General features: G+C 67.7%; 107 protein-coding genes and 3 tRNA genes (1 of these 110 cut by a window edge). 63 read left to right on the forward strand and 47 right to left on the reverse strand.

All coding sequences use genetic code 11. From position 1 onward, the window contains the following. From ACFYPC_RS19975 to ACFYPC_RS19985, 3 genes are all read right to left on the reverse strand, one after another. A protein-coding gene (locus ACFYPC_RS19975) for an IclR family transcriptional regulator (protein WP_388677737.1) crosses the window boundary here: on the reverse strand, positions 1–629 show its 5' portion. It extends 172 nt beyond the left edge of the window; only the first 629 of its 801 coding nucleotides appear in the window; it begins with the start codon at positions 627–629; its stop codon lies beyond the left edge, outside the window. Between the two features lie 502 nt (positions 630–1131). Then, complete coding sequence (locus ACFYPC_RS19980; RefSeq protein WP_365440758.1) at positions 1132–1344, reverse strand: DUF5326 family protein; 213 nt, start codon at positions 1342–1344, stop codon at positions 1132–1134. A 173-nt stretch (positions 1345–1517) separates the two neighbouring features. After that, positions 1518–1835, reverse strand: a complete 318-nt coding sequence (locus ACFYPC_RS19985; RefSeq protein WP_388677740.1) for a cupin domain-containing protein — start codon at positions 1833–1835, stop codon at positions 1518–1520. Positions 1836–1916: 81 nt separating this feature from the next. Here ACFYPC_RS19985 and ACFYPC_RS19990 point away from each other — a divergent pair, with 81 nt between their 5' ends. From ACFYPC_RS19990 to ACFYPC_RS20010, 5 genes are all read left to right on the forward strand, one after another. Further along, the gene (locus ACFYPC_RS19990; RefSeq protein WP_388677743.1) at positions 1917–2297 is read left to right on the forward strand and encodes a phage holin family protein; all 381 of its coding nucleotides are present in this window, start codon (positions 1917–1919) and stop codon (positions 2295–2297) included. 9 nt (positions 2298–2306) lie between these two features. Next, complete coding sequence (locus ACFYPC_RS19995) at positions 2307–2798, forward strand: low molecular weight protein-tyrosine-phosphatase (protein ID WP_388677746.1); 492 nt, start codon at positions 2307–2309, stop codon at positions 2796–2798. Continuing rightward, entirely contained in the window at positions 2795–3940 is a 1146-nt protein-coding gene (locus ACFYPC_RS20000; protein ID WP_388677749.1) for a cystathionine gamma-lyase, read from the forward strand. The genes ACFYPC_RS19995 and ACFYPC_RS20000 overlap by 4 nt, the downstream gene beginning before the upstream one ends. Before the next feature lie 289 nt (positions 3941–4229). Continuing rightward, entirely contained in the window at positions 4230–5135 is a 906-nt protein-coding gene (locus tag ACFYPC_RS20005) for a LysR family transcriptional regulator (protein ID WP_388677752.1), read from the forward strand. 117 nt (positions 5136–5252) lie between these two features. Next, a complete protein-coding gene (locus ACFYPC_RS20010) occupies positions 5253–5735 on the forward strand; it encodes an NUDIX domain-containing protein (protein ID WP_385730622.1) in 483 nt (160 codons plus the stop codon). Between the two features lie 50 nt (positions 5736–5785). Here the strand turns inward: ACFYPC_RS20010 and ACFYPC_RS20015 are convergent, their stop codons facing one another. Continuing rightward, positions 5786–7471: a globin domain-containing protein gene (locus ACFYPC_RS20015; protein ID WP_388677755.1), complete on the reverse strand. Its 1686-nt coding sequence runs from the start codon at positions 7469–7471 to the stop codon at positions 5786–5788. A gap of 812 nt (positions 7472–8283) precedes the next feature. Here ACFYPC_RS20015 and ACFYPC_RS20020 point away from each other — a divergent pair. Beyond that, complete coding sequence (locus tag ACFYPC_RS20020) at positions 8284–9150, forward strand: GNAT family N-acetyltransferase (RefSeq protein ID WP_388677757.1); 867 nt, start codon at positions 8284–8286, stop codon at positions 9148–9150. Between the two features lie 83 nt (positions 9151–9233). On the opposite strand, the gene ACFYPC_RS20025 is transcribed toward ACFYPC_RS20020, so the two are convergent. Both ACFYPC_RS20025 and ACFYPC_RS20030 read right to left on the reverse strand, forming a co-directional pair. Continuing rightward, positions 9234–9656 carry a heme-binding protein gene (locus ACFYPC_RS20025; RefSeq protein ID WP_388677760.1) on the reverse strand — a complete coding sequence of 141 codons (423 nt, stop codon included), beginning with the start codon at positions 9654–9656 and terminating at the stop codon, positions 9234–9236. Positions 9657–9753: 97 nt separating this feature from the next. After that, positions 9754–10962 carry an MFS transporter gene (locus ACFYPC_RS20030; protein ID WP_388677763.1) on the reverse strand — a complete coding sequence of 403 codons (1209 nt, stop codon included), beginning with the start codon at positions 10960–10962 and terminating at the stop codon, positions 9754–9756. 141 nt (positions 10963–11103) lie between these two features. On the opposite strand from ACFYPC_RS20030, the gene ACFYPC_RS20035 reads away from it, so the two are divergent. Together ACFYPC_RS20035 and ACFYPC_RS20040 are read left to right on the forward strand one after the other, a co-directional pair. Then, positions 11104–11562 carry a MarR family winged helix-turn-helix transcriptional regulator gene (locus tag ACFYPC_RS20035; protein WP_388677766.1) on the forward strand — a complete coding sequence of 153 codons (459 nt, stop codon included), beginning with the start codon at positions 11104–11106 and terminating at the stop codon, positions 11560–11562. 41 nt (positions 11563–11603) lie between these two features. Continuing rightward, complete coding sequence (locus tag ACFYPC_RS20040) at positions 11604–12056, forward strand: GNAT family N-acetyltransferase (RefSeq protein ID WP_388677768.1); 453 nt, start codon at positions 11604–11606, stop codon at positions 12054–12056. A gap of 68 nt (positions 12057–12124) precedes the next feature. Here ACFYPC_RS20040 and ACFYPC_RS20045 read toward each other — a convergent pair whose 3' ends face one another. Next, positions 12125–13510 carry a serine hydrolase domain-containing protein gene (locus ACFYPC_RS20045; protein WP_388677770.1) on the reverse strand — a complete coding sequence of 462 codons (1386 nt, stop codon included), beginning with the start codon at positions 13508–13510 and terminating at the stop codon, positions 12125–12127. A gap of 308 nt (positions 13511–13818) precedes the next feature. Here ACFYPC_RS20045 and ACFYPC_RS20050 point away from each other — a divergent pair, with 308 nt between their 5' ends. Beyond that, complete coding sequence (locus tag ACFYPC_RS20050) at positions 13819–14385, forward strand: dihydrofolate reductase family protein (RefSeq protein WP_388677771.1); 567 nt, start codon at positions 13819–13821, stop codon at positions 14383–14385. Between the two features lie 105 nt (positions 14386–14490). On the opposite strand, the gene dnaB is transcribed toward ACFYPC_RS20050, so the two are convergent. Continuing rightward, positions 14491–15966: a replicative DNA helicase gene (gene dnaB, locus ACFYPC_RS20055; RefSeq protein ID WP_365440785.1), complete on the reverse strand. Its 1476-nt coding sequence runs from the start codon at positions 15964–15966 to the stop codon at positions 14491–14493. A 450-nt stretch (positions 15967–16416) separates the two neighbouring features. On the opposite strand from dnaB, the gene ACFYPC_RS20060 reads away from it, so the two are divergent. After that, positions 16417–17763 (forward strand): MATE family efflux transporter, encoded by a 1347-nt coding sequence (locus ACFYPC_RS20060; RefSeq protein ID WP_388677774.1) that lies wholly within the window; start codon positions 16417–16419, stop codon positions 17761–17763. Between the two features lie 144 nt (positions 17764–17907). Here ACFYPC_RS20060 and rplI read toward each other — a convergent pair whose 3' ends face one another. From rplI to rpsF, 4 genes are all read right to left on the reverse strand, one after another. Further along, positions 17908–18354 (reverse strand): 50S ribosomal protein L9, encoded by a 447-nt coding sequence (gene rplI, locus ACFYPC_RS20065; protein WP_266458477.1) that lies wholly within the window; start codon positions 18352–18354, stop codon positions 17908–17910. 18 nt (positions 18355–18372) lie between these two features. Beyond that, positions 18373–18609 (reverse strand): 30S ribosomal protein S18, encoded by a 237-nt coding sequence (gene rpsR / locus ACFYPC_RS20070; RefSeq protein ID WP_003949403.1) that lies wholly within the window; start codon positions 18607–18609, stop codon positions 18373–18375. A gap of 46 nt (positions 18610–18655) precedes the next feature. Continuing rightward, positions 18656–19264 (reverse strand): single-stranded DNA-binding protein, encoded by a 609-nt coding sequence (locus ACFYPC_RS20075; RefSeq protein WP_388677777.1) that lies wholly within the window; start codon positions 19262–19264, stop codon positions 18656–18658. Positions 19265–19342: 78 nt separating this feature from the next. Next, positions 19343–19633: a 30S ribosomal protein S6 gene (gene rpsF, locus ACFYPC_RS20080; protein WP_388677780.1), complete on the reverse strand. Its 291-nt coding sequence runs from the start codon at positions 19631–19633 to the stop codon at positions 19343–19345. A 287-nt stretch (positions 19634–19920) separates the two neighbouring features. Between rpsF and ACFYPC_RS20085 the strand changes: the two genes are divergently transcribed. From ACFYPC_RS20085 to ACFYPC_RS20095, 3 genes are all read left to right on the forward strand, one after another. Further along, a complete protein-coding gene (locus ACFYPC_RS20085; RefSeq protein WP_388677782.1) occupies positions 19921–20235 on the forward strand; it encodes a hypothetical protein in 315 nt (104 codons plus the stop codon). A 167-nt stretch (positions 20236–20402) separates the two neighbouring features. Beyond that, positions 20403–21524: a peptidoglycan bridge formation glycyltransferase FemX gene (gene femX / locus ACFYPC_RS20090; protein WP_385730600.1), complete on the forward strand. Its 1122-nt coding sequence runs from the start codon at positions 20403–20405 to the stop codon at positions 21522–21524. Positions 21525–21652: 128 nt separating this feature from the next. Next, positions 21653–22684, forward strand: coding sequence for an alanine racemase (locus ACFYPC_RS20095; RefSeq protein ID WP_388677786.1), 1032 nt, complete (start codon positions 21653–21655; stop codon positions 22682–22684). A gap of 90 nt (positions 22685–22774) precedes the next feature. On the opposite strand, the gene ACFYPC_RS20100 is transcribed toward ACFYPC_RS20095, so the two are convergent. The 3 genes from ACFYPC_RS20100 to ACFYPC_RS20110 form a co-directional block, all read right to left on the reverse strand. After that, positions 22775–24280 carry a glycosyltransferase family 87 protein gene (locus ACFYPC_RS20100; protein WP_388677788.1) on the reverse strand — a complete coding sequence of 502 codons (1506 nt, stop codon included), beginning with the start codon at positions 24278–24280 and terminating at the stop codon, positions 22775–22777. Between the two features lie 102 nt (positions 24281–24382). Then, on the reverse strand, positions 24383–25801 hold the full coding sequence (ltrA, locus tag ACFYPC_RS20105) for a group II intron reverse transcriptase/maturase (protein WP_388677791.1): 1419 nt from the start codon (positions 25799–25801) through the stop codon (positions 24383–24385). Between the two features lie 513 nt (positions 25802–26314). Then, positions 26315–29011 carry a transglycosylase domain-containing protein gene (locus ACFYPC_RS20110; protein WP_388677793.1) on the reverse strand — a complete coding sequence of 899 codons (2697 nt, stop codon included), beginning with the start codon at positions 29009–29011 and terminating at the stop codon, positions 26315–26317. 376 nt (positions 29012–29387) lie between these two features. Between ACFYPC_RS20110 and ACFYPC_RS20115 the strand changes: the two genes are divergently transcribed. The 3 genes from ACFYPC_RS20115 to ACFYPC_RS20125 all read left to right on the forward strand — a co-directional run bounded on the left by ACFYPC_RS20115 (position 29388) and on the right by ACFYPC_RS20125 (position 32580). Next, positions 29388–30071: a PadR family transcriptional regulator gene (locus ACFYPC_RS20115; protein WP_388677796.1), complete on the forward strand. Its 684-nt coding sequence runs from the start codon at positions 29388–29390 to the stop codon at positions 30069–30071. Positions 30072–30114: 43 nt separating this feature from the next. After that, positions 30115–31197 carry an inositol-3-phosphate synthase gene (locus tag ACFYPC_RS20120; RefSeq protein ID WP_388677799.1) on the forward strand — a complete coding sequence of 361 codons (1083 nt, stop codon included), beginning with the start codon at positions 30115–30117 and terminating at the stop codon, positions 31195–31197. Between the two features lie 99 nt (positions 31198–31296). After that, on the forward strand, positions 31297–32580 hold the full coding sequence (locus ACFYPC_RS20125; RefSeq protein WP_388677801.1) for an MFS transporter: 1284 nt from the start codon (positions 31297–31299) through the stop codon (positions 32578–32580). 84 nt (positions 32581–32664) lie between these two features. Here ACFYPC_RS20125 and ACFYPC_RS20130 read toward each other — a convergent pair whose 3' ends face one another. After that, on the reverse strand, positions 32665–34131 hold the full coding sequence (locus ACFYPC_RS20130; protein ID WP_388677804.1) for a CCA tRNA nucleotidyltransferase: 1467 nt from the start codon (positions 34129–34131) through the stop codon (positions 32665–32667). Between the two features lie 221 nt (positions 34132–34352). Between ACFYPC_RS20130 and ACFYPC_RS20135 the strand changes: the two genes are divergently transcribed. The 7 genes from ACFYPC_RS20135 (at position 34353) to trxA (ending at position 44112) form a co-directional block, all read left to right on the forward strand. Continuing rightward, complete coding sequence (locus ACFYPC_RS20135; protein WP_388677806.1) at positions 34353–36764, forward strand: DUF6049 family protein; 2412 nt, start codon at positions 34353–34355, stop codon at positions 36762–36764. A 46-nt stretch (positions 36765–36810) separates the two neighbouring features. Continuing rightward, entirely contained in the window at positions 36811–39075 is a 2265-nt protein-coding gene (murJ, locus tag ACFYPC_RS20140) for a murein biosynthesis integral membrane protein MurJ (protein ID WP_388677809.1), read from the forward strand. Between the two features lie 115 nt (positions 39076–39190). After that, complete coding sequence (locus ACFYPC_RS20145; protein WP_388677812.1) at positions 39191–40906, forward strand: serine/threonine protein kinase; 1716 nt, start codon at positions 39191–39193, stop codon at positions 40904–40906. A gap of 29 nt (positions 40907–40935) precedes the next feature. After that, a complete protein-coding gene (gene sigM, locus ACFYPC_RS20150) occupies positions 40936–41652 on the forward strand; it encodes an RNA polymerase sigma factor SigM (protein ID WP_388677815.1) in 717 nt (238 codons plus the stop codon). After that, entirely contained in the window at positions 41649–42587 is a 939-nt protein-coding gene (locus tag ACFYPC_RS20155) for a hypothetical protein (RefSeq protein WP_388677818.1), read from the forward strand. Before sigM ends, ACFYPC_RS20155 begins: the two co-directional genes overlap by 4 nt. Positions 42588–42771: 184 nt before the next feature. Then, on the forward strand, positions 42772–43737 hold the full coding sequence (gene trxB, locus ACFYPC_RS20160; RefSeq protein ID WP_388677821.1) for a thioredoxin-disulfide reductase: 966 nt from the start codon (positions 42772–42774) through the stop codon (positions 43735–43737). A gap of 42 nt (positions 43738–43779) precedes the next feature. Further along, positions 43780–44112: a thioredoxin gene (gene trxA / locus ACFYPC_RS20165; RefSeq protein WP_266829638.1), complete on the forward strand. Its 333-nt coding sequence runs from the start codon at positions 43780–43782 to the stop codon at positions 44110–44112. 120 nt (positions 44113–44232) lie between these two features. On the opposite strand, the gene ACFYPC_RS20170 is transcribed toward trxA, so the two are convergent. The 9 genes from ACFYPC_RS20170 to rpmH form a co-directional block, all read right to left on the reverse strand. After that, on the reverse strand, positions 44233–44850 hold the full coding sequence (locus tag ACFYPC_RS20170; protein ID WP_388677825.1) for a GNAT family N-acetyltransferase: 618 nt from the start codon (positions 44848–44850) through the stop codon (positions 44233–44235). Positions 44851–45177: 327 nt separating this feature from the next. Continuing rightward, positions 45178–46272 (reverse strand): ParB/RepB/Spo0J family partition protein, encoded by a 1095-nt coding sequence (locus ACFYPC_RS20175; protein ID WP_388677828.1) that lies wholly within the window; start codon positions 46270–46272, stop codon positions 45178–45180. Further along, positions 46269–47342, reverse strand: a complete 1074-nt coding sequence (locus ACFYPC_RS20180; RefSeq protein WP_385731073.1) for a ParA family protein — start codon at positions 47340–47342, stop codon at positions 46269–46271. Before ACFYPC_RS20180 ends, ACFYPC_RS20175 begins: the two co-directional genes overlap by 4 nt. Before the next feature lie 341 nt (positions 47343–47683). After that, the gene (gene rsmG / locus ACFYPC_RS20185) at positions 47684–48400 is read right to left on the reverse strand and encodes a 16S rRNA (guanine(527)-N(7))-methyltransferase RsmG (RefSeq protein ID WP_388677831.1); all 717 of its coding nucleotides are present in this window, start codon (positions 48398–48400) and stop codon (positions 47684–47686) included. A gap of 177 nt (positions 48401–48577) precedes the next feature. Further along, entirely contained in the window at positions 48578–49087 is a 510-nt protein-coding gene (locus ACFYPC_RS20190; protein ID WP_384391072.1) for a protein jag, read from the reverse strand. A gap of 15 nt (positions 49088–49102) precedes the next feature. Continuing rightward, positions 49103–50386 (reverse strand): membrane protein insertase YidC, encoded by a 1284-nt coding sequence (yidC, locus tag ACFYPC_RS20195; protein ID WP_388677834.1) that lies wholly within the window; start codon positions 50384–50386, stop codon positions 49103–49105. A gap of 3 nt (positions 50387–50389) precedes the next feature. Then, positions 50390–50755 carry a membrane protein insertion efficiency factor YidD gene (gene yidD, locus ACFYPC_RS20200; RefSeq protein WP_388677837.1) on the reverse strand — a complete coding sequence of 122 codons (366 nt, stop codon included), beginning with the start codon at positions 50753–50755 and terminating at the stop codon, positions 50390–50392. Next, on the reverse strand, positions 50752–51123 hold the full coding sequence (rnpA, locus tag ACFYPC_RS20205; RefSeq protein WP_388677840.1) for a ribonuclease P protein component: 372 nt from the start codon (positions 51121–51123) through the stop codon (positions 50752–50754). Before rnpA ends, yidD begins: the two co-directional genes overlap by 4 nt. A gap of 21 nt (positions 51124–51144) precedes the next feature. Further along, positions 51145–51282 carry a 50S ribosomal protein L34 gene (gene rpmH, locus ACFYPC_RS20210; RefSeq protein ID WP_003967884.1) on the reverse strand — a complete coding sequence of 46 codons (138 nt, stop codon included), beginning with the start codon at positions 51280–51282 and terminating at the stop codon, positions 51145–51147. 420 nt (positions 51283–51702) lie between these two features. On the opposite strand from rpmH, the gene dnaA reads away from it, so the two are divergent. From dnaA to ACFYPC_RS20270, 12 genes are all read left to right on the forward strand, one after another. Continuing rightward, entirely contained in the window at positions 51703–53694 is a 1992-nt protein-coding gene (gene dnaA / locus ACFYPC_RS20215) for a chromosomal replication initiator protein DnaA (RefSeq protein WP_388677842.1), read from the forward strand. A 1057-nt stretch (positions 53695–54751) separates the two neighbouring features. After that, complete coding sequence (gene dnaN / locus ACFYPC_RS20220; RefSeq protein WP_363107060.1) at positions 54752–55882, forward strand: DNA polymerase III subunit beta; 1131 nt, start codon at positions 54752–54754, stop codon at positions 55880–55882. 183 nt (positions 55883–56065) lie between these two features. Continuing rightward, positions 56066–56941, forward strand: coding sequence for a phosphogluconate dehydrogenase (NAD(+)-dependent, decarboxylating) (gnd, locus tag ACFYPC_RS20225; protein WP_388677845.1), 876 nt, complete (start codon positions 56066–56068; stop codon positions 56939–56941). A 63-nt stretch (positions 56942–57004) separates the two neighbouring features. After that, positions 57005–58129 (forward strand): DNA replication/repair protein RecF, encoded by a 1125-nt coding sequence (gene recF / locus ACFYPC_RS20230; protein ID WP_388677847.1) that lies wholly within the window; start codon positions 57005–57007, stop codon positions 58127–58129. Further along, the gene (locus ACFYPC_RS20235) at positions 58126–58677 is read left to right on the forward strand and encodes a DUF721 domain-containing protein (RefSeq protein WP_388677850.1); all 552 of its coding nucleotides are present in this window, start codon (positions 58126–58128) and stop codon (positions 58675–58677) included. The genes recF and ACFYPC_RS20235 overlap by 4 nt, the downstream gene beginning before the upstream one ends. Before the next feature lie 330 nt (positions 58678–59007). Beyond that, on the forward strand, positions 59008–61092 hold the full coding sequence (gene gyrB, locus ACFYPC_RS20240) for a DNA topoisomerase (ATP-hydrolyzing) subunit B (RefSeq protein WP_388677853.1): 2085 nt from the start codon (positions 59008–59010) through the stop codon (positions 61090–61092). Between the two features lie 42 nt (positions 61093–61134). Beyond that, complete coding sequence (gene gyrA, locus ACFYPC_RS20245) at positions 61135–63726, forward strand: DNA gyrase subunit A (RefSeq protein WP_388677856.1); 2592 nt, start codon at positions 61135–61137, stop codon at positions 63724–63726. An 18-nt stretch (positions 63727–63744) separates the two neighbouring features. Next, entirely contained in the window at positions 63745–64506 is a 762-nt protein-coding gene (locus ACFYPC_RS20250; RefSeq protein WP_388677859.1) for a DUF3566 domain-containing protein, read from the forward strand. Between the two features lie 111 nt (positions 64507–64617). Continuing rightward, positions 64618–64691 (forward strand) — tRNA-Ile (locus tag ACFYPC_RS20255). Between the two features lie 889 nt (positions 64692–65580). Next, on the forward strand, positions 65581–65934 hold the full coding sequence (locus ACFYPC_RS20260) for a DUF1330 domain-containing protein (protein WP_388677862.1): 354 nt from the start codon (positions 65581–65583) through the stop codon (positions 65932–65934). Between the two features lie 603 nt (positions 65935–66537). Then, complete coding sequence (locus ACFYPC_RS20265) at positions 66538–66972, forward strand: helix-turn-helix domain-containing protein (protein WP_388677864.1); 435 nt, start codon at positions 66538–66540, stop codon at positions 66970–66972. 33 nt (positions 66973–67005) lie between these two features. Next, a complete protein-coding gene (locus ACFYPC_RS20270) occupies positions 67006–67179 on the forward strand; it encodes a hypothetical protein (RefSeq protein ID WP_388677867.1) in 174 nt (57 codons plus the stop codon). A 22-nt stretch (positions 67180–67201) separates the two neighbouring features. Here ACFYPC_RS20270 and ACFYPC_RS20275 read toward each other — a convergent pair whose 3' ends face one another. Then, on the reverse strand, positions 67202–67555 hold the full coding sequence (locus tag ACFYPC_RS20275) for a DUF6344 domain-containing protein (RefSeq protein WP_388677869.1): 354 nt from the start codon (positions 67553–67555) through the stop codon (positions 67202–67204). A gap of 353 nt (positions 67556–67908) precedes the next feature. Between ACFYPC_RS20275 and ACFYPC_RS20280 the strand changes: the two genes are divergently transcribed. Together ACFYPC_RS20280 and ACFYPC_RS20285 are read left to right on the forward strand one after the other, a co-directional pair. Next, on the forward strand, positions 67909–68037 hold the full coding sequence (locus tag ACFYPC_RS20280; protein WP_003999697.1) for a DLW-39 family protein: 129 nt from the start codon (positions 67909–67911) through the stop codon (positions 68035–68037). A gap of 455 nt (positions 68038–68492) precedes the next feature. Then, positions 68493–69929 carry a hypothetical protein gene (locus tag ACFYPC_RS20285; protein ID WP_388677871.1) on the forward strand — a complete coding sequence of 479 codons (1437 nt, stop codon included), beginning with the start codon at positions 68493–68495 and terminating at the stop codon, positions 69927–69929. Positions 69930–69994: 65 nt separating this feature from the next. On the opposite strand, the gene ACFYPC_RS20290 is transcribed toward ACFYPC_RS20285, so the two are convergent. Beyond that, entirely contained in the window at positions 69995–71812 is a 1818-nt protein-coding gene (locus tag ACFYPC_RS20290) for a protein kinase (RefSeq protein WP_388677873.1), read from the reverse strand. 204 nt (positions 71813–72016) lie between these two features. Continuing rightward, positions 72017–72565 carry a helix-turn-helix domain-containing protein gene (locus tag ACFYPC_RS20295; protein ID WP_388677876.1) on the reverse strand — a complete coding sequence of 183 codons (549 nt, stop codon included), beginning with the start codon at positions 72563–72565 and terminating at the stop codon, positions 72017–72019. Between the two features lie 182 nt (positions 72566–72747). On the opposite strand from ACFYPC_RS20295, the gene ACFYPC_RS20300 reads away from it, so the two are divergent. Continuing rightward, a tRNA-Ala gene (locus tag ACFYPC_RS20300) sits at positions 72748–72820 on the forward strand. 76 nt (positions 72821–72896) lie between these two features. Here ACFYPC_RS20300 and ACFYPC_RS20305 read toward each other — a convergent pair. Then, positions 72897–74117, reverse strand: a complete 1221-nt coding sequence (locus ACFYPC_RS20305; protein WP_388677878.1) for a tyrosine-type recombinase/integrase — start codon at positions 74115–74117, stop codon at positions 72897–72899. After that, complete coding sequence (locus ACFYPC_RS20310) at positions 74110–74583, reverse strand: helix-turn-helix domain-containing protein (RefSeq protein WP_388677881.1); 474 nt, start codon at positions 74581–74583, stop codon at positions 74110–74112. Before ACFYPC_RS20310 ends, ACFYPC_RS20305 begins: the two co-directional genes overlap by 8 nt. A gap of 111 nt (positions 74584–74694) precedes the next feature. Here ACFYPC_RS20310 and ACFYPC_RS20315 point away from each other — a divergent pair, with 111 nt between their 5' ends. The 5 genes from ACFYPC_RS20315 (at position 74695) to ACFYPC_RS20335 (ending at position 78637) form a co-directional block, all read left to right on the forward strand. Continuing rightward, complete coding sequence (locus tag ACFYPC_RS20315; RefSeq protein WP_388677883.1) at positions 74695–74901, forward strand: helix-turn-helix transcriptional regulator; 207 nt, start codon at positions 74695–74697, stop codon at positions 74899–74901. An 86-nt stretch (positions 74902–74987) separates the two neighbouring features. Further along, positions 74988–75344, forward strand: coding sequence for a hypothetical protein (locus ACFYPC_RS20320; protein WP_388677886.1), 357 nt, complete (start codon positions 74988–74990; stop codon positions 75342–75344). Then, the gene (locus ACFYPC_RS20325; protein WP_388677888.1) at positions 75341–76660 is read left to right on the forward strand and encodes an AAA family ATPase; all 1320 of its coding nucleotides are present in this window, start codon (positions 75341–75343) and stop codon (positions 76658–76660) included. The genes ACFYPC_RS20320 and ACFYPC_RS20325 overlap by 4 nt, the downstream gene beginning before the upstream one ends. 110 nt (positions 76661–76770) lie before the next feature. After that, the gene (locus tag ACFYPC_RS20330; RefSeq protein WP_388677890.1) at positions 76771–76998 is read left to right on the forward strand and encodes a hypothetical protein; all 228 of its coding nucleotides are present in this window, start codon (positions 76771–76773) and stop codon (positions 76996–76998) included. A 217-nt stretch (positions 76999–77215) separates the two neighbouring features. After that, positions 77216–78637 carry a hypothetical protein gene (locus ACFYPC_RS20335; protein WP_388677893.1) on the forward strand — a complete coding sequence of 474 codons (1422 nt, stop codon included), beginning with the start codon at positions 77216–77218 and terminating at the stop codon, positions 78635–78637. 314 nt (positions 78638–78951) lie between these two features. On the opposite strand, the gene ACFYPC_RS20340 is transcribed toward ACFYPC_RS20335, so the two are convergent. Then, positions 78952–79185 carry a GntR family transcriptional regulator gene (locus ACFYPC_RS20340; protein ID WP_388677896.1) on the reverse strand — a complete coding sequence of 78 codons (234 nt, stop codon included), beginning with the start codon at positions 79183–79185 and terminating at the stop codon, positions 78952–78954. A gap of 159 nt (positions 79186–79344) precedes the next feature. Here ACFYPC_RS20340 and ACFYPC_RS20345 point away from each other — a divergent pair, with 159 nt between their 5' ends. After that, on the forward strand, positions 79345–79545 hold the full coding sequence (locus tag ACFYPC_RS20345; RefSeq protein WP_388677898.1) for a hypothetical protein: 201 nt from the start codon (positions 79345–79347) through the stop codon (positions 79543–79545). Next, a complete protein-coding gene (locus ACFYPC_RS20350) occupies positions 79542–79751 on the forward strand; it encodes a hypothetical protein (RefSeq protein WP_388677900.1) in 210 nt (69 codons plus the stop codon). Before ACFYPC_RS20345 ends, ACFYPC_RS20350 begins: the two co-directional genes overlap by 4 nt. Before the next feature lie 64 nt (positions 79752–79815). Here the strand turns inward: ACFYPC_RS20350 and ACFYPC_RS20355 are convergent, their stop codons facing one another. The 3 genes from ACFYPC_RS20355 to ACFYPC_RS20365 form a co-directional block, all read right to left on the reverse strand. Continuing rightward, complete coding sequence (locus ACFYPC_RS20355; RefSeq protein WP_388677903.1) at positions 79816–80475, reverse strand: HNH endonuclease; 660 nt, start codon at positions 80473–80475, stop codon at positions 79816–79818. Further along, the gene (locus tag ACFYPC_RS20360) at positions 80472–81407 is read right to left on the reverse strand and encodes a DUF6907 domain-containing protein (protein WP_388677906.1); all 936 of its coding nucleotides are present in this window, start codon (positions 81405–81407) and stop codon (positions 80472–80474) included. The genes ACFYPC_RS20355 and ACFYPC_RS20360 overlap by 4 nt, the downstream gene beginning before the upstream one ends. A 640-nt stretch (positions 81408–82047) precedes the next feature. Then, the gene (locus ACFYPC_RS20365) at positions 82048–82749 is read right to left on the reverse strand and encodes a DUF5324 family protein (protein ID WP_388677908.1); all 702 of its coding nucleotides are present in this window, start codon (positions 82747–82749) and stop codon (positions 82048–82050) included. Between the two features lie 391 nt (positions 82750–83140). Here ACFYPC_RS20365 and ACFYPC_RS20370 point away from each other — a divergent pair, with 391 nt between their 5' ends. Then, the gene (locus ACFYPC_RS20370) at positions 83141–83674 is read left to right on the forward strand and encodes a peptidylprolyl isomerase (protein WP_388677910.1); all 534 of its coding nucleotides are present in this window, start codon (positions 83141–83143) and stop codon (positions 83672–83674) included. 219 nt (positions 83675–83893) lie between these two features. Further along, positions 83894–84808, forward strand: coding sequence for a rhomboid family intramembrane serine protease (locus ACFYPC_RS20375; RefSeq protein ID WP_388677913.1), 915 nt, complete (start codon positions 83894–83896; stop codon positions 84806–84808). Positions 84809–85066: 258 nt separating this feature from the next. Here ACFYPC_RS20375 and crgA read toward each other — a convergent pair whose 3' ends face one another. Further along, on the reverse strand, positions 85067–85321 hold the full coding sequence (gene crgA, locus ACFYPC_RS20380; RefSeq protein WP_365445402.1) for a cell division protein CrgA: 255 nt from the start codon (positions 85319–85321) through the stop codon (positions 85067–85069). Positions 85322–85463: 142 nt separating this feature from the next. On the opposite strand from crgA, the gene ACFYPC_RS20385 reads away from it, so the two are divergent. The 6 genes from ACFYPC_RS20385 to ACFYPC_RS20410 all read left to right on the forward strand — a co-directional run bounded on the left by ACFYPC_RS20385 (position 85464) and on the right by ACFYPC_RS20410 (position 90374). After that, a complete protein-coding gene (locus ACFYPC_RS20385) occupies positions 85464–86243 on the forward strand; it encodes a DUF881 domain-containing protein (RefSeq protein WP_388677917.1) in 780 nt (259 codons plus the stop codon). 91 nt (positions 86244–86334) lie between these two features. Next, the gene (locus tag ACFYPC_RS20390; RefSeq protein WP_388678099.1) at positions 86335–87078 is read left to right on the forward strand and encodes a class E sortase; all 744 of its coding nucleotides are present in this window, start codon (positions 86335–86337) and stop codon (positions 87076–87078) included. Between the two features lie 4 nt (positions 87079–87082). Further along, positions 87083–87271, forward strand: coding sequence for a hypothetical protein (locus tag ACFYPC_RS20395; RefSeq protein WP_385731123.1), 189 nt, complete (start codon positions 87083–87085; stop codon positions 87269–87271). Then, positions 87268–87906 (forward strand): aminodeoxychorismate/anthranilate synthase component II, encoded by a 639-nt coding sequence (locus ACFYPC_RS20400; RefSeq protein ID WP_388677919.1) that lies wholly within the window; start codon positions 87268–87270, stop codon positions 87904–87906. Before ACFYPC_RS20395 ends, ACFYPC_RS20400 begins: the two co-directional genes overlap by 4 nt. A 437-nt stretch (positions 87907–88343) precedes the next feature. After that, positions 88344–89531, forward strand: a complete 1188-nt coding sequence (locus ACFYPC_RS20405) for a class E sortase (protein WP_388678102.1) — start codon at positions 88344–88346, stop codon at positions 89529–89531. Positions 89532–89627: 96 nt separating this feature from the next. Further along, entirely contained in the window at positions 89628–90374 is a 747-nt protein-coding gene (locus tag ACFYPC_RS20410) for a class E sortase (RefSeq protein WP_388677922.1), read from the forward strand. A 115-nt stretch (positions 90375–90489) separates the two neighbouring features. On the opposite strand, the gene ACFYPC_RS20415 is transcribed toward ACFYPC_RS20410, so the two are convergent. From ACFYPC_RS20415 to ACFYPC_RS20450, 8 genes are all read right to left on the reverse strand, one after another. Continuing rightward, a complete protein-coding gene (locus ACFYPC_RS20415) occupies positions 90490–91539 on the reverse strand; it encodes a restriction endonuclease (RefSeq protein ID WP_388677923.1) in 1050 nt (349 codons plus the stop codon). Between the two features lie 249 nt (positions 91540–91788). Further along, complete coding sequence (gene pknB / locus ACFYPC_RS20420; protein ID WP_388677926.1) at positions 91789–93771, reverse strand: Stk1 family PASTA domain-containing Ser/Thr kinase; 1983 nt, start codon at positions 93769–93771, stop codon at positions 91789–91791. Positions 93772–93941: 170 nt separating this feature from the next. Then, positions 93942–95432 carry a peptidoglycan D,D-transpeptidase FtsI family protein gene (locus tag ACFYPC_RS20425; RefSeq protein WP_388677929.1) on the reverse strand — a complete coding sequence of 497 codons (1491 nt, stop codon included), beginning with the start codon at positions 95430–95432 and terminating at the stop codon, positions 93942–93944. Beyond that, a complete protein-coding gene (locus tag ACFYPC_RS20430) occupies positions 95429–96877 on the reverse strand; it encodes an FtsW/RodA/SpoVE family cell cycle protein (RefSeq protein ID WP_388677932.1) in 1449 nt (482 codons plus the stop codon). The genes ACFYPC_RS20425 and ACFYPC_RS20430 overlap by 4 nt, the downstream gene beginning before the upstream one ends. Positions 96878–96903: 26 nt before the next feature. After that, positions 96904–98460: a Stp1/IreP family PP2C-type Ser/Thr phosphatase gene (locus tag ACFYPC_RS20435; protein ID WP_388678104.1), complete on the reverse strand. Its 1557-nt coding sequence runs from the start codon at positions 98458–98460 to the stop codon at positions 96904–96906. 98 nt (positions 98461–98558) lie between these two features. Next, positions 98559–99077 carry an FHA domain-containing protein gene (locus ACFYPC_RS20440; protein ID WP_384377286.1) on the reverse strand — a complete coding sequence of 173 codons (519 nt, stop codon included), beginning with the start codon at positions 99075–99077 and terminating at the stop codon, positions 98559–98561. Positions 99078–99087: 10 nt separating this feature from the next. Further along, positions 99088–99939, reverse strand: coding sequence for an FhaA domain-containing protein (locus tag ACFYPC_RS20445; protein WP_388677936.1), 852 nt, complete (start codon positions 99937–99939; stop codon positions 99088–99090). Further along, positions 99927–100076: a hypothetical protein gene (locus tag ACFYPC_RS20450; RefSeq protein ID WP_388677939.1), complete on the reverse strand. Its 150-nt coding sequence runs from the start codon at positions 100074–100076 to the stop codon at positions 99927–99929. Before ACFYPC_RS20450 ends, ACFYPC_RS20445 begins: the two co-directional genes overlap by 13 nt. A gap of 459 nt (positions 100077–100535) precedes the next feature. Between ACFYPC_RS20450 and ACFYPC_RS20455 the strand changes: the two genes are divergently transcribed. Further along, positions 100536–100621, forward strand: a tRNA-Leu gene (locus ACFYPC_RS20455). A gap of 327 nt (positions 100622–100948) precedes the next feature. Here the strand turns inward: ACFYPC_RS20455 and ACFYPC_RS20460 are convergent. After that, on the reverse strand, positions 100949–101602 hold the full coding sequence (locus tag ACFYPC_RS20460) for an FMN-dependent NADH-azoreductase (RefSeq protein WP_388677942.1): 654 nt from the start codon (positions 101600–101602) through the stop codon (positions 100949–100951). 178 nt (positions 101603–101780) lie between these two features. Between ACFYPC_RS20460 and ACFYPC_RS20465 the strand changes: the two genes are divergently transcribed. The 4 genes from ACFYPC_RS20465 to ACFYPC_RS20480 all read left to right on the forward strand — a co-directional run bounded on the left by ACFYPC_RS20465 (position 101781) and on the right by ACFYPC_RS20480 (position 105656). Further along, a complete protein-coding gene (locus ACFYPC_RS20465; protein ID WP_388677945.1) occupies positions 101781–102143 on the forward strand; it encodes a winged helix-turn-helix transcriptional regulator in 363 nt (120 codons plus the stop codon). Positions 102144–102345: 202 nt separating this feature from the next. Next, positions 102346–103839, forward strand: coding sequence for a DUF2252 domain-containing protein (locus ACFYPC_RS20470; RefSeq protein ID WP_388677948.1), 1494 nt, complete (start codon positions 102346–102348; stop codon positions 103837–103839). A gap of 468 nt (positions 103840–104307) precedes the next feature. After that, positions 104308–105228, forward strand: coding sequence for a hypothetical protein (locus tag ACFYPC_RS20475; protein ID WP_388678107.1), 921 nt, complete (start codon positions 104308–104310; stop codon positions 105226–105228). Between the two features lie 98 nt (positions 105229–105326). Further along, positions 105327–105656 (forward strand): rhodanese-like domain-containing protein, encoded by a 330-nt coding sequence (locus ACFYPC_RS20480; protein ID WP_388678110.1) that lies wholly within the window; start codon positions 105327–105329, stop codon positions 105654–105656. Positions 105657–105715: 59 nt separating this feature from the next. Here the strand turns inward: ACFYPC_RS20480 and ACFYPC_RS20485 are convergent, their stop codons facing one another. Continuing rightward, positions 105716–106849, reverse strand: coding sequence for an acyl-CoA dehydrogenase family protein (locus tag ACFYPC_RS20485; protein ID WP_388677950.1), 1134 nt, complete (start codon positions 106847–106849; stop codon positions 105716–105718). Positions 106850–107873: 1024 nt separating this feature from the next. On the opposite strand from ACFYPC_RS20485, the gene ACFYPC_RS20490 reads away from it, so the two are divergent. Genes ACFYPC_RS20490 through ACFYPC_RS20500 form a run of 3 tightly spaced genes read left to right on the forward strand, consistent with a single transcriptional unit; the run spans position 107874 to position 110736 of the window. Continuing rightward, positions 107874–108692 (forward strand): DUF5819 family protein, encoded by an 819-nt coding sequence (locus ACFYPC_RS20490; RefSeq protein WP_388677953.1) that lies wholly within the window; start codon positions 107874–107876, stop codon positions 108690–108692. After that, complete coding sequence (locus tag ACFYPC_RS20495; RefSeq protein WP_388677956.1) at positions 108689–109915, forward strand: HTTM domain-containing protein; 1227 nt, start codon at positions 108689–108691, stop codon at positions 109913–109915. The genes ACFYPC_RS20490 and ACFYPC_RS20495 overlap by 4 nt, the downstream gene beginning before the upstream one ends. Next, positions 109912–110736, forward strand: a complete 825-nt coding sequence (locus tag ACFYPC_RS20500) for a TrmH family RNA methyltransferase (RefSeq protein WP_388677959.1) — start codon at positions 109912–109914, stop codon at positions 110734–110736. Before ACFYPC_RS20495 ends, ACFYPC_RS20500 begins: the two co-directional genes overlap by 4 nt. A 75-nt stretch (positions 110737–110811) precedes the next feature. Here ACFYPC_RS20500 and paaN read toward each other — a convergent pair whose 3' ends face one another. Further along, positions 110812–112518, reverse strand: a complete 1707-nt coding sequence (paaN, locus tag ACFYPC_RS20505) for a phenylacetic acid degradation protein PaaN (protein ID WP_388677962.1) — start codon at positions 112516–112518, stop codon at positions 110812–110814. 203 nt (positions 112519–112721) lie between these two features. Between paaN and ACFYPC_RS20510 the strand changes: the two genes are divergently transcribed. Then, entirely contained in the window at positions 112722–114236 is a 1515-nt protein-coding gene (locus tag ACFYPC_RS20510) for a 3-hydroxyacyl-CoA dehydrogenase (RefSeq protein WP_388677965.1), read from the forward strand. After that, complete coding sequence (locus ACFYPC_RS20515) at positions 114233–114823, forward strand: TetR/AcrR family transcriptional regulator (RefSeq protein WP_388677967.1); 591 nt, start codon at positions 114233–114235, stop codon at positions 114821–114823. The genes ACFYPC_RS20510 and ACFYPC_RS20515 overlap by 4 nt, the downstream gene beginning before the upstream one ends. Before the next feature lie 19 nt (positions 114824–114842). Here the strand turns inward: ACFYPC_RS20515 and ACFYPC_RS20520 are convergent, their stop codons facing one another. Beyond that, positions 114843–115343, reverse strand: a complete 501-nt coding sequence (locus ACFYPC_RS20520) for an Lrp/AsnC family transcriptional regulator (protein WP_388677970.1) — start codon at positions 115341–115343, stop codon at positions 114843–114845.

Raw genomic sequence — 115343 nt, forward strand, 5'->3', positions numbered from 1 at the left:
TACTCCTGTCGTTCGATCACGGTCTCCATCCGCCCGATGCGTTCCAGGCGCCGCAGCATGCTGTCACTGTCGCGCACCGTGTACGGAGTGATCGACTGCACCGGGTAGCGGTCAAGGTGATCCCTGCGGGCCTTCTCGTCCAGCTGCGACAGCAGACACTGACCGACCGCGTGGGCGTGCCCCGTCTCCCGGAAGTCGGCCCACTCCTCGACCGCGGGATTGCCCGAGGTGTCGGCGATGGACAGAACCTCGATCTCACCGTCGCGGTACGTCGCGTAGTACACGGGTGCGCCGATCGAATCGCGCCAGTGCGCGAGCACGTCGCTCATCGTGCTGCGACGTTTCTGCTGGGCTCCGCTGCTGCTCAACCGCTCGGCAGCTTCACCTAGGAAGAACAGCCCCTTCTCGCGGCGCAGATAGCCCTCGTGGGCCAGAGTGCGCAGCAGGTGGTACGCCGTCGGCAGCGCGAGCCCTGCCTCCCGGGCGAGCTGTTTGGCGGGGGCTCCGTGCTCGCGCGCGGCAACGGCCTCCAGAAGGCGCATCGCCCGCTGTACGGAGCCGATGAGCGTCGTGGGGGGCGGCTCCAGCGACGCGGCCTCGGCCGGGGGCGTGCGAGTCCCGACGAGCAAGGCGTGCGCGGCCCCGGGCGCCGTGCGCCTGCCGGCGGGCTGAGTGCCTGTCTCCGCGTGTGACGTCCGACCGCCCGTCTCCGCGTGTGACGTCCGACCGTCCGTGTCGGCGGTCGACGTTCCCACGACGTGCGCGTCTGCGGGCGAGGTCTTCGCTCGCGTCTCTCCGGGCGACGTGCGTGGCTGGGTCGGCGGGAGACGTGACCCCGCCGACGCTCCGGACCGCTGGACGGGTGGCGCGTGTGAGGTTGCGGGTGCGGTGTCAGCCGTGGCCAAGGGGCACTCCCTGAGCGCGAGGGGAACCGCCCGTGCGGGGGGACACGGGAGGGAGGTGTGCGCTGCTCGCGCAGGGTCGGGCCCGCGTCGAGCTTCCGGACTTTAACCGCCCGTCACCGCTTGCAGGCCGCCCCACCGGGAAACTTCCCCCGGCCGAGGGAACCTCGGCTTCCCTTTACCGACCACCCGTTACCGATCACTCACCCGCGCCCGCCTCCCCGTCACCTCACCAGTCGCCGCGCGACGACGAACTCGTCGTGAACTTCCGCACGACGTAGATCAGTCCGCCGACCAGGGCAACGAAGATCAGTGCCTTGAAGAGCAGGCCGATGACGAACCCGACGACGGTCGCTATCAGGCCGCCGAACACCACGAGGGCGATGACCGGCACCGCGACCCACTTCACCCACCACGGCATACCGTTGAAGATCTCTCGCATCGCCCTTGTCCTTGCCTCTGTCCGCCCGTGGCCCCAAGTCCGGGGCACTGATTCCGGGTTCTTAGATGTCTCGCATGTCTTGCATTCGATGCTAGACATGCGAGGGGCCGGACGGCGGCCTCGCACCCCTTGTTCCCCCCTGACCGTTCCCCTAGGGAACCCCGAGACGGCGGTCAGCTCTCGGGCGGAGAGAACACCACCAGAACCCGTAGATCCTCGGTGATGTGATGGAACTTGTGGGCGACCCCCGCGGGTACGTAGACGACGCTGCCCCGAGCCACCTGCGTGGTCTCCAGCCCCACCGTGATCGAGGCACGCCCGCTCACGATGAAATACACCTCGTCCTGCTGGTGCGGCCGCTGCGGGTCCTGGTCCCCCGCGTCGAGTGCGTACAGACCGGCCGACATGTTCCGCTCTCGCAGAAACTGCAGATAGGCACCGTCGTTGGCGGCGCGTTCCGCCTCCAGTTCATCCAGCCGGAATGCCTTCATCGCCCTCGTCCGCTCTCGTACGCGGTCTGCTCTGTCCACAGCCGCGCTCGCCAGTCGATCTCTTCTGCCACGATCAGACACATGAAGAATTTCGTAGTCAAGACGATCGCCAACGCGGCGGCCCTGGCCGTCGCCGTCTGGGTGCTGGACAAGATCACCCTGACCGGTGACAGCACCGGCAAGAAGATCGGCACGCTCCTGCTCGTTGCACTGGTTTTCGGCCTGGTGAACTTCCTGGTCAAGCCGGTCGTGAAGGTACTGACCTTCCCGCTCTTCATCCTCACGCTCGGCTTGATCACGCTGGTGGTCAACGCCCTGATGCTGCTGCTCACCTCATGGCTGTCCGACAAGCTGGACCTGAGTTTCCATGTCGAGGGCTTCTGGACCGCCGTCCTGGGCGGCCTGATCATCTCGGTTGTGTCCTGGGCACTCAACGTCGTCCTGCCCGACGGCAAGGACTGAGTACGTCCGATGAGCTTTTCCGTCTGTTTCGTCTGTACCGGCAACATCTGCCGCTCCCCGATGGCCGAGGCCGTCTTCCGCGCCCGTATGGAAGAGGCCGGGCTCGACGGCCTGGTGAAGGTCGACAGCGCGGGCACGGGCGGTTGGCACGAGGGCGACGGCGCCGACCCTCGCACCGTCGCCGTTCTGGAGGCGCACGGCTACGGGAGCGACCACGCGGCCCGGCAGTTCCGGGTCTCGTGGTTCGCCCGCCTCGACCTCGTCATCGCCCTCGACTCCGGCCACCTCAGGGCGCTGCGCCGCCTCGCACCCACACCTCAGGACGCGGAGAAGGTCCGGCTGTTGCGTTCGTACGACCCCGCCGCGGGCGCCGATCTCGACGTCCCCGATCCGTATTACGGACATATAGAGGGCTTCGAGGAATGCCTTGAGATGGTGGAGGCGGCGAGCCACGGACTGCTCGCCGCTGTGCAGGAGCAAGTGGAGGGACGAGCGGCATGACCGCAGGGGATTTCGTCAAGGGAAGCGGTGACGGCACCCGCGCGGTGCGAGCCGGACTGCCCGAACCCGTCAAGTACGAGCCGACGCTCCCGGGCCCGGTCTTCGCCGCGCACTTCCACCTGCCGGGGGAGCCCACCGGCCCGTACACCTACGGCCGTGACGAGAACCCGACCTGGACGCTCCTGGAGCGCGCCATCGGCGAGCTGGAGGCTCCGGGCCAGGACGACACCGAGACGCTCGCCTTCCCCTCCGGCATGGCTGCCATCTCGGCCGTGCTCTTCTCCCAGCTGCGGGCCGGCGACATCGTGGTCCTGCCGGACGACGGCTACCAGGTGCTGCCACTGGTGCGCGACCAGCTGACCGCGTTCGGCATAGAGGTACGCACGGCTCCGACCGGCGGTGACGCCCAGCTCGACGTGCTCGACGGCGCGAAGCTGCTGTGGATCGAGACCCCGTCGAACCCGGGGCTCGACGTATGCGACATACGGCGGCTCGTCGAGGCGGCACACGCGCAGGGCACCCTCGTCGCCGTCGACAACACGCTGGCGACCCCGCTGGGGCAGCGCCCGCTGGAACTCGGCGCCGACTTCTCCGTGGCCAGCGGCACCAAGATGCTCACCGGGCACGGCGACATCCTCCTGGGATACGTCACCGGACGCGACGCCACCCTGATGGCTCCTGTACGGCGCTGGCGGAAGGTCGTCGGCGCGATCCTCGGGCCGATGGAGGCATGGCTGGCACACCGCTCGCTAGCCACACTCCACCTGCGTGCCGACCGGCAGACGGCCAACGCCTTGACGATCGCCGAGGCACTGCGGAATCGGCCCGAGGTGACCGGACTGCGCTATCCGGGGCTGCCGGACGACCCCTCGTACAAGATCGCCTCGCAGCAGATGCGTCGGTTCGGCTGCGTGGTGGCTTTCACTCTGCCCACACGTGCGCGTGCCGACCGTTTTCTCGACGCCCTACGGCTGGTGGACGACGCGACCAGCTTCGGCGGGGTGCGGTCCACGGCCGAGCGGCGCGGGCGGTGGGGCGGGGACGCAGTAGCCGAGGGCTTTATCCGCTTCTCCGCCGGCGCGGAGGATCCGGAGGACTTGGTGGCGGACGTTGTGCGAGCTCTGGACGAATCCGGGGACTGAGTCCGCACCGATCTCCGTCTTCGCCGATCCGAGGATCCAGCTTTTCCCGAGCGACCGGTGAGCGGGCGGCCACGCCCGTCCGAGCTGCGGGCTTTGCTGTCCCGCTACGTACGACGGACGGTCCGAGCCTCCCCCCTCGTGGCTCGGACCGTCCCGGTTCCACGCGCGAAGAACCGCGCGCACAAGGCTAGTTGACTCTGTGTCAGTGTCCAATCACAGTAGCGACAGCAACCTATCGACTTATTTATAGTTGGGGCTCGGCCGGGAGTGGTGGGAGGAGAGGGACACCGTGGATCTGGCGCTGCTGCGCACGTTTGTGACCGTCCACCGTGCCGGCTCCTTCACCCGAGCCGCCGCACTGCTCGGCCTCTCGCAGCCTGCCGTCACCTCACAGATCCGCGCGCTGGAGCGCCAACTGGGGAGGCCCCTCTTCCTGCGTCAGGCCCGCGGGGTGACCCCCACGACCATCGGCGACGAGCTCGCCCACAAGGCCGCACCGCATCTCGACGCCCTGGTGGAGATCGCCGAGACCGGGCTTGAAGAGGACTCCTCCCTACGCACCCTGCACCTCGCCGGGCCCCCGGAGTTCACCGCCGAACGGGCGCTGCCCGCACTGACGGAGCTGACGGGCGACAACGGCCAAGGTTTCGCCCTGCGCGCTTCCTTCGGGAACGCCGAGGAGGTGCTGGACGGGCTGGCTGCCGGGCATCATGATCTGGCCATCACCACAGCCCAGCCGCGCGGCTCATTGCTCACCGCAACTCCACTCTGCGACGAGGAGCACGTCCTGGTCGCCGGCCCGCGCTGGGCCGCCCGCATCGGTCCCGGCAAGCTGCGCCGCAAGGGCGCCCGCGAGCTGGAGAAGTTCCCCGTTGTCGAGGTGCACGAGTCCCTACCGCTCGTCGCCCGCTACTGGGCCTCGGTCTTCGACTGCCGCCCGGTGGCCTCCGGCACCGTCGTCGTGCCCGATCTCCGCGGGGTGCTCGCCTGTGCCGCCACGGGCGCTGGGCTCGCCGTGCTGCCCCGGTATCTGTGCGCCGCCGCCCTGGAACGCGGCGAGGTCGTGGCGCTCCTCGATCCGGCGGTGCCGCCGCTGCGTACGTATTTTCTAGTGGTCCGCACCGGCACTCTCGCCATGCCTCACATCGCACGGGCACACGAGTGGCTGCTGCGTGCCGCGGCCGACTGGTCGTGAAGTTCCCTCCTCGAATCCCTCGCCGCGGCCTCCTTCCCTGCCCTGGCGAGCCGCCTCCTGAACGTTCTGGCAGCTTCGCAATGTTTCACGTGGAACCAACCGGGCCACATTCCTCCCATGACCGTCCGACCCGTGGTCAAGCGCACCGCCCGCGCCATCCTGCTGGATGGCGACGACCTGATTCTCATCAAGCGCACCAAGCCCGGCGTCGATCCCTACTGGCTCACACCGGGTGGCGGGGTCGAACCGGAGGACGCGACTGTCGTCGACGCGCTCCACCGTGAAGTTCACGAGGAACTCGGCGCCAAGGTCGTCGATGTGGTGCCCTGCTTCGTCGACACCGTCGAGCACATCGGCGACGACGGCGGCGCGACCGGCGTGAAGGTGCAGCACTTCTTCGTCTGTCGTCTGGAGTCCATGGATCCGGCGCTGCGGCACGGCCCCGAGATGGATGAGCCGTGCGGCGAGTACGAGACCGTGCGGGTACCGTTCACCCGGGTCGGTATCGCCTCCGTCCATCTCGTCCCGCTGTCCCTGCGGCACTACCTCGACGGGAACATCGAGGGCGTACGGGCTATGCACGCGCCCGATCTGGGCTGATGCTCCGCCGGCCCACTGCATGCCGGCCTTCTGCGGATGCGAGCCCGAGGTCAGTCCCCGGTGGCGACGAGTTCCTCCACCGCGTCGTGGCGTATCCGGTCCGGCGGCATGCCGATGTCCCTGAGTGCGTCCACCCCACTGCGGATCATCCCGGGCGGACCCGAGAGGTAGGCGTCGTACTCGTCCCACGGCCCGTACTCGCGTATGACATCGGGAAGTTGGAGATGGGCCTGACGGTCGACCACGGGTCGCACCTCGAGCCACGGGTGGCTCTGCTGGAGCCGCAGCATCGTGTCGATGTCGTACAGATCGTGATCGGTACGGGCGCCGTAGAAGACCTCCACCGGGCGCCGCTCCCCGTGTTTGGCGACATCCTCGACCAGCGCCTTTATGGGCGCTATGCCGGTGCCACCGCCCAGGCAGAGCAGTCCGCTGTCGGTGGTGTGGTCGACGGTCATCGAGCCGGCCGGCGGGCCGAGTCGGATGGTGTCGCCGGGCCGGGCGCGGTGCACCAACGCGTTGGACACCCAACCGGCCGGAATGGCCTTGACATGGAACGAAAGCAGCCCGTCCGAGCGGGGCGCCGAGGCGAACGAGTAATGGCGCCAGATCCGCGGCCACCACGGCGTCTCCAGGCTCGTGTACTGCCCGGCGAGGAAGGGGTACGGCTGGTCCGGGCGGACCGTGACGACCGCGATGTCCGGGGTCCTGAGGTCGTGCGAGACCACTTCTGCGTACCACCAGGCAGGGGCTCGCAGTTCGTCCCGGGCCGCAGCGTCGATCATGACCTGGGAGATCGTCGTGTACGTGCGGACCCAGGCCGCCTCGGTCTCGGGGTCCCAGACCGCCGACGCGAACCGGCTGAGCGATCCGATCAGACACTCCCCGACGGCCGGGTAGTGCTCGGGCCTCGTGCCGTATTTACGGTGTCCACGGCCGAGGTTTTGCAGGTAGGCGACGAGGACCTCGGTGTTGTCTATGTGCTCGGCCGCGGTGAGCAGCGCCTTGAGCAGCCGGTCCCGCTGGGTGTCCATCGCGGCGGGGAACAACGACCGCAGTTCCGGGTGACGTACGAAGAGCAGCGCGTAGAAGTAGGAGGTGACCTTGTCGGCGATGGGGCCGACCTCGGCCATGGTCCGACGGACCAGTACGGCGTCCGGGGACGGCTCAGGAGTGGAGACGGAACTCTGGGCGGGCACGTGCGGCTCCGGCGCGTGAGCGGACGGCTCCGGGACAGGTTGGGAGCGCGGAGCGCCTTGGCTGGGCTGCGGAGAGCTTGCTTCGGGGCGCGGAGAGCCGTAGCCGGACTGCGGAGAGGCTTCGTCGGCCTGATCAGAGCCGGGTTCGGACTCCGCAGGGTCGTACTCGGGCCCCGCGGCGTCTGCCTGCGGTCGTACGACTTCAGGAGGGGTTCCCTGCTCGCGACGGGCCGCCGCTGGGGCAGGGGCGGCCTGGGGGTGCCGGGTGTGAGCGGTCTCGGAGTGGTCGACGGTCCGTATTCGCTCCTGCGCGGGTGAGCCCTCGCCGGACCGGGGTGCGCGTCCCGCATGACCCGTGTCCCGCGGACTCTCGGCCGGCCGGCCCACCGGCCGCAACGCCGCCAGCCGGCTCCCCTCCGGCTCCTGCTCTCCACCTGCGGACGACGGTGCGGGATTCTTGCGCGGTGTGAACCAGCCACCCCCGCTGTTGCCGCCGGTACTGCCGTTGTCGGCCGACGTGGTGGTCGGAGCGTCCATGGGTGTGCCTCGCCTCGAACATCTTTCGGTCGGTCTACGCACCTCCGCGGTCGGAAGGTGCCTGCTTTCCCCCGCAGACGGCTTGCTTTCGTTCCCGGTTCAGTCCCCGTCGGTCAATGCGGCCACATTGAACCCGGATTACCGCTCCGTACGGACAAGTAAGGAGAGAATGTGACATTGACCGCAGTAATCGCAGCATCCCATCCCGAGCCAACGCCTGGCTCCATAACGGAAAATGCGGGTCTTCGATCTCTCCATCCGGTTAGGCTGCATTGGCTTGCGTTCGTGCCTCCACGCGACCTGCGTACATCACGGCGGACGCGAACCGGAGTCGACCATACCGGCAGCCTCCTCAGGCACAAGTCCCGCCGCCCTTGAACACGGGCAGGCGGACGCGGGGTGCCCATCACTTCAATTGCTGGGCTCGACGGGTCAATTCATGGACGCCCCACAGGTACAGACCTAGATGGAGCCTGGGTGACTAGGCCCGTCAGATCGCGATCGGCATTGAGCGCTACTGATACCGGTGCGCCGCCGAACAGCCCGGCACTAAGTCATCGGACGCCACGCACTCGACCCGGTTCACCTCGAATTCTTCACAGAGCCGCTTCGCGATCCCCACTTTGGCTGCAGTGCCGAGAATCTCTGCCGGATCAATTGGTTCGACCGAGAGCACGGCAGGGAAGCGCGAGTTGTTTCACGTGAAACATCTGTCCACGAGCTGTGTGGTGGCGGATAGCCTGGCCAAAAGCGTGTACGTATACCCGCAAACAAGTGGACGTCGCGGGTGTGGGTCGGACAGCCTGACCTGCGTGCTCACACCTTCCCTCGCCGCTCTGCCCATTCGTCGCCTGACGCTTCGCGATCTCACCGCCTGCGCCGACTTGTCCGAGGATCGGGGCTGGCCTCGCGAGGAACACAAGTGGGGCCTCCTCCTCGCCGCCGGGACGGGATACGGCATCGACGCGCCCGACGGTGGGCTCCTCACAGCCTGTGTCATCACTGACTACGGACCACGCGAGCACCCTGATCTGAGCGCAATCGGCATGGTGCTCGTCGCCGAGCGGCACGCCCGCCAGGGAGTTGGCCGACGCCTGATGCGACATGTCGTCGAGGAGATGGGCGCCACCCCGCTGACGCTCCACGCCACACCGTACGGCCGTCCCCTCTACGAGGAGATGGGCTTCAAGGTCGCCGGCCGGGCCGAGATGGTCTGCGGCCACTTCACCACCGACGGGACGCGTCCCAAGGTCCCCACCCGCCCGGCCACGGCCGGCGACCTCACCAAGATCCTCCGACTCGACGAGGAGATCTTCGGCTGCGACCGTACTCATGTGATCACGCGGCTGCCCGCTTTCTCCGACCAACTTCGCGTCGCCGAGGAGCACGGCCGGATCACCGGCTACGCGGCCGCCTGGCCCAACATCGACAATCACGTGGTGGGTCCACTGATCGCCCGCGACACAGAGACGGCGAAGGCACTCATCGCATCTCTGGCCGACCACATCGACGGCCCGCTCCGCACCGACATCGACGTACGACACGAAGAGCTGCTTTCCTGGGTAAAGGAGCACGGCCTCGTGTCCACCAGCTTCAACGCGGTGATGACGTACGGGATCTCGGAGCTACCTGGGGACTGGACACGACGTTTCGCTCCCCTCACGGTGGCGGCCGGCTAGAACACGGCGGTGGCCCGGTAGCCGACAGCAAGGAAGCGCCGATCCCAGGCTTGGGAGACCGGCGCGTCCGTGCTGGATCGATGTCAGGCGAGTGCCTCTACGGCGGCTACGGCGAAGCCGTGGTCCTGATCCGGTGCACCGCCGCCCACGCCGATCGCGCCGATCAGGCGTCCGTCACGGCGGACCGGCACGCCGCCCGCGAGGAACAAAAGCGGACGGTCGAGCGCGGTGGGCAGGGTATGGAAGAGGCCGCCGGGCTGAACCGCCTCGACGAGGTCCGCGGTGGCGGAGTCCAACTGGAGTGACGTGTAGGCCTTGCGGGTGCTGGTCTCGCCGGAGATCAGCACGGCTTGGTCATCGCGACGGAAGGCCAGCAGGTGACCGCCCGCGTCGAGGACAGTGACGCTGACCCGAACTCTGGAGACTTCGGCGGCACGGCGTGCCGCGGTGACCAGAACCTCGGCGTCCTCAGTGGTCAGCGGGGCAACGGCGGTGGTGGTGCTCACGAGGGGTTTCTCCTTGTAGGTGGTAGGAAGCCGCAGAAGGTGGTGCGAGTCGAGAGGGTGCGGGGACGGCCCTGGCCGGCACCGCGCCCGACTCCGGTCAGTGGTGCACGGCGGTCCGCTGTTCGGAGAGCGCGCCACCGGCGACGACAGCACTGCGGGCGACAGCTCGCCGCTCCAGGGCGGACGACAGAACGGCAAGGACGAGAGCGCCCGCGGCGAGGATGGCGCCGACCCAGTTGGGGGCGGTGTAGCCCATACCCGCAGCGATGACGAGGCCGCCCAGCCAGGCCGACAGGGCGTTGCCGAGGTTGAAGGCTCCGATGTTGACAGCGGATGCCAAGGTGGGAGCGCCATGCGCCTGGTCGAGGACGCGCTTCTGCAGCGGCGGCACGGTGGCGAACCCGAGGGCGCCGATCAGCGCAATCGTGACAGCCGCGAGGATTTTGTTGTGCGCGGTGACCGTGAACAGGGCGAGCACAGTGGCGAGGCCGCCCAAGGACACGTACAGCATCGGCATCAGCGCACGGTCGGCGAACTTGCCACCTATCAGGTTCCCGCCGACCATGCCGAGGCCGAAGAGGACCAGTAGCCAGGTGACGGATCCGTCTGCGAAGCCTGTGACGTGCGTCATCATCGGCGCGATGTAGGTGATGGCTGCAAAGACGCCGCCGAACCCGAGCACGGTCATCGCCATGGCGAGGAGAACCTGGACGTTCTTGAAGGCGGCAAGCTCGTGACGGAGATGCACACCTTCAGGCTTCGGAAGCTCGGGGACCAGCTTGGTTATGCCCAGCAGCCCGATCACGCCAAGCGCGGCGACGCCCGCGAAGGTGACACGCCAGCCGGCGGACTGCCCGATCAGTGTGCCCAGCGGGACGCCGACCACATTGGCGACGGTCAGACCGCTGAACATCATGGCGATCGCACCGGCCTTCTTCTCCGGAGCGACCAGTTCGGCGGCGACCACTGAACCGATACCGAAGAAGGCACCGTGGGCGAGGGAGGCGACCACGCGGCCCGCCAGCATCAGCCCGAAAGCCGGGGCGACGGCGGAGAGCAGGTTGCCGAGCACGAACAGGCCCATCAACAACATCAGCATCCGCTTGCGGGAGACCTTCGTGCCGAGCGCGGTCATGATCGGGGCGCCGATCACCACACCGAGCGCGTAGCCGGACACCAGCAGTCCGGCGGTGGGGATGGAGACACCGAAGTCACCGGCGACCTCGGGAAGCACACCCATGATCACGAATTCGGTGGTTCCGATTCCGAAGGCCCCGATCGCGAGGGCCAGAAGCGCGAGAGGCATGGTGGGGTACACCTTCCCAGACGATTGCAGGAGCGCTTTGCATGCGTTCACAATAGTTGCATACGCGGGATACATGCAAGCGCAGGCTATTGCGATCCTGCTCTATCCTGAATCCAGTCGCTCCGGGACGGAGAAAACGCCATGACAGCCACGGACCCCGCACTCACCGCCCTTTCACAGGGCTGGTGCGCTCTCTCCCTGCTCCACGGGAGGATCGAGGCCAACATCGAGCGTGCCCTCCAGGCCAAGCACGGCCTGAGTGTGCGTGAGTACTCCCTGCTAGACGTGCTCAGCCGCCAGCACGACGGCGACGGGGGTCATCTTCAGATGAAGCAGGTGGCGGACGCGGTCGTCCTCAGTCAGAGCGCCACCACCCGGCTCGTCAGCCGGCTCGAGGACCGCGGACTGCTCTCGCGCTACCTGTGCCCGACCGACCGCCGCGGCATCTACACGAACGTCAGCGAAGCCGGCCTCACGCTCCTCGAAGAGGCACGGCCCACCAATGACGCCGCCCTGCGCGAGGCGCTGGACGAGGCAGCCCGAAACCCGGAACTGGCCCCACTGGTCAGGGTCGTGGAATCGGCGCAGGCACTCGTTTAGGTAATACGCAGGGGTTGAGCCCAATCTCGTAAGGTGCGGCCATGGGAGACCTTGAGATACGTGCCGCCGTTCCGGACGATGTGCCCGCCATCGTTGCGATGCTCACGGACGACCCGCTGGGCGCCCAGCGGGAATCGCCCGAGGACCTCACTCCTTACCTGGCCGCCCTGCAACGCCTCAGCGGCGATGCGAACCAGCACCTCGTGGTCGCCGTGCGCGAGGGCCACGTCGTCGGCACCCTCCAGCTCACGGTGATTCCCGGACTGTCTCGTAAGGGAGCGACCCGCTCGATCATCGAAGGCGTACGTGTCCACGCAGACGAGCGCGGTAGCGGCCTCGGCACCCGGTTCATCGAGTGGGCGATCGAGGAATCCCGGCGCCAGGGCTGCCAGTTGGTCCAGCTGACCTCCGATGTCGCCCGTACCGACGCTCACCGGTTCTACGAGCGGCTCGGTTTCACGGCCTCCCACGTGGGCTTCAAACTGCAGCTCTGAGGCGCAACCGCGCATACGGCGGGAGGCGGCTGTTTCACGTGAAACAGCCGCCTACCGCCGCGCAGCGCCTACCGGACCCCTCGCCAGCCCTCGGGGTCCACCCCACCCGGCACAGGAGCTTTCTCGTCGTACGGCTGACGCGTGAAGGTGAAGGACCCGAGGTCCAGGTGGCTCACGGACCCGTCAGGGCGCCGCAGGGCCCGCAGACGCTCTCCGGCGTAGTAGCCGTCGAGTCCCGTCCAGGTACCGTCACCGTTCGCCCGGAAGCGCGCGCCTCGCCCCGTGCCGGACAACGGCTCCAGCGAAACACCGCCGTCTGCCACCAGCCGCAGCCCGAAGGCGTATGTCCCCCAGTACCACTGTCCTGCCAACTCCAGGACTGCTTCGTCCACTTCGAGTAGCGGACGCCAGGGGGCAGGGATCCGTGGCTCCGCCTCCGCCACGATCCGGACAAGATCTGCGGCGACGGTCAGCGCGGGCAGTCCCGAGGTGCAGTTGGACAGCACAACGGCCGCCAGGTCGTCCTCCACACTCACCATCAGGCCGGCGAGGAAGCCCGGGAGGGACCCGGAGTGGCCGACGAGGGTCCGGCCGTCACGGTGCACGATCTGCACGCCCAGGCCGTAAGCGGAACCCGCGGCCAGATCCGTCGTCTCGGGCGGCGCGGCGGGCGTCCGCATCTCGCGCACGGATTCGGCGCTCAGTACCCGGTCGTCTCCCTGAGCAAGGAAAACCGCAAAGCGCGCCAAGTCCCCGGTGGTGGACCAGAGTTGTCCGGCCGGCGCCATACGCCCGAGGTCTTCGACCGGTTCCGGCATCATCACGTCCGCCCAGGGGTGGACGGCCCACCCGCCCGCGTGCGGTGCCTGCGGCTGTCCGCTGGTACGGCGCAGTCCCAGTGGTTCGAGCACCTCGCGCTGCAGCGCCTCTTCCCATGAGACGCCCCGCAGCTCCTCGACCAACGCTCCCAGCAGCGTGTACCCGGGGTTCGAATAGTGGTGTCGACGCCCGACCGGATGCCGGAAAGGCTGCTCGCCCAGCACATCGGCCAGCTCGGGCCGAAGCGAGCCGGGCGTGCGCTCCCACCAGGGACTGGGTGACTCGGCAGCCAACCCTGCCGTGTGCGCGAGCAGTTCGGCGATGGTGACCTCCCCCGCGCCGGTACCTGGCAGATGCTTCTCCAGGGGGTCTCCGAGGTCCAGCACCCCCTCGTCACGCAGCCTCAGCACCAGTACAGCGGTGAAGGTCTTGGTGATGGAGCCGATCCGGTACTGCACGTTCTCGTCCGGTCCGTGCCCGTCCACCGAGGTGCGCGCGCCGGTCCAGACCGCCTCCCTGCCCCTGACCACCGAAGCGACCAGTGACGGAGTTCGCCCCTCGGCCTGAGCGACGGCGATACGGTGCAACAGAGCCCGGCGCGTGGTGGGAAGCAGTTCTTCCTGAGGTGTCGTCATGCCGCCAGTTCATCTGCCCCGGCACCGCACGTCGAGCGCATTTCTCCGACGCACTGAGACCCAGCGAGGCGCCAGAGCCGCGTCCGGCCAGTCCTACCAGGTGTGTGGCAATTCCTCGCGAGGGCGAGAGCGAGGGCGAGAGCGAGAGCGAGGGCGAGAGCGAGATCAGGCGGCTTGCCCGAGTCGGCCGAGTACTCCACGGCGAGCCCCGGGCACGAGGACACCGGCGAGCCAAGATCGAGCACCGATGAGTTTCCCGCGCCACGCTGGTCTATACGCCGGACACACACCGGACGGAAGGCTGCGCCATGCGGAAACTGATCTACGGCATGAACCTGACCCTGGACGGCTACATCGCCGCGGCCGGCGACGACATCGGCTGGGGCGGACCGCCGAGCGACGAGTTGTTCCAGTGGTGGCTCGAGCACGAGCAGGCGAGTCGCCTGTCGCTGTATGGGCGCAAGCTGTGGGAGACGATGAGTTCCTACTGGCCAACCGGCGACCAGCAGCCGGGCGCCACCCCGGCGGAGATCGAGTTCGCGCGGAACTGGCGGGAAACTCCGAAGGTGGTGTTCTCTTCGACGATCGAGAAGGTCGACTGGAACGCCCGCCTGGTCACCGGTGACGCGATCGCCGAGATCACCCGGCTCAAGGCCGAGGACGGTGGCCCAATGACCATCGGCGGCGCAACGCTCGCCGGGGCTGCCATGCGCGCCGGGCTGATCGACGAGTACGCGATCGCCGCCCATCCGGTCCTGGTGGGCAACGGCACGCCGTTCTTCACCGCGCTGGACAGCTGGGTGAACCTGAACCTGGTGGAGATGCGGACGCTTCCCGGCGGCGTGGTCCTGACCAGGTACGAGACGAGGCGCTGAGCAGCAGCACCCACGCGCAGTCTCACGGTGATGTCGTATACGACATCGATACGACACGGCCCGTGAAATTACGACATAGGCCACGAGGCCCTACAAGGTCTCGGATCAGGTCTGCGCCATGTCCACGAAGCGCGAGTAGTGGCCCTGGAAGGCCACCGTGATCGTGGCCGTCGGACCATTACGGTGCTTGCCCACGATGATGTCCGCCTCGCCCGCGCGCGGTGACTCTTTCTCGTAGGCGTCCTCGCGGTGCAGCAGGATCACCATGTCCGCGTCCTGTTCGATCGATCCGGACTCACGGAGGTCGGAGACCATGGGCTTCTTGTCCGTGCGCTGCTCGGGACCACGGTTGAGCTGGGACAGCGCGATCACCGGCAGCTCCAACTCCTTTGCCAGCAGCTTCAGGTTTCGCGACATGTCGGATACCTCCTGCTGTCGGCTCTCGGATCTCTTGCCGCCCGACTGCATCAGCTGCAGATAGTCGATGACCACGAGCTTCAGGTCGGCACGCTGCTTGAGGCGGCGGCACTTGGCGCGGATCTCCATCATCGACAGGTTCGGGGAGTCGTCGATATAGAGCGGGGCGGCGGAGACATCGGGCATCCGGCGCGCGAGCCGTGTCCAGTCCTCGTCGGTCATCGTGCCGGATCTCATGTGGTGCAGTGCCACGCGGGCCTCCGCCGACAGCAGACGCATCGCGATCTCGTTGCGGCCCATTTCGAGCGAGAAGATCACGCTGGGCATGTTGTGCTTGATCGAGCAGGTTCGCGCGAAGTCCAGGGCCAGCGTCGACTTACCCATGGCGGGACGGGCGGCGATGATGATCATCTGACCCGGGTGCAGACCGTTGGTGAGCGAGTCGAGGTCGGTGAAGCCGGTCGGCACACCGGTCATCTCCCCCGACCGGGATCCGATCGCCTCGATCTCGTCGAGGGCCCCCTCCATGATGTCGCCGAGCGGCAGATAATCCTCGGTGGTGCGCTGCTCGGTGACCGCGTAGATCTCGGCCTGCGCGCTGTTGACGATCTCATCGACATCGCCGTCGGCCGCGTACCCCATCTGCGTGATACGGGTCCCCGCCTCGACAAGGCGGCGCAGGACCGCGCGCTCGTGCACGATCTCCGCGTAGTACTCGGCGTTCGCTGCCGTCGGGACCGTCTGCACCAGTGTGTGCAGATACGGCGGGCCGCCGACCTTGGTGATCTCACCCCGCTTGGTGAGCTCGGCCGCGACCGTGATGGGGTCGGCGGGCTCGCCCTTCGCATACAGGTCCAGGATCGCCTGAAAGATCGTTTCGTGCGCCGGGCGGTAGAAGTCGTGGCCCTTGAGAACCTCCACGACATCTGCGATGGCATCCTTCGAGAGAAGCATGCCGCCGAGAACCGACTGCTCGGCATCCAGGTCCTGCGGTGGAACACGCTCGAAGGCTGAACCTCCTCCTTCCCAGGAGCCGGTGTCCCGGTCGCGGTCGTGCTGCTCGTCGCGGCTCCGGCCGCCATCCTGGCGCCGGCGGGAGGATGGCAGACGATCACTGGGACCGCTGTCGGCCCAGGGGTCGTCCAAGGGCTCGGAAATACTCACCGAGCCACCTCCTCCCGTCCGCGGAGCGGACCTAGCCGTGCCTCTTATTTCTACGGCACGGCACTGACAACTAAGAGGCCCAACTCCGGTTCTGTCGCGTCCTTTTTGCGAGGTTTTCGAGGACGGCGGAGAGAGTGGGCGCCGCACCACGTTAGGCCCGCGGGCACCGTCAGCCAATCTGGTTATCCACAGGCCATGTGGATGACGGCCCGGATGCTGTGGAGAACCCCATGAAACCTGTGCACGACCCGGTGGACAGGCCTGTGAACAAGCACTCAACATCTCCAAGGAACCCGTCCTGACCTGCCCTTTTCCCGTCCACCGGCTGTGCAGAAGAAAAACTTTCCCGGTCGGATCAAGATCGTTGCAAACGGCGTACGACAGCATGTCTAGCCGGACGACAGGTAATGGTCTTTATGGGCTTGCATCTATTACCTGTGGAAGATTAGATTGGCACTCATGAGACAGGCTCCAGCGGCGCCCAAGGCCTTGCGCCGTCGCCACGACCGAGAGATCGCCGCGCTGGCACTTCCCGCCTTCGGCGCACTCGTCGCCGAGCCGCTCTTCCTCATGGCCGACACAGCGATCGTCGGCCACCTCGGCACCGCGCAATTGGCCGGCCTCGGCATTGCCTCCGCCCTCCTCATGACGGCTGTCGGTGTCTTCGTCTTCCTCGCTTATGCCACCACGGCCGCCGTCGCCCGCCGCGTCGGCGCGGGAGATCTGCGCGGTGCGATCCGCCAGGGCATGGACGGAATCTGGCTCGCCATGCTGATCGGCGCAGCCGTCATAGCCGTCGCCCTGCCCACGGCACCAGCCGTGATGGAACTCTTCGGCGCCTCGGACACGGCCGCCCCGTATGCCGTCACCTATCTGCGTATCTCGGCACTCGGTATCCCGGCCATGCTCGTCGTGCTAGCGGCCACCGGCGTCCTACGCGGACTGCAGGACACCAAAACCCCGCTGTACGTCGCCATCGCCGGCTTCATCGCCAATGCCGCCCTCAACGTCGGCCTCGTCTACGGTGCCGGTCTCGGCATCGCAGGTTCCGCCTGGGGCACCGTTATGGCCCAGTGCGGCATGGCCGGGGTCTATCTGCACGTCGTCATCCGCGGTGCCCGGAAGCACGGCGCCTCATTGCGACCGGATGGAGCTGGCATACGGGCCTGCGCCCAGGCCGGTGCGCCCCTGCTGGTTCGCACGCTGTCGCTACGAGCGATCCTTGTCATCGCCACGGCGGTCGCCGCACGTCTCGGCGACGCCGACATGGCGGCGCACCAGATCATCCTGTCACTGTGGAACCTGCTCGTCTTCGCACTCGACGCGATCGCCATCGCCGGGCAGGCCATCATCGGACGCTACCTCGGCGCGGGCGACGTCCAGGGCGCCCGGGAGGCCTGCCGACGCATGGTCCAGTGGGGAATCGCCACAGGAGTTGTGCTCGGCTTGCTGGTCGTCGCCGCTCGCCCCCTCTTCCTCCCTCTGTTCTCCAGCGACTCGGTCGTCCAGAATGCCGCGTTGCCCGCCCTACTATTGGTCGCCGTGTCGCAGCCAATCAGCGGGATTGTCTTCGTCCTGGACGGAGTCCTGATGGGTGCGGGGGACGGGCCGTATCTTGCCTGGGCGATGCTGCTCACCCTGCTGATCTTCGCTCCTGCAGCACTGCTCGTACCGGCACTCGGTGGCGGTCTCACCGCACTGTGGGGAGCGATGACGCTGATGATGACAGTCCGGATGATCACCCTGTGGCTGCGTTCCCGCTCGGGACGTTGGATCGTCACGGGCGCGACGCGCTGAGCGTTTCACGTGAAACGTCCGCTCTGTTTCACGTGAAACAAAGAAGAGCCGCGCCTTCGTGAAACCCAGTCGAACCGGCGAAGCATGACGAAGGGCCGCACCCAATCGGGTACGGCCCTTCTTCGGCTATGCCGAGCGCAGCGGTCAGGCCGCGACAACCTCGATGTTGACCTTGGCGGCAACCTCGGGGTGCAGACGCACGGACGTCGCGTGGGCGCCCAGGGTCTTGATAGGCGCGCCCAGCTCGATGCGGCGCTTGTCGACCTCGGGGCCACCGGAAGCCTTGATCGCCGAGGCGATGTCGGCCGGGGTGACGGAACCGAAGAGACGGCCGGCGTCGCCGGAGCGAACGGCCAGACGGACCTTCACGCCTTCGAGACGGGCCTTGATCTCATTGGCCTGCTCGATGGTCGCGATCTCGTGGATCTTGCGAGCACGACGAATCTGCTCGACGTCCTTCTCGCCACCCTTGGTCCAACGGATCGCGAAGTTCCGCGGGATCAGGTAGTTGCGAGCGTAACCGTCCTTGACGTCGACGACGTCGCCCGCGGCACCGAGGCCGGAGACCTCGTGGGTGAGGATGATCTTCATTTGTCAGTCACCCTTCCCTTATCGCGCGGTGGAGGTGTAGGGCAGCAGCGCCATCTCACGGCTGTTCTTGACAGCCGTGGCGACGTCACGCTGGTGCTGCGTGCAGTTGCCGGTCACGCGGCGGGCACGGATCTTGCCGCGGTCGGAAATGAACTTCCGCAGCATGTTCGTGTCCTTGTAGTCCACGTACGTGACCTTGTCCTTGCAGAAAGCGCAGACCTTCTTCTTAGGCTTGCGCACAGGCGGCTTCGCCATGGTGTTTCTCCTGTGTGATCAAGAAGTTGGGTACGAGCCCCGCCCCTTAGAAGGGGGGCTCGTCCGAGTAGCCGCCGCCAGAGCCGCCGGAGCCGCTCGATGCGCCGGGGCTTCCGCCCCAGCCACCGCCACCGCCGCCCTGGTTGCCACCGGCGGGAGCGCCGGTCGCCCAGGGGTCGTCTGCGGGGGCGCCGCCGCCCTGCTGACCGCCGCCGGAGCCTCCGCCCCAGCCACCGCCCTGCTGGCTGCCGCCGCCACCGCCGCCGCTGTATCCGCCCTGGCCGCCTCGGCCTGTGGTCTTGGTGACCTTGGCCGTGGCGCTCTTCAGGCTGGCGCCGACTTCCTCGACGTCCAGTTCGTAGACCGTGCGCTTGACGCCCTCACGGTCCTCGTAGGACCGCTGCTTCAGCCGGCCCTGCACAATGACGCGCATGCCTCGCTGGAGCGATTCGGCGACGTTCTCCGCCGCCTGACGCCAGACCGAGCAGGTCAGGAACAGGCTTTCGCCGTCCTTCCACTCATTGGTCTGACGGTCAAAGGTGCGGGGGGTGGACGCGACACGGAACTTCGCGACCGCCGCACCGGAAGGGGTGAAGCGCAGCTCGGGGTCGTCGACAAGATTGCCGACGACCGTGATGACGGTCTCGCCTGCCATGGGGGAACCTCTCGGCGGGTTTGCTGCTGGCTGCCTGGTGCTGCTACTCGATGCCCGAGATCAGCTGAGCTGGAGAGCTCAGTGGGTCTCGGGACGGAGGACCTTGGTCCGGAGGACCGACTCGTTCAGGTTCATCTGTCGGTCGAGCTCCTTGACGACCGCAGGCTCGGCCTGCAGGTCGATGACCGAGTAGATGCCCTCGGGCTTCTTCTTGATCTCGTAGGACAGACGACGACGGCCCCAGGTGTCGACCTTTTCGACCTTCCCGTTGCCCTCGCGGACGACGGAGAGGAAGTTCTCGAGCAGCGGAGAAACAGCGCGCTCTTCAAGATCGGGGTCGAGGATGACCATCACTTCGTAGTGACGCATGTGGAACCCACCTCCTTTGGACTCAGCGGCCACGGTCGTTCCGTGGCAGGAGGGTTGTGATGCGTACGCAACGGTATCGGCCGCCACTGACAATCGGGCTCCCCGAGCGGCGAACCGAACGGCGTTCCCTGTCGTGACCTGGCCTTGGCCTGGGCAGACACCGGTGCAGAGGGTACAGAGTACCTGCACATCGGCTTCCGGTTGAAATCCGACTGGGTTGAGCGTCAATCTGTACACATCGGGTGTGTATGGCGCTACGATGCGCCGCCTTCCGCAGGAGGTGCCTTATGGCACAGACATTGCGACCCCATACCGTCGGCTCCCTTCTGGCCACCGACCACAAGCCCCACCCGCTCCAGGACACGCTGGTCGGGCTGACCCTGGTGCTCGGCTTGACGGCCTTCGTCACGGCGCAGTTCCACAGTCTTCATCTGCTCAGTTCGTGGACAGGGCTGGTGGGCATCCTGACCGGGGCCGGCGGACAGTTCATCTCGGAGACGACACGGGAACGCTTCGGGCTGATCGTGGGTCTCGGTGCCGCGGGCGTCGGTTTCTTCCTGGGTATGGCACACGGCGGCCTGTTCGGCGGCGTCATCGGCTGACGGCCCGCCAGAAGGCCGAACAACACCTCAGGACGTCCTTGCTGCGTATCGGCCGGGGCGAAGGTTCCATACGGCCAGACGGGGCCCTCGCGGGGCGCAGTAGGCTTCGCCGCGAGAGCCGGAGCCCCTGTACCCATGGGGACACACCAGCCCGAGGAGCGCCCCGAATGAGCCTGACCCTGAGGACCATCAGCCGTGAGCAGCATCTGGCATACATCCAGAGTCTGCCCGCGGCCAGCCACATGCAGGTCCCGGCCTGGGCAGACGTCAAGGCGGAGTGGCGCTCCGAGAACCTCGGGTGGTTCGACGACAAGACCGGCGAGATCGTCGGGGCGGGGCTCGTGCTGTACCGCCAGCTGCCCAAGATCAAGCGCTATCTCGCCTACCTGCCCGAGGGTCCCGTCATCAATTGGTTCGCCCCGAACCTCGATGACTGGCTGCAGCCGATGCTCGCGCATCTCAAGCAGCAGGGCGCCTTCTCCGTGAAGATGGGCCCGCCGGTGATCATCCGGCGTTGGGAGGCCACTTCCATCAAGGGCGGCATCCAGAACCCGGACGTGAAGCGGCTGCGTGACATCGAGGCGGACTTCATCGAACCTCGCGCCTTCGAGGTCGCCGACAAACTGCGCCGCATGGGCTGGCAGCAGGGCGAGGACGGCGGCGCCGGCTTTGGCGACGTACAGCCGCGGTACGTCTTCCAGGTGCCGCTCGCCAACCGCTCCCTGGAAGAGGTCCACAAGAACTTCAACCAGCTGTGGCGCCGCAACATCAAGAAGGCCGAGAAGGCGGGCGTCGAGGTCGTCCAGGGCGGCTACCAGGACCTGGAGGAGTGGCAGCGGCTGTACGAAATCACCGCGATCCGCGACCACTTCCGGCCCCGCCCGTTGTCGTACTTCCAGCGCATGTGGACGGCCCTCAACACCGAGGACCCCAACCGCATGCGGCTCTACTTCGCCCAGCACGACGGCGTGAACCTGTCCGCGGCGACGATGCTGGTCGTCGGCGGACACGTCTGGTACTCGTACGGCGCCTCGGACAACATCGGGCGGGAGGTCCGGCCCTCGAACGCGATGCAGTGGCGCATGCTGCGCGACTCGTACGCGCTCGGGGCGACCGTCTACGACCTGCGCGGTATCTCCGACTCGCTGGACGAGACCGACCACCTCTTCGGCCTGATCCAGTTCAAGGTGGGCACTGGCGGTGAGGCCGCGGAGTATCTCGGCGAGTGGGACTTCCCGCTCAACAAGCTGCTCCACAAGGCGCTCGACATCTACATGTCTCGCCGCTGACCCGACCCCATCCGCGCGCCACGCCCTTGACCCCGACCGGTATTGCTGCGTCGGTCCGGCAAATCCGCCACACCTTCCGTTCATACCTCTGATACACCGCAGCCACGAGAAAGGTTCCGGGACCGGCCATGGCGCTCACGCTCTACGTCGACACCGCGCGCTGGCGGGCACACCACAAGCAGGTGTCCGAGCAGTTCCCGGGGCTCGTCCCCGTCTGTAAGGGCAACGGGTACGGCTTCGGCCACGAGCGCCTCGCTGATGAGGCCACCCGCCTGGGATCGGACGTCCTCGCCGTCGGCACCACGTACGAAGCCGCCCGGATCAAGGACTGGTTCGGCGGTGACCTGCTGGTTCTGACGCCTTTCAGGCGGGGCGAGGAGCCGGTTCCGCTGCCCGACCGTGTGATCCGCTCCGTGTCGTCCATCGACGGCGTGTACGGCCTTGTGGGCGCCCGCGTGGTCATCGAGGTGATGTCCTCGATGAAGCGCCACGGAGTGAGCGAGCAGGATCTGCCGCATCTGCACTCCGCCATAGAGAATGTCCGGCTGGAGGGCTTCGCCATCCATCTGCCGCTGGACCGCACCGACGGCTCGGACGCCGTCGAGGAGGTCATCGGCTGGATGGACCGCCTACGTGCTGCCCGTCTGCCGCTGCACACGATGTTCGTCAGCCACCTCAAGGCCGAGGAACTCTACCGTCTCCAGCAGCAGTTCCCGCAGACCCGCTTCCGCGCCCGCATCGGTACGCGGCTGTGGCTGGGGGACCATGAGGCGACCGAGTACCGCGGGGCCGTCCTGGACGTCACACGCGTCTCCAAGGGCGACCGGTTCGGCTACCGCCAGCAGAAGGCCGCCTCCGACGGATGGCTGGTGGTCGTCGCGGGCGGTACGTCGCACGGTGTGGGTCTGGAGGCCCCGAAGGCACTGCACGGCGTCATGCCGCGCGCCAAGGGCGTCGCCCGCGCCGGCCTCGCGACGGTCAACCGGAACCTTTCCCCGTTCGTCTGGGCGGGCAAGCAGCGCTGGTTCGCGGAGCCCCCGCACATGCAGGTCTCCATCCTCTTCGTGCCCTCCGACGCCACCGAACCGAAGGTCGGCGACGAACTCGTGGCCCATCTGCGGCACACCACCACCCAGTTCGACCGCGTCGTCGAACACTGACCCTCGGCAGACGACACGCTCAACGGACGTGAAAGGCCGTACACGAACACCGTGTACGGCCTTTCACATGGCTTCCTTCCCCCTGTTCGCTCAGGGCGAACGGTTCCCGACAGTCTCGCTCCCGCTGCCCCAGTCCACCTGCGGCCCGTCGAAGTGCGCGGCGTGGCGTGGCGGATGGGCGGCGGCCCCGAGCACGAAAACGTCCTGCGCACCGTCCAGCACCCCGCCCGACGGATCGTCGTCACCGGCGCGGCGCACCGTGTCCCGCTCGGGAAGGAAGATGTCGCGCACAACCACCGCACACAGGTACAGCGTCCCCAACAGGTGGACGGCAATGGCGACTTGATATCCCTCGGTCGGCAGACCCTTGTGAGCGTCGCCGCTGGTCGTGTAGGCGAGATACATCCAGATACCCAGGAAGTACGCGACCTCGCACGCCTGCCAGATCAGGAAGTCCCGCCAGCGCGGCCGGGCCAGCGCGGCGAGGGGGACCAGCCACAGCACGTACTGGGGCGAGTAGACCTTGTTGGTGAGGATGAAGGCCGCGACGATCAGGAAGGCGAGCTGAGCGAAGCGGGGGCGGCGTGGGGCGGTGAGGGTGATCGCGGCCAGGCCAAGGCAGACGAGCAGCATCATGATCAGCGCCCAGGTGTTCGCTGAGTCGGCGGTGATCGTGATCTTCAGCCAGTTCGAGAGGAACAGGAAGATCGAACCGAAGTCGACTCCCCGCTCCTGACTGAAGCTGTAGAACTTCGACCACCCCTCCGGCGCGAGGTACATCACCGGAAGGTTCACGACGAGCCAGGCTCCGACCGCGCCCAGCAGCGCGCTCCCGAACTCACGCCACTTTCCTGCTCGCCAGCACAGCAGGAAAAGCGGCCCGAGTACCAGGAACGGGTAGAACTTGGCGGCCGTGGCGAGCCCGATGAGCACACCGAACGCCAGCACACGGCCTCGGGACCACATGAGCATCGCAGCGGCCAGAAGGGCCACTGCGAGGAGATCCCAGTTGATGGTGGCCGTCAGCGCGAAAGCGGGCGCGAGAGCGACCAGGAGGCCGTCCCAGGGCCTGCGACGGTGGGTGCGTGCGGTGCATACGGCAATGACGGCCGCGCACACCATCAGCATCCCGGCGTTGACCATCCAGTAGATCTGCTCCTGGTCCTGGATGCTTCCGCTGCCCGGAGTGAGCCAGGACGCGACCTCCATGAACACGCCGGTCAACACCGGGTACTCGAGGTACTCCATGTCGCCGGGGAGCTTGTCGAAGTACGGCACAAGACCGTCGGCGAAGCCACGACCCTGGTAGAGGTGCGGGATGTCCGAATAACACGCGTGCGTGTACTGGGAGCTGGCCCCGAAGAACCAGGCGCCGTCGTAGCACGGCAGCTTCTGCACCATGCCAAGGGCGAATACGCCGATCGCGATGAGTGCGACAACCCTCACGGGAGTCCACCAGGACGTCCCGAGCAGGGCCCGTCGCCCGATGGGGCCGCCGATCAGCTCACTGCCGGTCGCGGCCACCTCGTCTTCCTTGGTCGGCCGTACCAGCTCTGGCTCGCGCACGCTCGGTCGCGTCGTCTCTGCACTGGGCATGGCGCACATCCTGCCGTACGCACCTGGGTAATCGAGTAGGAGGGCCGGGTCGCCCGGCCCTCCTCTCACACCACCGGACATGCGGGCCACGCATCCGGCGGTTCATCCAGCTGATCTCAACCGTTGCCAGGTCGGCTTGAGCGTGCGCAGGCCAAAGTCGTCCCAGTGGGTGTTGGGCAGTGCCTGGTTGAGGACGGCAGAACCCGCGATCCGCCAGTAGCCCTTGCTGGTGCCGCCCCACTCGCGGGACAGCCGCTCGTTGATCCCGAGCTTGCGCAGCATGTGCTGACGGGTCCTCGGCCTCTTCCATTCCTTCCACCGGATCTGCCGCATCCTGCGGTGCAGCCACTTGTCCAGCTCGCGGAACAGGTGTGAACCGTCCGCGAGCCGAAAGTAACCCATCCAGCCGGTGATGAAGCGGTTGATCTTCACGATCCGCTCGGGCATCGCGATGCTCCACCGGCGGGACGTCAGTTCCTTCAGCCGCTCCTTCAGGCGCTTGACCGCCTTCGGATCGACCCGGACACCGACCTTCCCGCCTCGGGCGAAGTAGAAGCCGAACCCCAGCAGCACCGCTTCGCGGGCGTGGGCGACCTTCGACTTGTCCCGGTTGACCTTCAGTTTCAGCCGCTGCTCGACCACAGCCGTGACCGAGTCGAGCACCCTGTGGGCGGCCCGCTTGCTTCGCACGAAGACGCGAACATCGTCGGCGTAACGCACGAACCGGTGACCACGCCTGAACAGTTCCCGGTCCAGGTCGTCGAGCATGATGTTCGACAAGACCGGCGACAGCGGGGACCCCTGCGGGGTCCCCTCTTCGCTCGGCATCTTGATGCCGTCCACCATGATCCCGGCTTCCAGGTACCTGCGGATCAGTTTCAGAACCCTGCGGTCAGTGACTTTCCGCGCGACCCGCGCCATCAGGACGTCATGCTGGACCCGGTCGAAGAACCGGTCCAGGTCAAGGTCCACGACCCACCGGTTGCCGTCCTCGACGGCCCGCCGCGCGACCCGGACCGCCTGGTGGGCGGACCGGCCGGGACGGAACCCGAAGGACGACCCCGAAAACTGCGGGTCGAAGATGGGCACAAGTACTTGCGCGATGGCCTGCTGGATCAGGCGGTCCAGCACCCGTGGCACCCCCAGCATCCGCTCGCCGCCACCAGGCTTCGGGATGATCACCTGACGGACCGGCGACGGCCGGTAGATGCCCGCATCGAGTTCGGCCCTCACCTCGGGCCAGTGCACCGCGATCCACGGCCGAAGCTCGACCGTGGTCATGCCGTCCACACCGGGAGCACCCCGGTTCACCTCGACACGGTTGAGCGCCGCGAGCAGGTTCTCCTTCGAGAGCATCAACTCCCACAGAGAGGGCTCCTGTTCGCGGTGAACGTCCTCCGTGAAACGCGCCGGCCGGTCACTGCGCTCCGCCAGGGCCTTCCCGGAATGCACCGGTCCCTCCCCGGTCGGCACCGCCGAAGCGGTATTACTGCGGTCCATGTGACCGGCACGAGCAGTCACCACATCACCCGTTCCACTCGATGTTCGGCCCTTCCCAACCGCCGTGCTCATCCCGGCTGGTACTACGACCTCTGCTGACTTCTGCCCAGTCAGCCCGCACCTTCCGGCACAAACCGTCGGCGCGGCGACACCTCAGCACAACCGACACCCGGACAGATCTCCCCAGGTAAGAACGATCACTGTCCCTGGATCCCCGCCGCGTTTACGCACTGGCCTTCTTGGTGGAGACGGGCATCACCTTCCATGGCAGGCTCACCCGACCAGCACGCCTCATACACGGTTCGTGTTCCTCGGTACCCAGGTCTCGCCTCGGGCTTCCTCCAGACCCCACCTCACGATGACGCCCTTGCCTCCGGCTCGGGGTTAGCACCACCTCTTCCCCCAGGGGACTTCCACCCCCAAGCAATCGCCCATGCTGGGCACACCACGACGAGAGCCGCCGCACCTGGTCGGTACGACGGCTCTCGTTTCACGTGAAACGGTGTGTTTCACGTGAAACACACACGGAGGCGGCTATCCGCTCGACCCTCCGAAGAGTCCTCCATTGGCGTTCCCGTTGCTCGTACTGTTGCTGGTCGACTCCGATGGTGTGGCGGACGCCCCTCCGTCCGCACCACCCGTATCGGTACCGCCGGTGTCTGTTCCACCGGTGTCGGAGCAGCCAAGGCCGAAGTTGCCGCAGGTCTCACTCGCCGAGGGCGAGGGAGAGGTCGTGGTGGGCTCCTCGCTGGGAGTCGGCGAGGAAGTCGGGGTCTCCACCACGCTCTCGGTGGGCGAGGGGGTCACGCTCGGACTCGGAGTGTCGTTCAGAACCGTTCCGATGTCCTTGGGCGTCGGGAAGTCCACCGCCTTCTCATCCTTGAGCGCCTGCTCCATGTAGTCATGCCAGATCTGGGCCGGGAACGAGGCACCGTGGATCTTCTCCTCGCCACCCGTGCCGTACATCTCCAGAAACTCGCGGTTCTTCTTGGTCTCGTCGTCGTCCATGCGATACATGCCGATCGCGGTCGACAGCTGCGGGGTGTACCCGACGAACCAGGCGGACTTGTTGCCGTCGGTGGTACCGGTCTTACCGGCCACGTCCCGGCCCTTCAGCTGGGCGGCAGTACCGGTTCCCTTGTCCACCACGGTCTTCAGGACGTCGGTGACATTGTCGGCGACATCCGGGGTGAAGGCTTGCTGCGCTGCGCCCTCATGCTGGAAGACGGCACCGTCCTGGTTGGTGACCTTCTCAACCGAGTACGGATCGTTCTGCTTTCCGCTGGCCGCGAAGGTGGCGTAGGCGCCGGCCATACGAATCGCACTCGGGGAGGACGTACCGAGTGAGAAGGACGGGTAATCCGCGCCCGCAAAGCTCGACTCCAGGATGCCTGCATCCGCCGCGGCCTCCTTGACCTTGTCCAGGCCGACGTCCATACCCAACTGGACGTACGCGGAGTTGACTGACTCGCGCATCGCCTCGCGGAGGTCGATCTGGTAGCTGGGAGCGTTGTACGACTCACCGCCGTCGTTCGTCTGCAGCCACTCCTTGCCTTCCTTGTCCGTCCAGATGGTGCCGTCGTAGTCCTGGATCTTGAGCTTGTTCTTGCCGCTGTACAGACTCTTCGGGGAGACCTTGGTGCGCTCGTCCTGAGGCTGGACCGATTCACCGTCGGGATCCTTCACACCCCACGACATGGCTGCCGCCAGCACGAACGGCTTGAACGTCGAACCGACCTGGGCACCAGTCGCGTCGGCGTTGTCCGTGAAGTGCTTGGTCGCGTCCTCGCCGCCGTAGATGGCCTTGATGGCGCCTGTGGCCGGGTCCACCGAAGCGCCGCCGAACTGGACGTAGGTGTCCGTCTCCGGGCGCTTCTTCTCGTCGATGTTCTCGTCCTGGACCTTCTTCACGGAGGCTGCGAGCGCGTCGACCTTCTCCTTGTCGAAGGTCGTATGGATCTCGTAGCCGCCCTGCTGAAGCTGCTCCTGAGTGATCCCGGTCTTGTTGTTGATGAGGTACGAATTGGCCAGGTCGACGAGGTAGCCGATCTGCCCGCTCAGCTGGGCGTTCGACCGCGGACTCTGAGGCTCAGGGAACTTCGTGTACTTGCTGCGCTCCGCTGCGGTCAGGTGCCCGTCCTTGACCTCTTCGTCGAGAATCCAATCCCACCGATACTCGGCGCGCTCACGGTTGGCCTCGGGCGTGGCGGCCGGGTCGATCGACACGGCACCCGCGGGGTCGTAGTACGTGGCGCCCTTGAGCATCGCCGCCAAGAATGCGCACTCGCTCGCGTCCAGGTCCGTGGCGTCCTTGTCGAAGTAGGCGTGCGCCGCCGCCTGGATCCCGTAGGCGTTGCGCCCGTAGTACGCGGAGTTCAGGTAGCCGGCCATGATGTCTTCCTTGGTCATGACGGCACCGACCTTTACCGAGACGAACAACTCCTTGAACTTCCGGGAGATCGTCTGCGACTGGTCTTCCAGCATCGCGTTCTTCACGAACTGCTGGGTAATCGTGGAGCCACCCTGCGTCTGGCCGCCCTTGGCCATGTTGTAGAAGGCTCGGGCGATACCCATGGGGTCGACACCGCTGTCGGTCTCGAACGTCTTGTTCTCAGCCGACATCACCGCGAACCGCATCTCCTTGGGGATCTGCGCGTAGCTGATGATCTGGCGGTTCGTCTCACCGCCTGTGGCGACCATCTGGCTGCCGTCGGCCCAGTAGTAGACGTTGTTCTGTGCCTCGGCGGTCTTGGCTACGTCCGGGACACCCACCAGGGCGTACGCAACACCCGCCACGGCCACCAGGCTGCCGAAGAAGCCGATGAACAGCCCCGTGACGAGCTTCCAGGACGGAACCCAGCGCGCCGCGCCGTACTTGTTCGCACGGGGATAGTCGATGATGCGCTTCTTGGCAGGCTCGGATCCACGGCCACGACCGCGACCGGGCCCGGTCGGACCCCCGCGGCGGCCGCCGCCTCCGGGGCCACCGTGCCCGGCACCGTCGGCTCCTCTGCGCCGGCCGCCGCCACTTCTCTGCGCGGCACGACGTGCCTCGGCACGGCCACCGTACGAGCGCTCCTCTTCACCCCCCGACCCATAGGAGTCGGAAGGAGACTCGGTGGCGCCACGCGGTGCCGCGCGGCGGCCGGAGGTCGAGCCGGACTGGCCGCGTCGGGCCGCGGCACGTCCGCCTTCCTGCGACTGCGGCAGTTTGCGACGGTGCTCGCTCATCGAACGATTACTCCTCGGGCAGGCGCACCCATGCACGCCTGGAAACGGCAGCGGCTGGTTTCCGGTCCCCCCGAAGTACGGATGCGGCCGTCATCGCATTCATCCGTACTGCACCGAGGACGGTGACGTCCTCAGACGTCACTTGGTTCCCCGTGGTGTGCATGCCCCACAGACTACGCACCGTCAAAACCTGCCGAGGGCCGAAGTTCACCCCAAATCAGGCAAGTTGCTTCGTATGAATCAGTGATGTGACGCCGTTCACCGTGACCCCTCTTGCCGCATCCGAGTGGCCGTTCTATCGTGTCGATGTATCGAGTCGATACATCAGCTCGGCATAAAGACTGAGCCGGGGCGACAGCGACAGGGAGGAGGCGACGTGAGCCGGCGTTCCGGGATCCTCGAGTTCGCCGTCCTCGGCCTGCTCCGCGAGTCTCCTATGCACGGCTATGAGCTGCGCAAACGACTCAACACATCACTGGGTGTGTTCCGCGCCTTCAGTTACGGAACGCTCTACCCCTGCCTCAAGACGCTGGTCGCCAACGGCTGGTTGATCGAGGAGCCGGGGGCCACACCCGAAGACGCCCTCGCCGCTCCACTCGCAGGGCGTCGCGCCAAGATCGTCTATCGATTGACGGCGGAAGGTAAGGAACACTTCGAGGAGCTGCTCTCCCAGACGGGCCCCGACGCATACGAGGACGAGCACTTCGCCGCTCGCTTCGCCTTCTTCGGGCAGACGTCACGCGACGTACGCATGCGCGTACTGGAGGGCCGCCGCAGCCGCCTCGAGGAACGCTTGGAGAAAATGAGCGCCTCTCTGACGCGCACTCGGGAGCGCCTCGACGACTACACGCTTGAGCTCCAGCGCCACGGAATGGAGTCCGTGGAGCGCGAAGTGCGCTGGCTGAACGAGCTCATCGAGAGCGAGCGAGCGGGACGGGACGTCAAGGGTTCCGCCTCCGAAGGCTCCGCTCAGCAGGACAGCACATCTGGCGAGGCGGGCGGCCTGCCCCGGCACCGGGACAGCTCCCGGCCGGATCCGTCCGACGACACCACCACGTGAGGCCCGTTCGGGGTTTCACCAGTACATACAGGGAGCAATCGGAATGGGTTCGGTTCGCGTAGCCATTGTCGGCGTGGGCAACTGCGCCGCCTCGCTGGTACAGGGCGTCGAGTACTACAAGGACGCCGACCCGGCGGCCAAGGTGCCCGGCCTGATGCACGTCCGGTTCGGCGAGTACCACGTCGGTGACGTCGAGTTCGTCGCCGCCTTCGACGTCGACGCGAAGAAGGTCGGCCTCGACCTCTCCGACGCCATCGGTGCCAGCGAGAACAACACCATCAAGATCTGCGACGTCCCGAACAAGGGCGTCACGGTCCAGCGCGGCCATACCCTCGACGGTCTCGGCAAGTACTACCGCCAGACCATCGAGGAGTCCGACGAGGCTCCGGTCGACATCGTCCAGATCCTCAAGGACAAGCAGGTCGACGTCCTCATCTGCTACCTCCCCGTCGGCTCCGAGGACGCGGCGAAGTTCTACGCCCAATGCGCCATCGACGCCAAGGTCGCCTTCGTCAACGCCCTCCCGGTCTTCATCGCCGGCACCAAGGAGTGGGCGGACAAGTTCACCGAGGCCGGCGTCCCGATCGTCGGCGACGACATCAAGTCGCAGGTCGGCGCGACCATCACGCACCGCGTGATGGCGAAGCTGTTCGAGGACCGCGGTGTCCGTCTTGAGCGCACCATGCAGCTCAACGTCGGCGGCAACATGGACTTCAAGAACATGCTGGAGCGTGACCGTCTCGAGTCCAAGAAGATCTCGAAGACGCAGGCCGTCACCTCGCAGATCCCGGACCGCGACCTGGGTGAGAAGAACGTTCACATCGGTCCGTCGGACTACGTGCAGTGGCTGGACGACCGCAAGTGGGCGTACGTGCGTCTCGAAGGCCGTGCCTTCGGCGACGTCCCGCTGAGCCTGGAGTACAAGCTCGAGGTCTGGGACTCCCCGAACTCCGCGGGCGTCATCATCGACGCACTGCGCGCCGCGAAGATCGCCAAGGACCGCGGCATCGGCGGCCCCATCCTCTCCGCGTCGAGCTACTTCATGAAGTCCCCGCCGGTCCAGTACTTCGACGACGAGGCCTACGCCAACGTCGAGAAGTTCATCAAGGGCGAGGTCGAGCGCTAGCAAGACCAGAGGTGCGCGCCAAAGCTCATCTTTTCGAAGGCTCTTGAGGGTCCCCAGGCATCCCGCCCGGGGACCCTCCTCGTATGTGAGGCTGTGCCCATGGCTGTCGTACGTGATCTGCGCGTACTCCTGCGCTTCCAGGGCTTCAGGCGCCTGCTCGGCGTACGGCTGCTGTCCCAGGGCGCCGACGGGGTCTACCAGGTCGCGCTCGCCACGTACGTCGTCTTCTCACCGGAGAAGCAGACTTCAGCAGGCTCTATCGCCTCCGCCATGGCCGTTCTGCTGCTCCCGTACTCCCTCGTCGGCCCCTTCGCCGGCGTCCTGCTGGACCGCTGGCGACGCCGCCAGGTCTTCCTGTACGGCAACCTCCTGCGGGCGGCGCTGGCGTGCGTGACGGCCGCCCTGATGCTGAGCGATGCCCCGGACTGGCTCTTCTACGTCTCCGCTCTGTGCGTCACGGCGGTCAATCGCTTCGTCCTCTCCGGCCTTTCGGCCGCGCTGCCCCGGGTCGTCGACTCCGACCGGCTGGTCATGGCCAACTCTCTGTCGCCCACCGCCGGGACACTCGCCGCGACCACGGGCGCCGGGCTCGCGTTCGTCGTACGGCTGGTCACCTCGGACTCCGACGCGGCGGTCGTCCTAGTCGGGGCAGCCCTGTACCTGTGCTCAGCCCTCGCCTCCCTGCGCCTCGCCCCGGAACTGCTGGGCCCCGACCAGCAGTTGGTGCCCACAAGACTGTCCACGGCGCTCACCGGCACCGCTCGGGGCCTCGCGGCGGGCGTGCGCCATCTGGCCGAGCCCGCACGACGTGAGGCGGCCTGGGCGCTCATGGCGATGACGGTGATGCGCTTCTGCTACGGCGCCCTGACCGTCATGGTGCTGATGCTGTGCCGGTACGCCTGGACATCCGGCTCGGACGAAGACGGGCTCGCACTGCTGGGGCTGGCCTTGGGTATCTCCGGGGCGGGGTTCTTCGTCGCGGCCGTGGTGACGCCCTGGGCGGCGGGGCGGCTGGGCCCCGGCGGCTGGATCGTCGCGTGCGCCGGCGCCGCCTCCGTCCTGGAACCCGCGCTCGGTCTACCGTTCGCCGCCGCTCCCATGCTGGCCGCCGCCTTCATACTGGGGCTGATCACACAGGGAGCGAAAATCGCGACGGACACGATTGTGCAGTCCTCGGTCGACGACGCCTTCCGCGGCCGGATCTTCTCCGTCTACGACGTCCTGTTCAACGTCGCCTTCGTCGGCGCGGCCGCAGTGGCCGCGTTGGTACTGCCTTCAGATGGTCGTTCGGTCACTCTCGTCATCACTGTGGCCGCGTTTTACGCGGCGGCGGCTACTGCCTTGGCGCGCTTCAGGGCACGTCGGGTAGCACCTCAGTCCTGAGGGGCAATGTTTCACGTGAAACATTGCCCCCTCCGTAACGCACGAGCCATGTTTCACGTGAAACATGCCTCGCCTCCAGGAGCCTCAGCCTTGCGCGGCCCACCACTCCTTGAGTGCCGACACAGCTGCGCCATGCTCCATCGGGCCGTTCTCCAGCCGAAGCTCCAGCAGGAACTTGTATGCCTGACCAATGGCCGGTCCGGGGCCGATACCAAGGATGCCCATGATCTCGTTGCCGTCGAGGTCGGGACGGATCGAGTCCAGCTCCTCCTGCTCCTGAAGCTGGGCAACGCGTTCCTCCAAACCGTCGTACGCCCGGGAGAGCGCGGTCGCCTTCCGCTTGTTCCGCGTGGTGCAGTCGGAGCGGGTCAGCTTGTGGAGCCGCTCCAGAAGGGGGCCCGCGTCGCGCACGTAGCGACGAACGGCTGAGTCCGTCCACTCTCCGGTGCCGTATCCGTGAAAGCGCAGGTGGAGTTCGACCAGACGCGAGACGTCTTTCACGAGGTCATTCGAGTACTTGAGTGCCGTCATCCGCTTCTTGGTCATTTTCGCGCCCACCATCTCGTGGTGGTGGAAGGAGACCCGCCCATCCGGCTCGAAGCGGCGCGTCCTCGGCTTACCGATGTCATGCAGCAGCGCGGCGAGCCGAAGAGTCAGATCGGGACCGTCCTCCTCCAGCTCAATCGCCTGCTCCAGGACGATCAAGGTGTGCTCGTAGACGTCCTTGTGCCGATGGTGCTCGTCGCGCTCCAGGCGAAGCGCGGGAACCTCCGGAAGCACATGGTCGGCGAGCCCGGTGTCGACGAGCAACGCCAGACCCTTGCGCGGGTGCGCGGAAAGGATCAGCTTGTTCAACTCGTCCCGTACCCGCTCGGCGGAGACGATTTCGATGCGCCCGGCCATGTCCGTCATTGCGGCCACCACCTCGGGCGCCACCTCGAAGTCCAGCTGCGCGGCGAACCGTGCCGCCCTCATCATCCGCAGTGGATCGTCGGAGAAGGACGCCTCAGGGGTACCCGGAGTCCGCAGGATGCGCCCCGACAGGTCATCCAGACCGCCGTGCGGGTCGATGAACTCCTTCTCCGGCAGCGCGACGGCCATCGCGTTCACGGTGAAGTCCCGCCGCACGAGGTCTTCCTCGATGGAGTCACCGAAAGACACCTCGGGCTTCCGGGAGGTCCGGTCGTACGCCTCGGAACGGTACGTCGTGATCTCAATCTGGAACGACTGCTGCACATCACCCACGCGGGCGTCCTTCTGCGCGCCGACGGTGCCGAAGGCGATCCCGACCTCCCACAGGGCGTCCGCCCAGGGCCGCACGATCTTCAGTACGTCCTCGGGTCGGGCGTCCGTCGTGAAGTCCAGGTCGTTGCCGAGTCGGCCAAGGAGCGCGTCCCGGACCGAGCCGCCGACCAGAGCGAGTGAGAACCCGGACTCCTTGAACAGGCGGGCGAGGTCGTCGGCGACAGGGGACACCCGTAGCAGTTCAGTCACCGCGCGGCGCTGCACCTGGCTCAGGGCACTGGGGTTGTCTTCGTTGGCATTCGGCACAACAGAAAAGGGTACGTGGCCGAGGCCCTAACGGGCGCCTCCATAAAACACGCACACCCGTCCCCTCTTACAGGGGCATTGATACGCACACATACAGGACACTCGGCCCGGTCTACCGATCTTGTGGAGGAGTCCGCGGCACTTCCCCTCAACGCACATCGTTACCATGCGTGGACGCACATTCCGACGACCACTGACGATGACGAGGGACGGGCGAGCGCGTGGCCGAGGCGGCAGACTTCCAGGGGATGACTCCCTCACCTGCCCGCCGGTGGCTCCGGCGCAGCGGCGCACTTCTCGCCGCTGCGCCCCTGCTGACCGGGCTGCTCCAGCTGCCCCTGGGCACGTCCGCGTATGCCGCCGAGAAGACCGCTGTGGCCGATGCCACCGGGTCCAACACTGTCGCCGTCTCCCTCGACTCGCTCAGTCCCAGCGCCCCCACGACCGGCGACACCGTTACCGTCTCCGGCACGGTCACCAACAATGGCAAGCAGGCGGTCACGGACGCCCACGTGGGCGTCCGCGTGGGTCCGTCGCTCAACAGCCTCTCCGCCATCGACAGTGCCGCTAAGCGGACCGGGTTCACTTCGGGACTTGATCCCTCGGAGATCGGCGGCTCGTACGTCGCGGAGTTCTCCGAACTCGCCGCCGGCATCTCGCAGCCCTTCAGTATTTCGGTGCCCGTCGACGAGCTGGACCTCAGCGCCGACGGTGTCTACCAGCTCGGCGTCTCCCTCACAGGCCGGACTGCCGCCCAGCCGTGGGACCAGATCCTCGGCATCCAGCGGACGTTCCTGCCCTGGCAGCCTGACGCGGCTGACACGAGGACGAAGACGACGTACCTCTGGCCACTGATCTCCACAGTCCACCTCACGGCGGAGACCGGCTCGGACGCGCAACAGACACCCGTCTTCGAGAACGACGACCTGGCTGCGGAGATCTCCCCGGGCGGCCGCCTGGACCAGCTGGTGTCCTTGGGCAGCGACCTGGACGTCACCTGGGTGCTCGACCCGGACCTGCTGGCCTCCGTCGACGCCATGACGCGCAGCTACCAGATCCAGGACGGCGACACGACGACGGCCGGCAAGAACCAGGCGATCGCCAAGCAGTGGCTCGCCAAGCTGGAGACGACGGTCAAGGACAAGGAAGTCGTCGCCCTCCCCTTCGCCGACCCCGATCTCGCCTCGCTGGCGCACAACGGCACGAGCGTCACCGGCTCCCTGAGCCACCTCAAAGACGCGACAGACGTAGCCGCCAGCACGGTGGACACGGTCCTCCACGTCACGCCGAACACAGACTTCGCCTGGCCCGCGGACGGCGCCCTCGACCCGTCGATCGTCAAGGTCGCCACTTCCGCGGGTGCCGACACGGTGATCGCCCGCAGCGACAGCCTGCGCGAGACGGGCGGACTGTCGTACACGCCGAGCGCCGCCCGCCCCATCGGCGGCGGGACGACCGCAGTGGTTGCGGATGCCCGGCTGTCGACCGATTTCCAGGGCGACATGACCAAGGCCGACAACTCCACCCTCGCCGTGCAGGAGTTCCTCGCCCAGAGTCTGACGATCAACCTGCAGGAGCCGCAGAAGCAGCGCAGCATCGTGATCGCCCCACAGCGCATGCCCTCCGCGAGTCAGGCCCAGACGATGGCAGAGGCATTGACGGCGCTGCAGGACGGGAACTGGTCGCAGTCCCAGGGCCTGTCCGCAGCCGCCCAGGCCAAGCCGGACCCGGGTGCCACCACGAAGGTGCCAGCCGAGTCCGCATATCCCTCCGTACTGCGCAAGCAGGAGCTGCCGCAGTCGGCCTTCGAGTGGATCCGGGACACGCAGACCAGCCTCGACAACTTCAAGGTCATCCTCACCGACCAGTCACGCGTGGTCACTCCGTTCGGGCGGGCCATGGACCGGGGGATGTCCACGTCCTGGCGCGGCCGAGCCGCTCCGGCGGCGGCCTTCCGCACGAGCGTTTCGTCGTACCTCAAGGACCTCACCGGCCTCGTGAAGCTGATCGAGAAGTCCGACGCGCAACTCTCGGGTCGCAGCGCCACGATCCCCGTGACCGTACAGAACAACCTTGTGCAGGGCGTCGACCATCTGGTCCTGCGCCTCACCTCGCAGCAGCCCACCCGCCTCAAGATCGGTGACGGCCCTTACGACGAGCAGCCGATCGCGGTCGCGGGTGAGCACAGCCAGTCGGTGAAGTTCACCACCTCGACCAAGGCCAACGGCCCTGTGAAAGTGGTCGCCCAGCTGTACACGGAGGACGGCCAGGCATACGGCGCCCCCGTCACCTTCGAGGTGAAGGTCACCGAGATCACCTCCACGGTGATGCTGGTCATCGGTGGTGGCTTCTTGCTGCTCGTACTCGCCGGATACCGGATGTACACGCAGCGCAAGCGCGCGGCAGCCCGGCAGGCCGAGGACGACGCTCGCGAAGGCGAGAGCGCGAGCGAAGACGGCGAGAGCACCGTGGACGCTGAGGACAGCGCCGCCGAGGACTCCCAGGACCGCCCCGTAGGGGAGTCCGACATGGAGACCGGGGCAGGCGACCCGGAGCACCCGAGTGACCTGCCACCGGACACCGCACCGGAAAGCACCGGCCCGTCCGGGACGGGTGAGAGAGTGGACCGTTGAGCGATGTCGTGGCCGGTGGGCCCGGGGACGATGAGGTGGGGTAACCATGAACGCGCCGTACGACGGTGACCGTGGTCAGGGCGCGGGCAGCTCCGGCTACCCCGAGGGCTACCCGGACCAGGGCGCCGGGAACTCCGGCTATCCCGAGGGCTATCCCGAGGGCCCGCCCTCCCAGCCCGGGCAGACGCCGCAGGGGCCTCCCGCGGACGTGTACTTCCAGGACGCATACGCCCAGGACCCTTACCGAGCGCAGGACCTCTCCGCCCAGGACCCGGTGACCGAGGCGCTCTACGACCGCGCCTCGCACCCCCCGCCGCCCCCTGGTACTTACCACCCGCAGCCTCCGCTGTACGCGCAGCCGCCCACATCGCAGCACGCACCGGACCCGCGCATCTGGGCCCAGACGCCCCCGCCGGAGCCCGCAGGCCCGACCCGGCACCTTCCGTACGGCGACGACGCGCGCACCACCCAGTTCGTGGGCGTCGACGACCTGGTCACCCAGGCCGGCGAGGAGCAGCACGAGCCCGACGCCTTCGCCCACCTCTTCCGCGACCAGGGACAGGGACCCGACCGTCCCTACACCGGTCAGACCGGCGTACCGTCGCCGACCCCCGAGCCGGCTCCGGCCGCCGCGCAGCCATCGCCGCCCACGGCCGCGGCTGCTCCGAAGAAAACGGGGGGGCGTGCGTCGGGGCTGCTGAAGTCGAGCGCCGTGATGGCGGCGGGCACGATGGTGTCCCGCCTCACCGGCTTCATCCGTTCCGCACTGATCGTCTCCGCACTGGGCCTCGGCATCCTGGGTGACTCATTCCAGGTCTCCTACCAGCTGCCGACGATGATCTACATCCTGACCGTCGGAGGCGGGCTCAACTCGGTCTTCGTGCCGCAGCTGGTGCGCGCGATGAAGGATGACGAGGACGGCGGCGAAGCCTTCGCCAACCGCCTGCTGACCCTCGTCATGGTGGCCCTCGGCGCGCTCACCGTTCTGGCGATGTTCGCCGCGCCACTCCTGGTCCGCATGCTGTCGGTACCGGTCGCCAGCAACCCTGAGGCCAACGACGTCGCCGTCACCTTCACCCGCTACTTCCTGCCCTCGATCTTCTTCATGGGCATCCACGTGGTGATGGGGCAGATCCTCAACGCCCGCGGGAAGTTCGGCGCCATGATGTGGACCCCGGTACTGAACAACGTCGTCATCATCGTGACGCTCGGAATGTTCATCTGGGTGTATGGCAGCGCGGCGAACTCCGGCATGACGGTCAACAACATCCCGCCGGAGGGCCAGCGACTCCTCGGCGTCGGCATCCTCCTCGGCCTGGTCGTACAAGCCCTCGCAATGATTCCGTATCTGCGCGAAACCGGCTTCAAGCTACGGCTGCGGTTCGACTGGAAGGGCCACGGCCTAGGCAAGGCCGCGGTGCTCGCCAAGTGGACGGTGCTCTTCGTCCTCGCCAACCAGGCGGGCGCAATGGTCGTCACCCAGTTGTCCACCGCCGCAAGCAAGGACGCCGACTCCATCGACGGCGTCGGTATCGCTGCCTACGCCAACGCCCAGCTCATCTGGGGCCTGCCGCAGGCGATCATCACCGTCTCGTTGATGGCAGCCCTGCTGCCGCGCATCTCCCGCTCGGCCCACGAGGGCGACGCCGGCGCTGTCCGAGACGACATTTCCCAGGGCCTTCGCACCACCGCCGTCGCCATCGTGCCCATCGCCTTCGGCTTCGTCTCACTCGGCATCCCGATGTGCACGTTGATCTTCGGTTCCTCAGGAACCAGCGCGGCCACGAACATGGGTTACATGCTGATGGCCTTCGGTCTCGGCCTGATCCCGTACTCGGTGCAGTACGTCGTCCTACGCGCCTTCTACGCGTACGAAGACACGCGGACTCCCTTCTACAACACGGTTATCGTGGCGTCGGTCAACGCCGGCGCCTCGGCGCTCTGCTTCTTCGTACTTCCCGCCCGCTGGGCCGTGGTCGGCATGGCCGCTTCGTACGGGCTCGCCTTTGCGATCGGCGTCGGCGTCGCCTGGAGTCGGCTGCGCAAGCGACTGGGCGGTGACCTGGACGGCACTCGGGTCCTGCGGACGTACGCCCGGCTCGGCATCGCGTCGCTGCCGGCCGCTCTGCTCAGCGGGGCGGCCTGCTACGGGATCGGCCACACTCTGGGACAGGGCGTCGGCGGCTCGTTCGCCGCCCTGATCGGAGGCGGCGTCGTACTCCTCGGCGTCTTCTACGTCGCAGCGCGCAAGATGCGCATCGAAGAGCTCAACTCACTGGTCGGAATGGTCCGCGGGCGCCTGGGGCGCTGAGGCGGGGGTACGCGCGCAACCATCGTTCGCCGCCGCGTGTCGTGCATAGCGGCGGACTGTGGGCACAATTGGTTTCTGCGTCGGAGCACGCAAGGATGGGGAGGCGGGAACGACGGTGGCGGAACGGAGCACGGCTGCCGTCGACGTGGCAGACAACAGCGGTGACGAGCCGCTGACCGCCAAGGCGGACCAGTCCACGGCCGACGGAGTGGCCCAGAAGCGGGAGCGGGACACGGAGAGCGAAGAGGCACAGGGGAGCGGCGGGACCGAGCGTCCCGGAAAGGCCTCACCGCCCGAACTTCACAGCGGTCACAAGCTCGCCAGACGCTACCGCCTCGAAGAGTGCGTCACCCGTCTGGACGGTTTCAGCAGTTGGCGTGCGGTGGACGAGAAACTCCGCCGTGCCGTCGGTGTGCATCTCCTGCCCGCCGACCATCCGCGGGCCCGTTCCGTGCTGGCGGCGGCCCGCTCTTCCGCCCTGCTGGGAGATCCCCGCTTCGTCCAAGTCCTGGACGCGGTCGAGGAGAACGACCTCGTCTATGTGGTGCACGAGTGGCTTCCGGACGCCACGGAGCTCACAACGCTCCTGGCCTCGGGCCCGCTGGAGGTGCACGACGCCTACCAGATGGTCAGTCAGGTCTCCCAGGCCATGGCCGCCGCGCACCGTGAGGGCCTGGCACACCTGCGGCTTACCCCAGGCGCCGTGCTGCGCACCTCGTCAGGCCAGTGGCGTATCCGCGGGCTCGCGGTCAACGCCGCACTGCGCGGCATCACGTCGGACACCCCGCAGCGCACCGACACGGAGGCGATCGGCGCGCTCCTGTACGCCGCGCTGACACAACGCTGGCCGTACGACAACGACGCGTACGGTCTGGCCGGGCTGCCCAAGGACATCGGTCTCATCGCTCCCGACCAGGTACGGGCAGGCGTTCATCGTGGCCTGTCCGAGCTCACCATGCGCGCGCTTGCCAACGACGGCGCGACCGCGTCCCGCCACGAAACTCCGTGCACCACGCCGGAGGAGCTGGTGAAGGCGGTCAGCGAGATGCCCCGCATCCGCCCGCCGGAGCCCGCGTTCACCGCCCCGCCGGAGTATCAGCGCACGTCGTACCAGCAGGGCACATATGGCCGTCCGGCGCCGCGCCCTGGCGTGACGCAGCCCCTGCCTGCCCCGCCGTCCCCGCTACAGAGCCGCACCGGCAAGGCCCTCAAGTGGGCCGTGTCGGCTCTGCTCATCGCCGCACTGGGCCTCGGCAGTTGGCAGCTCGCGGACGCGCTCATGGAACAGAGCAAGTCCGACGACACCAACCAGACGCAGACGACGGACGGCGACGACAAGTCGAGCGACAAGGCCAAGCCGGTCACCCCGATCACGATCAAGGGTGCGCAGGAGTACGTCGCCAGTGGCGAAGCACAGGCCGCTGGAGATGTCGGCAACACGTACGACGGCGACAGTTCCACCTACTGGCGCACCAAGAAATACAACGCCGGCCCCAAGCTGGCGCCGTACAAGCCCGGCGTAGGGATCGTCTACGAGCTCGGCGCGGACACAGAACTCTCGGCAGCCTCGATAGGGCTTCGCTACTCGGGGGACCACACGACGATCCATCTGTACGCCACGGACTCGTTGTCCCCCTCGACTTCAGTCGACAGAATGAAGGAAATCGGTTCTGTCACCACGAGCGGCACAACCGCGAAGGTGACGGCAACGAAATCCCTCAAGACGCAGTACGTGCTGCTGTGGATCACGGACGTTCCGAACGCACCCGCCGACGGATACAGCGGCGCCGGCTACAAGCAAGCCATCACGGACGTGAAGTTCACCGGCTGACGCTCGTCGACAAGGGGGAAGGGGGTCCGATGGCCGATGAAACCGCATACGGCGAAGCAAGCGATCAGGACCTCCTCGCCCGCCATGTCGGAGGCGACCCCGATGCCTTCGGTGAGCTTGTGCGGCGTCACCGCGACCGACTCTGGGCGGTGGCCCTGCGGACGCTGGGAGACCGCGAGGAGGCCGCTGACGCGGTCCAGGACGCCTTGGTCTCCGCCTACCGAGCCGCCCACACCTTCCGCGGCCAGTCAGCCGTCACGACCTGGCTGCACCGCATCACGGTGAACGCCTGCCTGGACCGCGCCCGCAAGGCCGCTTCCAGAAAGACCTCTCCCGTCGATGACACCGAACGCCTGGAGCAGCTCCTCGAACCGCACGAGTCCGCCTCGGCTCCGGCGGAGCGTAACGATCTGCATCGAGAGCTCGTCGAAGCTCTGGCCACCCTTCCGCCCGACCAGCGCGCTGCCCTGGTGCTGGTGGACATGCAGGGTTACCCCGTCGCGGAGGCCGCCCGCGTTCTCGACGTGCCGATCGGCACGGTGAAGAGCCGCTGCGCACGTGGTAGAGCGAGACTCCTCCCGTTGCTCACCCATCTCCGTACGCAGAACGAGAGCAGCGCGGGCGACAAGAGGTTGGGGAGCGGACGGAACCGGACGCAGGGGACATCCGTCCCACCCGCAGCGGGACCACACGATGCGGGGCCAAGCGATTCAGCTGCCGTGAAGGGCGGAGGTGGGAAAGCGTGACATCCACGACGGATACGGCCGGGCACCCGGACGTCGCAGAGATCTCCGACCTCACCGAAGGTCTCCTCGCTCCCTCCCGCGTCGCGGACGTACAACGGCACCTCGACACCTGCCAGCTCTGCACTGACGTGTACGACTCCCTTGAGGAGATCCGGGGCCTGCTCGGTTCCCTCCCCGGCCCGGCGCGTATGCCCTCCGATGTGGTTGGCCGCATCGATGCCGCCCTGGCAGCGGAAGCTCTGCTGAGTACCACGGCACTCGGTGGTGACGGGTCCGCGAAGGACGACCGCGCGGTTTCACGTGAAACATCGACCGCTGGCGTGCTCCTTGCATCTCCCGGCTCAGGAGCTTCCGCAGACCGCCCCTCGGGACCTCGTGCGGCCACCGGCCCCGGACGCGCCCACCGACTACGCCATGGACGTGGCAGGGTGGCCTTGATCGGCACGGCTTTCACGGCTGCCGCTCTGGGACTGGGCGCGATTCTCCTGCAGACGACCGGCAACGACAGCACGGGCAAGAGTTCTCAGGCCGAAGCGACGGAGTCGGGTTCGGCGGTCACCTTCTCCGAAGGAACGTTGGAGAACCAGGTCACTGAGCTCCTTGCGAAGGAAAAGGGTGCAGGTGCCCCCTCCGTAGACGGAGGCTCCTTGGGCATCGGATCTCATGACACCGATTCCGAGTCCCCCGGAGTCGGCACGTTCTTCACGCCCTCCGTGACCGTCCCTCAATGTGTCCAGGCAGCGACGGACAACAGCGGAGCAGTTCTCGCCGCCGAGTCGGGCACCTACAAGGGCACCAGCGTCTATCTCGTCGTACAGCCTGACGCGTCCGACAGCGCGAAGGTCGCGGCTTATATCGTCGACGCCGCGTGTGTGAAGCAGGACTCGGCATCCCCGGGAAAGCTCTTGCTGACGCAGTCGTACACCCATTCCTGAAGGGTTCGGAGCCGAACGAGTCCTTGCCCAGGCGCCGCATGGTCTGTCTCTGCGATCTCAGGACTCCGTGTGCCCGGACACAGCGGGAATGCTGGCCCCTTAGGATCCGTTGGGTGGGGTGTGAGTCCTGAGAGAGGCTCCCACCTGCAGTACGCAGCAGTCTCCAGAGACGAGGAATCAAGCCGTGACCGACGTCCGTAACGTGATCATCATCGGCTCCGGGCCCGCCGGCTACACGGCAGCGCTGTACACCGCACGCGCGTCGCTGAAGCCCCTGGTGTTCGAGGGCGCCGTCACCGCAGGCGGTGCGCTGATGAACACCACCGAGGTGGAGAACTTCCCCGGCTTCCAGGACGGCATCATGGGCCCGGAGCTCATGGACAACATGCGCGCCCAGGCCGAGCGCTTCGGTGCCGAGCTCGTTCCGGACGACGTCGTCGCTGTCGACCTGACAGGCGAGATCAAGACCGTCACGGACACCGCCGGAACCGTCCACCGCGCCAAGGCAGTCATCATCACGACGGGCTCGCAGCACCGCAAGCTCGGCCTGCCCAACGAGGACGCACTCTCCGGGCGTGGTGTCTCCTGGTGTGCCACCTGTGACGGCTTCTTCTTCAAGGACCACGACATCGCAGTGATCGGTGGCGGCGACACCGCGATGGAGGAAGCCACCTTCCTCTCCCGCTTCGCCAAGTCCGTGACGATCGTCCACCGCCGTGACACGCTCCGCGCGTCCAAGGCGATGCAGGAGCGGGCCTTCGCCGACCCGAAGATCAAGTTCATCTGGGACAGCGAGATCGCTGAGATCGAGGGCGACCCGAAGCTCTCCGGTCTCAAGCTGCGCAACCTCAAGACGGGCGAGATCGCCGATCTGCCGGTGACCGGACTGTTCATCGCGATCGGCCACGACCCGCGCACCGAGCTCTTCAAGGGCCAGCTCGACCTTGACGAGGAGGGCTACCTGCAGGTCGAGGCGCCCTCGACCCGGACGAACCTGACCGGCGTCTTCGGCGCTGGTGACGTCGTCGACCACACGTACCGGCAGGCAATCACGGCCGCCGGCACCGGCTGCTCCGCCGCCCTCGACGCAGAGCGCTACCTCGCCGCCCTCGCGGACAACGAGGCTGCCACCGCGGCTGCCACTGCCTGATCCCCATCCGCCCCACCGCACCAACGAGTTAAGGAGCCCGCCGTGGCCGGCACACTCAAGAACGTGACCGACGACTCATTCGAGCAGGACGTCCTCAAGAGCGACAAGCCCGTCCTGGTGGACTTCTGGGCCGCCTGGTGCGGTCCGTGCCGCCAGATCGCGCCGTCGCTCGAGGCGATCGCCGCCGAGTACGGCGACAAGATCGAGGTCGTCAAGCTCAACATCGACGAGAACCCGGGGATCGCCGCTAAGTACGGCGTCATGTCGATCCCGACCCTGAACGTCTACCAGGGTGGCGAGGTCGCCAAGACCATCGTCGGTGCGAAGCCGAAGGCTGCGATCGTGCGTGACCTCGAAGACTTCATCGCCGAATAATCGGTGAGCCGCGGCGCGAGCGGCGCATGTTTCACGTGAAACACGAGTGGGCCGGCCCCGGAGGGCTGGCCCACTCGTGTTTGCTAGGTCGGAGCGGCCCCTGCAGGGCACGAGCGCCGGCTACAGGGGGCGGAGCGCCGGTTCCTTCTGTACGGCGCCCAGAAGGCGGTCCAGGGCCAGCTCCACGTCTTCCTTCCACGAAAGCGTCGTCCGCAGTTCCAGCCTCAGCCGCGGATGGGCGGGGTGCGGACGGACCGTCTTGAAGCCAACGGCCAGCAGATGATCGGCGGGCAGCACACAGGCCGGCTCCTTCCACCGGGCGTCACCGAAGGCCTCGATCGCCTTGAAGCCCCGACGCAGCAGATCCTTGGCGACCGTCTGGACCATCACCCGGCCGAGTCCCTGTCCCTGGTAGCCCGGCACGATAAAGGCGGTCATCAGCTGAACCGCATCCGGTGACACCGGGCTCGTGGGGAACGCCGTCGCGCGGGGGACATAGGCCGGGGGCGCGTAGAGCACGAACCCCACTGGAACCTCGTCCACGTAGACAACACGGCCGCAGGATCCCCACTCCAGCAGGACGGCGGAAATCCAGGCCTCCTTCTCCAGCTCAGGTGTGCCTGCTTCTACCGCGGCCTGCCCACTGACTGGGTCCAGCTCCCAGAAGACGCACGAGCGACAGCGTTTGGGAAGGTCCGGAAGGTTGTCCAGCGTGAGCGGTACGAGCCGTCGCCCCATGAAGGATGTTCCTCGCTTCCTTCGCCCGCGAGGTCGCGGGCGGCTGCCAGAGCGCTCCGCTCCCTGAGCAGGCTGCCGACGAACCCGCCGACCGCCCCCAGTCCCAGGCCTGCGGTCAACAGTCCGGTACGGGTCATGGATTGCACGGCCCCCGCCTCCCCAAGAAGGTGCTGCCAGGTGGATGCGCCATACCCGAACGCATCGTATCGACGATGCGATTCCATCGATACCGTCAGAAAGCAAAAGAGCGGGCCGTCTCCGGTACACACCGGACACGGCCCCCTCAGATGGTTCCGACGATCAGGGGCCCTCGCGCCACCGGGCGACTCAGGCCTCCGTGTCCTCGGAGTCGTCGTCCAGGAGACTCTTCTGAAGTACCGGTCCTTCGCCTGGTGCGAGGGAGCCGAGGATGCGCTCAAGGTCGTCCATCGAAGCGAACTCGACGGTGATCTTGCCTTTCTTCTGTCCCAGGTCGACCTTTACTCGCGTCTCGAAACGGTCCGAGAGACGCGACGCCAAGTCGCTGAGCGCCGGGGAGAGCAGCGCGCCGGCCCGCGGCCCCTTGGAGCGTGGAGCGGTCTGCGGCCTCGACCCCATGAGGGTGACGATCTCCTCGACGGCCCGCACGGAGAGCCCCTCGGCGACGATCCGGTGGGCCAGCCTGTCCTGCTCCTCCGAGTCGTCCACAGAGAGCAGCGCCCGTGCATGTCCGGCGGAGAGGACCCCGGCGGCAACACGGCGCTGAACCGCGGGCGAGAGCTTCAGCAGACGCAGGGTGTTGGAGACCTGCGGACGCGAGCGACCGATGCGGTCCGCCAACTGGTCGTGCGTGCAGTTGAAGTCCTTGAGCAGCTGGTCATAAGCCGCCGCTTCTTCCAGCGGATTCAGCTGCGCGCGGTGCAGGTTCTCCAGCAGAGCATCCAGGAGGAGCTTGTCGTCCTCCGTGGCCCGCACGATCGCCGGAATGGCCTCAAGCCCGGCCTCCCGGCATGCCCGGAAGCGCCGCTCTCCCATGATGAGTTCGTAGCGCGTCGGACCGACCTGACGCACGACGACCGGCTGGAGAAGCCCGACCTCCTTGATGGAGGTGACGAGCTCGGAAAGAGCATCCTCGTCGAACACCTCGCGGGGCTGACGCGGGTTCGGCGTGATGAAGTCGAGGGGCAGCTCGGCGAAGTGAGCACCCACAGGTGCCGGGAGCGCGTCCAGAACTCCGTTCGCCGAGAGCTCCTCGGTTTCATGTGAAACAGGCGGCAGCATGGCCACCTTCGCCGCAGCCACACCGCGCTCCGCTGTGAGCACTGGCACCGCCGATGGAGAGGTGGACGGTCCGCCCGCCGCGGAAGCCGCCTTCTCCCCTGTCGGTGCCGCAGGGATCAAGGCACCGAGTCCACGCCCCAGTCCCCGTCGTCGCTCGCTCACTGGATCCCCTCCACCATGTTCTGACCGTTCTGTACGCCCACGTGGGCAGGTTCCGCCTCATACGCCACACCGACTCCGCGGAGGGCGATTTCCCGAGCTGCCTCAAGATACGAGAGGGCACCGCTCGATCCCGGATCGTACGTCAGCACCGTCTGCCCATAGCTCGGCGCCTCGGAGATACGAACCGAGCGAGGAATGCTCGTCCGCAGCACCTCCTCGCCGAAGTGACTGCGTACCTCGTCCGCGACCTGCGACGCCAGACGCGTCCGACCGTCGTACATGGTGAGCAGGATCGTCGAGACATGGAGGTCGGGGTTGAGATGCCCCCGTACCAGGTCCACATTGCGCAGGAGCTGCCCCAGGCCTTCCAGCGCGTAGTACTCGCACTGGATGGGGATGAGGACCTCCGCGCCGGCCACCAGCGCATTGACTGTCAGGAGGCCGAGCGACGGCGGGCAGTCGATGAGGATGTAGTCCAGCGGCTGCTCGTATGCCTGGATCGCTCGTTCCAGTCGGCTCTCCCGTGCCACCAGGGACACCAGCTCGATCTCCGCTCCTGCGAGATCGATAGTGGCCGGCGCGCAGAAGAGACCCTCGACATCGGGGACCGCCTGGACGACTTCGGAGAGCGGCTTGCTGTCGATCAACACGTCGTAGATCGATGGAACTTCGGCGTGATGGTCGATGCCCAGCGCGGTGGAGGCATTGCCCTGAGGGTCGAGGTCGATCACCAGGACACGACCGCCATGCAGAGCGAGTGAGGCAGCAAGGTTGACCGTGGTGGTGGTCTTACCCACCCCGCCTTTCTGGTTGGCCACGACCATGACCCGGGTCTGTTCGGGCCGTGGCAGGCCCTCACCGGCGCGACCTAGCGCCTCCACTGCCAGTTGGGCAGCACGACCGATGGGAGTGTCGTCCATTGGAGGCGGTGTTTCACGTGAAACATCCTCCCCCATCGACTCGGTACGGGGACCGGGGACCGGATCGGTCATCGGTCCCGCGATGTTGGCGTCGGACCGCAAGGATTCACTCTCCTCGACTTCAGGCTCGCAATGAACAGAGCCTCCCATGCCTTCGGGGTCGTGAACCAGCGAGGCCCGTTCTTCTGTGGAGAAATCCACCTCTGTGGACAACTCCGCACCCTCTCGGAGTGAACCGAGAGGTTTCCGGTCCCGGGATACAGCCGCGGCCCGGCCGCGACTGATGATGCCGTGCAACAGTGAGCGACGTTTCACGTGAAACACGATGCATAGCGATTGCGGCCAACAGGGCGCGACACTCCGAGATGTGTAGGTTTGGCAGCTTGTGTGGAGTACCGCTCGTCGTCAGGACGGATCAGCGATAGTGACAAAAAACTCCCAGCTCCGCATGGCGGAACCGGGAGTCCAACGTCCATTCAGCCCCCTCGGGCTCAGCGTCGACGCCGTGTCCGCCCGATCCGGGCGGCCTTTGCTCGCTTGGCTGCAAAGCGCACACCGCCGGGACTCTCACCGACTTCGACCCGCACGACGGTGGAGAGCGGATCCACCACTCCCTCTCCGACATGGAGCACAGAGGTCTGGGCGGCACCGAGCTTACTGAGCGCGGTTGCGGCGCTCTTCAGCTCCTCCTCAGCGGTGTCGCCCTTGAGGGCGAGCATCTCGCCGTAAGGACGCAGCAGGGGGATGCCCCAGGCAGCCAGGCGGTCCAGAGGTGCCACTGCGCGCGCGGTCACCACGTGAACGGGCGGGAGCTTGCCCATGACCTCCTCTGCACGGCCCCGGACGACCGTCACATGGTCGAGACCCAGCAGTTCCACAACCTCGGTCAGGAAAGTCGTGCGGCGTAGCAGCGGCTCCAGCAATGTGATCTTGAGGTCCTCACGCACGAGCGCCAACGGAATGCCCGGCAGCCCGGCACCCGAGCCGACATCGCACACCGTCACCCCTTCGGGTACGACCTCGGAGAGCACCGCGCAGTTCAGCAGGTGCCGCTCCCACAGTCGGGGCACTTCGCGCGGGCCGATCAGCCCCCGCTGCACTCCTGCCTCGGCCAAGAGCTCCGCGTACCGGACCGCGTCCGCGAAGCGATGACCGAAAACCTCACGCGCCTGCTCGGGCGCGGGAGGAAGCTCCGCTGCCTCCGTCACGGGGACCGTCCTTCCGTACCGCATAAGCGCATTGAGCGCTGATCACCAGGACCATCAGGGACTACCGGCTACTGCCCGGCACCACCAGGGACCTACGGGCACCACCGGGAACTACCAGGCTGACAAGATTCGGCCCCGCCTGCGCAACAGACGGGGCCGATGGAACGTACGAACCGATCAGGCAGGAAGCACGACGACGAAACGCTGGGGCTCCTCGCCCTCGGACTCGCTGCGCAGCCCCGCGGCCTTGACCGCGTCGTGCACGACCTTGCGCTCGAAGGGCGTCATCGGGTTCATCTTGACAGGCTCGCCCGAGCTCTTGACCTCGGCCGCGGCCTTGGCGCCCAGCTCGGAGAGCTCCTCGCGCTTCCTCGCGCGGTAGCCCGCGATGTCCAGCATGAGGCGGCTGCGGTCGCCGGTCTCCCGGTGTACCGCCAGGCGCGTGAGCTCCTGCAGGGCTTCCAGCACCTCGCCGTCCCGGCCGACCAGCTTGTTCAGATCGCGACCGCCGGAGTCGCTGATGATCGAGACAGCGGCGCGGTCGGCCTCGACGTCCATGTCGATGTCGCCGTCGAGATCGGCGATGTCGAGCAGACCCTCAAGGTAGTCCGCCGCGATCTCGCCCTCCTGCTCAAGGCGGCTCAGGGTGTCGCCCTCGGCGGCAGCGGAGGTGGTGCCTTCCGTCACGGGATGGACTCCTTCTTACTTCTTGGACGGGGACTTGGGCCGTTGAGGGCCCTTGCGCTGTCCGGACTGGGCTTTGCTGCGGGTACCGGAGCCGGGCTGCTTGCCGCCCGCGGCCGGCTTGGCGGCGTTGGGCTTGGCGTCCTGCGGCTCGTCGGACTTGCTCAGCGAGGTCTTCGGCTCCGGCTCGTCGGCTGCCTTGGCCGCACCCGCCTGACGCTGGGACTTGGACTGCCGCTTCGGCTGCTGCCTCTTGGGGGCGCCGCCCGCGGTCGTCGGGGTGCCGTCCTCGGCCTCGGTGACGGCTTCACTCACGCCCTTCGCCACGGTGCCGTCGGCCTGGGCCGTCAGGCCCGCCTTCGTCAGAGCGTTGATGAACTTGCGCTCGTGCTCGTTGCGGTCGCGGCCCTTGGCCACGATCGCCTTGACTACGGCCTTCTCACCACGGCCGCGCGTCTTCTCGTGGTGCGTGACGTGCTTCTCCAGGCGCTCCAGGTAAGCGGCCTGGGCCTTGCTGCCCGGCGTCGGGTTGTTCCGGATGACGTACATCTGCTGGCCCATGGTCCACACGTTGGTGGTCAGCCAGTAGACGAGGACACCGACCGGGAAGTTGATGCCGAAGATGGCGAACATGACCGGGAAGACGTACATCAGCATCTTCTGCTGCTGCATGAAGGGCGTCTTGACGGACATGTCGACGTTCTTCGTCATCAGCTGACGCTGCGTGTAGAACTGCGACGCCGACATCAGCACGATCATGATCGCGGTGACGACACGGACATCGGTGAGGGATGCGCCGAGCGCCTCCACCTTCGATGTGCCGTCCGTGAACTTCGCGGCGAGCGGGGCACCGAAGATGTGGGCCTTCTGGGCACTGGCCAGCAGGGAGTCGTTGATCACGCCGATGGTCTTGTTCGACGCGATGCCGTTGAGCACGTGGTAGAGAGCGAAGAAGAACGGGGACTGCGCCAGGATGGGAAGGCACGAGGACAGCGGGTTGGTACCCGAATCCTTGTACAGCTTCATCATCTCTTCGGACTGACGCTGTTTGTCGTTCTTGTAGCGCTCCTGGATCTTCTTCATCTCGGGCTGCAGCGTCTGCATCGCCCGAGTGGCCTTGATCTGCTTCACGAAGAGCGGGATCAGGCAGATGCGGATCAAGATCACCAGGGACACGATGGACAGGCCCCAGGCCCAGCCCGTATCGGCGCCGAAGATCTTGCCGTACACGGAGTGGAACTGGACGATGACCCAGGAGACGGGTGTCGTGATGAAGCTGAACAGACTGGCAATCGTGTCCACTAATCAGGCTCCTTGAGCATGGGACGGGGTCTCGGCGGCCGGGCTCGAGGGGTGGTCGGACATACCGTGCCCCTCGATGGCCGGTTCGGCGGCGGAGGTCCCGCCCTTGCGTGCACGCCAGGCGTTACGCAACATTTCGTGCCACCGCGGACGCCTGCGCGGCGGGACATGGTCCACACCGCCCAGCGACCACGGATTGCACCGGAGGATGCGCCAGGCGGTGAGTGCCGTTCCCTTGATCGCACCATGCCGGTCGATGGCCTGGTAGCCGTAGTGGGAACACGACGGGTAGTACTTGCAGACCGGCCCCAGGAGCGGGCTGATCGTCCACTGGTACAGCTTGATGAGAGCCAGCAGCGGGTACTTCATCGCGCGCCCCCTCCCAGCAGCCGCTGAAGGGCGGCATCCAGGTCTCGGGCCAGCTGTTCATGGTCGGCGTCACCCGCACCGGGCAACGCTCGTACGACTACCAGGCTACCGGTGGGCAGCAGGGCCACTCGGTCACGCATCAGATGGCGAAGCCGGCGCTTCACCTTGTTGCGTACGACAGCTCCGCCCACGGCTTTGCTCACGACGAAACCCGCACGCGTCGGGGGAGCGCTCTCCCCAGGCGCGTGCGGGTCCGGTACACCGCTACGTAGATGGACGACGAGGAGCGGGCGTCCGGCCCGGCGTCCTCGGCGTACCGCGGTCGCGAAGTCCTCGCGCCGCCTCAGCCGATGCTCGGTAGGCAGCACGACGTCATGACCTGTAAGTGATCAGGCGGACAGGCTGGATCGGCCCTTGCCACGACGGTTCGCGAGAATCGCGCGGCCGGCACGGGTGCGCATCCGCAGGCGGAAGCCGTGGGTCTTGGCGCGACGACGGTTGTTCGGCTGGAAGGTGCGCTTGCTCACTCGGGGGCTCCAGAAATAATCGGTGGTGGCGGGATGCCGTCCTGGCTGTCACCGTGCGCCCACGAGTAGCTCGTACACGCCCGAGTGCACCGCTTCCCAATCACTCGAAGTGACCTGTGCCCATCGGAGGCAGGCGGCAGCAGCCATCGACAACTCGACCTGGTCACGGTACGCGCGGCTACGCCATCCGGTCAAACCAGTACCTGCCAGGAGACACTATCCACAGGCTGGGGACAACAACTTGAACCGCAGCGGTCGCCCTGACTACCGTGGCCAGACTCCGATTCGTTCCCTTCTCACCGCCCCAGCGGCTTTGTCCCCACCGCTCCAGCAGCTTTGCTCCCACCGCCCCACCCGAGTGATCTTCCCAACCTGCTCCCAGAACCACACGTTCGTGGGACCCATGAGAGAGCGTGCCCTGTGGCTGACGTACCTGCCGATCTTGCCGCAGTGTGGCCACGAGTAATGGAGCAACTTCTCGGCGAGGGCCGCGGTCAGGGTGTCGAGGCGAAGGACGAGCACTGGATCAAGCGCTGCCAGCCCCTGGCTCTGGTCGCGGACACCGCACTCCTCGCGGTCCCCAACGAGTTCGCGAAGGGCGTACTGGAAGGCCGTCTCGCGCCGATCGTCAGCGAGACCCTGAGCCGCGAGTGCGGCCGCCCGATCCGCATCGCCATCACCGTCGACGACTCCGCCGGCGGACCGCCGGTGCCCGCCCAGCCCCGGTACGAGGAGTCCGAGCCTCCCTCGGGGCAGGGCCAGAGCCAGCCCCGCGACTCGTACGACGGTCAGACCCGCGACGACCGGAGCCCGTACGACAACCAGACGCGCGACGAGCGACCCCCGTACGACAGCCAGGGGCGCGACGAGCGACCCCCCTACGACAGCCAGGCACGCGACGAGCGGAACCCCTACGACAGTCAGCGCCGCGACGGATACGACGGGTACGGCCGCCACCGCGCCGACGACCACAGGTCCGGCCGCTCCGACCAACTCCCCGGGGCCCCCGGTGACCAGCTCCCGAGCGCCCGCCCCGCCTACCCCGACTACCAGCGGCCCGAGCCCGGCGCCTGGCCGCGTCACCAGGACGACTACGGCTGGCAGCAGCAGCGCCTCGGGTTCCCGGAGCGCGACCCATACGCCTCGCCCCCGCAGGACTACCGGCCGCAGTCCATGGACCGCCCGCCTTACGAGCAGCAGCGCCCTGACTACGACCAGCAGCGTTCCGACTACGACCAGCGCCCCGACCGCCGTGATCTTCAGGACCCGAGCGTCGGCAGCGGCCACATGCACCGCGGCGGCCCCTCGCTGCCCTCATCCAGCGGCGCCCCGGGCCCGCTGGCCGCGCAGCCCGCACCGGCGAGTGGTCCGGGCGAGCCCACCGCGCGCCTCAACCCGAAGTACCTCTTCGACACCTTCGTCATCGGCGCCTCGAACCGCTTCGCGCACGCCGCCGCGGTCGCCGTGGCCGAGGCACCGGCGAAGGCATACAACCCGCTCTTCATCTACGGGGAGTCCGGTCTCGGCAAGACGCACCTGCTGCACGCGATCGGGCACTACGCACGCAGCCTCTACCCGGGCACGCGGGTGCGGTACGTGAGCTCGGAGGAGTTCACGAACGAGTTCATCAACTCCATCCGCGACGGCAAGGGCGACAGCTTCCGCAAGCGGTACCGCGAGATGGACATCCTGCTCGTCGACGACATCCAGTTCCTGGCGGACAAGGAGTCGACACAGGAGGAGTTCTTCCACACCTTCAACACGCTCCACAACGCGAACAAGCAGATCGTGCTCTCCAGTGACCGGCCGCCCAAGCAGCTGGTCACCCTCGAGGACCGGCTGCGGAACCGTTTCGAGTGGGGTCTGATCACGGACGTCCAGCCACCCGAGCTGGAGACCCGAATCGCCATCCTTCGTAAGAAGGCGGTGCAGGAACAGCTCAACGCCCCGCCGGAGGTGCTGGAGTTCATCGCGTCCCGCATCTCGCGGAACATCCGCGAGCTGGAGGGCGCGCTGATCCGGGTGACGGCGTTCGCGTCGCTCAACCGGCAACCGGTGGACCTCGGCCTGACGGAGATCGTCCTCAAGGACCTGATCCCCGGCGGCGAGGACTCGTCTCCGGAGATCACCGCGCCGGCCATCATGGCGGCCACCGCCGACTACTTCGGGCTCACGGTGGACGACCTGTGCGGCTCCTCTCGCAGCCGCGTCCTGGTGACGGCACGCCAGATCGCCATGTACCTCTGCCGCGAGCTCACCGACCTCTCACTGCCGAAGATCGGCGCACAGTTCGGCGGCCGCGACCACACGACCGTGATGCACGCCGACCGCAAGATTCGCGCGCTCATGGCCGAGCGCCGCTCCATCTACAACCAGGTCACCGAGCTCACGAACCGCATCAAGAACGGCTGACAGCGACGGCGAAAGAGACCGTCGTACGTCGCTGAGGGCGCCCCGGGACACCTTCCCGAGGGCGCCTTTCGCCGTTTCCGGACCCGTTTCCGGACCCGTTTCCGGACCCGTCCCGGACCGTCCCGGACCGTCCCGGAGGCGCGCCTGCCGAGGTCTTCAGACGTGTACAGACGTCTACGGAGGCCGCCCGGAGCCGTTCTCGTACCCGTGCCGAGGGCCTCGCCGACGTTTTCGTACGCCCACGGAGGGCGCCCTTTCGTCGATCGACGGTCATCCTCTGTTCGATTACGAGCCGGGTTACGGCCACTCTCCACAGATTCGGTGACTTTCCGGCGTCCACACCCTGGGGACTGGGAAGTTGTCCAGATCGTGTCCACAGGCCGCCCTGTTGGAATGTCATCAGACCAGGTCACCCGCTTGTGGATTGGTGGACGAACATTCTCCACAGGCTGTGGACGAAGAAAAGATCCACAGGGTGTGTGCCAAGTTGTCCACCGCCGACCCACAGGCGGGGCCGAGTTGTCCCCAGCGATCTCCAGCTTCTCCACACCTCTGTCCACTGTTCGGCAACCCGACGCGCCCTCTCACCGTGTCGAGTGAAAGGCATCACACCAGGGTGTCCGGTTGCCCTGTGGGGAACGTGGGCAAATCTGGGGACGGCGCTGGGGAGAAGTGACCTCCGCCTGTGCATCGAGTGTGCAGAACTTTTCGCCGTCCACAGAAGAGCCTGGTTTTCCACCGCTCCCACCCACAGGGTCAGTGGACAAAAAATCGCCTCTGAGCTGCGGAAACAGGGTTATCCACGGTTTCCACAGGCCCTACTACTAAGACCAACTAGAGAGAGCCTGAGAGTCGATTCGAAGTGGGGGCTGTGCACAACTCCCGCTCGGAGCCTCCGGTGCGGCTCGGCACGACTTGACCCCGAGGGGCACCGACTGTCAGTGCTGTGCGTCAGACTGGTCCCCGGTGTCCTGCCCATCCCTGGGTCGAACGACACCGAGTCAGATGACGAAGGCCAGCAGGGCGAGAGCGCCGGCAACAGACGGAGGCGGCAACGGTGAAGATCCGGGTGGAACGCGACGTACTCGCGGAGGCAGTGGCCTGGGCGGCACGCAGCCTCCCGGCCCGTCCGCCGGCTCCTGTGCTCGCCGGCCTGCTCCTGAAGGCCGAGGAGGGCGCCCTGAGCCTCTCCAGCTTCGACTACGAGGTCTCGGCACGGGTCTCGGTGGACGCCGAGATCGACGAGGAAGGCACGGTGCTCGTCTCCGGCCGCCTGCTCGCCGACATCTGCCGCGCCCTCCCCAACCGGCCGGTGGAGATCTCCACAGACGGTGTACGGGCGAGCGTGGTCTGCGGCTCCTCGCGATTCACACTCCACACCCTCCCTGTGGAGGAGTACCCGGCGCTGCCGCAGATGCCGTCGGCGACCGGCACCGTCCCTGGCGAGGTCTTCGCCTCCGCGGCCGCCCAGGTGGCCATCGCGGCCGGCCGCGACGACACCCTGCCCGTCCTCACCGGCGTCCGCATCGAGATCGAGGGCGACACGGTCACCCTCGCCTCCACCGACCGCTACCGCTTCGCGGTCCGTGAGTTCCTGTGGAAGCCGGAGAACCCCGAGGCGTCCGCGGTGGCCCTGGTGCCCGCCAAGACGCTCCTGGACACCGCCAAGGCCCTTACGAGCGGCGACAGCGTGATCCTGGCGCTGTCCGGCTCCGGTGCCGGCGAGGGCCTGATCGGCTTCGAGGGCGCGGGGCGGCGCACGACCACCCGGCTGCTCGAAGGTGACCTCCCGAAGTACCGCTCGCTGTTCCCGACCGAGTTCAACTCGATCGCCGTCATCGAGACCGCCCCCTTCGTCGAGGCCGTCAAGCGTGTGGCCCTGGTAGCCGAGCGGAACACGCCGGTGCGGCTGAGCTTCGAGCAGGGCGTGCTGATCCTGGAGGCGGGCTCCAGCGACGACGCACAGGCTGTGGAGAGGGTCGACGCCCAGCTGGAGGGTGACGACGTCTCGATCGCCTTCAACCCGACGTTCCTGCTCGACGGCCTGAGCGCCATCGACTCGCCGGTCGCCCAGCTCTCCTTCACGACGTCCACGAAGCCCGCGCTGCTGAGTGGCAAGCCCGCCCTGGACGCCGAGGCGGACGAGGCCTACAAGTACCTGATCATGCCGGTGCGCCTCAGCGGCTGACGCGCGACGGCCGGCCCATCGGCCGCCGAAGTCGCAGGTGGGGCGTACATCTGAGCGGGTGTGCCCACAGGTGTACGTGAGCTCCCCCACTGCCCGAAAGGCGTGGGAGGGACCCCCAGGTTTAGGCTCGGAGGCAGGTACGAGAGTGCCCTCACGCCACGTCGCAAACCTAAGGAACAACTGATGGAGCTCGGTCTCGTCGGCCTCGGCAAGATGGGCGGCAACATGCGCGAGCGGATCCGCCGCGCAGACCACACCGTCGTCGGATACGACCGCAACCCGGACCTCGCCGACGTGAGCAGCCTGGAAGAGCTTGTGAGCAAGCTCGAAGGCCCGCGGGTGGTGTGGGTGATGGTCCCGGCGGGCGCGGCGACGCAGTCCACCATCGACGAGCTGGCCGCGCTTCTGTCGCCCGGTGACGTGGTCGTGGACGGCGGGAACTCCCGCTGGACGGACGACGAGAAGCACGCCGTCGAACTCGGCATCAAGGGCATCGGCTTCGTCGACGCGGGCGTCTCGGGCGGCGTGTGGGGCCTGGACAACGGCTACGCACTGATGGTCGGCGGCGACGCCGGGAACATCGCGAAGGTCCAGCCGGTCTTCGACGCCCTCAAGCCCGAGGGCGACTTCGGCTTCGTCCACGCCGGCAAGGTCGGCGCGGGCCACTTCTCCAAGATGGTCCACAACGGCATCGAGTACGCCATGATGCAGGCCTACGCCGAGGGCTGGGAACTCCTGGAGAAGGTCGACTCCGTCACCGACGTACGCGAAGTCTTCCGCTCCTGGCAGGAAGGCACCGTCATCCGCTCCTGGCTGCTCGACCTCGCCGTCAACGCCCTCGACAAGGACGAGCACCTCGACAAGCTCCGCGGCTTCGCCGAGGACTCCGGCGAGGGCCGCTGGACCGTCGAGGCAGCCATCGACAACTCCGTCCCGCTGCCCGCGATCACCGCCTCACTCTTCGCCCGCTTCGCCTCCCGCCAGGACGACTCACCACAGATGAAGATGGTCGCGGCACTGCGCAACCAGTTCGGCGGCCACGCCGTCGAGAAGAAGTAATCCACAGATCCACAGGCCGAGGGGCCCGCGGATCCACAACCTGGGGGAGGTCGGCGAACGACCATGCACGTCACGCATCTGTCGCTTGCCGACTTCCGTTCCTACGCCCAGGTGGAGGTCCCGCTCGACCCGGGTGTCACCGCGTTCGTGGGCCCCAACGGACAGGGCAAGACGAACCTGGTCGAGGCGGTCGGCTATCTCGCGACCCTCGGCAGCCACCGCGTCTCCTCCGACGCCCCGCTGGTGCGCATGGGTGCCGACCGCGCGATCATCAGGGCCAATGTTCGCCAGGGCGAGCGCCAGCAGCTCATCGAGCTGGAGCTGAATCCTGGCAAGGCGAATCGTGCCCGCATCAACAGGTCGTCGCAGGTCAGACCCCGTGACGTGCTCGGCATCGTACGGACCGTGCTGTTTGCTCCCGAGGATCTCGCCCTGGTCAAGGGTGACCCCGGCGAGCGGCGCCGCTTCCTCGACGAGCTGATCACCGCCCGCTCCCCGCGCATGGCGGGCGTCCGCTCCGACTACGACCGGGTCCTCAGGCAGCGCAACACGCTCCTGAAGTCGGCCGCACTGGCCAGGCGGCACGGCGGCCGCACCATGGACCTGTCCACCCTCGACGTCTGGGACCAGCACCTCGCGCGCGTGGGCGCCGAACTGCTCGCCCAGCGCCTCGACCTGATCTCCGCGATCCAGCCGCTGTCCGACAAGGCGTACGAGCAGCTGGCGCCCGGCGGCGGCCCGATCGCGCTGGAGTACAAGCCCTCCTCGCCCGAAATCGTCGGCCACGCGCGCGAGGAGCTGTACGAGCAGCTGATGGCCGCCCTCCTGGAGGCCCGTAAGCAGGAGATCGAGCGGGGGATCACCCTGGTGGGCCCCCACCGGGACGAACTGCTGCTCAAGCTCGGCCAGCTGCCCGCGAAGGGATATGCGTCACACGGCGAGTCCTGGTCGTACGCGCTGGCGCTGCGTCTGGCCTCGTACGACCTCCTCAGGTCCGAGGGCAACGAGCCGGTGCTGGTTCTGGACGACGTGTTCGCCGAGCTGGACACCCGCAGGAGAGAACGGCTTGCGGAACTCGTCGCTCCGGGCGAGCAGGTGCTGGTGACCGCCGCGGTCGACGACGACGTACCCGGCGTACTGACGGGGACGCGGTACTCCGTGTCCGAGGGCGGGGTGGAGCGCGTATGACGGAGAACACACCCGACCCGGGAGCGGCACCCAAGGTGCCCGAGCCGTCCGGCGTCGACCTCGCGCGGGTGGCCCTGCGCGCCGCGAAGGAACAGGCACGCGCGCGTGGGGATGCCGCTCAGCAGAAGAAGCAGGCACGGCGCGGTGGCGGGCTGCGCTCCGGCGCGCGCGCCGACGGGCGCGACCCCATGGCGCTCGGTGCCGCCATCAACCGGCTGCTCACCGAGCGCGGCTGGGAGAGCCCGGCCGCGGTGGGCGGCGTGATGGGGCGCTGGCCGGAGATCGTCGGCGAGGACCTGGCCAAGCACTGTGTTCCGCTGCGGTACGACGACGATCCGGCCGAGCGGGTGCTGACCGTGCAGTGCGACTCGACCGCCTGGGCGACGCAGTTGCGCCTGCTCGCCCCGGAGTTGGTGAAACGGCTGAATCAGGACCTCGGGCACGGCGCGGTGCGGCTGATCAAGGTGCAGGGTCCCGGAGGTCCCCCCCGCCGCTTCGGTCCCCTGCGTGCCCCCGGGAGCAAGGGCCCCGGCGATACCTACGGGTGATCGGCACAGGCCCGGATCCGTCGGCAACGGTTGACCGGGTGCGGTTGCGAACGCCGACCTGACTCGGCAGTAGCGAAGGGTTGACACCCGGAAGCGCTGAGTGCCGCTGTAAGCCTCTTTGGGCCCGGGTCCGCATATGGGGAGTCGGCCGAGACCGGTTCAGGGCGGCACATGCGGACTCAGGTACCGGCAAACCCCCATCACTGTCGGCGCTACCGGTAGACTGGAAGCTAATCCCGCCCCACTTGTGGGACACACCGAGCAACGCTGACTAGGGCTTACCAACGCAACACGCCGCAGCCGCTCCGGCCACCCGCCGGAGTTTGGCTTGTGCTGTGCCAGAAAGGGCGCTTCGTGGCCGATTCCGGCAACCCCAACGAGAACATCCCGTCCACCGACGCAGGCGTGAACGGCGAGGCAGTCTCCTCGAACGGCGAGGTCCCCGCCTCGTACGACGCCAACGCCATCACCGTCCTCGAGGGTCTGGACGCGGTCCGCAAGCGACCCGGCATGTACATCGGCTCGACCGGTGAGCGCGGCCTGCACCACCTGGTGCAGGAGGTCGTGGACAACTCCGTCGACGAGGCGCTGGCCGGTCATGCGGACACGATCGACGTGACGATCCTGGCCGACGGCGGCGTGCGAGTCATCGACAACGGTCGCGGCATCCCGGTCGGCATCGTCCCGTCCGAGGGCAAGCCCGCCGTCGAGGTCGTGCTGACCGTGCTGCACGCGGGCGGCAAGTTCGGCGGCGGCGGCTACGCGGTCTCCGGCGGTCTGCACGGCGTGGGCGTCTCCGTCGTCAACGCGCTGTCCACGAAGGTCGCCGTCGAGGTCAAGACCGACGGTTACCGCTGGACGCAGGACTACAAGCTGGGCGTCCCCACCGCTCCGCTGGCACGCAACGAAGAGACCGACGAGACCGGCACGACGGTCACCTTCTGGGCCGACCCGGACATTTTCGAGACCACCGACTACTCCTTCGAGACGCTGTCGCGGCGCCTCCAGGAGATGGCGTTCCTCAACAAGGGTTTGACCATCAAACTCACTGATGAGCGCGAGTCGGCGAAGGCCACCGCCGGTGCCGACGAGGCCGGTGCGGACGAGATCGCCGAGGTCAAGACCGTCACGTACCACTACGCGGGCGGCATCGTCGACTTTGTGAAGTACCTGAACTCCCGCAAGGGAGACGTCGTCCACGACACGGTGATCGACATCGAGGCCGAGGACAAGGAGCGCCTGCTCTCCCTCGAGGTCGCGATGCAGTGGAACAGCGGCTACAGCGAGGGTGTGTACTCCTTCGCCAACACCATCCACACGCACGAGGGCGGCACCCACGAAGAGGGCTTCCGGGCCGCTCTGACTGGTCTGATCAACCGGTATGCGCGCGACAAGAAGCTGCTGCGCGAGAAGGACGACAACCTCACGGGAGACGACATCCGCGAGGGTCTGACCGCGATCATCTCGGTCAAGCTCGGTGAGCCGCAGTTCGAGGGCCAGACCAAGACCAAGCTGGGCAACACCGAGGCGAAGACCTTCGTACAGAAGGTCGTGCACGAGCGTCTGACGGACTGGCTGGACCGCAACCCGAACGAGGCTTCGGACATCATCCGCAAGTCCATCCAGGCGGCCACCGCGCGCGTGGCGGCCCGCAAGGCGCGTGACCTCACCCGCCGCAAGGGGCTGCTGGAATCGGCGTCCCTGCCGGGCAAGCTCTCCGACTGCCAGTCGAACGACCCCACCAAGTGCGAGATCTTCATCGTCGAGGGTGACTCCGCCGGTGGCTCGGCCAAGTCCGGCCGCAACCCGCAGTACCAGGCGATCCTTCCGATCCGAGGCAAGATCCTCAACGTCGAGAAGTCGCGGATCGACAAGATCCTGCAGAACCAGGAGATCCAGGCGCTGATCTCGGCCTTCGGTACCGGAGTCCACGAGGATTTCGACATCGAGAAGCTCCGCTATCACAAGATCATTTTGATGGCGGACGCCGACGTCGACGGCCAGCACATCAACACCCTGCTGCTGACGTTCCTGTTCCGCTTCATGCGGCCACTGGTCGAGGCCGGGCACGTGTTCCTCTCGCGTCCGCCGCTCTACAAGATCAAGTGGGGCCGCGAGGACTTCGAGTACGCCTACTCGGACCGTGAGCGCGACGCGCTGATCGAGCTCGGCAAGCAGGCCGGCAAGCGCATCCGCGAGGACTCGGTCCAGCGCTTCAAGGGTCTCGGCGAGATGAACGCCGAGGAGCTGCGCATCACGACCATGGACCAGGAGCACCGCGTCCTCGGCCAGGTCACTCTCGACGACGCCGCCCAGGCCGACGACCTGTTCTCGGTCCTCATGGGCGAGGACGTCGAGGCGCGCCGCGCGTTCATCCAGCGCAACGCCAAGGACGTCCGTTTCCTCGACATCTGAGTCGGTCTCAGCTGACCGCACCAGAAAGGATCTTGACCAGCAATGACCGACGAGAACACTCCCAGTACGCCTGAAGAGGGTGCCATCGCCCAGCGTGTCGAGCCCGTCGGGCTCGAGACCGAGATGCAGCGCTCCTACCTCGACTACGCGATGTCCGTCATCGTGTCGCGCGCGCTGCCCGACGTACGGGACGGTCTCAAGCCTGTCCACCGCCGCGTCCTGTACGCCATGTACGACGGCGGCTACCGGCCCGAGAAGGGCTTCTACAAGTGCGCCCGCGTCGTCGGCGACGTCATGGGCAACTACCACCCGCACGGCGACTCCTCGATCTACGACGCGCTGGTCCGCCTCGCGCAGCCGTGGTCGATGCGGATGCCGCTCGTGGACTCCAACGGCAACTTCGGTTCCCCGGGCAATGACCCGGCCGCCGCCATGCGGTACACCGAGTGCAAGCTGATGCCGCTCTCCATGGAGATGGTCCGTGACATCGACGAAAACACCGTCGACTTCACGGACAACTACGACGGCCGCTCCCAGGAGCCGACCGTCCTGCCGGCCCGCTTCCCGAACCTGCTGATCAACGGCTCGGCGGGCATCGCGGTCGGCATGGCGACGAACATCCCGCCGCACAACCTCCGCGAGGTCGCGGCGGGCGCCCAGTGGTACCTGGAGAACCCCGAGGCTTCCCACGAGGAGCTCCTGGACGCCCTGATCGAGCGCATCAAGGGCCCCGATTTCCCCAGTGGCGCTCTGGTCGTGGGCCGAAAGGGCATCGAGGAGGCGTACCGCACGGGTCGTGGCTCCATCACGATGCGCGCGGTCATCGAGGTCGAGGAGATCCAGAACCGCCAGTGTCTGGTGGTCACCGAACTCCCCTACCAGGTCAACCCGGACAACCTCGCGCAGAAGATCGCCGACCTTGTCAAGGACGGCAAGGTCGGCGGCATCGCCGACGTCCGCGACGAGACGTCCTCGCGCACCGGCCAGCGCCTGGTCATCGTCCTGAAGCGGGACGCGGTCGCCAAGGTCGTACTGAACAACCTCTACAAGCACACCGATCTGCAGTCGAACTTCAGCGCCAACATGCTGGCGCTGGTCGACGGCGTCCCGCGCACGCTGTCGCTCGACGCGTTCATCCGCCACTGGGTGACGCACCAGATCGAGGTCATCGTCCGCCGTACGAAGTTCCGGCTGCGCAAGGCCGAGGAGCGCGCGCACATCCTGCGTGGCCTCCTGAAGGCCCTGGACGCCATCGACGAGGTCATTGCGTTGATCCGGCGCAGCGACACCGTGGAGATCGCGCGTGAGGGCCTGATGGGCCTCCTGGAGATCGACGAGATCCAGGCGAACGCCATCCTTGAGATGCAGCTGCGCCGACTGGCCGCTCTGGAGCGTCAGAAGATCGTCCAGGAGCACGACGAACTCCAGGCGAAGATCACCGAGTACAACGCGATTCTCGCCTCGCCGGTCCGGCAGCGGCAGATCATCAGCGAGGAACTCACCGCGATCGTCGACAAGTTCGGCGACGACCGCCGCTCCAAGCTGATTCCCTTCGACGGCGACATGTCCATGGAGGACCTGATCGCCGAAGAGGACATCGTCGTCACCATCACGCGCGGCGGCTACATCAAGCGCACCAAGACCGAGGACTACCGCTCGCAGAAGCGCGGCGGCAAGGGCGTACGCGGCGCGAAGCTGAAGCAGGACGACATCGTCGACCACTTCTTCGTGTCGACGACGCACCACTGGCTGCTGTTCTTCACCAACAAGGGCCGCGTCTACCGTGCGAAGGCGTACGAGCTTCCGGACGCCGGCCGTGACGCGCGCGGCCAGCACGTCGCCAACCTGCTGGCCTTCCAGCCGGACGAGCAGATCGCGCAGATCCTCGCGGTCCGTGACTATGAAGCGGCGCCCTACCTGATCCTGGCCACCAAGGGAGGCCTGGTGAAGAAGACGCCTCTTAAGGATTACGATTCCCCGCGTTCGGGCGGCGTCATCGCGATCAATCTCCGCGAAACGGAGGACGGTTCCGACGACGAACTGATCGGAGCCGAACTCGTTTCGGCCGAAGATGATCTGCTTCTGATCAGCAAGAAGGCACAGTCGATCAGGTTCACGGCGACGGATGACGCGCTGCGACCGATGGGCCGTGCGACCTCGGGTGTCAAGGGCATGAGTTTCCGCGAGGGCGACCAGCTGCTCTCGATGAATGTTGTTCGACCCGGTACGTTCGTGTTCACTGCCACAGACGGTGGGTACGCGAAGCGGACCAACGTCGACGAATACCGCGTCCAGGGTCGCGGTGGCCTGGGCATCAAGGCCGCCAAGATCGTCGAGGACCGTGGTTCTCTGGTGGGCGCGTTGGTGGTCGAGGAGACCGATGAGATTCTCGCCATCACGCTGTCCGGTGGCGTGATTCGTACGCGAGTCAACGAGGTCAGGGAGACGGGCCGTGACACCATGGGCGTTCAACTGATCAATCTTGGCAAGCGCGATGCCGTTGTCGGTATCGCTCGTAACGCCGAGGCCGGTCGCGAGGCGGAGGAAGTCGACGGCGACGATGCCGTGGACGAGACCGCCGAAGGCGTCGAGGCCGTCGGTACGGAAGAGGGCGAGCCGTCCTCCGCCGAGTAGCGCGAGGAGTGAGTCATCGTGAGCGGAGCCACGGGCGCCGGATCGACCGGTACGGAAACGGACGGCGGCCGTGGCCCCGCCATGGATGCGACTGACTCCCATGACTCTCATGGATCCCAGGGGGGAACTGTGACGGACACCCGAGGCCAGCAGGCCCAGAGTTACATGGGCGGGGAGGCCGCGGCAGGAGCGCCGCCGGCACCTGGTTCCCCGGTGGCGGGGCCGCCGCAGCAGGGTTCGCCTTTGCCGGGCTCACCGCTGCCGGGCTCACCGTTGCCCGGTTCGCCGCTGCCGGGGGAGCGGCAGTCGTCGCAGCCCGCACAGCCGTACCACCCGCCGCAGGCGTACCAGGCTCAGGCGCCTTCGGGAGCGGTCCGCCGACCGCGCACCGGAGCGCGTACAACGCCGCGGACGCGCAAGGCACGGCTGCGGGTCGCCAAGGCCGACCCGTGGTCGGTGATGAAGGTCAGCTTCCTGCTCTCCATCGCCCTCGGCATCTGCACGATCGTCGCGGCTGCGGTGCTGTGGATGGTCATGGACGCGATGGGCGTCTTCTCGACGGTCGGCGGCACCATCTCCGAGGCAACGGGGTCGAACGAGTCGAACGGTTTCGACCTGCAGTCGTTCCTGTCCCTGCCGCACGTCCTGATGTTCACGTCGGTCATCGCGGTCATCGACGTCGTCCTCGCCACCGCGCTCGGCACGCTCGGCGCGTTCATCTACAACCTCTCCGCAGGCTTCGTCGGCGGCATCGAGCTGACGCTGGCAGAGGACGAGTAAGCACGAGCCGACGGCCTCCCAAACGTCCGCCGACTATCGATTTTGGGACTGGCCGCGTCGTGCGCTAATCTTCAGAGGTCAGCGCGCGGGACGTACACCGCAAGGCGCGGCGGGGCTATAGCTCAGTTGGTTAGAGCGCATCCCTGATAAGGATGAGGCCACAGGTTCAAATCCTGTTAGCCCCACATGCGAAAAGGCCCCCAGTCGATCAGGCTGGGGGCCTTTTGACGCCACCGGACACCAACGGACACCAACGGCGACGATCAGCCGATGAGCGGGTCTTCCAGTAGTTCGGCGAGCATCGCGGTTGCTTCCCGTTGGTCGGAGCCGACAGCCGACCACGTGCGTGTAGACGTCCACGGTCATGCTGATCTGGCTGTGCCGAAGGATCGTCCAGGCGACCTTGGGATGGACCTTCCGATAGGCGGGCAGGGTTCCACGGGTGAGCCGCGCGAGCCGGACCGTGATCTGCAAGACCTGGAACGGCAGATCATCGGTGACCAGCGACGGCACGAGCCGGACCATGACGTGTTCTTCTCGTCGGAACGAGTTCCCGGCGCTCTTCCAGGGCGCGAGTGCAGAACTCCGGCAGCGGCAACACGGCTGTCGAAGAAGCGGTCTTGAGAGCCTTGAGGATCACGGCGGTCACCGAATTGCTCGGCGCCCGGTCAAGGCGATGCCTCCGGAGGGGGATCGGCCGGCATCGGGACGGAGGGGGCGCCGTTGCCGACTGCTGGCCCGTAATGGGGTGCGCGGGAAGCTCCCGTCCCGTCCACCGCCCCACCCAGGCAGAGCCGAGCAGACGCGGCCCATGCGTCCAGGTCGTTCGTACAGTGGCGCGCTCTGTCTGGACGCCATGAACCACGCCCGCTCCACGGTGTGTGGGTCGACGGCGGACGGGATGGAGCTGGGGAAAACGGTGGGTTGAGGAACGGGTTCGACTATGGCGCGATTCCGGAGCGAGCCAGTCGGATCTGAGCGGCTCGTCCGGCGCTTACCTCGGAGGTAATCGCGGCCTGCGTGGCGCACGGCTACGTTCAAATTGTCCTACCGGAGCGAAGGAAGGAAGCGGACGTGCCCGCATATGGCTTTGCCCACCTACGTGATCGCCGTCACCACCCTGATGTCCTTGAGTACTTGGAGCGCATCCAAGACACACTCCGCCCGTTTCACGGCCGCTTCCTAGTCCACGGCCCGCCGACCGAGGTCGTGGAGGGGAACTGGCCAGGCAGCATGGTGTTGATTGAGTTCCCCCGCATAGCCGAGGCCCGCGCCTGGTACGCGTCCCCCGCGTATCAGGAGATCCTGCGGCTGCGGACCGACCACATCGACGGGGACGCCGTGCTGGTCGAGGGCGTTGGCTCTGGGTACGACCCGCGTGAGCGGGCAGTGAAACTCAGGGCAGAGACGACCGAGGAACGGGCCTAGTGCGCTGCGCAGGCACTCTCAACGGTGTGTGGGTCCGGTGACAACGACGTCTGACACCGACCGGCACGGACACCGGCGGTCGCGGTTGGTTCCCGTTGGCCGGAGCCGACCGCGTGCGGGGTCCAGGGCCTGAGTCCCGCAGCTGCCCAAAGGTCCCGCAGCTGCCCAAAGCCCGTAACGAGTCCGGTGGCTCGGCTGATCCGGTGGGTCGGCTGATCCGGTGGGCCGGCTCGCGTGGACCGGATCGATGAGGAAACGTTCGCGCGTCTCACGGGAGCACGGTCAGCACGTATGCCTGGCCATCAAACTCGAAAGCCCGCGCAGCCTCGGGGCGTGGCCACCTCAACGCGGGCCGGGCCGCGGCCACGTCGCCCCTATTCAATCTCCATGTATATGTAGATTCTCGAGGCGGGAAGGCGTACGGCAGCAGCCGTCACACGGGGGGCGCCGGGGAAATGAGGGAAGAGTCCGTGCGGACCCCAGACCCGGGCTCGGTTCTCAGGGGTTTGCCGTAGTGCGCAGGCAGCGCGCGGAACGCCTCCTGTACCAGGAATGCCGGACGCCGAACTGCAATCTACTTACGCGTGTGTATGTTGTCCGTTGATGCTCGAAAACGTGACGAAAAGCCCTTATTCATCCGGCGAAGTCGGCCCCGGCGAGGACTTCGCCCACGGGGGTGAAGATCTGGCTGCCCTGCTGGAACGCCTTCTTGCCCAAGCGCCCGGCCGGACACAGAAGGATCTGGCTGAGCAGGCTGGCATCTCGTACCCCACGCTCAACGCGTGGGTGAACCGGACCCGTGGTACGTCCCGCATCGACCCCGAGAAAGTGCGGGCGATGGTGGAGGTGTTTCGTCGCTGGGGTGTGAAGACCACGCGGCGGGAGTTCTTCGCCTCCGTCGGGCGGCCGGTACCCGGCCCCAGTGGCAATGAACGAGAAGCGCAGTTGCTGCGGCTCTACCGGCAACTGCCCGAGTCCAGGCAGCGTGACCTGGTCAAGAACGCCGAGGCGATGCTCCAGCTCAGCCGCGCCATCTGAAGGTCGCTGGCACAGCTACGACGCGACTGATCCGTGTCCACTTTGTCCCTCGTCGAACTGTTCCGGGAACTGCAGGGGATCCTCACCTTCGACCTGGGGGCGCCGACCACCGCCGAGGCGGCACTGTTCTGCTTCTGTGGCACACGCGCCGAACTGCCTGGCGAGCTCGCGTCACAAGGCTCCGGTAGATCTTCTGCTGCCCTCTGACGTACGGGATGGCACCTGTCCCTCATCGAGCATCAGTGGGGCAGTCGACCGGACTTGTGGAGCCGGTTTCCGTAGTCGTGCCTGTTGCGGCCGAGGGGTCGGTCCAGTCGGGCTCGGTCGCGTCCAGAGGCGGGCGATGACGGCATGAGGGGGACGAACCGTGGGCCTCTGCCCGGATGCGCTGCTTCATCGTCGGAGGCAGGCCCCGATCATGGGCCCCGGACCCGAGGGGCGCCGCCGGAACCGTCACGGCCGGGGCCCCGGCGTTGCGGACGGGTGCTGACTGAGGTACGGCCGCGGCTGCGGTCGTCGTGACGAATCCGGCTGCCGTACACAGGGAGAGCAGGAGCGTCACGATGGCGGTCCACAGCTTCATGACCTGGTTCCTGGCCACGGTTCCTCACTTTCGGGTTGGGTGATTTGCGTACTTTCCTCATGATGTGTATGGGGGTCGCGAAGTGGTGGACCGACGCTCGTGGCGTGTCGATCTTCCGATGAACAGTCACTCGGACGGGCTCATGGGGTCCGAAAACCGGGAAGGAGGGGCAGGATGGAAGGAGTCGCCGTCCGGAGGGGGTGATCACCCTTTGATCGGAGTGGTATTCCTGGCCCCTAATGCACTGTCCCGGCGGTGAGTTGGCCATCGATGCAGGTCACCGATCGATATCGGTCGGTGTGTATAGTCGGGCGCCAGAAGTCCCCTACGTCAAGGAAAGACGAGGTCGCGCGGTGAAGAAGCTCCTCCTGGTCGCACTGGCCGCCATCGGCGGGCTCCTCGTGTACCGCCAGATCCAGGCGGATCGCGCCGAGCAGGATCTGTGGACGGAGGCGACTGACTCCGTGCCCACGGGTTCGTGAGTATCGACAACAGTCGAGACGACAGTCTCAGAGCAGACCCCGGCCGCCTCGCGGTCGGGGTTTTGTGTTGCCCGAGAGCCTTGGATTCGCAAGAGCGAACGATTGAATTGCGATGAGGAACTCGAGCACTACGTAGAGGGGACTTTCGGCCGCTCGTCCCGATAGCGCGGGTAGCGAGGTGGCGGTCGGGGCAGGATGGGCCACGGCCCGGGGTGGTTTCGGCTGTGGTGCGCACGCCGCGTATACGCCTTTGGACATGCCTTTGGACATGCCTATGGACATGCCTAGGGACATGCCTAGGGACATGCCTAGGGACCAGCTGACGGGCACGCGGAAGGGCATGCCCGCGGCGAGGGCCTACGGACGGGGCCTTCGGATAGGGCCTTCGGATAGGGCCTTAGGCCTACGACGAGGGGTGGCGCGCGATGGGGCGGCGCAGGGCACGGTGGCGCGCGATGTCGTGGCAAGGCCGGGCGTTCGCGGTCACTACGGGGACGGCGGTCGCGGCAGCGATCCTGTGCGCGACGGTCGCACTGCCGGGGCAGGCAACCGCCGCCGATACGCAGGCGCCGGGCGCCGGTACGCAGGCGGAAGTCTCCGGTACGCCGAAGCCGTACGCCTTCGCCGAGGACGCCGCCCCGGTCGAAGGCACCGCGGGCACCACCAACTCCGTACGCCTGAAGCCAGGAAAGACGTACAAGAGTTCCATAGGAAGAGACAGCAAGCTCTACTACCGTCTCGAACTCGACGCCACGTCCAACGCATACGTCTCCGCCACCGCCATCCCCAGGGCGGGCGAAGCGGTCACCTACGGAGACGGCGTCAGGGTGTCCGTGCAGGACGCCAACAGCCGCAACTGCTCCTTCTCCGGGACCACCCACTTCGGCGCCACCCAGAGTTCCCACCCCATTGCCGCCTGGGCGTCGCGGGAGAGCGGCAGCGACCAGCACGCCTGCCAGACGGCGGGGACGTACTACGTCGTCGTCGAGCGCAGCGGTACGACGGGTTCCTCCTCCGGCGACTGGGACCTGGAACTCACCTATGTGTCGGAGCCCAGCCTGAAGAGGACCGCTTCGACGAGCGCGCCCGAGACCTGGAGTTCCGCCTCGCCGGACGCGCTCACAGGCGACCCCGAGCCCCGCCGAGGTGGTGCGGGCTTCACCCGGGCAACCAGTCTTGAACAGGGAGTCTGGCAGGACGCGATCACTCCTGGAGAGACGCTCTTCTACGAGGTGCCCGTCGACTGGGGACAGCAGCTCTACACCACTGCCGAACTGGGCAGCTCGACCAGCGGCGGCGACGGCTATCTGGGTACGGCCCTGGCCATGTCCCTGTACAACCCCGTACGGGCCTTCGTCGACGACGAAGGTTCCGGATACGACGGCAGCCAGCGTTCGGCCGTGCTGGCCCCGCTCCCTCCGGTCGCCTTCGAAAACCGCTACGCCCCCAGCAACCGCGTGAGCGGGATGCGATTCGCCGGCTCGTACTACCTGGTGGTCCATCTCGCCGAGCAGGTCGCCGACAAGTTCGGCGACGGTCCGTTCGGGCTGACACTGCGTGTGCGGGTGGACGGCACCCCGCAGGCGGAGCCGGCGTACGCGGGGCAGGCACAGCCCCGGGGGGCGTTCGACGTCCCGTCAGGGGCTCTTGAGGGCGTGGTCGGCGACGAAGGTGAAGGTGGCGGCAGAGGCAGCAGTAGCGGTAGCGGTAGCGGCACGATGAAGTTGGTAGCCGCGGGTGGGATCGGCGCGGGGAGCGTCCTGGTGCTGGCGCTCGGCATGTGGACCGTGGCCGCGCGGCGGGGGGCGGGGCGGGTTCCGGAGGAAGCGGACACGGTCCCGGCTGCGCAGACATCGACTCCGAGAGACCATCGGGCGTCGCGCCACGGCTAGGACCGACGAACCGGCCGCGAGTCACCGCCCTGGGCGGGCTGAACTCCGCCCAGTCGTTCACCGATTCAGATCTGGGTCAACGCCCAGAAACCCACCGTGAAGCAGACCAGCGCGAGAAGCAGCACCGGGACGGCCACCTTCGCGGAAGGTCCTGGGCGTCGTTGCACCCGGCCGGCGCCACGCTCCGAGAATGCACCCGCCTGAGGTGGAACCTGCGGGGACCGAGCGGTGTATGAACCAGTAGAGGCGTACGCGTGCTGCGGCATCGCGGCAGATGGGGGGACGGGCCGATGGGGGGAGGGCACTTCTGTAGGTGTGGGTGTGGGGGTGGGTTCGAAAGGCTGAGCGTAAGGGGAAGTTGGGGCCGGGAGCGCGACCGCATTGGGGGGAGTGGGCGGCTGCTCGGGCGAATGTGGCGACTGGTGCGGCGGTTGGTGGGGCAGTTGGTGGGGGGTGGGGTAGTGCCGCATTTCGCGCCACGCCTGGTACTGCTCAGGCTGGGGCGGCTCGTGTCTGGGCTGGGCGTGGGGAATGGCCACCTGGGGCGGCGGCAGATGGAAGCTGCCGGTGTCCGACATGGTGGAGGGCTGTGGGGGTACGGGGGCGGACGGGGGTGCGGCACCATCACTGGAGGGGGGATTCGGTCGTATGTTGCTGGGGACAGACCCCGGCTGTACGCCATCGTCGGTGGCCTCGGGGCGTACGCCGTCGGGGGCGGACCTTGGCCATGTCGTACTGGAGACGGGCCTTTGGGACGGGGAGCCCGAGCCGTGCTGCCATCTGCCGGAGCCGGAGCCGGAGCCGGAGCCGGAGCCGGAGCCGGAGCCGGAGCCGGAGCCGGAGCCGGAGCCAGGGCCGGAGCCAGGGCCAGGAGTAGGAGTAGGAGTAAGCCCAGACATCGGCCTTGCCCCCAACGTCTCCCCACCCGGCCCGAGTTGTGCCGATACGGAGGCAGACCCCGGCCGGAGCGATACATCGCTCGCGCGCACTCCCGGTGTGGCGCCGAGCGGACCATCTGGGCCGAACCCCTCTGGAAGCGGCCCCAGTTGGTCGAATACGTCGATCAACTCCTCGTCGGGGCCAGTCTCCGGCAGCAGCTCGGCGGCCGAGGCGAGCGCCTTGCGCGCCCCCGTGGCGGTGCGGAACCGCGCCTGCGGATCGGGCTGCACCAACGTGGCCACGATCTGCCACAGCGGTTCGGGAATGCCCCGCGGAGCCGCCGGCGTGCCGTTCTCCGCGAAGTACTCGATCAGTGCCTTGGCATCCGGCTTGGCGCCCTCCAGCAGATACAGGGCGACCAGGCCCACGGCGAACAGATCAGCGGGAAAGTCCGGCTCGGCGCCCAGCATCTGCTCGGGCGCGAAGTAACCGGGCGTTCCCACCACGTAGTTGGTCTCCGTCAGCCGTGGCTCGCCCAGTCGCATCGCGATGCCGAAGTCGGACAGACGCAGCCTTGGCCGAGCTCTGCCGGTCGCCTCCAGCAGCACGTTGGCAGGCTTGATGTCCCGGTGCACGATCCCCTCGGCGTGTACGGCGGTAAGGCCGGACAGAAGCTGGTCGAGCAGGATGCAGACGAACGGCGGAGGCAAGGGGCCGTAGTCCGCGACCAGATGGACCAGCGACCCTCCGGCGACCAGGTCCATCGTGAACAGAACCTTGTCGTCGTCGGCGGCCCAACTGGCAGGAGCGAGGACATGCGGATGATCGATGCGCATCGCCTGCTCACGCACGAAGCGCAGCAGCGCATGCGCGTCGCTCTGCTGCAACACCTTGGCGGCCACATACCGGCGTCGCCGGTGATCCCAGGCGCGCCAGACGGCACCGGCTCCCCCACGCCCGATCGGGTCGAGCAGTTCGTACCTACCGGCGAAAACCTCACCCATGTCGTGCGTCGCCCCCCTGCGGCGGTCGGTCCGATGACCTCATCCGACGGGCATGGACGCCTGGGCCCCTGTGAAGTCCCGGCCGTCCGGTACTTCACAGAGGCGCCCGGCGCGTGAACCTCGCCCGGCTGCCTGACGTGACATGCGGCGTCCGGAGCCATCGCGAGCCTTCCGACGCCGGGCCTGCGGCGGCCAGGCTTCGGCTCAGCTCTGGTGCGACTGGTAGTGAGCCACCGCGTCAGAGGTGCGGCCGGCGCCGTACACCCGGAGAAACTCTGCCAGTTCCGGGTGGGTCGCGGCGAGGGTGTCCGCCGCGTCGATTATGTCCCCCGCCGCTGCTACCGAACGCAGCAGAGACTGGATCTCGCGGACCACCCGCTTGACCGTGGGTGCCCCCGAACTGCTCGTGGATTGTGTGGTGTTGCTGAGCACCGAGCCCCCCTGCGACTTCTTGATCTCGTCCATACGCTCAGTTGCCTCAGCGGCGCTGACGCTGCCGTCCACGACCTGCCCCGCCAGGTCCTGCAACAGCTGCACACGCTGCACCACGGCCGGATTGCCGATCTTGGCGCGCTGACCACTCATCAGCTGCGACAACATGGGTGCGGACAGGCCCAGTACCCCGGCAAGGCGCGCCTGGTTGAGCCCCAGATCGTCTATGAGCCTACGGAAGAGCGCCCCCAACGGCTCCCCGTACCAGTTCCGCTGCAGCTCCCGGGCTCTCGCGGTTGCTTCCTGCTGTGCGGCGTCCATTCGCGTCTCCCCATCGCTTCCCCAAAAACCGTGGTTCGCTGTAGCGAACCACGTCGAGCATCTTACGGAGAGTGGTCGTCCACGGGGACCCCCAATCTTTTTGCGAGATCCCGGGGGTGACCCGGTACTCTGGTCTCCGACGCCAGCCGGAAGGGGTTCTTTCGGCCGGACGTTCCGCTTCCGGGGCCTTAGCTCAGTTGGTAGAGCGCTGTCTTTGCATGGCAGATGTCAGGGGTTCGACTCCCCTAGGCTCCACTCCAGGTCACAGGCCGTTTTCGGGCGTCTCCCACGGGAGGCGCCCGGGGCCGCAGTACACATTCTGTACACATGCTTAGTGATCTTCCTTTGCTGCGGCGTACCTCGCGACGATCGTCGCCAAGTCCCGCAGAGCGTCACGCCGTGCCCGCTCGCGGTCGAGTCGGTCGGCCACCTCATCGAGGCGGTCCGGGAACAGGTGCCCGTAGGTATCGAGCGTCATCGCCGCCGACTTGTGCCCGAGCATCGTCTGCACGACCTTGACGTCCGCCCCGCTCGCGATGCCCAGTGAGGCCGCCGTGTGCCTCAGCTTGTGGGGAGTCACCCCGAGGCCGGCCAACCCCGCAGCCTTCACGGCCGGATTGAAGACGCGGGTACGGAAGTTGTCCCCGTACAAGGGGCCGCCCCCGGGCGCCGTGAACAGCAGCTCGGCCGCGCCCCGGTCTTTCGTGAGCTTCTCCAGCTCCAACGCGAGAGACCGCAGGATGGGGACCTTCCTGCGCTCGTGCGTCTTCGGCAGACCGAGGATCAGGCCGCCGCGCGTCTTCTTGTACGCCTGCCGCACCGCGAGCCGACGCGCGGCAGTGTCGACGGCGCCCACGGTCACGGCGGACACCTCGCCCCAGCGCAGACCGGTGTAGGCCAGCAGCAGGACCAATAGGCGGTACTCCTCGGCGGCCTCGGCGATCCGGTCGACCTGGGCGTGCGTGAGGTAGACGTGATCCTGTGGCACAGGCCGCGGAAGCGGTATGCCGGCCGCAGGATTCACGGCGATGCGCTTTGCCCGCACGGCGTGCCCCAGCACGAGAGACAGGACCAGGTGAATCTTCTGGATGCGCCCGGGGCCCACCTTGCGGCACCCGTGGGAGCCTTCGCCGAGGTGGCCGACCCACTCGGCGATGTCCTCCCACTCGATGCGACGCACCTGGTAGTCGCCCCACCGCGGCTCAACGTGCACGCGCCACGTGTCGAGGTACGTCTCTTGGGTGGTCGGCTCCAGGCCGCTGAGCGTGCCTTTCCACTTCTCGTACACGTCCGTCAGTGTCGACTTGCCCGCGGACGCGTCCCGGTACGAGCCGTCCCGCATCTTGGCCTCGACCTCGTGCTGGTGGTTCTCGGCCTCGGGGAGCTTCTGGAAGGTGGCCGACTTCGGCTTGGCGTCCGGCCCGTACCAGCGAACGCGCCACCGGCCGGGTGGCTGGCGCTTACTGCCGGCCTTCTTCGCGACCTTCCACTTCTCCATGGCCGCCTGGTACTCGGCATGGGTCGCGCGGTCTTCGATCCAGACCCTAGCCATCGCTCTCCCCCTCTTGGGCTCGTCGGCGCCGCTCGGCTAGCTGGACGGCCAGCCGCTCGAAGTCCTCTTCCGGCGCCTCGGTCATGTAGTCCCGCGCGTTCATTCCCGGCAGGGCCTGCTCGCCCTTGATGTAGTTCCGCCAGATCAGTGCCAGCCCCTCGGCCTCCGGACTGCCCTTCCATGCACCAGGCAGGGGCAGTTCCTCGGGAGGGAGCGGCTTGCTGAGCAGGTGCACGGGAGCCACCTGTAGGGCGACCGCCAAGGCGATCAGTTCGTCCACGGTCACGAAACGCCGGCGCCTGCCCTCCTTGTCACGGCGACCTGTCTCGATGTTCGACACCGATTGCGCCGTGATCTCAGGCATCCCGATGTCCGCGCATCGCTGCGCTAGCTGGGCAGCGGTGAGTCCTCGTTTACGCCGAACCTCACGGATACGATCCGCCGCAATGTCACTGTAGCTCGTCACAACGACGAATGTAGAGACATGCTTGACGAATTACAAGAGCTTGAGGGAAGATCCGGGCACGCCACTCGTCGTATTGACGTGTGACTCGTCGAATCAGCGAGGAACGGTGACGTGACAGATCCGCTGCTCACTCCCAAGCAGGTGCAGGCTCAGTACGGCATCGCGGCGAAGACGCTCGCGAACTACCGGTGGCAGGGCATCGGCCCCGAATACGTGAAGGCCCACCCCGGGCAGTACGGGCGGGTGAAATACCGCCGCAGCGCCATCGACGCGTGGCTGAAAGCTCAGACGGTGAAGCCGGGGGGCGCGGTCGCATGAGGGGAAACACGAACGCCCCCGCTGAAGCGAGGGCGCCGCACAACCACCTGACCCGTGGTCACCTCAGCGTAGCGCCGCCTGCCGACGTGCGGGCGCTCGATGAGCACGTCTCCCTGTGGGCGTCCGCAGCGATCACGAATCTGCGTGTGGCCGAATGGCCGGCCTACGGCACCGCCGAGTGGCTGCGCCTTCCCGCCGCTGACCCGCGCCGCGCCGCCGCCATCCTGGCGGCCGCAGAGATGTGGCGCCGGTACGGCGACGAACAGCAGCTACTCGAGTGGTTCGCCGCGGCACACCGAGCCCGGCCGCCCATCGACCTGCCGCCAGCGCCTCGCCAGCGCGCCGCGCCGCGCCCGCTGCACGCCACACCTGGCTGGCCGCCCGTCGCCATCCCTGGCCAGCCGGGCAAGTACCTGACCTACCGCGTGGAGACTGCACAGTGACCTACGACCCCACCGTTCAGCGGCTCATGGACGGCCCCGGCGCCCCGGACGCCGAGCTGCGGCCCAGACGCATCAAGCTCACGGCCGCCGCCACGATCGCGCCCGAGCCCGTGATCTGGGCATGGGAGCCGGAGTCGGGCGAGGGGCGCGTGCCGGCGGGGGCGCTGACCCTTGCGGCAGGACGGGAGGGCACCGGCAAGTCGAGCTTCGGCATCTGGCTCGCCGCACGGCTGTCGCGCGGCGAGCTACCCGGCACGTTCCAGGGCCGCCCGTCGAACGTCTTCTACGCGGCCGTGGAGGACTCGTGGTCGCGCACCCTGGTACCCCGACTCATGGCGGCCGGAGCCGACCTCGAGCGCGTATTCCGCGTCGACGCGGAAGACCTCCTGCGCGGCGAGACGATGATCTCTCTGCCCATGGACGTGTCGATCCTTGAGCAGGCGATCCAGGAGTACGACGTAGCGGCGCTCATCGTCGACCCGCTCATGTCGACGCTCGGCACGGCGACCGATGCGCACCGCACACAGGACGTGCGCCAGGCCCTCGAGCCGCTCGTGCGCATGGCGGAACGGACGAAGGCGCTCACGCTCGGCATCGCCCACTTCAACAAGGGCAACAGCACCGACGCCTCACAACTCATCTCCGGATCGGGCGCCTTCAAAGACCTGGCCCGTGCCGTACTCGCGTTCGCCCGTGACCGCGAGACCGACGAGCAGGTGATGACGCAGACGAAGAACAGCCTCGGTCGGCTCGACCTGCCGTCCCTCGCGTACCGCATCGAAGGGTGCGATGTGCCCACCCCGAAGGGCACGGCCAACGTCGGACGGCTCGTCTTCACCGGCATCTCGCAGCGCAGCGTGGAGGACACCCTCGCTGCCCCCGTGGACCGCGAGGACGTGAGCGAGCGGGACGAGGCTGTCGCGTGGCTCATCGACTACCTGACCGACAACGGCAGCGAGGCGTCGGCGGGGGATGTCCTGAAGGCTGGCGAGAAGGACGGCTTCTCGAAGCGCACACTGCAACGTGCTCGATCGAAGGCCGGGGTCACCTCGCAGAAGTCCGCCTTCAACAAGGGGTGGGTGTGGGTACTCAGCGTGACTGACATCCCCGAAGGTGACACGAAGGTGCCGAAGGCGCCAGGCCCCACGGTGCTGGCGCCTTCGGCACCTTCGATGTCACCTTCGCTGACCCGCTCACTCAACGTGGTCACGGACTCCGTGCTCTGCGAGGTCTGCCAGACACCACTGGACCCTGTCCACTCGGCATCCGGAGAGATGGCGCATCCCAACTGCGAACGTCCGCGCGACGAGTCCTGATCTTTTAGAAATCGGACATATCGCAACCCCGCGCCCAGCTTTTATTTTTCTCCCCCCGACCCAAATGCCCTCCGTGATCATGACGGACGGCCCGAACGAAGGACTCGGTCATGGACAAAAGGACCGTCGACCCGGCGGACGTGCCTGCGTTGCTGCGGGCCGCGCTCGCCGGCGACATGCAGGGGGCCCTGGTGATCCTGGACAACGTGGATCTCCTCGAACTGGCCCTGGCCCTGTGCGGGTTCATGAACCAGCAGGGCACCGCCGTCATGGACGGAAACCGGGAACGGTGGGACGCGGCACTGGCAGACGTTCAGCGCCAGATGTCAGGCCTCTGATCTAAGATGGTGGCGGTTCCAGGCATGGGCCGCCGCTCCCCTGGCAGATGCCCCGGGGGAGCGACACCAGCCGGATCCCTGTGCCACGGGCGCCCCTCGCCGGAGCGGATGACTTCCGGGTGGGTGGTGGCTCCGGTCCTGTCGGGCAGATATCCCCGGCGGTCGACCCCTCGCAGCGGGCACGCATCATCTACCGCGCACCGCAAAGGGGTTCAGCATGCCCACTCTCTCCGATCAGATCCGCAAGTTCGAGGCCGCCCGCGACGACGCACGGGCGCGCAGGGACACAGCGCAGCGCCAGCTTCAGGGGATCCTCGACACCGCACAGCGCGAGGGCCGCACCCACCTGTCGACTGAAGAGGACCGGTCCGTCGTGGACCTCACCGAGGCCCGGGACGCGGCCGTGGTGGAGGCCCGGGACGCGTCCCGGGACCTGGAGCGTATGCGCTCGGTCCAGTTCGAGGAGCTGGAGCACCTCAAGCAGAGGAGCCAGATCGTGCCGACGCAGGCCCGCATGCCGTCTTACGACCGGGTGGCCCGGATCGGACGTGAGGAGCGCACCTACCGGGCCGACGAGGACCCGACGGGCAAGAGGTTCCTCACCGACATCTCGCGGCAGCACCTGTTCGGGGACCCCGGCGCTCAAGAGCGCCTTGCCCGGCACATGCAGGAAGAGCAGGTGGAGCGGGCCGAGTACCTATCCCGCGCGGTCGGCACGGGCGCGTTCGCTGGTCTGACGGTCCCGCAGTACCTCACCGAGCTCTTCGCCCCGGCGACCGCGTCCCTGCGGCCGTTCGCGGACGCCGCGTGCAACACGCACCCGCTGCCCGAGCAGGGCATGCAGATCAACATCTCTCGCATCACCACCCCGTCCTCCGCCGCTCTCCAGGCCGCGGAGAACGACGCGGTGTCCGAGACGAACATGGACGACACGCTGCTGACGATCCCGGTGCAGACCGCGGCCGGCCAGCAGACCGTGTCCCGCCAGGCACTCGAGCGCGGCACCGGCATCGACGACGTGACGATGCAGGACCTGTTCAACCGGGTCGCCACCGTCCTGGACTCCACACTCCTCAACCAGGCGACCACAGGCCTGACCAACGTGGCCGCGGCGACGACGTATACGTCGGCCTCCCCGACAGCGGCGGAGCTGTGGCCGAAGCTGCAGGGCGCTGCGTCCGTCGTGGAGGCAACCCTGCTGAACATGGGCTACGCCACCCACGCCGTGATGCACTCGCGCCGCTGGAACTGGCTTGCCTCGCAGGTCGGTTCGTCGTGGCCGTTCGTGACCTCCGGCGACATGCCGGTGAACGCGGGGGGCCTGACTCTCACCAACGAGTACGGGCCGGCGGTGCGCGCCAAGCTGGCCTCGGGGCTCCTGGTGGTCGTGGACAACAACATCGCGACGAACTACGGCGGCGGCACCAACCAGGATGAGATCTACGTGGTGCCGCGCAACGAGTGCCACCTGTGGGAGGACCCGAACGCCCCGATGTTCATCCGGGCCGAGCAGGCAAAGGCGGCGTCCCTGGGCGTACTGCTGGTCGCGTACTCGTACTTCGGGTACACCTTCCAGCGCTACGCCTCCGGCGCCATGGCCAAGCTGTCGGGCACGGGCCTGGTGACCCCGACGTTCTGACCCGAACGACTGAGGCCCCTACCGCCAGCACGGCGGTAGGGGCCTTTTCGCGTCCTCGGCGCGTACCCCCGAAACCCGAAACTTCGCAGGTCACCCGCGAAGTCAGGGGCGAAACCGGTTTCGGCTCGACCCGAAACCGGGCGCAGGGGTGAAACCAGTGAGGCAGTGCCTGGGCAGTGACTTTTCACTGAGCGGGTCACTGCCCCGGGTCACTGGTCCTGGCCTGCGCAGACGGCCGTTCAGTGACCCAGTGAGGTGACGTTCAGTCGCCCGGCAACCGGCCACTGCAGGGCTCGAGGCGCCTGCTCGCCGACTCACTCACTGGGCGCGATGACGAACGTTCCCTTGTTCGGCAGGGTGACGACCAGGCCGCGTTCCCGCAGTTCCTGCACCGCTCGGCGCGCGGTGCCCGGGGCTACGCCGTACTGCGCGCCCATGTCGCGCTCGTTGGGCAAGCGAGCACCGTGCGGAAGGCGGCCGGCCCGGATCTCCGCCTCCACCAGGTCGGCGACACGCACATAGACGTAGACGAACGGATCCTCGCTCATGGTCCGGAACGTATGGCGGCACCCCGCACTGCACACCCGTAGGTGGCGCCATGTGGCCGTATGGGGTGACCTGTAGTGGCCTATAGCGGTAGCGTCCGACCAGCAGAAAACCCCGCAGCCTGGCAGGGCCCGGGGGATGGCCGACTGGTTGGAGTCGACGTGAGCGAGAGTACGCAGACCGAGGGCACCCCGAACACCCCCAGCGCGTTCGGCTGGTGTGCCTGGCACCAAGGCCACGCCAGTGGCGTCCGCCTGATCGACGTGCACGAGCAGGGTTCCGGCCCCGGGGGCGGCGTGTTCGCGTGCCGTTCCTGTCGTGAGGCTTACGACCTGGTCCCGTTCGCCGACCGGCCGCTGTGAGCCCGTACCGACTGCCACCCGCCGACGAGCTGACCTACGCGCAGTACCAGGGATGGGCCTGCGTCTTCTGCGGGAAGTCGCTGTGGACGGCTGTCGGCGGGGTCAGCGTGGGCCGGGCGCAGGGGGCGAACGGCTTCACCATCGAGGTCTACGCCTGCCCGGACTGTGCGGGGGAGGTACCCAGGGAGGCAGGGAGTTCTCCCTGACCGCCTCCCTGGGTGCCTCCCTCCGGTTGACCTGCGGATTCAGCCCTGAGGGAGGCCAGGGAGGCTACGAGCAGGCGGCCGCTGAGCGCTCCCGGGACGGTGTTCCTCCGGCCTCGGGTGCCTCCCTCCCTGCCCAGGCGAGCAGGACCGCGGCCATGGACCAGGTGAGCCTGTCTCCCTTGCCGCTGTTGCACGGCTCGCAGGCGAGTACGAGGTTCGCGGGCAGGTTGCACGGCCACACGCTGTAGGGCACGTAGTGGTCTGTGGTGGCGCCGTCCAGGGCCTCGAACGGCTTGCCGCAGTAGAAGCACTGCCGGCCGTCCCGCTCGGCGAGGTACAGGCGAGTCTCCCGCCACCCGACCCGCTCGTCCTTGTTGCGGTTCTCCCGCCACCGCTGCTTCTTGGACCGGCGGCCGGCCAGGGGGCGGAGCATGTGGCGCACGGCCTCGGTCGCCCGCATCAGTTGCATGTGCAGGTTCTCGGCTCCGGCCGCGTCGAGACAGGCGACGTCGATGCCGAGGGCCTCGAGCGCGCCGCCCACGACCAGTTGGGGCAGCACCGCGTGCGGCTCGCGGACCATCTGCACGTCGAAGAGCAGACGGCCATCAGGCATGCGGGCCTCGGTCATCTTGCCCTCGTGCGCCAGGTCGTCCGGGTGCACGTCGACACTGTGGTCGGTCTGGCACCAGGCGGGGCAGTCGTACACCAGGTGGAGGTCAGTCATCGGCCCGTCTCCTCTGTGGTGTCGGCAGTGCCCGGCAGGACGGTCCAGCCGTCCAGGTACCAGCGGGTGAAGGCGTCCGTCGTGCGGTTGTAGAGCGCCTTCCAGAGCTTGCGCTGAGAGTCCAGGCCGGAGCGGAACTCATCGCGCCCCTCGGCCGCGGCCTCCAGCTCGCGCAGTCGCTCCCGCCAGACCGTGAGGGTCCCCATCAGTTCGGCGACGAGTTCGGTCGGTGCGTCGGTGTTGTCCGGGGTCTCCAACCGGTCGAGCCGTTCGGCGCTCAGGCCCTCGAACGGGGCCAGCCACCCGGGGCACGCCTGCTCGTACTCCGCGACCATGGCTTCCAGGTCACGAGTGTTCACCGACTCCTCGTCCGCCGCGGCGTCGACCTGGCCCTCGCCGGGGTTCGTCGAGCGGGCGTTCATCAGGTCGACGACCAGGTCGTCGAGGTCGTCGGCGTAGGCCCGCAGTTGGCTGGCCAGGTCCCACAGCCCGCGCTCGTCGAGGTCGCCGTTCGTCACGGGCCAGGTGGACACGACGGGCTTCCGCTCACCGGAGCTGAACGGGGACTGAGCGAGGCAGGCAGAGAGGATCGCTTCACCGCCGGGGGCCAGTTCGACCTGGGCTCCGAGGTGGCTGAAGTCGCCGGCGTAGGCGCCGTGCTCGACTTCCTCCCTGTGGTCCGACACGCACCACTCCGGGCAGGTCACTGTGAGCGTTGCGCCAGGCGCGTTGTGCAGGGGGATCGTGTGGACGCGCGGCCCGTTGACCTGCGGCGCATCAACGCGCATCAGGTCCGCATCAGGTCGCGCGTCACCCTCGGCGAGGAACGCAGCGACCGCCGGAAACTGGGCGTCGACAGAACGGCGCACAGCCGCCTGCTCGTTGCCGGCCTGGTCTCTGTCGTCAGGGGTGGGCTGTACGTTGTCGTGCATGGTCGGACTCCTTGTTGGTAAAGGGTCCGGCCGTAGCTCTCGGGTCGGTGCGGATACACCGACCCGAGAGCGCCCCGCCGCAGTACACATGACGTACACATGGGGGCGGGAAGGGCCGGGAACTTGCGGGAAACGCAGGGATGCGTTTTGCCTGTTCAACCGGCCTGTGACTGGATTCATGCAGGTGGCAGAGCCACCCTTAACGCCTTTGCATGGCAGATGTCAGGGGTTCGACTCCCCTAGGCTCCACATCCCAAAAGCCCCTCCGGCCTGCGCAAACGCAGACCGGAGGGGCTTTGTGCACAGCAAGGGCGGCGGCCCGGCCGCACGGTGCGGCAAATACGGTCCGTGTCCCTCATCCGGTGAGACTTGCCGGACTGCCGGACTGCCGGACTGCCGGACTGCCGGACTGCCGGACTGCCGGACTGCCGGACTGCCGGGCGGCCGGACTGCCGGGCGGCGGGGCTGACGAACTGCCAGGGGCTCCTGATGTTGCCGCTCCCCGTTCCACGTGAAACGTCGTCGCCCGCAGGTGAGACCCCAGCTGGTTCCACGTGAAACATCGCTGTGGGGCAGAAGACCCTCAAGCCTTCTGCCCCACAGCGATATTGAGATCGAAATCAGAACTCAGACACAGAGATCACGGACGGTCCTCACGTCCCGCCGCTTTCTCCTCGGCCTCCTTGGCCTCGACCTCGGGATCCAGGCCGGTCTGCCCGCTGCCGTCGACCGACGTCAGGTGACCAGGCTCGGACACCTCCGTCGCCGCAGGCGGCTCGACGAGCCAGTCGGGGTTGGCCTGCTTGTCCCACCACTTCCAGGCAGCGAAGGCGCCGCCCGCCAGAATCCCCAGGACGGCCAGCCCCTTGGCAAGACGGCCGGCCCGCGCCCGCCGCTCCTGCTTACGGACCAGCTTCTGGATCTCCTTCGGCGAGACCTGACCGCGCAGCGCCGCCAGCGCAGCCACACCACGCGACGCGGCCTCCTCCCGAACGGGCTGCGCCGCGGCAACCGCCTGCTCGATCCTCGGCTTGGAATAGTCGGCGGCCTGACGAGCCGCCTTTCGGGTACGAACGGCGGCATCATGGGCCGCCTGGTCGACCTTGGGCGGCACATGCGTACGTGCCTGTTCCACGCGCGGGGCGAGATGAACGTCGTACTGCACGCGGGCCTGGTCTGCGGCCTGCGACACCTTGGGCGCGAGACGCACACGCGCCTCGTGCGCATAGTGCGATGCCTTGTCCTTGGCCGTGTCGGCGTAAGGCGCCACCACTTCCGCGGCGTGCAGCACGCTGTCCTTCGCCGAGCCGCTCGCGGCGCGCACGCTGTCGATGCGGGTCACGGGTTTCCTCCTCCTCGGTGGCGTACGTCGGGGGTTCTGAGTACCCCCAAAGACACACAGTTCACCTTTCCACCCCTATACGGATCATGCCCGCCCGACGGGACCGGGGCATGTGAGGGCGGGCATCCGGGTCACGGGCGGACTCCGGGCGAGCTCAGAGCGAGAGCCGCTCACGTGTCGATCAAGTGCAATAGCGCATTAATACGGGGCAACGGGAGCTTGTCGTCGACAATGCCACGGATCGCCGTCCAGCACCCCGGTACGGAGAGGACTGGGCCGGATTTCTGTCGGGCCGGCCCCTCGAAGCTCGCCCGGCGGTGGCGGCCGGGCGACGCGCCTCCCTGTCCGTGCGAGGATCGGAGGGTCAAGAGAAGGCAACGGAAGGCAGATCGTGGCCGAGCAGCTTTACGCCACCTTGAAGACCAACAACGGCGACATCGAAGTCCGGCTCCTACCGAACCACGCGCCCAAGACGGTCCGGAACTTCGTCGAACTCGCCACGGGCGAGCGCGAGTGGGTCAACCCGGAGACGGGGGAGAAGTCCACGGACAAGCTCTACGACGGCACGGTCTTCCACCGGGTGATCAGCGGATTCATGATCCAGGGCGGTGACCCCCTGGGTAACGGAACCGGGGGCCCTGGCTACCAGTTCGAGGACGAGTTCCACCCGGACCTCGCCTTCGACAAGCCCTACCTGCTGGCCATGGCCAACGCCGGCCCGGCGACCAACGGCTCGCAGTTCTTCATCACCGTCTCCCCGACGGCCTGGCTGACCCGCAAGCACACCATCTTCGGCGAGGTCACCGACCCGGCCAGCCAGAAGGTCGTGGACGCCATCGCCGGCGCCAAGACCAACCCCCGCACCGACCGCCCCGTCAACGACGTCGTCATCGAATCGGTCGTCGTCGAAACCCGCGGAGCCTGAGCCCCTGCCCAACCCTGAGAGCTCAGCCCTGAGAGCCCAACCCGGAGAGCTCAGCCCGGAGAGCTGAGCCCGAGAGCTGAGCTGCGCATCGAGGACTGAGCCCCCGGGTATCGCCCGCGCGCGGCAGAGTCCCGTACGCTCCGCAGGGAACCAAACGCCCCGTTCATCCGTATGGATGGACGGGGCGGTGCATTGCGTACGACCGAGTGAGGGGACCCCATGGACCAGGCGCCAGGCAGCCCCCAGGGCCCAGGAGGCCCCGGGGATCAGGAACCGCAGGACCCACGGAGCCTGCCCGCCTGCTACCGGCATCCGGACCGCGAGACGGGCATCCGCTGCACCCGCTGCGAGCGACCGATCTGCCCCGACTGCATGGTCAGCGCCTCCGTGGGCTTCCAGTGCCCCGAGTGCATCCGCGGCGGCTCCGGTACCGGTCACTCCCCGACGGCCACCCAGCCCCGTACCCTCGCGGGCGGCGCCATCGCCGCAGACCCCAGACTCATCACCAAGGTCCTGGTCGGCATCAACCTCGCCGCCTTCCTGGTCCAGCTGTCCGTGGGTGACCGCTTCACCGACAGCTTCGACCTCTTCGGGCAGGCCTGGCTCTCCGGACGGCTGCAAGGTGTCGCGGAAGGCCAGTGGTACCGGCTGGTGACGGCGATGTTCCTGCACGGCAGCTACATCCACATCCTGTTCAACATGCTCAGCCTGTGGTGGATCGGCGGACCTCTGGAGGCCGCCCTCGGCCGCGCCCGCTACCTCGCCCTGTACTTCGTCTCAGGCCTCGCGGGCAGCGCGCTCACGTACCTCATCGCCGCCCCCAACCAGCCCTCGCTCGGCGCCTCCGGCGCCATCTTCGGTCTCTTCGGCGCCACCGCCGTCCTCATGCGCCGGCGCAGGTACGACATGCGTCCGGTCATCGCGCTGCTGGTGATCAACCTGATCTTCACCTTCGGGTGGGCCAACATCGCCTGGCAGGCCCACATCGGCGGTCTCGTCGGCGGCGTCGTCATCGGCTATGCCATGGTTCACGCGCCGCGGGAGCGGAGGGCGCTGATCCAGTACGGGGTTTGTGCCCTGGTGCTGGTCGCTGTGGTGGTTGCCACGCTGGTCAGGACCGTCCAGCTCACCTGAGAAACCGATGTTGTCCACAGATCGTGGCGGATCTTGTGCACATTGTGCGGGAACAGCTGTGCCCCCTGTCGCTGAACTGGGTTTCCCCAGGTCAGGCAGGGGGCGAACAAGCTTCCGGATTCCGGTAGGTCTGTCACACCGGCGTCAACCCCGCATTAGTTATCCACAGATCTTCTTTCTTTTCCACCTGTGGATAACTCTTGTGGATAACTCAGTGGATAGCCCTGGGCAGAGGTGCACAGGGCTGCTTCCCCGGAGCTACTTCCACTGGGTGGAGACGCCGAAGCCTGCGGCGATGAAGCCGAAGCCGACCACGATGTTCCAGTTGTCCAGGCCGTCGACGGGCAGCGAGCCGTCCGTGACGTAGAAGACGACGATCCAGGCCAGGCCGATAAGGAACATGGCCAGCATGACCGGTGCGACCCAGCCGCGGCTGGTCAGCTTGATGTTGGTCGCCTGCTTCGCCGCGGGCGGCGTGTAGTCGGCCTTCTTGCGGATACGTGACTTCGGCACGAGGGTCTCTCCTGTCGATGCGCTGCGTGGCCGCGCAGGGAACTGGGGCGGGCTCCGGGGCAGCGTACAAGGGGACACTGAGTGCTCCCCCGGGCGTCCGTTAGCGTAGTGCTTCCGCGGCGCCGAAGGAGATAAGGGTACGTTGAGCAATTCTGCCGACTCCCCCGGTACGGGTTCCAGCCCTGGCGGTAAGCGCCGTTTCCGGCCTGTTCGCGTACTAACGGCGGCCGTTTTCGCCCTCGCGGGCCTCATTTTTTTCACGAGTTTCAATACGGCCAAGGGCACCAACATCCGCACGGACGCCTCTTTGCTGAAGCTGTCCGACCTGATCGAGGAGCGTAGCGACAAGAACGCCTCGCTGGATGAGTCCAACGGTGTCCTGCGTGACGACGTCGACGCGCTGGCCGGGCGGGAGGACGGCAGCACGGCCGCCGAGGACGCCAAGCTCGCGGCGCTGGAGAAGAACGCGGGCACCCAGAAGCTCAGGGGCGAGGCCGTCACCGTCACGCTCAACGACGCCCCGCCGAACGCCACGGCCAAGCTGCCCGGCTATCCCGAGCCGCAGCCCGACTACCTGGTCATCCACCAGCAGGACCTCCAGGCGGTCGTGAACGCCATGTGGCAGGGCGGTGCGGAGGGCATCAGGGTGATGGACCAGCGGCTGATCTCCACGAGCGCCGTGCGCTGCGTCGGCAACACCCTGATCCTGCAGGGCCGCGTCTACTCACCCCCGTACAAGATCACCGCAATCGGTGACCCGGACGAGCTCCAGGACGCCGTGGCCGCCTCCCCCGCCATCCAGAACTACATGGTGTACGTCAACGTCTACGGGCTCGGCTGGAAAGTCGAGGAGGACGGGACGGTGACTCTTCCTGGCTACTCGGGCACAGTGGATCTCCACTACGCGAAGCCCGTGGAGTAGCTCGGAGTGGCTGGGGGTGGCTCGGGTTGGGGTCGGGCTGGCTCGGATAGTGCCTGATCAGCTGTTGCTGCCGCTGGGGGATCCTGTGTCGGTGCGAGTGGTCGTCAGGACGATCAGTGAACTGTGCATCACTGTCGGTACTTTGATCGTGCTCTTCGTGGTCTACGTGCTGTTCTGGACGGGCGTGCGGGCCGACAGCGCGATGGACCGGCAGATCGACCTGCTCCAGGAACAGTGGTCGAAGGGGAGCGTGCCGTCGCCGGCCGCGTCCCCTCCCCGGAGCCCGGACTCCGGGGAGAGCCCGAGCCCGAGTCCTGGGCGGAGCGAGATACCCGTGGCGGCTCCGGAGGCGCCAGCCCCGTACACGTATGACAAGCCTTTTGCTGTGATGTACATCCCGCGGCTTGGTTTCACGTGGAACAAGCCTCTGCTCGAGGGCACCGGTACCGATGTTCTCAAGAAGGGGCTGGGCCACTACAGGGGGACGGCCCAGCTCGGGCAGCCGGGGAACTTCGCTGTCGCGGGGCACCGCCGTACCTATGGCGACCCGTTCAAGGACTTTCCCGAGCTGCGCAGGGGCGACGCGGTGGTGTTGACCGACGGGACGACCTGGTTCACGTATCGGATCGACAAAGGCCCGTACAAAACCGTGCCCTCGGATATTGAGGTGATCGATCCTGTGCCGCGTAAGTCCGGGTATACGCGTCCGGGCCGCTATCTCACGCTGACCACGTGCGACCCGGAGTGGGGGCACAGTCATCGGCTGATCGTCTGGGCGCACCTTGATTCCACACAGCCTGTGGAGGCTGGGAAACCGACGGCGCTACGCCGTTAGTCTGGTGCCGTACGACGACGGAAGGGACGGCATGTACGGCTGGATCTGGCGGCATCTGCCGGGGAACGCGTGGGTGAGGGCGCTCATCTCCCTCGTACTGGCCCTCGCGACGGTCTACGTGCTCTTCCAGTACGTCTTCCCCTGGGCCGAACCGCTGCTTCCCTTCAACGATGTGACGGTGGACAACCAGTGAGCGCACGGATTCTCGTCGTCGACAACTACGACAGCTTCGTCTTCAACCTGGTCCAGTACCTGTATCAGCTGGGTGCCGAGTGCGAGGTGCTGCGCAACGACGAGGTGTCGACGGCGCACGCCCAGGACGGTTTCGACGGGGTGCTTCTGTCGCCGGGCCCGGGTGCTCCCGAGCAGGCCGGCGTCTGCATCGAGATGGTCCGGCACTGTGCCGCGACCGGCGTGCCCGTCTTCGGTGTCTGCCTCGGCATGCAGTCGATGCAGGTGGCGTACGGCGGTGTGGTGGACCGTGCGCCCGAGCTGCTGCACGGCAAGACCTCGCTCGTGGAGCACGAGGGTCAGGGTGTCTTCTCGGGCCTTCCCTCGCCCTTCACAGCGACGCGCTACCACTCGCTCGCGGCCGAGCCGGAGACCGTGCCGGCCGAGCTGGAAGTCACTGCCCGTACCCACGACGGGATCATCATGGGGCTGCGGCACCGTGAACTGGCGGTTGAGGGCGTGCAGTTCCACCCCGAGTCGGTGCTGACCGAGCACGGGCACCGGATGCTCGCCAACTGGCTGTTGGCGTGCGGCGACCAGGGTGCCGTGGCGAGGTCGGCGGGGCTCGCCCCGGTGGTGGGCAGGGTCCCGGCGTGACCGCGCTGCGCCCCGAGCGCGAGAGCTCCTCCTATGGCGGTGAGGCCGCGTACGGGGGCGCCGAGGCGTTCGAGGGTGCCGAAGGGTTTGCGGGTGGCGAAGGGTTTGCGGGTCCGGACGGCTTTGCGGGCGCCGGGGCCTTCGAGGCGGCGGTGGAGCAGCTGGCCGACCCGCTGACGGATCCGCTGCCGGGACCGGGACCGGGGCTGGGACAGGGGCAGGGGCCGGCGACTGGCCAGCAGCAGCAGCAGCCGACGGCCGGCCAGCAGCAGCCGACCGCCGGGCTTCGGCAGCCAGCGGCCGGGCTTCGGCAGCCGACCGCCGGGCTTCAGGGGATTCCTCCGCAGCCCGTCTCTCCGCAGCCCGTTCCTCCGAACGCCGTTCCTCCGAATGCCGCGCCTCTGCCGCCGCGTACTCCTCAGCAGCCGACTCCTGAGATGCAGGAGTGGTACGACCCGGAGGGGTACGCGCACGACTGGTACGCGGCGCCCGAGCCGACGCGGCCGCGGCAGTCGGCGTACGAGGAGCCGGTCACGGCGGCGTACGTGGGGTCGGCCGCACCGCCGTCGATGGAGCCGACCGCGCCGCCGTACCGGGAGCCGGGCTCCGTGCCGTACGAGCAGCCGCGTGTGGCGCCCGCGCCTTTGGACGACGAGACGGTGGCGCTGCGGATTCCCGGCTCGATGCCGGGTGCGATTTCGAGTCCGTTGCCGGGGCCGATGCCGGACTTGATACCGGACGCGTCCCGAATGGTCGGAAATGCGAGCCCGCCCGTGCCCGCCCCCGGTGGCCGGGCCGCTCGGCGTAAGGCTGCCCGGCGCCACGGGCGGCATGGAGGCCCTCAGGAGTCTCCTGAGTCCCTCGACTCCCGGGAGTCCCTGGCGTCGACGGAGAAGGGCGCTGAGGCGCCTCTGACCCGGATGGAGGCACGGCAGGCGGAGCGGGCGCGGAAGCCCGGTGCCGCCGTCATCGCGAGCCGGATGATCGGTGAGGTGTTCATCACCACCGGTGTGCTGATGCTGCTGTTCGTGACCTACCAGTTGTGGTGGTCGAACGTGCGGGCGCACCAGCAGGCGGACAGTGCCGCGAACAATCTTCAGCAGGACTGGGCGACCGGCAAGGGGGAGCCCGGGACGTTCGAGCCGGGGCAGGGGTTCGCCATCCTGCACATTCCGAAGCTGGACGTGGTCACGCCGATCGCCGAGGGCACGAGCAAGACGAAGGTGCTCGACCGCGGAATGGTCGGTCACTACGCGGAGGGCAGTCTGAAGACGGCGATGCCGGACGCCAAGACCGGCAACTTCGCGCTGGCCGGGCACCGGAACACGCACGGGGAGCCGTTCCGGTACATCAACAAGCTTGAGCCGGGCGACGAGATCGTCGTCGAGACCCAGGACGACTACTTCGTCTACAAGATGACGTCGATCCTGCCGGTGACGAGTCCGAGCAACACGGCCGTCATCGACCCAGTTCCCAAGGGTTCGGGTTTCACCGAGCCGGGCCGCTACATCACGCTCACCACCTGCACACCGGAATTCACCAGTAAGTACCGGATGATCGTGTGGGGCAAGATGGTCGAGGACCGGCCGCGCAGCGAGGGCAAGCCGGAAGCGCTCGTTCAGTAAGAGCAGCCGGAAACGCTCGTTCAGTAAGAGCACGCGGAAGCGCGCAGTAGCCGCACACGGGACAACCCGCGACAGACCAGACGGGGCAGATGCACAGTGGCAGCGAGGACCGACCACGACGAGCGCACCGACGTCGAGGGGCCGTTGCCGACGCCGCGACGCGGCGGTTCCGGCCGCCTGGCGTTGGCGGTCAGTGTCTTCGGTGAACTCCTCATCACCGCGGGCCTGGTGCTCGGCCTGTTCGTCGTCTACTCCCTGTGGTGGACGAACGTCGTCGCGGACCGTGCGGCGGACCAGCAGGGCGACAAGGTCCGTGACAACTGGGCGTCGGTGGACACCGGCCCGGGTTCCCTGGACACCAAGAACGGCATCGGCTTCCTGCACGTGCCGGCGATGAAGAACGGCGAGGTCCTCGTCGAGAAGGGCACGTCGTCCAAGGTCCTCAACGACGGCGTCGCCGGCTACTACACGGACCCGGTCAAGTCCGCCCTGCCGACGAGCGGCAAGGACGGCAACTTCACCCTTGCCGCCCACCGCGACGGCCACGGCGCCAAGTTCCACAACATCGACAAGGTCAAAGAGGGCGACGCGATCGTCTTCGAGACCAAGGACAACTGGTACGTCTACAAGGTCTACGACATCCTCCCGGAGACCTCGAAGTACAACGTCAAGGTCCTCCAGCCGGTCCCCAAGCAGTCCGGCAAGACGAAGCCGGGCCACTACATCACGCTGACGACCTGCACCCCGGTGTACACCTCGCGGGACCGGTATGTGGTGTGGGGGGAGTTGGAGCGGGTGGAGAAGGTGGACAGTGACCGGACTCCGCCGGCGGAGCTGCGATGAGGTGACTGAGCTCCCGCAATCAACTCAGTCACCTACGATGACGGAGGCCCGAAGCCGCAACCAATCCTTGCGACTTCGGGCCTTTTCGGTGCTTCCAGCATCACCTAGGCGACACCTATTGGAGGACGGGCAGCGGAACTCCCGCGCTCCACTTCTCCAAGTGGGAACGGTCCACGAGGGTGACTCCGTAGGCCTCCGCGATGGCACGTGCGTCGGGTGCGAACGATGTCGTGGCGACGAAGAGTGCCACGTCGGCCGCGTGCTGAACGCGCGAGGCGCCGAGGAACTTCTGCAGTTCCCCGCTCCATACGGGGCGGTAGGGCGCGAAGCTCTTGCACTGGGCGACGACGGAGCGGCCGTCGGCGGTGCGCGCGGTGACATCGACTCCCCGGTCACCCGGTCCGCCGTGCACGATGACGTCCGTGCAGCCGTCGCGGCGCAGCAGGACGGCGATGTGGTGCTCGAACTCCCGCCAGTTCATGGCGTCGATGGAGGCCATGATCCCGGTGTACCGGCGGGGCCCGCCGGTGTGTTCGAGATCGGCGATCCGGGTGTGGTGGTCGCACAGCCGCTGCTCGATCCGTTCGACATCCTCACGCAGCGAGGTGAGTTCCTGACGGTGCTCGCCCGATGTCTCGATCAGGGCGTTGAACATCGGGACGACGGTCTTGCCGAGGATGTGGGTGATGCGCTGGTCGATGCGGTCGTCCAGTGGCACGTCCCTGCTCCGGGCGGGGGTTTCCACCGGGCGAGTTCGCGCGAGGTACTCCATGTCGAGGAGGTAGGTGCGGACCTGCCGGGCCACGTTGCTGTCACGGAGGAGCATGGCGACGTTGAGGACGGCCCGACGGGACCAGAGGGCCAGGCTGGAGCGGGGCTGTGGATAACTCTCCGGAAAGAGAGACAACGTGTCTCCCTTGAACCGCGCCAGGTCTTCTCCGCGCAGGATCCGCAGGCCGTTGACTGTCAGCTCGTCTCGGTGCCGTTGTGCCATTCGATTGATGACACGCTCCGCGACTTCGAAGTACGCCGCCACCATCGCCGTCGTCACGTGCATGCCGTCCGGCAGCAGCGACAGGGCTTTCACCCTGTCGAGTACATCCGTGCGTTCCAGCACGCCGTCCCGCAGTGTCTTCGATTCCAGCAGAGCCGCTTCGTTGATCACGTTCTGCCCCTTCTGGTCGCGTCGTGGCCGTCCGGCCGGGGCAGAGCTCTGTTCCCCGCCCCCCGGTTCAACGAGTCGGGGTATATGAAGATGTGGTCGGATCTCGCACGGAATGTCGAAGGGCCAGGCGGGCAAGTCCGGAGCCGTGGCCATCGCTGGGGGGTGAATGACTGAGTCCCGGCCGCCCTCTCGGGTGGCCGGGACTCAGTCGTCGTACCGCGTGCGGTGTCAGTTCTTCGTGCGGGCCACCTAGCCGGTGGAGCCTCCGAAGAAGCCGTTGTCGCCGCCGTTGTTGCCGTTACCGCCGACAGTCTGGAGCGTGATCGTCGTGTTGCCGGGATCGTCGACCGGGGTGTTGGCGGGCGGGTCCTGATTCATGACGATCGCGTCGTCGCTGTCGTTGCTGCCGTCGGCGAACTCGATGTCGTCGAAGCCGGCCTGCTGGAGCGTCTGCTTCGCCACCGCCACTGTCTGGCCGATCACACTCGGCACGGCGGTCTGGGCCTTTGCCTTGCCGATCTCGATCTGGACGCTGGACCCGGGGTCGGCCTGTGTTCCGCGCTCCGGGGTGGTCCGGATGACCTTGCCGACCAGGTTGGGGTCGTCGGTCTCCACCTCGGTGCAGTTGCCGACGAGGTTGCTGGCCGACATCTGTGCCTTGGCTTCGTCACAGGACTTGTTCAGGACGTCCGGGACGGTGGACTGCTTCTTCTCGATGGCGATGGTGAGGGTGATCGTGGATCCCTTCTCCACCTCCGCGCCCAGCTTCGGGTCCTGCTCCAGGACGGTGTCCGGATCTTCTGCGGACTCCTGGTCCTTCGTCTCGACCTGGAACTGGTAGCCGTCGCCCTCGAGGATCGACTTGGCCTCGTCAAGGCTCTTGCCGAGGACGGTCGGAACCGTCACCTTCGGCGCCCCCGTGGACACCACCAGATTGACCGTGTCGCCCTTGTTGACGTTCACGTTCGCCTTCGGGTCCTGGCTGCAGATGCTGCCCTTTGGCTGGTCCTCGCAGGCGTCCTCGGTGGTCTTCACGACGAGTTCGCTGTTCTCTGCCATCTTTTTGGCGTCTTCCAGCGTCTGGCCGACGAAGTTGGGTGCGGCGAAGGCCGAGTTCGTGTCTCCGCCGCCGCTGAACACCCACTTCCCGATCAGGATCGCGCCGACCAGGACGAGAACCCCCGCCACGACCAGCAGGATCGTCGAGGTGTTCGACTTCTTCTGGCGGCGCCGGTCGGGGCGGTCGTCGTAGCCGTAGCTGCCGTCGTCCGGGTTCATCGGGGGGAGCATGGAAGTGGCGCCGGCGTCCGCGGAGTGCAGGGCCGTGGTGGCCTGGTCGGCGCCGTAGCCGCCGTATCCGACGGAGCCCATGGCCGCGGTGGCGGCGACGGGCTGGCCGTCGAGGCAGGCCTCGATGTCGGCGCGCATCTCGTCGGCGGACTGGTAGCGGTAGTCCGGGTCCTTGACGAGCGCCTTCAGTACGATCGCGTCCATCTCGGGCGTGAGCTCGGGGTCGAAGACGCTCGGGGGCTGCGGCTCTTCCCGTACGTGCTGGTAGGCGACCGCGACCGGGGAGTCGCCGATGAACGGCGGGCGGACGGTCAGCAGCTCGTAGAGGAGGCAGCCGGTGGAGTACAGGTCGGAGCGTGCGTCGACCTGCTCGCCCTTCGCCTGCTCCGGCGAGAGGTACTGCGCCGTACCTATGACGGCGGACGTCTGTGTCATCGTCATGCCGGAGTCGCCCATGGCGCGGGCGATGCCGAAGTCCATGACCTTGACCTGGCCGTTGCGCGTGAGCATGACGTTGGCGGGCTTGATGTCGCGGTGGACGATGCCGGCGCGGTGGGAGTACTCCAGGGCCTGGAGGATCCCGATGGTCATCTCCAGGGTGCGCTCGGGCAGCAGTCTGCGCCCGGAGTGCAGCAGCTCGCGCAGCGTGGATCCGTCGACGTACTCCATCACGATGTACGGGATGGACGTGCCGTCGATGTAGTCCTCACCCGTGTCGTACACGGCGACGATCGCGGGATGGTTGAGCGAGGCGGCCGACTGGGCCTCCCGGCGGAACCGAGCCTGGAACGATGGATCGCGTGCGAGGTCGGCCCGCAGCGTCTTCACCGCCACCGTGCGCCCGAGCCGGGTGTCATGCGCGAGGTAGACCTCCGCCATGCCACCACGGCCGAGCACGTGGCTCAGCTCGTACCGGCCGCCGAGGCGACGCGGCTCTTCCATAGCTACCTACCAGCCCTCTCCATCGGTCCCGACCGCACCTTTGTGTGGTCCGGCGGTGTGCCGTCCGGGCATACCGTACCCGGCTCGGCTTCTGTGACCTGGCCACAATCGTCACTCGATACAGGACCGGTATCCCAACGTGCACGGATGTGCAGGAGACGTGATGTGGGTCACTTGGTGCTGTCGATGACTGCTTGCATCACACTTTTCGCGATGGGAGCCGCGAGGCCACCACCGGAGATGTCGTCACGGTTGGCGCTCTCGTCCTCGACCACCACGGCGATGGCGACCGGGGTACTGCCGTCGCTGAGCTTGGCGTAGGAGATGAACCAGGCGTACGGGTTCTCGCTGTTGTCGACGCCGTGCTGCGCGGTACCGGTCTTGCCGCCCACCGTGACACCGCCCTCGTTGATCTGCGCGTTCTTACCGGTGCCGTCCTTGACGACCGTCTCCATCATCGACTGGAGGATCGCGGCGTTCTCGGGGGACAGCGGCTCGCTCATCTTCTCGGGCTCGGTCTGCTCGATGACGTCCAGGCCGGGAGCCTGCAGCTTGTCGACCATGTACGGCTTCATGAGCGTGCCGTTGTTGGCGACGGCCGAGGCGACCATGGCCATCTGCAGCGGGGTCGTGGCGGTCTCGAACTGGCCGATCGAGCTGAGCGCGGTCTGCGGCTTGTCCATCGTCTTGGGGAAGACGGAGGCGCTGGAGCGGACCGGTGTGAACTGCTCGGAGTCGAAGCCGAACTTCTCGGCCTCCGCGAGCATCTTGTCCTTGCCGAGGTCGGCGCCGATCTTGCCGAAGACGGTGTTGCAGGAGTACTGCAGGGCGACCCGCAGAGTCGCGTCCTTGCAGGGGATGTTCCCCTCGTTCTTCAGCTCGGTCGTGGTGTCCGGCAGGATGTACGGCAGCGGCGAATCGGTCTTCTCGTCCGCGGACGTGTACAGGCCGTCCTCCAGAGCCGCGGCCGCGGTGACCACCTTGAAGGTGGAGCCCGGCGGGTAGGTCTCGCGCAGCGCCCGGTTGAGCATCGGGTCGTCGGGGTCGTTCTTCTTCTGGAGCGCTTCCCAGGCCTTGCCGTCGACGCTCGTGGAGTTCCCGGCGAACGTGGAGGGGTCGTACGAGGGGGTGGAGGCGAGGGCGAGGATCGCGCCGGTCTCCGGGTTGATCGCGGCGACGGCGCCCTTGCCCTGCTTGAGCAGTCCGTCGTACGCGGCTTTCTGCGCGGCGGCGTTGAGGGTGGTGACGACGTTGCCGCCCTGCTTGGCCTTGCCTGTGAGCATGTCGAGGGTGTTGCGGAAGAAGAGCCGGTCGTCGTTGCCGGTGAGGATGCCGTCGTCGATGGATTCGAGCTGGGTGGCGCCGAAGGCCTGTGAGGCGTACCCGGTGACGGGCGCCCACATGGCGCCGTCCGTGTAGGTGCGCTTGTACTCGAAGTCGTTGTAGCTGTCGCCCGACGTCTTCTTGGACCCGGTGATCGGGTTTCCGTCGACGATGATGTTGCCGCGGGGTGTGGCGTAGCGGGCGATGGCGACGCGGCGGTTCTTGGGGTCGCTTCTCAGGGTGTCCGCCTGGACGTACTGGAGCCAGTTGTCGCGGATGAGCAGGGCGAGGACGAGTAGCCCGCAGAAGATCGCGATCCGGCGAAGGGGCTTGTTCACGGGCGGACCACCTGGGTCATTTCGGCGTCGGGGTTGGGGGCGGGGGCTGGGGCCGGTCGGCGGGCGGTGTCGCTGATGCGGATCAGGATGGCGATCAGGACCCAGTTGGCGATGACGGAGGAACCGCCTGATGCCAGGAACGGCATGGTCATACCGGTCAGCGGGATGAGGCCCATCACACCGCCGGCGACGACGAAGACCTGGAGCGCGAAGGCTCCGGACAGGCCGATGGCGAGGAGTTTGCCGAAGGGGTCGCGGGCTGCGAGGGCGGTGCGTACGCCGCGTTCCACGATCAGGCCGTAGAGGAGCAGGATCGCCATGATGCCGGCCAGGCCGAGTTCCTCGCCGAAGGTGGCGAGGATGAAGTCGGAGTTGGCGGCGAACCGGATGAGGTCGGAGTGGCCCTGGCCGAGGCCGGTGCCGAGGGTGCCGCCGGAGCCGAAGGCCCACAGCGCCTGCATGGCCTGCTCGGAGTGGACGACGCCGTCCTGGACCCCGGTCTGGCTGAGCGTGTACTCGTGCATCGGGTCGAGCCAGGCCTGGACACGGGTCTGGACGTGCGGTTCGAAGCTCGCCACGCTGACGGCGCCGGCCGCGGACATCAGGAGACCGAAGACGATCCAGCTGGTCCGCTCGGTGGCGACGTACAGCATGATGATGAACATTCCGAAGAACAGCAGCGATGTACCGAGGTCGGTCTCGAAGACCAGGATGAGGATCGAGATCATCCAGACGACGATGATCGGGCCGAGGTCGCGGCCGCGTGGCAGGTACAGGCCCATGAAGCGGCGGCTGGCCAGGGCCAGCGCGTCTCGCTTCACCATCAGGTAGCCGGCGAAGAAGACCGCCAGCACGATCTTCGCGAACTCACCGGGCTGGATGGAGAATCCGGCGACCGAGATCCAGATCTTGGCGCCGTAGGTGATTTCGGCTCCGAGGCCCGGCACCAGTGGCAGCAGCAGGAGGACCAGGGCCAGCGCCATGGAGATGTATGTGTAGCGCTGCAGGACTCGGTGGTCCTTGAGGAAGATCAGTACGACGACGAACAGGCCGATGCCGAGTGCGGTGTACAGCAGTTGGCGCGGTGCGGCGCTGCCGGCCTGGCCGATCTCCTGGAGGAGCTGTGACTGGTCGAGCCGCCAGATGACGACCAGGCCCAGGCCGTTGAGCAGCGTAGCCAGCGGCAGCAGCAGTGGGTCGGCGTACGGCGCGAACTTGCGTACGACGAGGTGGCCGACGCCTGCGAGGAGGCCGAGGCCGAGGCCGTAGCTCAGCAGGCCCGGCGGGACCGCGTCGTTGATGGCGAGGCCGACGTTGGCGTACGCGAAGACCGGGATCGCCACCGCGAACACCAGGAGTGCCAGTTCGGTGTTGCGTCGGCTCGGTGTGCCGATCGACCCGATCGTGGACGTGTGGTGCGTCGGCGTGTTCGTACTACTGCTCATGGTGTGACAGGGCCCCTCACGGCTGCTTACTGCTTACCGCACAGCGAGACCAGCTTCTGCTCCTCGTCGGAGAGGCTGGGGCCGGGTGTGGGAGTGGGTGCGGTTGTGGACGTGGACGCCGAGGGGGTCGGCGTCGGCGTGGCTTTGGACGTCAGGGAGGTGGTCGTGGTTCCCGTGGTTCCGCCTGCCTCGCCCTCACCGGTCTTGGCGTTGTTGTCGGCTTCGGCGGCGCGGCGTTCGGAGTCCTTCTTGCAGGCGGAGGCCTGCACGGCGAGCTCGTCGATCTTCGACTTGGCGTCGCTCAGGCCGCCTTCGGCGATGGTCGCCTTGACCTGCTCCTGCATGTACGGCGGCAGGTACTTGAGTTCGATCTCGGGGTGGTCTTTCTCGACCTTCGAGAGTGAGACCCAGGCCAGGTCCTGGCTGATGCCCTGGTAGAGCGCCACGTGTTCGCCCTTGGCGCCGACGTAGTACTGCGTCTGCGTCCAGCGGTAGCCGCCGTAGAGGCCGCCGCCGATGATGCCGAGCGCGAGCACGATGTAGAAGGATCTCTTCAGCCACTTGCGTCCGGTGCGCGGTTTGACGAAGTCCTCGTCGGAGTAGCCGCCGAAGCCGCTGGTGTCGGCGTAGCCCGTGGTGTCGCCGCTGCCGGGCGGGCCGAACTCGCCGCCTCCGCCCTGTCCGGGCACGGGGCGGCCGAGGCTGGAGGCCCGGCCGGCCGGTGTCTGCATGGCACCGTTGTCGTGGAGTTGGTGCTGATGCTGGTTCTCGGCGACCGCGCCGACGACGACCGGGGTGTCGGAGAGCTGGGCCGCGAGGGTGTCGCCGCCGTCGATGTCGAGGACGTCGGCGATGATGACCGTGATGTTGTCCGGGCCGCCGCCGCGCAGTGCGAGCTCGATGAGCTGCTGCACGGTTTCCTGCGGGCCCTGGTAGCTGGCGAGGGTGTCTTCCATCGTCTGGTGGGAGACGACCCCGGACAGCCCGTCGGAGCAGATCAAGTAGCGGTCGCCGGCGCGGACTTCACGGATGGAGAGGTCGGGCTCGACGTGGTCGCCGCTGCCCAGCGCGCGCATGAGGAGTGACCTCTGCGGGTGGGTGGTGGCTTCTTCCTCGGTGATGCGTCCCTCGTCGACGAGGCGCTGCACCCAGGTGTGGTCCTGCGTGATCTGCGTCAGTACGCCGTCGCGCAGCAGGTACGCGCGCGAGTCGCCGACGTGTACGAGACCGAGCCGCTGGCCGGTCCACAGGAGGGCCGTGAGGGTGGTCCCCATGCCTTCCAGCTGGGGGTCCTCCTCGACCATCATCCGCAGCTGGTCGTTGGCCCGCTGCACGGCGGTGCCGAGGGAGGTGAGGATGTCGGAGCCGGGCACGTCGTCGTCGAGCGCGACGATCGTGGAGATCACCTCGGAGCTGGCGACCTCACCGGCGGCCTGGCCGCCCATCCCGTCGGCGATCGCGAGGAGGCGGGGACCGGCGTAGCCGGAGTCCTCGTTCCCCTCGCGGATCATGCCTTTGTGCGATCCGGCGGCGAAGCGCAGTGACAGACTCATGCGCACCTCGCCCGTCGGCTCCGGGTACATCCGCACGGTGCCCACCCTCCGGTCGGGAGCGCGCGGGCGTCCTTCGTCTGGACCGCCGCTGCGTGCTCGCTCCGCTCGCGCCTATTCATGATGTAGCACTACTTCCGCAACTCGATGACGGTCTTGCCGATGCGGATCGGCGCGCCCAGTGGAACCGGTGTGGGGGTCGTCAGTCGGTTCCGGTCGAGATACGTGCCGTTGGTGGATCCGAGGTCCTCGACGATCCACTGGCCGTCGCGGTCCGGGTAGATCCTGGCATGCCTGCTGGACGCGTAGTCGTCGTCCAGCACGATGGTGCTGTCGTGCGCGCGGCCCAGGGTGATGGTCTGCCCCTGCAGTGCGACTGTCGTGCCCGTGAGGGTGCCCTCCGAGACGACGAGTTTGGTGGGGGCGCCGCGACGCTGGCGGCCGCCGCTTGGTGCGGCCTGCTGGCGTTGCGGCGGTGGCGCGGCCTGGCGCGCGGCCGGCTGCTGCCTGTTGGCGTCCCGTCGCGACCCGCGCTGTGTGACACGCGTTCCGAACAGGTCGCTGCGGATGACCTGCACGGCCACGATCACGAACAGCCACAGTACGGCCAGGAAACCCAGCCGCATGACCGTGAGGGTCAGCTCTGACATTGCCCCCGCTTCACCCTTCGGCTTGCCGGTAAATGATGGTGGTGCTGCCCACGACGATCCGCGAGCCGTCGCGGAGCGTAGCGCGGGTGGTGTGCTGCCCGTCCACCACGATGCCGTTGGTGGACCCTAGATCCTGGACGGTCGAGGGCGTTCCGGTCCGGATCTCACAGTGCCTGCGCGATACGCCGGGGTCGTCGATCCGCACGTCGGCTTCGGTGCTGCGGCCCAGCACCAGCGTCGGGCGGGAGATCTGATGGCGGGTGCCGTTGACCTCGATCCAGTGCCGCGTCCGGCCGCCGGGCTGCGCGCCCGGTGCCGCGGTGGGCCGCTGGCCCATGGGCGCGTGGGCCGCGTGTGCGCCGGGCGGTGGTGCGGCGGGCATGGGCGGAGCACCCGCGGGCTGGCCGGCGGGCGGATAGCCGTAGCCGCCCGGCCCGCCCGGGGCCGCCGGGCCCGCGGGAGCACGCTCGGGGGCCTGCTGGTTGGTCGAGGAGGCGAGCGTACGGCTGCGCACCCGGTACAGACCGGTGTCGAGGTCGTCGGCCTTCTCCAGGTGGACCTTGATGGGGCCCATGAACGCGTAGCGCTGCTGCTTGGCGTAGTCGCGCACCATGCCGGCGAGCTCGTCGCCGAGCTGCCCCGAGTAGGGGCTGAGGCGGTCGAAGTCCGGCGTGCTGAGCTCGACGATGAAGTCGTTGGGTACGACGGTCCGGTCGCGGTTCCAGATCGTGGCGTTGTTGTCGCACTCGCGCTGGAGTGCTCCGGCGATCTCCACGGGCTGGACCTCGGACTTGAACACCTTGGCGAAGGTGCCGTTGACCAGGCCTTCGAGACGCTGCTCGAACTTCTTCAGGACTCCCATGGGGCACCTCCTCCTTCGTAGCCGTCCTGGTGCAGGTTGTCGCTGGTGTTGTGGTGCTCGTGCTGCCTGTCGTGCTCGTGCCGCTGGTCCTGCTCGTCGTGCGGGTCCTGCTCGTACTGCTTACTGATCGTATCCACGCGCCGGGAAATCGGGTGGTTCCCCCTGTCGGCACGGTCGACGGATGTCGACGGCTTCCGGAGTCCCTTCCCGAAGTTCCCTGTGAAGTGCCTTTTCGAACTCCCGCAGGCGCTACTCCTGCCATGGATCGTAGAGGCGGCTCGCGACCAGTGTCCCGCACCTGACTGTGCGGGCTGTCCTGCTCCTGGGTAGATGCGCAGGACCGGTACGAGGTTGATACGTGAACCGGTTCTGCTTGATACCTGTAGCCGACGCCGACCCGGGCGGGGGTGAGGTGGCCTGGGCCGGACCCCTGTTTCGGAGGCACGCCGGTGTGCTCCCCGGGGGTGCGGGCGCGGTCCGCGCGGGGGTCCGGGGGCGCCGGAAAGGGATGTGATTCCACCCTGAGCAGCGTGCTAATCTTCTCGATGTCGGCAGGCGCTCACACCACTTGGTGGGAGACGGACGACATACCAAATGCGCGAGTGGCGGAATGGCAGACGCGCTGGATTCAGGTTCCAGTGCCCGCAAGGGCGTGGGGGTTCAACTCCCCCCTCGCGCACCACACGAAGAACCGACGGAACGGGTCTTCACCAGAGACGAAAGTCCTGGTGGGGCCCGTTTCGCGTTGTGCGGCAGGCAGTCACGATACGCCCGGACGGTGACGTGGCAGGGCCCCGTCGGTGAGGTATCTCACGGTCGGGGCCCTGCTTTTTGTGCTGGTGGTTGGGTGCCGGGGCGGGGTGGCGCTTGCCTTCTTGGTCGGGCTTCCCGGAGTTCCTGCGCGAGAGCCGACCCGAGTGATCGTTCTGCGTGAGGACAATCACACGGGGCCTTGCGGGTGGCAGTGGACTTGCGGATGGGTGGGGCCGCGCTCCGGAGGGGCGAGAGGTTACGCGGCGAGGCGGTCGGCGAGTTCCTTGGCCTTGGTGGCCGCGTCGTCGAGGGCCTTCGAGCGGGAGGCCTCGAAGAGGGGGATCAGCTCGGACATCGCCGGGTTGTGCGGCGCCGCGGTGAGTTCCGGGACGATGAAGGTGAGGTCCAGGGCGAGGGTGTCGCGAAGGACGGCCTCCAGGTAGTTCTGCACGTACTCGAAAGGCTCGCGCGGAGTGCCCGGCGCGTAGGAGCCGCCGCGGCTGGCGACCACGGTGACCGGGGTGCCCGCGATCTTCGAGTCATCGGTCATGGCGGTACGGCCTATGAGGATGACGTTGTCCAGCCATGCCTTGAGGGTCGACGGGATCGCGAAGTTGTACATCGGGGCGCCGATCAGGATCGCGTCCGCCTGCTCCACTTCCTCTATGAGGGGCACGCGCTCGGCGAAGGCGGCGGCCTGCTCGGGGGTGTGCGTGTCCGGGGCCGCGAAGCCGGCGGAGTAGGCGTCGGCAGTGATGTGCGGTACGGGGTTCGCGGCGAGGTCGCGGTAGAGCACCGTGCCCTCCGGGTGCTGTTCCTCCCAGGCCTTGCGGAAGGCGTCCGTCACCGCGCGGGAGGCGGAGGCGGAGCCCGGGAACACGGACGAGTCGATGTGAAGGAGGGTGGCCATGGGGATCTCCAAGGGGACTGGGGGTGCGGTCAGCCGGCGAGCCGCGGCGCGGGCGCCGGGATCGGGAACCGATCGGGAACCCTCGATGCGGTGCGGACTTCTGTTTCGTACTCGACTATAGATAACACAGCTACTTACTTTTTTTCATCCCGTTGTGTGAGCGCAGTACTCTGAAGCCATGCCAGAACCGGGAAGCCACGAGGGCCCAGGGCCGTGCCAGAAGGTCGATGGCGGCATGACCCGGGTCTTCCAGCTGTTCGGAAAACGCTGGACGGGCCTGGTCGTGTCCGTTCTGATGCAGCGGCCTGTTCACTTCGCCGAGCTGCGCAGGGCGATCCCCGGCATCAGCGAACGGATGCTCTCGGACCGGCTCACCGAACTCGGCGCGGCGGGCCTGGTCGTGCGCGAGGTCGATGAAGGGCCCCCGCTGCGCGTCGCGTACCGGCTGACTGAGGCGGGATTCGCACTGGAACCAGCGCTCAAGGAACTCGGGGCCTGGGCGGAGCGGCATCTGCCGGAGGGCGGGCAGTGCCCGAGGTGACGCGAGCCGACGCAGCTCCTTGCCCGTTCTCGCGGACCCGTTCTCGCGGACTCGTTCTTGCGAACCCGTTTTCGCGGACTCGTTTCCGCGAGCCTGTGGAGTCGTCCACAGGCTCCGGGTTGTCCACAGGCTCCGACGGCTCTCGGTGACCGGCTGTACGGTCGGGGCAAGTTGATGGTCGTGCACGGGGGAGGCGGTCGGAATGACCGAGTTCGGTACAGAGGTTCTGGCGCAGGAAGCGGTCGCAGCGCAGAAGGCGGTCGAAGCGCGGGAAGCCGTTGAAGTGCAGGAAGCGCGGCAGGCGCAGCAGACATCCAGGGCCTTCGCCGTACGTGGATTCGCGGCGTGGCCCGTTCAGGGCTCTCCGAAGGAAGAGGGCAAGGCCCTGCGCGGGCGTGTGCCGCGCGCCGCCCACGCGGAGTTCACGCCGGACGCCGGCCGGCCCGACGCCGTGCGCGCGGTGGAGGAGTCCAACGTCGGCCGGATCCCGGGGCTCACCCCGATACGGGTCGGCAGGATGGCGGCCACGCCCTTCGCCTTCCTGCGCGGTTCCGCAGGCCTCATGGCGTACGACCTCGCGCGCACCCCCATGACCGGGATCAGCGCCCAGATATGCGGCGACGCACACGCGGCGAACTTCGGCCTCTACGGCGACGCGCGCGGCGGACTCGTCATGGACCTGAACGACTTCGACGAGACGGTGCACGGCCCCTGGGAATGGGACCTCAAGCGCCTCGCCACCTCACTCGTGCTCGCGGGCCGGGAAGCCGGGGCGGACGAGGCCACCTGCCGCAGGGCCGCGCACGACGTGGCCGGCGCCTACCGGCGCACCCTGAGACTGCTCGCGAAGCTCCCGGTGCTTGACGCGTGGAACGCCATCGCCGACGAGGAACTCGTCTCACACGCCGACGCCCACGATCTGCTCGGCACGCTGGAGCGGGTCTCCGAGAAGGCGCGGGGCAACACCAGCGGGCGGTTCGCGGCGAAGTCGACGGAGGCCGTGGAAGGCGGCGGGCGGCGCTTCGTGGACGCGTCACCGGTGCTGCGCCGCATACCCGACGCCGAGGCGGAGGTGGTCGCCGCGTCACTGGAGGAGTACCTCACGACGCTGTCGGCGGACCGACTCCCCCTCCTCGCCCGGTACACCGTGCACGATGTCGCCTTCCGTGTCGTCGGCACCGGCAGCGTGGGCACCCGGTCCTACGTCGTCCTGCTCCTGGACCACCGTGGCGAACCCCTCGTCCTTCAGGTGAAGGAGGTCCGTGCCTCGGCGCTGCTCCCCCATCTGGCAACGGCCGGCCACGCGATACCCGACGTATCGCATGAGGGGCGTCGGGTGGTCGTCGGCCAGAAGCGCATGCAGGTCGTGAGCGACATCCTGCTCGGTTGGACCTCGGTCGACGGACTCCCCTTCCAGGTACGCCAGTTCCGCAACCGCAAGGGCAGCGTCGACCCCGCCGCCCTGGCCGCCGACCAGATCGACGACTACGCCCGCATGACCGGCGCCCTCCTCGCCCGCGCCCACGCCCACAGCGCCGACCCGCGCCTCATCGCCGGGTACTGCGGCAAGAGCGAGGAGCTGGACGAAGCCATCGCTTCGTTCGCCGTGACGTACGCCGACCGTACGGAGGCGGATCACGCGGAGCTGGTGGCGGCGGTGCGGGAAGGGCGGATCGAGGCTGAGTTGGGGGTTTGAGGGATGGGGGCGGTCGTCATGTCGGCCGGGGATGCCAGGTGTCCATTGAGGGTCCCCAGCTAGTAGACCCAAGACCCAGTAGCCCCAAGCAGTAGCCCTAGCCACTAGTCCCAAGTAGTAGCCCCAACCGGTAGCCCTAGCTGTTAGTCCCAATCAGTAGTCCCAGCCAGTAGTCCCAGCCAGTAGTCAGCAGGAGTCCCAGACAGTAGTCCCGAGTAGCCTCGCCCCGCCGTGGCCTACGCTGGTCGGGTGACGACGCCGGAAGCCGAGCAGAGCCAGTCCGAGCCCATCGACGAAGGGGCCCGGAAGCTGTCCGGTGTCCTGGGGAGCGAGGCGATCGGGTCCGCCGCGGCGGATTCCTTCGAGGACGAGTCCGCGGGCGGGACGTCCTCGCGGACGGAGTCCGAAGGTAAGCCGTCCCAGCAGGCCGGCACCGCGGGTGAGCCCTCTTCACCGACGGAGCCGCCCGTGAAGGAGAAGCTCCGGCGGGCCGGTGATGAAGGTGAGGAGCCCTCGTCGGCGGAGGCCGCGCAGGAGACGCCGCAGCAGGGCGGCACCGAGAGCGGGACGTCGGCGCAGGCAGGGGGCGATGGGTCGGCGCGGCCCGAGGAGCGGTTGGAGCGGGCTGTTCGGGTGGCTGAGCAGGCGTTGATCGAGTTCGAGATCGCGGTGGAGACCTTCCGGGTCGAGGTCGACAACTTCTCGCGGCTGCATCACCAGAAGCTCGGGCCGATGTACTCCCGGCTCGACGAACTGGACGCGCAGATCGCCGAGGCGCGGGCCGCGCGCAGCGGTGACCCGGAGGATGTCCGCAAGGCGGACGAGGCGCGGGCGCGGGTCATGCCGATGCCGGGCGTCGAGGAGCTGTTCCACGGCTGGATGGACGCCGAGGGGCTGTTCCCGGAGGCCGTCGCGATGCTGACGGACCAGCCCGTGCGGCCTCCGCAGCGGGTGCGCCCCAGTGACGAGGCCCGCAGGCTCTACCGGGATCTGGTCCGCAAGGCCCATCCCGACCTGGCGCAGGATGATGACGAGCGCAAGCGGCGTGACGAGTTCATCACTCGGGTCAACGCCGCCTACGCCCGGGGTGACGAGGCGCAGCTCAGCGAGCTTTCCGTGGAGTGGGCCGCGGGGCCGGTGCCCGAGGAGTGGAGGCCGAGCCGCAGCGAGGAGCTGTACGCCCGGCTCGAGTGGCTCTCCCAGCGCAAGGAGATGCTCGCGTTCGTCGCAGGTGAGCTGGAGGAGAGTGCCATCGGCGCGATGCTCAAGCTGGCTCCCGAGGATCCGGACCGGCTCCTGGAGGAGATCGCCGAGCAGTTGCTGGCGCAGGTCGCTCAGCGTGAGACGGAGCTGGCCGAGCTGGCCGGCCAGGCTCCCGAAGCCGGCTGACCGGTCCGGGCCCGCGGGGCTGATGGTCGGGATTCCGGAAGGGGATCAGGCTGTCGGTGGGGTCGGGTAGCGTCGGAGGCATGAGTTTCGGAGCTGGTGTGCCCACGGTCGAGGTCGGCGATATCACGGACGGGGACTTCCTCCTGGACGTCCGCGAGGACGACGAGTGGGAGGCAGGCCACGCCGATCAGGCTCTGCACATCCCCATGAGTGAATTCGTGGCGCGTTTCGGTGAGTTGACCGAGGCGGCGCCGCAGGATGGCAAGGTCCACGTGATCTGCCGCTCCGGGGGCCGTTCGGCGCAGGTCACCACGTATCTGGCCCAGCAGGGAATCGACGCGGTGAATGTCGACGGCGGCATGCAGGCCTGGGCGGCCACCGGTCGCCCGGTCGTGGACGACAAAGGACAGCCGGGCTTCGTGGCGTAGATCACTGGCGCCGGGGGAGTCGCTGGGCGGCGCCTCCCCCTGGCGGCCGAGCCGGGCGTTCAGCCCAGCGGGTGGGCCGCGAGCAGATCCCCGAGTGCCTCCTCGTACGCTGCCGCCGGGCCGAGCGACAGTTCCAGCTGCTTGGCCCAGGCGTGGTACCGGTGCAGCGGGTAGTCGGTGTCGGCGCCGACACCGCCGTGCAGGTGCTGCGCGGTCTGCACGACCCGCCGTACCCCTTCGGATGCCCAGATCTTGGCGACGGCCACGTCCCCGGACGCCGGAAGTGCACCGCCCGCGCCCGTACTGATCCGCCATGCGGCCTGCCAGAGCGTCACCTCCATCGCGCGCAGGTCGATGTAGCGGTCGGCGGCCTGCACGGCGACCGCCTGGAAGGTGGCGATGGGGAAGCCGAACTGCTCCCGCTTGCTGGTGTATTCGCTCGTCATCCCGAGCACGCCTTCCCCGAGTCCGAGCGCGAGCGCACACGTCCCGGTGGCCAGCAGTTCGCGCAGCCACTCCCACGCTCCGTCCGCCTCGATGACATCCCGGGCGTCGATCCGTACGGACTCCAGACGCAGTTCACCGAGCCGCTCGCCACTGGTGGAGATCTGTTCGGCGAGTACGGCTCCTTCGTGGACGCGGGGTACGAGGGCGAGGACGGTCCGGTCGGCAGCGGTGTGTGCGGGTACGAGCGTGAAGTCGGCGTTCTGCGCCCAGGGAATGGCGGTCTGTGTGCCGTCCAGTAGCCAGGCGTCGCCGTCCCGCCTTGCGGTCACGGCGAGTTCGGCGGGGTCGTGGCCGCTGCGGCCGTTCGCGGCGACGGTCAGCACCAGCTCGCCCCGGCCGGCCCGGGTGAGCAGCCGCGCCTTCAACTCCTCGCCGCCGTATCGCTGCACGGCCACCGCTGCCGCGCTGCTCTCGAGCAATGGCACCCGCGCGAGCACCCTCGCCGACTCCCGCAGGACCAGGCACAGCGCGACGGCGTCGAGGCCCGCCCCGCCGTATTCCGCGTCGAGAAGCAGGCTCAACAGGTCCGCCTCGGCGAGCTTTGTCCACAGGGTCCGGTCCAGGTCCTCGGCCACGGCGCCCGGGGTGAGCGCGGGGCTGGGCACTCCGTCCGGCGCGACTCCTGCGAACACGGCCTTCGCTGCCTCGACCGCCGCCTGGTGTTCCTCGGTGAAGGTGAAGTCCACGGTCCCGTCCTCCCATGCACCGGTCGGCCGATCAGGCGGGCGCCTGATCTGACGGAGCGTCAAGATAGAACAGGTTCTATGAGAAGGGAACGGTCGGCCGTGATCTGCCTCAACCGCGGCCTACCGGTCCAGATCCACTTTCGCCACTGGTCCAGATACTTTCGCCACAGGCCCGGGGCCCGACTCGCCCTCGACGAGCTCGTCACGCCGGTGCCGGGGGTCTCTGCCGCTGCTCGCACGGACCGCCGAGGGCGAACAGGTCGGTGCCGCCGCTGCCTTCGGCCTGGACGCCCCATCCTGGAGCCCGCCGGCGCCTCCGGCGCTGTACGGGTGCAGGCCGTGCCCGGTCCCGTACTGCACCTTCGCCATCGGGATCGCCGTGCGGCGCGGGGACGGTGCGCGTCGACGACCCTTTCCTCGCGTCATACCGACCGGTCGGTAAGCAAGCTCGATTCAATGGTGGGACGGGTCGCCGTAAGGTGTCAACCGCTGTGGATAACCTCGTGGCCATCGATGTGGCCAGTGTGGTCACTGTGGCTACCGGGGCTGTGCCGGGCGATCAGGTCTGAGTACCGTTCCCGTGCGAACGCCGCAACGTGGGGCTCGCCGGCGGTGCGACACAGGCCGCGCGGCCTGGCGGCGGGGAGAGTACAACCGGATTGGGGATAGGGGCGGAATGGACGCGTACGACGAGGGCTCGAACGGCCGACATGGTCCGGACGCGCCCGACGGGCCCGCGCCTGGCAGGTCCCACGACCGCAGCGCACCGGACAACTCCCGCGCACCGGACAGCTCCCGCGCACTCGACGGCTCCCGCGCACTCGACGGCTCCCGCGCACCTGACGGCTCCGGCACGTCCGAGAACCCAAACGCACCCCACGGGTCGGACGCGCCCGATGCGTCAGGCACCACCCACGCGCCGGACGCACCCGATGCGTCAGGCACCACCCTCCACGCGTCAGACGCCCCCGACGCATGCACTTCGAACCCCTCTGACGTGCCAAACGCTTCCGCGGACCGGAAAGTGCCCGCCGACGTCCGGAAAGTGCCCGCCGATGTCGCCGATCATCAGCCGCCCGTCCACCAGAATCCGGCAGGCCACGAGCCGCCCCCCACACCCGTCCGCCTCCCCGCACCCGTCCGCCTCCCCACCCCGGAAGCCGCCCCGCCCGTCCCCGCTCCCACCGGGATAGCCGCCCTCTCCCTCGGCTACCAGATCGCCGCCGCCTTCGCCCTCGCGATCGTCGCGCTCGCCGCCTGTGTGCACCTGGGGATGGTGTTCCTGCATCTCGCGCCCTCCAACACCGTCACCAAGCAGCACGGTCGGGCGATCGAGGAGTGGATCTACCCGGAGTTCGAACAGAACTGGAAGCTGTTCGCGCCCAACCCCTTGCAGCAGAACATCGCCGTCCAGGTCCGTGCCCAGGTCCGTACACCGGACGGCAGCAGCAGCGAGACCGGCTGGTACGACCTGTCAGCGCTCGACGGCGCGGCCATCGACGGGAACCTGCTGCCGAGCCACACCCAGCAGAACGAACTGCGTCGGTCCTGGGACTTCTACGTCAACAGCCACGACGGCGAGAACCGCCCCACGGGCCTGCGCGGTGACCTCTCGGAACGCTATCTGCGCCGGATCGTCGTGCTGCGCCTGGACCGCCTGGACGCAGGGGGCAAGGACGCGGTCGTCGAAAGCGTCCAGGTCCGTTCCCTCACGACCAGCGTGACGCCCCCCAAATGGAGCGAGGAGCAGGTGGTCGACGAACCCGTCGTCCGCGAACTGCCCTGGTGGTCCGTACCCGAGGTCGACCGGCAGCAGGAGACGGCGGAGGCGAGCGCACGATGAATCCCTTGGCCATCTCGCTCGCGCGTGGCATCACCCGGGTCACCGAGGCGGCCCTCGGCCCCTACCAGACCGCGGTGATCCGTATCGGGTTCTCCGCGACCTGGCTGCTGTTCCTGCTGCGTGAGTTTCCGCACCGTCAGGAGATGTATGGTCCCGACGCGCCGTGGAGCTGGGACATGGCCCAGCAGCTCATCGCGACCAACCACGCCTTCACGATCCTGATGTGGTCCGACAGCCAGGTCTGGTTCGAGATCGTCTACGCCCTCGCGATCCTGTCGAGCGTGTTGCTTCTGCTGGGCTGGCGGACCCGCGCGGCGTCCGTCCTGTTCATGGTGGGTGTGCTCTCCCTGCAGAACCGCAGCGTGTTCATGGGGGACGGTGGCGACAACGTCATCCACCTGATGGCGATCTACCTGGTGTTCACGCGCTGCGGCCAGGTGTGGTCGCTGGACGCGCGGCGGGCGCGGCTCGGGTGGGAGGCACGCGCGCGTGGAGAGCGGGTAGGGCCCGACCGGGTCGGCCCCGTCCTGTGGGGAGTGCTCGGCCTCGCGCTGGCGGCGCCGACGCTCGCGGGACGGCTCAGCGCCGGCTGGCTGACGCTCTTCTGGGGGCTGTGGGCGGCGCAGGCCCTGTGGTGGGTCGTCGCCGAGCGCGCGCGCAGCAACGAGCCCCGGGTCCTGCTGGACATCGTCGCCAACCTCGTCCACAACGCCGCCTTGTTCGTGATCATGGCCGAGGCCTGTCTGATCTACGCGACCGCCGGCTGGTACAAGATCCAGGGTTCGCGCTGGCAGGACGGCACCGCGGTCTACTACCCGCTCCACCTGGACTACTTCTCGCCCTGGCCGGCCCTGTCCGACCTGATGTCGAGTTACGGCACGATGGTGATGCTGGTGACGTACGGGACGGTCATCGTCCAGGTCGCCTTCCCCTTCACCCTGTTCAACCGGCGGGTCAAGAACATCCTGCTCGTGGTCATGATCACCGAGCACGCGGTGATCGCCGTGGTGCTCGGACTGCCGTTCTTCTCGCTCGCGATGATCGCCGCCGATGCGGTGTTCCTGCCGACGTCGTTCCTGCGCCGCCTGGGCGGATGGGTCACGCGCGCGCGTGGAGGGCTGTTTTCGGGCGGCGGCGGCGGTCGTACGCTGCCGGGTCCGCGCGAACAGCCGCCGAGCGCCCCGGATCCGGCCGAGCCCACGCACGTAGGCTTCAGGGCATGAACGACCCCGACAGCGGGCTCGGAGCGGACGGCGCAAGGGACCCCCAGGACGCCGTGCGCGCCTGGCACCGGCTCGCCGACAGTTCCGTCCTGCTCGACGGCTTTCACGCCCTCAAGCACGCGGTGCGCTTCCAGGCCCGTATCCCGGTCGCCGTCACAGCCGACCGGGAGGCGGCGCTCGCGCTGGCCGACGACCTGGCCTCCGACGTACGGGTGGCCCTCGACGGGCTGTTGGTGGAGGTCGCGGAGGCGACGCTGAAGGCTCTGGTGCCGCGTCCGCACCCCACTTCGGTGGCCGCTCTGGCCCTACGTCCGTCCCGGGCGGCCAATCTGGAGTCGCTGGCCCGGATGCCCCGCCGCACGCCCGTCGTGGTCCTGGACAATCCCCGCAACCTGGGCAATGCGGGAGCCGTGATCCGGCTCGCGGCCGGCTTCGGCGCGACCGGGGTGGTCACGACAGGTTCGCTCGACCCCTGGCACCCCACTGTCGTACGCGGCGGGGCAGGCCTGCACTTCGCGACCGCGGTGGAGCGGCTGACGGTGGACGAGCTGCCGCCGGGCCCGGTGTTCGCCCTCGACCCGGAGGGCGAGGACATCCGGGGGCTCAAGCTCCCCGACGACGCCGTCCTCGCCTTCGGCTCCGAGCGCAGCGGCCTGTCCGCGGAACTCCGCGCCCGCACCGACCACTTGGTGTCCCTGCCGATGCGCCCCCAGGTCTCCAGTTACAACCTCGCGACCAGTGTGGCGATGACGCTGTTCCACTGGAGTGCGACCGGGAACGCGACTTTCCCCCGGAGCGCGGCCGCAACCCCCCTGCGGTAGCGGCTCGCGTCGCGGTAGGAGCGGTAGGAGCAATAGGGTCAGTGGGGTCAGGACGACGGAAGTGGTGGGACAGCCCTACGCGTCCCGGCGTACCTCCACCACGCGGAAGCGGTTGGCGACGAACGCCCCGTCGGACAGGGCTGCGTTGGCCGCCGGGTTGCCGCCCGAGCCGTGGAAGTCGGAGAACGCGGCCGTCTGGTTGACGTACACCCCGCCCGTGAGGTTCAGGGAGAGCTGGGCGCATTCCTCCAGGCAGACCTCCCGCACGGCCTCCTCGAAGTCCTCCGAGTTCGTGTACGCGCCGACCGTCATCGCGCCCTTCTCGCGGATCGTGCGGCGCAGCAGCTCCACCGCGTCCGTGGCCGAGTCGACCGCGACGGCGAAGGAGACGGGGCCGAAGCACTCGTCCAGGTAGGCGGCCTCGTCGTCCGCCCCCTCCCAGTATTTCCGCGCGCCGTCGAGCTTCACGATCACCGGTGTACGCACGACCGCGCCGGGGAACTCCGGGTTGCTGATCTCCCGTGAGGGGAGCGCGACTTCGCCGAGGCCCGAAGCGGCTTCCAGACGGGCCTTCACGTCGGGGTTCACGATGGCTCCGAGGAGCGCGTTGGCGCGGGCGTCGTCGCCCAGGAGCCGGTCGACCGACTTCGCGAGGTCGGCGGCCACCTCGTCGAAGGACTTGGGGCCCTCGTCCGTGGTGATGCCGGCGCGTGGGATCAGCAGGTTCTGCGGGGTGGTGCACATCTGGCCGCTGTACAGGGACAGGGAGAAGGCCAGGTTGGACAGCATGCCCTTGTAGTTGTCGGTCGACTCCACGATCACCGTGTTGACGCCGGCTTTCTCCGTGTAGACCTGCGCCTGGCGGGCGTTGGTCTCCAGCCAGTCGCCGAACGCGGTGGACCCGGTGTAGTCGATGATCCGGATCTCGGGCCGCAGGGCGAGGGTCTTGGCGATGCCCTCACCGGGGCGCTCCGCGGCCAGCGCCACCAGGTTCGGGTCGAAGCCGGTCTCGGCGAGCACCTCGCGGGCCACCTGGACGGTGAGCGCGAGCGGCAGCACCGCGCGCGGGTGGGGCTTCACGAGCACGGCGTTGCCGGTGGCGAGGGAGGCGAACAGGCCCGGATAGCCGTTCCACGTCGGGAAGGTGTTGCAGCCGATCAGGAGGGCCGTGCCGCGCGGCACGGGCGTGAACTGCTTGGTCAGGGTGAGCGGGTCCCGCTTGCCCTGGGGCTTGACCCACTCCGCGCTGTCCGGCGTGCGGACCTGCTCCGCGTACGCGTACGCCACTGCCTCCAGGCCGCGGTCCTGTGCGTGCGGGCCGCCTGCCTGGAAGGCCATCATGAAGGCCTGGCCGCTGGTGTGCATGACCGCGTGCGCGAACTCGTGGGTGCGGTCGCTGATCCGCTTGAGGATCTCCAGACAGACCGCGGCACGCGCCTGAGCGCCCGCGTCGCGCCAGGCGCGCTGCCCCGCGCGCATGGCGGGCAGCAGCACGTCGACGTCCGCGTGCGGGTAGGTGACACCCAGCTCGATGCCGTACGGGGAGACCTCGCCGCCCACCCAGTCGTCGGTGCCGGGCTGGCCGAGGTCCAGGCGGGTGCCCAGGAGGGCGTCGAAGGCGGCCTTGCCCTCCGCCATGCCCAGGCTGCCGCTCTCGCCGTACGCCTTGGGGTGTTCGGGGTGGGGGGACCAGTACGCGCGCGTGCGGATCGCTTCCAGCGCCTGGTCGAGGGTGGGCCGGTGCTGGGTGATCAGCTGGTGCGCGGTGAGTTCGGCGGCCATCGGGGGACCAACTCCTCCTCGAAGCAGCTCTTCGTCGAGCTGGTGATCTGGGCAGGATTACGGAAAAGGTGCGGCGCCCGGCGCCTCTGTCAGGGTGGTGGTGGGCGATGGGCGGGTACTCACAGCTAGAGTAACCGAACGATCGGTCGGGACAAGGGGATCCGCCGCATCTGTGGAAAACCCTGTGCGGGAGGATCGCGAGCATGACAGCACTCGACCTCAGCGGCCCTGTGGCCGTCGTCGGCACCGGCACCATGGGCCAGGGCATCGCCCAGGTCGCGCTGGTCGCGGGCCACCTCGTGCGGCTCCACGACGCCGTGCCGGGGCGTGCCGAAGCCGCGGCCGGGGCGATCGGCGCGCGCCTGGACCGGCTGGTCGAGAAGGACCGGCTCAGCGGCGCCGACCGGGATGCCGCACGCGACCGGCTGCGAGCGGTGCAGGACCTCTCCGACCTCGCGGACTGTGTGCTGGTCATCGAGGCGGTCGCCGAACAACTCGAGGCGAAGCAGCGGCTGTTCCGCGAGCTGGAGGACATCGTCGACGCCGACTGCCTGCTCGCCACCAACACCTCGTCCCTGTCCGTCACGGCCATCGCCGGCGCCCTGCGCAACCCTGGCCGGCTCGTGGGGCTGCACTTCTTCAACCCGGCGCCGCTGCTGCCCCTCGTGGAGGTCGTCTCCGGGTACGCGAGCGACTTCTCGTCGGCCACGCGCGCGTACGAGACGGCACGCGCCTGGGGGAAGACCCCGGTCGCCTGCGCCGACACCCCCGGGTTCATCGTCAACCGCATCGCGCGGCCCTTCTACGCCGAGGCCTTCGCGGTGTACGAGTCGCAGGCCGCCGACCCGGCCACCATCGACGCCGTGCTGCGCGAATCCGGCGGCTTCCGGATGGGCGCCTTCGAACTGACCGACCTCATCGGCCAGGACGTCAACGAGTCCGTCACCCACTCCGTGTGGCAGGCCTTCTTCCAGGACGTGCGGTTCACGCCCTCGCTAGCCCAGCGCCGGCTCGTGGAGTCGGGCATGCACGGCCGCAAGACGGGGCACGGCTGGTACGACTACGGGGAAGGCGCCGAGCGGCCCGAGCCGCACACCGCGGAGAGGGCCCAGCCGCCCGCGTACGTCGCCGTGGAGGGCGACCTGGGCCCGGCGGCCGAGCTCCTCCCGCTGATCCGCGAGGCGGGCATCCAGGTCCGCGAGGACGAGGAGGACCACGGCACGCGGCTGATGCTGCCCAGTGGCGGTCAGCTGGTCCTCGCCGACGGCCAGACCTCGGTCGAGTTCCGTGACGTCGTCTACTTCGACCTGGCGCTCGACTACCGCAAGGCGACCCGCATCGCCGTCTCGGCCTGCCAGGACACCGCCCCCCAGACCCTCGCGGAGGCCATCGGCCTCTTCCAGGCGCTGGGCAAGGACGTCAGTGTCATCGGGGATGCCCCGGGCATGATCGTCGCCCGGACCGTGGCCCGGATCGTCGACCTCGCCCACGACGCCGTCGCCAAGGGAGTGGCGACCGAGGAGGACATCGACACCGCGATGCGGCTCGGCGTGAACTACCCCCTCGGTCCCTTCGAATGGAGCCGCCGGCTCGGCAGGACCTGGGCGCACGACCTCCTGGAGGAGCTGCATCTGCGCGAACCCTCCGGCCGGTACGCACCCTCACTCGCGCTGTACCGTCACGGACACACCGCCGAGAAGCGGGAGGGCACCTCATGACCACCGCCAAGCGGGACACCTACACCCCGGAGACCCTGCTCTCCGTCGCCGTCCAGGTGTTCATCGAGCGCGGCTACGACGGCACCTCCATGGAGCACCTCTCCAGGGCGGCGGGCATCTCCAAGTCGTCGATATACCACCACGTCGCCGGCAAGGAGGAACTGCTGCGCAGGGCCGTCAGCCGGGCCCTCGACGGCCTCTTCGGGATCCTCGACGAGGAGCACGCGCGCGTGGGGCGTGCCGTGGAGCGCCTGGAGTACGTGGTGCGCCGCATGGTCGAGGTGCTCACCTCCGAGCTGCCGTACGTGACGCTGCTCCTGCGAGTGCGCGGCAACACGGACACCGAGCGGTGGGCCCTGGAGCGGCGCCGCGACTTCGACCACCAGGTGGCCGAGCTGCTGAAGGCGGCGGCCGCGGACGGGGACGTGCGCGGCGACGTGGAGGTCCGGCTCGCGACCCGGCTGGTCTTCGGGATGATCAACTCGATCGTGGAGTGGTACCGGCCCGACGGGCGGGGCATGAACGAGCGGGAAGTGGCCGACGCCGTGGCCCAGCTGGTCTTCGGCGGGCTCCGCAGCGAGTCCTGAGGCCTCGTCGCCGGGACGTTCAGGACTGCGGCTCCAGGTCTTCCTCCTCGAACACCAGCAGTGTCCGGGTGCTGAGGACCTCCGGGATGGCCTGGAGGCGGGTGAGCACCAGTTCCCTTAGCGTCTTGTTGTCCGGGGTGTGCACCAGAAGAAGCACGTCGAAATCGCCGCCCACCAGGGCGATGTGGGAGGCCCCCGGGAGCACCCTCAACTGCTCGCGGACCGTGCGCCAGGAGTTCTGCACGATCTTCAGGGTGATGTACGCCGAGGTGCCCTGCCCGGCGCGTTCGTGGTCCACGCGCGCCCCGAAGCCGCGGATCACGCCGTCCTCGATGAGGCGGTTGATACGCGCGTAGGCATTGGCCCGCGACACATGGACGCGTTCGGCCACGGACCTTATCGAGGCGCGGCCGTCCGCCTGGAGCATCTGGAGGATGTCCTGATCTATGGCGTCGAGCGGGCGGGCGGGGGGGAGCGCGGGGCCGGCCTCCGGTGGCTCGGCCATTTGTTCAGGTGCCAT

The sequence above is a fragment of the Streptomyces sp. NPDC005808 genome, from assembly GCF_042871385.1.
Lineage (GTDB): Bacteria > Actinomycetota > Actinomycetes > Streptomycetales > Streptomycetaceae > Streptomyces.

Excerpts from the sequence above, each read along its gene's own strand:
- ACFYPC_RS19980 (WP_365440758.1), bottom strand. The coding sequence starts at position 1,344 with ATGCGAGAGATCTTCAACGGTATGCCGTGGTGGGTGAAGTGGGTCGCG.
- ACFYPC_RS19985 (WP_388677740.1), bottom strand. The coding sequence starts at position 1,835 with ATGAAGGCATTCCGGCTGGATGAACTGGAGGCGGAACGCGCCGCCAAC.
- ACFYPC_RS19990 (WP_388677743.1), top strand. The coding sequence starts at position 1,917 with ATGAAGAATTTCGTAGTCAAGACGATCGCCAACGCGGCGGCCCTGGCC.
- ACFYPC_RS19995 (WP_388677746.1), top strand. The coding sequence starts at position 2,307 with ATGAGCTTTTCCGTCTGTTTCGTCTGTACCGGCAACATCTGCCGCTCC.
- ACFYPC_RS20000 (WP_388677749.1), top strand. The coding sequence starts at position 2,795 with ATGACCGCAGGGGATTTCGTCAAGGGAAGCGGTGACGGCACCCGCGCG.
- ACFYPC_RS20010 (WP_385730622.1), top strand. The coding sequence starts at position 5,253 with ATGACCGTCCGACCCGTGGTCAAGCGCACCGCCCGCGCCATCCTGCTG.
- ACFYPC_RS20015 (WP_388677755.1), bottom strand. The coding sequence starts at position 7,471 with ATGGACGCTCCGACCACCACGTCGGCCGACAACGGCAGTACCGGCGGC.
- ACFYPC_RS20030 (WP_388677763.1), bottom strand. The coding sequence starts at position 10,962 with ATGCCTCTCGCGCTTCTGGCCCTCGCGATCGGGGCCTTCGGAATCGGA.
- ACFYPC_RS20035 (WP_388677766.1), top strand. The coding sequence starts at position 11,104 with ATGACAGCCACGGACCCCGCACTCACCGCCCTTTCACAGGGCTGGTGC.
- ACFYPC_RS20040 (WP_388677768.1), top strand. The coding sequence starts at position 11,604 with ATGGGAGACCTTGAGATACGTGCCGCCGTTCCGGACGATGTGCCCGCC.
- ACFYPC_RS20045 (WP_388677770.1), bottom strand. The coding sequence starts at position 13,510 with ATGACGACACCTCAGGAAGAACTGCTTCCCACCACGCGCCGGGCTCTG.
- ACFYPC_RS20050 (WP_388677771.1), top strand. The coding sequence starts at position 13,819 with ATGCGGAAACTGATCTACGGCATGAACCTGACCCTGGACGGCTACATC.
- rplI (WP_266458477.1), bottom strand. The coding sequence starts at position 18,354 with ATGAAGATCATCCTCACCCACGAGGTCTCCGGCCTCGGTGCCGCGGGC.
- rpsR (WP_003949403.1), bottom strand. The coding sequence starts at position 18,609 with ATGGCGAAGCCGCCTGTGCGCAAGCCTAAGAAGAAGGTCTGCGCTTTC.
- ACFYPC_RS20075 (WP_388677777.1), bottom strand. The coding sequence starts at position 19,264 with ATGGCAGGCGAGACCGTCATCACGGTCGTCGGCAATCTTGTCGACGAC.
- rpsF (WP_388677780.1), bottom strand. The coding sequence starts at position 19,633 with ATGCGTCACTACGAAGTGATGGTCATCCTCGACCCCGATCTTGAAGAG.
- ACFYPC_RS20085 (WP_388677782.1), top strand. The coding sequence starts at position 19,921 with ATGGCACAGACATTGCGACCCCATACCGTCGGCTCCCTTCTGGCCACC.
- femX (WP_385730600.1), top strand. The coding sequence starts at position 20,403 with ATGAGCCTGACCCTGAGGACCATCAGCCGTGAGCAGCATCTGGCATAC.
- ACFYPC_RS20095 (WP_388677786.1), top strand. The coding sequence starts at position 21,653 with ATGGCGCTCACGCTCTACGTCGACACCGCGCGCTGGCGGGCACACCAC.
- ACFYPC_RS20100 (WP_388677788.1), bottom strand. The coding sequence starts at position 24,280 with ATGCCCAGTGCAGAGACGACGCGACCGAGCGTGCGCGAGCCAGAGCTG.
- ACFYPC_RS20110 (WP_388677793.1), bottom strand. The coding sequence starts at position 29,011 with ATGAGCGAGCACCGTCGCAAACTGCCGCAGTCGCAGGAAGGCGGACGT.
- ACFYPC_RS20120 (WP_388677799.1), top strand. The coding sequence starts at position 30,115 with ATGGGTTCGGTTCGCGTAGCCATTGTCGGCGTGGGCAACTGCGCCGCC.
- ACFYPC_RS20125 (WP_388677801.1), top strand. The coding sequence starts at position 31,297 with ATGGCTGTCGTACGTGATCTGCGCGTACTCCTGCGCTTCCAGGGCTTC.
- murJ (WP_388677809.1), top strand. The coding sequence starts at position 36,811 with ATGAACGCGCCGTACGACGGTGACCGTGGTCAGGGCGCGGGCAGCTCC.
- sigM (WP_388677815.1), top strand. The coding sequence starts at position 40,936 with ATGGCCGATGAAACCGCATACGGCGAAGCAAGCGATCAGGACCTCCTC.
- ACFYPC_RS20170 (WP_388677825.1), bottom strand. The coding sequence starts at position 44,850 with ATGGGGCGACGGCTCGTACCGCTCACGCTGGACAACCTTCCGGACCTT.
- ACFYPC_RS20180 (WP_385731073.1), bottom strand. The coding sequence starts at position 47,342 with ATGGGAGGCTCTGTTCATTGCGAGCCTGAAGTCGAGGAGAGTGAATCC.
- yidD (WP_388677837.1), bottom strand. The coding sequence starts at position 50,755 with ATGAAGTACCCGCTGCTGGCTCTCATCAAGCTGTACCAGTGGACGATC.
- gnd (WP_388677845.1), top strand. The coding sequence starts at position 56,066 with ATGGAGCTCGGTCTCGTCGGCCTCGGCAAGATGGGCGGCAACATGCGC.
- recF (WP_388677847.1), top strand. The coding sequence starts at position 57,005 with ATGCACGTCACGCATCTGTCGCTTGCCGACTTCCGTTCCTACGCCCAG.
- ACFYPC_RS20235 (WP_388677850.1), top strand. The coding sequence starts at position 58,126 with ATGACGGAGAACACACCCGACCCGGGAGCGGCACCCAAGGTGCCCGAG.
- gyrA (WP_388677856.1), top strand. The coding sequence starts at position 61,135 with ATGACCGACGAGAACACTCCCAGTACGCCTGAAGAGGGTGCCATCGCC.
- ACFYPC_RS20265 (WP_388677864.1), top strand. The coding sequence starts at position 66,538 with ATGCTCGAAAACGTGACGAAAAGCCCTTATTCATCCGGCGAAGTCGGC.
- ACFYPC_RS20275 (WP_388677869.1), bottom strand. The coding sequence starts at position 67,555 with ATGAAGCTGTGGACCGCCATCGTGACGCTCCTGCTCTCCCTGTGTACG.
- ACFYPC_RS20285 (WP_388677871.1), top strand. The coding sequence starts at position 68,493 with ATGTCGTGGCAAGGCCGGGCGTTCGCGGTCACTACGGGGACGGCGGTC.
- ACFYPC_RS20290 (WP_388677873.1), bottom strand. The coding sequence starts at position 71,812 with ATGGGTGAGGTTTTCGCCGGTAGGTACGAACTGCTCGACCCGATCGGG.
- ACFYPC_RS20295 (WP_388677876.1), bottom strand. The coding sequence starts at position 72,565 with ATGGACGCCGCACAGCAGGAAGCAACCGCGAGAGCCCGGGAGCTGCAG.
- ACFYPC_RS20305 (WP_388677878.1), bottom strand. The coding sequence starts at position 74,117 with ATGGCTAGGGTCTGGATCGAAGACCGCGCGACCCATGCCGAGTACCAG.
- ACFYPC_RS20330 (WP_388677890.1), top strand. The coding sequence starts at position 76,771 with ATGGACAAAAGGACCGTCGACCCGGCGGACGTGCCTGCGTTGCTGCGG.
- ACFYPC_RS20335 (WP_388677893.1), top strand. The coding sequence starts at position 77,216 with ATGCCCACTCTCTCCGATCAGATCCGCAAGTTCGAGGCCGCCCGCGAC.
- ACFYPC_RS20340 (WP_388677896.1), bottom strand. The coding sequence starts at position 79,185 with ATGAGCGAGGATCCGTTCGTCTACGTCTATGTGCGTGTCGCCGACCTG.
- ACFYPC_RS20355 (WP_388677903.1), bottom strand. The coding sequence starts at position 80,475 with ATGACTGACCTCCACCTGGTGTACGACTGCCCCGCCTGGTGCCAGACC.
- ACFYPC_RS20360 (WP_388677906.1), bottom strand. The coding sequence starts at position 81,407 with ATGCACGACAACGTACAGCCCACCCCTGACGACAGAGACCAGGCCGGC.
- ACFYPC_RS20375 (WP_388677913.1), top strand. The coding sequence starts at position 83,894 with ATGGACCAGGCGCCAGGCAGCCCCCAGGGCCCAGGAGGCCCCGGGGAT.
- ACFYPC_RS20405 (WP_388678102.1), top strand. The coding sequence starts at position 88,344 with ATGCAGGAGTGGTACGACCCGGAGGGGTACGCGCACGACTGGTACGCG.
- pknB (WP_388677926.1), bottom strand. The coding sequence starts at position 93,771 with ATGGAAGAGCCGCGTCGCCTCGGCGGCCGGTACGAGCTGAGCCACGTG.
- ACFYPC_RS20430 (WP_388677932.1), bottom strand. The coding sequence starts at position 96,877 with ATGAGCAGTAGTACGAACACGCCGACGCACCACACGTCCACGATCGGG.
- ACFYPC_RS20435 (WP_388678104.1), bottom strand. The coding sequence starts at position 98,460 with ATGTACCCGGAGCCGACGGGCGAGGTGCGCATGAGTCTGTCACTGCGC.
- ACFYPC_RS20440 (WP_384377286.1), bottom strand. The coding sequence starts at position 99,077 with ATGTCAGAGCTGACCCTCACGGTCATGCGGCTGGGTTTCCTGGCCGTA.
- ACFYPC_RS20445 (WP_388677936.1), bottom strand. The coding sequence starts at position 99,939 with ATGGGAGTCCTGAAGAAGTTCGAGCAGCGTCTCGAAGGCCTGGTCAAC.
- ACFYPC_RS20460 (WP_388677942.1), bottom strand. The coding sequence starts at position 101,602 with ATGGCCACCCTCCTTCACATCGACTCGTCCGTGTTCCCGGGCTCCGCC.
- ACFYPC_RS20465 (WP_388677945.1), top strand. The coding sequence starts at position 101,781 with ATGCCAGAACCGGGAAGCCACGAGGGCCCAGGGCCGTGCCAGAAGGTC.
- ACFYPC_RS20470 (WP_388677948.1), top strand. The coding sequence starts at position 102,346 with ATGACCGAGTTCGGTACAGAGGTTCTGGCGCAGGAAGCGGTCGCAGCG.
- ACFYPC_RS20495 (WP_388677956.1), top strand. The coding sequence starts at position 108,689 with ATGAATCCCTTGGCCATCTCGCTCGCGCGTGGCATCACCCGGGTCACC.
- ACFYPC_RS20500 (WP_388677959.1), top strand. The coding sequence starts at position 109,912 with ATGAACGACCCCGACAGCGGGCTCGGAGCGGACGGCGCAAGGGACCCC.
- paaN (WP_388677962.1), bottom strand. The coding sequence starts at position 112,518 with ATGGCCGCCGAACTCACCGCGCACCAGCTGATCACCCAGCACCGGCCC.
- ACFYPC_RS20510 (WP_388677965.1), top strand. The coding sequence starts at position 112,722 with ATGACAGCACTCGACCTCAGCGGCCCTGTGGCCGTCGTCGGCACCGGC.
- ACFYPC_RS20515 (WP_388677967.1), top strand. The coding sequence starts at position 114,233 with ATGACCACCGCCAAGCGGGACACCTACACCCCGGAGACCCTGCTCTCC.
- ACFYPC_RS20520 (WP_388677970.1), bottom strand. The coding sequence starts at position 115,343 with ATGGCACCTGAACAAATGGCCGAGCCACCGGAGGCCGGCCCCGCGCTC.